This is a genomic window from Lentilactobacillus raoultii, assembly GCF_900411375.1.
Taxonomy (GTDB): Bacteria; Bacillota; Bacilli; order Lactobacillales; family Lactobacillaceae; genus Lentilactobacillus; species Lentilactobacillus raoultii.
This window is the reverse complement of sequence record NZ_LS422991.1, coordinates 57,672-173,014: the sequence shown is the minus strand read 5'-3', so window position 1 is coordinate 173,014 and position 115,343 is coordinate 57,672. Positions and strand designations below refer to the sequence as shown.

Below are 115,343 nucleotides of genomic sequence, written 5' to 3'. Positions count from 1 at the left end.
CAAAGCAAATCTCTCAAGTTAACAACTTTTATTTTGGCTATGCCTACTTTATGTAGTGTCCGCAGTGATGCGGGCGCAATTCACGCGTTCGCGTCTAAGTGGTGCAGAGTCAATGCTTTGTTATTGGCCGCTAGACGCAAAAGTCTGGCTGGGTCAATTACCAATTCTTTACGAGTTTAGTAAACCGGCTGGATATCATTCTAGCCGGTTTTTTCATTTAAAAAAGATGAGGTGGGATAAGTGTTGATAAAAACGGATCCAGCATGGGACAGCTCCAAGAAATTAACTGCTGCCAGAAAACAAATTAATCAGCTTGATGAAGCGATCGTTTCGTTACTAGCCAAACGCTTTGAAACAGCAGCCAAGATTGGCAAAATTAAAGAGAAACAGGGGTTGCCGGTTTTTGACCCCACTCGTGAAGAAGGGGTTTTAGAAAGAGTGACGGCGCTTGATGCTAATCAGCAGACACGCCAGTATATCTGGAACATTTATCGGACCATTATGGAAAATACCAGAGATTTTGAACGTGATTCACAAGAAAATAGAACCGATAGGAGGAAATAACGTGCTGAACTATTTAACTGCAGGAGAATCACATGGCCCCCAACTAACTGGGATTATTGAAGGAATTCCTTCAGGGTTACATTTAGACGTCGAGAAGATTAACCAACAACTTAAAAAACGTCAGGGAGGTTATGGTCGGGGCAACCGCCAAAAAATTGAACATGACCAAGTAGCCATTGTCGGGGGTGTTCGCCATAGCATCACGTTAGGGTCGCCGATTGCATTGGTTGTTAATAATCGGGATCACGCACACTGGAATGAAATTATGGATCCAGTCACTCAAGAGACTCCTGAAAATACATTAAGAAAGGTTGAACGGCCCCGACCTGGTCACGCCGATTTGGTTGGTGGGATGAAATATCGGCATCGTGATTTAAGAAATGTGCTCGAACGCTCCTCAGCAAGAGAAACAGCCATACGAGTGGCCATTGGGGCGGTTTGCAAACAACTTTTAGCTCAAGTCGACATTCAATTGGTCGGATACGTTGAACAGGTTGGCCCAATCTCAACTGATAGCCAACCTGAATTGAATGTTTCCAAGATCGAAACGGCCATTGAGAAAAATGATTTGCGGCTGATTGATCAAACAAAAGTTGACCAGATTCATGAGTTGATTGATCGAACCAGAAAAGCCGGGGATACATTGGGCGGGATTATTCGGGTTGTTGCAACCAATGTCCCAGCCGGACTGGGCAGCTACATCAGCTGGGATACTAAGCTGGATGCAAAGTTAGCGGCAGCTGTGATGGGCGTCAATGCGATGAAGGGCGTTGAAATTGGGGACGGCTTTAAAGCTGCCACCAGTTACGGTAGTCAAGTCATGGATGAAATTGACTGGCATCAGGAAGCCGGCTTCTTTAGGAATACGGATCACTTGGGTGGTTTTGAAGGTGGTATGACCAATGGGATGCCAATTATTGTAAAAGCGGCAATGAAACCAATCCCAACGTTATATAAGCCATTGCAAAGTGTTGATATTAAGACGAAAGTTGTCAAGAAGGCGAACGTTGAGCGTTCAGATACCACGGCGATTGTGCCGGCTTCAATTGTGATTGAAAGTGTGATTGCCATTGAATTGGCTAAAGCAGTGCTTGACAAATTTGACGGTGATAATGTGAGCCGGCTTCAAGAACAGGTAAGAGCCTACCGAGAAGAACTAAAAGATTTTTAGGAGGTCGATCATTATATGCAATTAGCAGCTAGGCCGGTAGCCGGTTTACACGGTGAACTAACGGTTCCCGGTGACAAAAGTATTTCTCATCGCGGTATTATCCTCGGGGCAATTAGCGAAGGAGACACGGTTCTTCACCACTTTTTGACAGCGGCAGATTGTCTATCGACGTTGACGGCCTTTCAGCAGCTCGGGGTGCCGATCGAACGGGACGGCACAACGGTTATGATTCATGGTGTTGGGCTTCATGGCCTAAAATATCCCGGCAAACCATTAGACATGGGCAACTCAGGCACAACGACCCGACTCATCATGGGGTTGTTGGCAGGGCAGCGCTTTGAAACCACCCTTTTTGGAGATGCCTCCTTGTCCAATCGACCCATGAGGCGGGTCAGTGAACCGTTAGCCAAAATGGGCGCTGACATTTGTGTGACGGAGGGCCATTTACCGGCAAGAATTCGGGGACACCATCTTCACGCGGTTAATTATCAATTACAAGTTGCCAGTGCCCAAGTTAAAAGTGCCTTAATTTTGGCCGCTATTCAAGCAGACCAACCGTCAACCCTGATTGAGAAATTACCGACTCGAAACCATACAGAGAAAATGTTAAACGCTTTTGGCGCCGATATTCAAACAGAATCGGATAAGCTGACCATTCACGTTGCCCCCCAACCCGCATTAAAAGGCGTTGAGTTAACAGTGCCGGGTGACATGTCTTCAGCCGCCTTTTTTCTGGTAGCGGCAACCTTGGTTCCTCACTCAAAAGTGACGTTGAAAAATGTCGGAATCAATGAAACTCGGACCGGTTTGTTAAAAATCCTAAAAAGGATGGGTGGCAATGTCGTTGAACGCCATCGACAGGATCGAGGCGAACCCACAGCTGATCTGGTTGTGACCAGTGCGGCTTTAAAACCGATTGAAATCGGTGAAGCTGATATCCCAGCGGTGATTGATGAACTACCATTAGTGGCTTTATTGGCTGCCAAAGCAAACGGTATTAGTAGGATAACCGGTGCGGGTGAGTTGCGGGTGAAAGAGACTGATCGGATTGCTGCAGTAGTTCGAGAATTTTCCAAGCTTGGGATTGCTATTCGGGAACTACCGGATGGGTTTATGATTGATGGCCGCCAGCCTTGGCAGGTGAATAAGCCAAAGCTGGATAGTCACGGTGATCATCGAATCGGGATGACATTAGCGATTGCATCACTATTAGTTGATGAGCCACTTCAATTAGATGGCGCAGAGAGCGTTAATATTTCGTATCCGGAATTTTTTGATGATTTAGCCAGTGTGACAAGCGTTGAAATCGATTCTTAATTGAGGTGAAAAAATATGGCCACAGTCTTAATTAGTGGCCTGGGATTAATTGGGAGCTCAATTGCTCGGATGATTAAACAGGATCATCGGGAACTAACCATTATTGGCAGTGACCCGGATGATGAAACTGCTCAGTTTTTGCTTAATCATCAACTGATTGATCGCAGACAGACGTTTTCGGAGGCTGCCCCGCTTGCTGACTTTATTATTTTGGCAGGGCCGGTCTCCGTGATTCTTGAACAAATTAACGTGTTGGCGACCTTGTCATTGAAGTCGGATGTTTTGGTGACTGACGTTGGCAGCACCAAGGAAACCATTATGAAAACCGCAAACCAACTAATTCAAAATGATATTAACTTCATTGGTGGCCATCCAATGGCGGGTTCCGATCGATCGGGCAGTCGATTCGGATCTTCTGAATTATTTAATAACGCGACTTATTTTATTGTTGGTCAAACAAAGAACAATCGCAAACTTGCACAGTTTCAGCAACTATTAAGTAAAGCAGCGATCCATTGGCAACCGATTTCTTCTTCTTCACACGATCAATTGGTCTGTGAACTGAGTCATTTGCCACACGTTATTGCGACCACGTTGGTTAATACGGCTGTTGATGATTTAGAAGGAGAACCACTTGGCTTGCGGGCGGCTGCTGGTGGTTTTAAAGATACGACCAGAATTGCAGCTGCTGATCCAACCATGTGGACAGCCATTATGATGAATAATACTGATCGAATCAATCAGTCTTTAACACAGTTTCAGCAGCATTTGGCGCAGTTCCAAAAAGCACTGACAGCACACGATGAGTCGACGATTAAACAATTTTTGAAACGGGCTCGGACAAGTCGGAAATCAGTGGATGAAAGGAAATGAGGGTATGATGAGAGCAATTTTGGTTGGGTTTATGGGCAGCGGCAAAACCACTGTTGGCCGACTACTCGCAAATCAAATTCAAGTTCCTTATCACGATTTAGATGATGTCGTGATTAATCGGGCGGGTAAATCTATTCAGCAGATCTTCGATGATGAAGGTGAAGCGATGTTTCGAATGTTGGAACACGACGCGTTAATGAATTCACTCGGGGATGCTGGTATTTTAGGGACAGGGGGCGGTACGCCAATTCAACCTGCTAACTTTGAATTATTATGTCAGACAACGGTTCCGGTTATTCTGCTGGATGTTTTGCCGGAAACGATCTTAACACAGTTAAAAAACGATCATGATCGGCCACTGGCTAAGAAATTGGGGCTGGAGGGGTTAGTTGAATTAAAACGTCAACGGGATGATCGTTATCGTCAGGTTAGTGATATCCGAATTGCAACGGATCATTTAACACCTGAACAGGTCGTGAATGAAATCAGGCAGGCCTTATCAGTTTTGAATTAGTTGGTTACAAGCAGAAACGAGGGTGAAAATGATTAACGGACACACTAAATTGTATGGCTTATTGGCCCATCCAGCCGCCCACAGCCTTTCGCCATTAATTCACAATACAAGTTTTGAGGTAACCGGAATTAATGGCGTTTACTTAGCCTTTGACGTCATACCTGACAATTTAAAGCCAAGCATTGAGGCAATGCGCGCCATGAATATCGGCGGGGTGAACCTGTCAATGCCCTTAAAAACGGAAGTGTTACCGCTTCTTGATGAGGTGACGCCTCGTGCGACTCGGCTAAGGGCAGTTAATACCATTACTAACCATGCCGGCCGCTTGATTGGCGATACTACGGATGGGCAGGGGTTTATCGATGCGTTGGAATCTGCGGGCATTACTGTCAAAAATCAAAAAATAACCATTTTGGGTGCCGGTGGCGCAGGTCGATCAATCATCGCTGCGGCCATTGAGGCAGGGGCGGCAAAGATCACAGTTTTTAAACGAGAAAATGCCACTTTTATGTCACGAAAAAAATTATTGGAAAGTTGGTCGACCGTTATTACAGTGATACCGTACGGCGATGATCATGCAATGGCAAAATCGGTGGCTGATAGTCAAATCATCGTCAATGCCACCAATCTTGGCATGGGTGAAAACCAGCTCTTACCAATAAGCCAGACGGTGTTAACTCAATTAACTCCTCAACACGTGGTAGTCGATGCGATTTATTTTCCACTTGAAACGCCACTGGTAGCAGCAGCGAAGAAGCGCGGTTGTCGGACGTTTAATGGAGTCGGGATGCTGGTTCATCAAGCTGCCGGCTCCTTTAGGCAATGGACCGGACAAAAAATGCCGGTTGAGACAGTCATGGCCAAGGTAAAGCGGGCGGTAGCCAAACGGATTCAGGATCAATCTGGGTGAACAAGTTGCTTACCTGGTAGTCCGACTGTTGCTTTGGATGATTTGGTGGTATGATTTGAACGATTCGTTAAATAACGATGATTAAAAATGATGACATTAGGGGTGCTGCTGGCTGAGACGCATATCATTTGCGAACCCTTTGAACCTGATCTGGTTAAACCCAGCGGAGGGAAACTGCCGATGAAGCTTGTCTTTTCTTTTTTCGACAAAGTGGGTTGCCACACGTTTCATTTCCGGTAGCAGTCTCATTGTTGTTGAATGACTGGAGGAGTTTTTATTGAATCGATCGGCGACCTATAAAATGATTTTAACAGCGTTGTTATCCGCCTTGGGAGTGGTCGGCGGCAGTTTGTTTGAGTTTACCATCGGGGTTGCAAAAGTCGCACCAATGCAACATTTAATTAATTTGATTTCCGGCGTGTTAGTTGGTCCTTGGTGGGCAGTGACACAAGCCTTTATGACTTCACTTATTCGAAATATTTTAGGAACCGGGACGGTCTTAGCCTTTCCCGGCAGTATGATCGGGGCTTTTTGTGTCGGCTGGTTATTCCAAAAAACAAAAAGCCTGCTGATGGCGGCTTTGGGTGAATTAATCGGCACCGGAATCCTTGGCGCGATTGTAGCCTATCCGGTTGCCAAATGGCTAATGGGCACAAATGGCGCACTTTGGCTATTTGTCCCAAGTTTCTTTTTGAGTGCGCTGGTTGGGGTCGTTGCCGGCTATGTCATTTTGTTAAGCATGTGGCGGCAATTGATTGCGCCACAGTTAAGGAAAATAAATCGATCATGATTAAATAAAAAAATGGCCCAACGCTTGTTGATTAGCGCTGAGTCATTTTTGGTTAGTGTTCGGCTACCGCTTCCGGATGTTTCTTTTCGAAACGGTATTCAAAATAGAAGTAAGCCGTGATTAGTAGGTAGCAAACAGCCGGCACGATGAAGGATAGTTGCATTGAACCGCTGAAATCGGAAACCAATCCTTGAATGGCAGGAATGATGGCGCCACCAATTAACGACATGACAATAATGGCACCAGCCGTTTCGGTGTATTTTTTCTCCGTAACGGCATCGAGTGTATGCGTGTAGATGGTTGGCCATTCCGGGCCAAAGAAGAAACTGGTCATGATAGCTGCGTAAACAGCGGTCATATTTGGCACGGTAAAGGTGATGACCAATGAGAGAGTTCCCAGCAGTGAATAAGTGGTAAGCACACCGGTAATCGAAAACCTGCTCATAAAGATGTTTGCGATTAATTTACCAACGAACCAAGCAATGTAGCTGTAGATCATGAAAGTCGAAGCAGCACTATCGCTGATTTTATCGTTTAAGTTCAAGGCTAACCGGATAGTAAATGACCAAACGGTGGTTTGAAGACCAGCATAAATAAATTGAGTGAGGACGCCTTTTTTAAAGCGGGCATTGCCCCAGAGATACTTAATTGTTTCAACTAAACTTGGCTTTTCTTCTTGCGCTTCCATGCCTTCTTCGACTGGTTCAGAAGTTGCCTTTGCCCGCGGCATTGGTGAAAGTGCGAAGACAATCAGCATGATGACCAAAACAGCTAAGATATATTTGTAGGGGCGTAAGGTCAACTGAAGCATTTGTTCGCCGTAAGCGATTCGTTCAGTCCCGTGCATGGCACTCATCTTTTCAGCAAGGTTGCCCACGCTGCCGAAAATCAGGTATTTACCAAGTAAGATACCGGCGATATCGCCTAATGGCACTAAAGTTTGTGAAAAGTTAAGTCGCATAGTTGAATATTTCTTAGGCCCCAGCATCGAACTGTAAGTATCGCATGACGTTTCCAAGAAACTAAGGCCAATCGCAATCGCAAAAATTGCGACTAGAAACATCGAATAAGTAGCCACTCTTGAAGCAGGGAAGAAGAGCGCACATCCTAGAATGTAAAAGATCAGCCCAGTCATAATGGCAAATTTATAACTTTGTTTTTTAATAATTAACGAGGCCGGGATAGCAATTAAAAAGTATCCACCATAAAAAGCACTTTGGACAAAGGCAGTTGCGGCATCATTGAGCATAAAGACTGTTTTGAACTGGGTGATTAAAATATCGTTCAAACTGGCGGCTGCTCCCCAAAGTGGAAAGATCATTGAAACCAATAAGAATTGAAAAACGGGTGTTTTGCTGAGGTACCCATCCGAGAGTTGGGTCCAGCGATGGGTCTTTTTTGCTGTTGTGAGTTCCATAATTATCCTCCTGAAATCAAGTGAAAAAACGTTTTATTTTTAAAAAATTAAAAAGTGACGCCGGATTCTAAAATGATGTTTGAGAATGGGGTCATTTCGCCGGTTCGAACAAAGGCGTGGGTTTTGGCTAAATCCTGTTTTAGTTGACGATGGGGGACGTATTCAATTGCCACGTCCGGTAAGAGTGATTTAATGGCAGCCAGTTGGTCAGGGTTTTGCGTTTTGATTTCTTCAGCCAAGTAAATCTTTTGAACAGCTAATTCACTTAAAATATTCTTTAAAACCTGCTGGAAGCTGGGAAGATTCTTGGATAGCGCCAAGTCGATTTTTTTAGTGCCTATGGGAACCGGCATGCCGGCATCACCAATGCTCAGCCAATCCATGTGGCCCATATTGGCAATCAGGCTTGATAATTCAGAATTAATAACGGTTGTTTTTTTCATTTTTAATAAATTCTCCTTTAAAGCTTTAACGATTTAATAAAAGGTTTTACTTAAATTTTATAGTTGTAGCTTACCATTTTTTGCAAAGGCTTTCAAGAAAAACTTTGCTAAATTAAAAAAATCCCAACAACTTTTTTACAAGATGTTGGGCAACGGCGGCGCTAAGTTAATTTTGAGTCGGATTAAAAGTTTCTCGATAATTAATTTTTCCGGGAATAATGTTTCTGACAGTCCAACTGGGTTTAAGGTTGATTAAAGCCTGGGCATGTAAAATAGCCTGAAAACCAAGTTCGGTTTTTGGAAGCCAAATACTGGAGAGGGAAGGGGTTAAGAAGGAAGCAAACTCCAAATCATCAAAGCTCATCAAGGCCAGATCTTTTCCTGGCGTCAGGTGATGTTTATTAAGTGCCCGCATGACACCGATGGCAAACGGATCCGACCAGATTAAGATAGCAGAAAGTTGGTGACCATACTCCGAAATTAAGGCTTCGGTAGCCTTCATCGCAGCTTCGGTATCGGGTTCAATTTCTTTATACGCAACCGGTTTTTGATGAAGAGCCGTCCATTGATGATAAGCTTTAGAACGCGCGTCAGGAATTTTTTTGACCAGTTGACCGGCTAAATCGACTTGTCGTCTGCTACAGCCAATGAAGGCGATTGTTCCAGTTGTATGGGCATTCAATTGATCTAAGGCATTGACGGTCAGTTCTGACAAATTTGTGTCAATGATATCTACCGTGCCATGGTAATTGCCACCACCATCGACAATAATCAAGTTTGAATTGACTTGCTTGATCTGTTTGACGGCATCTTCGGTAAGTGTGCCAACGGTAATGACCGCATCAGCGTTGGCCAAGTCTTGTAAATTAAGACCGTCTTCGAGGCGAATCATAGTTTTAAGGTTAATAGTTAATTTTTCAGCAGCTTCATACATACCGCGACGAATGAACCGCCAATATTCATCCCGAGTCTCTTCTTCCAACGTCATGGTTGTCAGAAGAGCAATTGTTGCTGTTCGAGTGGCATTTTTGATTTGGCTCTCATAATCATAGCCGAGGTGTTTCGCCACGCTTTGGATCTTTTCCCGAGTAGCCTTAGCCACGTATTGACTCTTATCAGGGCTAAGTGCTCTAGAAACGGTGCCGGCAGAAACTCCGGCAGCTTTTGATATATCTTTAATTGTTGTCATATTAATCACGTCTCCCTTATTTAAGAATGATAGTTTGCTCAGAACTAAACTAAATTTTTAGTAAAAATATTTTATTATTTATTTGAATTAATAATCTTAGCAACTTTTGATTGGTCAAAATTCGTCGGATGCAAGAGATGCTCGATAAAGGCTTAAGATAAAGCTTTTCACGTTAACTATTGTATAATAAATGAATGAAACAAAACTAAATTTTATGCAACTTTATTAAATAAGTTTGCGAGGTGACTAAATTCTTTAATAATAATAGTTGACATTTATACTGTAAACGTTTACATTCAAATTAGCAATTATTTTATTAAATTCGTTTTAACTGGAGGTACAATTTATGGCAAGTAATACAAGTGAATCCACAGGTCGTAAGATTGTGTCGCGGTTGTCATATTCGTTTGGTGCGTTTGGCCACGACATGTTCTATGCGACTCTGTCCACTTATTTTATGATTTTCATTACTTCTCACTTGTTTGATAAGAGCAGCAGTGCCAGCAATGACCGAATGATCTTTGTGATTACGCTGATCATCGGCTGCTTGCGAGTGGTTGAATTGCTGATTGATCCGTTAATCGGTAATGCAATTGATAATACTAATACCAAATGGGGCCACTTTAAACCTTGGATTCTGGCTGGTGGAACGATTGGTTCAATTGCGATCACAATTCTTTTTAGCAATATGTTTGGGTTAAACACGTCTAATCCCATTCTTTATTTAATTTTCTTTGCTATTTTATATATCACGATGGATATTTTTTATTCATTTAAAGATGTCGGTTTTTGGTCAATGATTCCGGCAATTTCATTTGATTCAGCTGAACGTGAAAAGACGGCTACCTATGCCCGGGTTGGCTCCAACATCGGTCAAAATATTGTTGGGGTTATCGTCATGCCATTGGTTGTCTTCTTCTCAATCAATGCCAACCACGGTCAAGGGGATCTGAGAGGCTGGTTCTTGTTTGCGGCGACGATTGCGTTTATCTCATGGTTCTCAGCGGTCATTGTGTCAATTGGGACAAAAGAAAACGATTCATTGCTTCGAAAGAACACTGAGAAGACTCGTCTGCGGGATGTCTTTAGAGTCTTAGGACGTAACGATCAGCTGATGTGGTTATCATTAACCTATGGACTGTATACGGCGGGAATTCAAATTACGAACGCTTCCGAACTCTATTATTTTACTTACATCATGGGGAAACCAGGTCAATACTCTTGGCTAATGTCACTCAATATGGCTGCCGGAATCGTTGCAGTTTTGCTATTTCCGCCACTTGCCCAAAAGTTTAGTCGGCGAAATGTCTTCTTCTACTGCATTGGATTAATGCTTTTGGCAATGCTAATCTTTGCGTTTGCCGGTTCGTCATTGATTCTTGTCTTAATTGCGGCGGTTCTCTTCTATGTTCCACAACCACTTGTCTTTCTGGTTGTTTTGATGATTATTAGTGATTCAGTTGAGTATGGCCAGTTGAAATTTGGTCACCGTGATGAATCACTGACCTTGGCGGTTCGACCACTGTTGGATAAATTAGGTGGGGCCGTTTCAAACTGGGTTGTTGGACCAGCTGCTGTTCTTGCAGGGATGACCGCAGGTGCCACGGCAGGCAATATCACAACCCAAGGCAACATTATATTCAAGCTCTTTATGTTTGGTGTGCCAGCCATCTTAATGATTTTGGGAAGCTTTATCTTCTTTAAGAAAGTTACGTTGGATGAAAAAGAGCATGCTAAAATTGTTGATGAACTTGAAAAAACTTGGAACGAGCACTTGGAAACCAATGGTGAAGAGTCCATGCAGGAAATTGAAAAGAAAGTTGCTGCAACGACGACTTCGTATAAAGCACCGATTAGCGGAACCCTAGTACCACTCACAAGTGTTTCCGATGAGAACTTTGCTTCAGGAAACATGGGGAAAGGATTTGCGATTAAACCAACTGATGGTAAAGTCTTCGCGCCATTTGACGGGACTGTTGAGGCAACCTTCCCAACCCGTCACGCAATTGGTTTACGTTCTGATGACGGCATTTTGACACTGATTCACATCGGAATTGGCACTGTTAAAATGCAAGGTACCGGCTTCGTTCAGTACGTTGACAAGGGACAGCACGTCAAACAGGGACAGGAATTAATCGAATTCTGGCAACCTGCGATTAAGAAAGCCGGGTTTGACGATACCGTGATGGTTGTTGTAACAAATTACAAAGACATCAAGGACTTCAACTATATTAAAGAAGCCGGTGATATTACTCACGGTGATGAAGTGTTGAACTTGTCCAAACCGGAAACTAAGGATGATTCACAATCATAAAATGTGTTAAATTGATTATAATGTAAATTAAAAGTTTTAAATTCCCTTATGACATTGACCAAAAACTTGGCCAGTTGGTTGTAAGGGGATTTTTGTTTGTTTTTCACCAATCAATTAATCATTTTGAAATTTCAATAAAAGATGTAATATAGAAAGGTAGTCAAAAAATAGAAAGAGGGGGATGCTGTGTCAAAACGAGATGTTTTGATCGTCACATGTGCATTACTTTTATCAAATGCAATGGGTGGACTTGATAGCACGATTATCAACACCGCATTGCCAGCCATTATTTCTGATCTTCATGGCATTGAGTTGATTGGATGGATCGTCGCAGTCTTTCTCCTTGGAACAGCGGTTAGCACACCGCTGTGGAGTAAGCTTGGCGAACATGTCGGTAATAAAAAAAGCTATCAACTCGCAGCGACTTTCTTTGTCCTTGGTTCATTGCTTCAAGGAATGTCGCCGAACATGGTTTTTCTGATTTGTGCGCGGACCTTAATGGGAATCGGTAATGGCGGGATGATTTCGTTGCCGTACATCATCTACGCTCGGATGTACACTAACCCGCGTAAACGGATGCAGGTCCTAGGGTTTGTTTCGGCCAGTTACAGTATGGCAACCATCATTGGCCCATTAGTTGGTGGCTATATTGTTGATACGTTCAGTTGGCACTGGGTCTTTTACTTAAATGTGCCAATCGGTTTGATTTCAATCTTCTTTGTTCAGGTTTATGATCGGATGGCAGAACGCAAACCGAAAACCAATTCAGTCGATTATGCCGGAGCTTCTTTAATGACTGTTGGGCTGGTGTTGCTACTGACGGGCATTGAATTAATTGGGACAGTTAACTGGATCATCGTTGCTGTTTTAATTGGTGCAGCTGCTGTTACGTTGACAGTCATGTTTCAAATCGAAAACCGAGTCGAAGATCCGATTATTCCTAATCGATTGTTTAAAAATCGCCCATTGATGATTGACTTTGTATTATTTACTTTGATTTGGGGCGCTTTTATTGGGTTCTTAATTTACAGTCCAATGTGGGCTCAGGGCCTACTCGGGACAAGTGCTTTAATTGGTGGTGCAACTCAAATTCCGGGCTCAATTACGGACTTCTTAGGATCCGGTACGGTTGCACCAATGAGACGGTTTTTAACGCCTCAGCGAGTTGTGGCAGTTGGTATTATAACGTTAATCATTGCCTTTGCACTTCTGGTCTTTGCCGGGATTAAAACGCCTTATTGGATTTTATTGATTGCCGGTGCCTTTGAAGGCTTCGGTAATGGCGCTTGTTTCAATGAGTTACAAATTAAGGTCCAACAGGATGCCGATACGCAGGACGTTCCGATTGCCACGTCTTTTAGCTTTCTAATTCGAATGTTGAGTCAGACGTTTACCGCGTCGATTTTTGGTATTATTTTAAATCACGCTTTAAGCAATGGGGTTCTGCGATCAGGTGGCCGAATTACGATGCAAATGATGAACAAATTAAGTGATGCTACTAATATCAGTTCGCTACCTCACAACTTAATTCCACAAATGCGGGTTATTCTATTTAACGGCCTACATAATATCATGATTCTATCTTTGGGCCTGATGTTGGTCTCGTTGGCCATCAATCTTTGGGCACAAAAGTTGGAGCGCGAGAAGTATCAGCTAAAACACGCTGGTGCTGCGCAAACAACCAGTAATTAAAATAAAAGAGCGGCATTCGCAAACCTTTAACAATTGGTTTGCGAATGCCGCTCTTTCCTTAAATCCAGAAACTATTTCGTTGAGGCCTTTAAAGACTGATCTTTAAAGGTAGATAGTGAAACGTTGGCGGTCGCTAAACCGTCATTGCTTCCGGGTTCAGCCTTAAAGCTAACTTTATCGCCTTCAGCAATAAATTCGTAAATTGGCTTGAAGCCCTTAGCGGAAGTATCTAGTTGATAGACCTGTGAACTATTCTTCAAGATAAACATTAGCTTATTGTCGTTGGTTCTCACAATTCGGTTAATTGTTCCGGAAATAGTTTTACCACTTGGCTGAGCAACGGTGACACCGGTTTTGGCTTCCAGTCGTTGATTAAACAAGGCCAAGGTGCTTTGGGCATCGTCACCAACCGCATAAGTGCCGCTTTGGTTGTTACCGTCAGCAAGGAGGTAAACAAATTTCATAAAGGAGTTATTATCACGATCAAGCATTGAAACAACCCATGTTGGATCACCGTTGATCCGATAAAGTAACGGTAGCGTCCCTCGATAGTTCTGAGGGTTAATATCCTGTTGAGCATATGAAATTGCCCGCTCAGGAGTCATAACGTTCCCGTGCTCCCTGTAGTAGTGGAGGGTATTGGTGCGTGCATCAACGAAGGCATAGCCCAAAATCGAACTTTGATGAGCGTTGACACTGGTCATTCCGGTGAAGTAGTAAACTCGACCTTTGTAAGCATATGGTGTCAAGTGATCGCCACCTTCAGTGCCGGCTTTGGTTGGCTGCATGACACCACTATGACCACCAAAGCTGGTAGCGTTCCAAAAGCCGTGACGGTAACGGCCAAACAGGTTAACTTCTTGAGAAACCAATTCGGGTGAAACCGCAATGTCAACAAACTTCGGGACATTATTAGGCGAGTAAACCTTTACCTTACCGGTAATTGTATTCAAAACGGCCACTTTATAGTGCTTATAGTCATAATTCCGGTTTAAATAAGAAATTGGCTTTGCTAATGTTCGAACATAGTAAGGCGTTCCTTTATCATCGATTTCCAACTGAGAAGTCGATCCAACCATTGAATAACCCAAACTGTGGGCACTAATTCGACGATCAGCGTCGCTGTTGAAATAAGCGCTCGGCGTGTATTTCATTGGTCGGCTGACAAACTTTGGATCTGCGTTTTTATCAGTCGCATCAGTTCTAAAGTAACCTGGTACTTTCAAATAGTGAATGTATCGCCAAAAGCCACCGGAAAATTCGACTGGTGCGACGTAAACCATCTTTTTGCGGTATATTTGGACTCGCATGTGGTTTAAATCATAAACGTTTGAATTTTTAAAACTGTTTAGCGAGTTGTTCATATCGGTTTGTACAGTTTGCGGTGCATTGACCACTGGGGTTTCCGAACTGTTCTTAATGACCGGCATTGGCGCATCTTTTGTATCATTGTTAATATCGGTTTTGATAGATTGAACGGCTGGTCGTGGATTCATCTTGGTGACTAACTGAGTGATGCTTCCAAGAATAATGAAAACGACTACCGCCATCACAACACCAACCGCTAATTTTCCAAGCCAACCGAATGCACCGGTAAAGCGTGAAATGGTTTGGCTGATGATGCCGTCATCTTGATCTGAACGTGCTGGTGGGTTGCCACCATAAAAGACAAACCGTCTTAAAACGGCGACAACGATTAATCCGCCGATTAACCACATCAGCCAACCGTCGATTAGGGACGGATAAGCCAAGTCCGGCAAGTTAAAGTAAGTATTAATGTAGCTAATGATAAAAAGAATTAGTATGGCGACAGTTGACCAGACCCGTCCACGACGGCTGGCAATCACCATCAACCAGATATATGGAATAATTAACCCTGAAATTTCAACCAGGGTAATAAGTGCAAAATAACCCAGCATGTGCTTAGCTCCCTTCAAAAGCAAACGATTTCCTGTCTTTATTTGAATAAATGACAGTCTAACCCAGGCAATTCTTAAACCATTGGGCTGACTAATTTTTATGTTGATTCCCTCATAGAAAGTATACCATAGGTCGAACTAAGTTGTTTTTGTGAAAACGGTGGGTAACAAAAAGAAAATTATGAGAGAATCAAGGGTGAAAATTGCCTGGCTTCGTTTTCAAACTCAACATTTAATCTAGAAAGTTAACGCTGTAGAAAGTAAGTTGAGCAATCTCGTTGTTAATATGTAAAAACTAAAATCTTATTAGAATAGGATTTTAAAAGCCACAAGGTTCAAGAAATCGTTTACTTGTGAAAATACATTAAAGAGTATTGACATCATCATGTAAACGTGGTTATATTAAGGCAATTTCATTTTTATCATTTAACTTTCATTAAATTTTAAATAAATAAGAAAACGAGGTTTTGCCTATGGATGTTTCTGCTAATAAGCCGGCAGCCAAATTGTCGGTTAAGGATTACGTATACTTAGTTTCAGCTGGCGTTTCTAACGCTGTTTTGGTCATGTTGGGAATTGGGTTACTGACTCAGTCGATTGCCAATTTCGTCCATTGGCCACAATTACATCAAGTCGGGGCAATTGCCCAATGGTTATTGGCACCGGCATTTGGCGCTGCTGTTGCATCACAATTAAAGACAAATACTCTGGTATTATTCAGTTCAATGATTTCGGCAACTGTTGGGGCTAACGCTGTTTACTTTATCGCAAATGGCGTTCACGCTGCCACCGCAACCGGGAATCAAATGTTTCAAGCTGCCCAAGCCGGGGTCTTCACGACCGGTCAGCCGATTAGTGCTGTGGCAGCAGGATTAGTTGCCGCTTTAGTTGGTAAATACTTAACTGGAAAGACGCCCTTGGATATGATGTTGGTACCACTTGCGGCAACATTGATCGGGTCGATTGTTGGTTTGGGGCTCGCAAGTGTGACCACACCAGCCTTAAACTGGCTGAGTGCGTTCATTGCTGAATCGATGAAAGTTAATCCACTGCTTGGTTCAATGTGTGTCTCGTTAGCCTGGTCAATTTTCTTGATGACGCCGGCATCTTCGGCGGCACTGGCAGTTGCGGTTATGTTGGATCCACTATCTTCAGGTGCTGCGTTAATTGGCACCACCGCTCAATTTGTTGGGTTTACGGTAATTTCATGGCGGCAAAATGACTTGGGTGCCAATATTGCACAAGGGGTGATCACACCTAAAGTGCAGTTCCCGAATCTCTTAGCAAATCCAAGATTAGCATTACCATCGATGATTGCGGCAGTGGTTGCTGCACCAATTGCGACTCTGTTTTTTGGCTTTAAAGTACCGTTCACATTAGGCGGGTTAGGCTTGAATTCACTGATTGCACCGATTACGTTGGCCTCAACCAGTATGCCAATGCTGGTGGCCTACCTGTTAATGGGCATTGTTGTTCCAGCAATTATCTCAATTGTGGTTTATCGAGTATTGCTCGGTTTGAAATGGGTTAAGAACGAACAATTGCACTTGGAGATTGTTTAGTTGCGTCGCTAAGATCAAAATTAAAAAGCTGGCAAAATTCTGTAGAAAAGGATTTTGCCAGCTTTTTAATTTTCTCGATTTCGAGAACGCAATCGCAATCGATCAAATTAAGGTTTGCACTATTTAGAAATCAAAACAGTTTCATTTTATCGAAATTGTGTGGTGACAGTGGCCATTATCGAACTTTAAAAAGCGTTAATTAAAAAATATGTAAACCACTTGTAAACAAGAATGTACTAAAAAACAGTCTTTTCCTTTGGTAAAGTAAAGTGGTCAACTAGGTTAAATATCCAAAAATTGAATTGTCGGATTTAGGAAAGAAGGAATTCAATGCAAAGCAGATGGTTTGTTAGTCGAATCGTTTCGCCTTTAAGTTATCCAAACTGGTTCTATAAAATGACATTTGTATGGTGGTTAAGCCTGCCAACCTATCTTTTAGCTTATTTGCTAAAGCACCATCAACTTTTGAGTAACATAATCATTCTCATTTGTGGTCTGATTGATGTTATTTACGCCGCGGTTTTCATTTTTCAAACAACGGTCATTATTAGACGTGGCAAAAGGTCTGGTAAGCTCACCAAAAATGATTTCCCGGAGAGTAATCGTTGGGGTGCCAATAGATTAAAATTCAGCGATTATCCCAGGTGGTTTAACATTGTGGTTTATCTAGCGGACTTAACTATTCTAGCTTATATGATTGCCTTCTTTGCGGATGATCTTCTTCACTATCTTTTATTAGCCATCTGCACGATTGCATTTGCGATTTTCTTCTTAGCATTCATGATTGAAACGATTATTTTGAATAGGCGAAAGAAGAAACCCATCAAGTAGGCATTAGTCTATTAGCCGGATATTTGCAGAAAAAAACTAAATTTAGTTGAAGGGACGCTTTCATATCAACTTTTTTAAAAAATTCACTAAGAAAGACAATGAATTATCATTTCGTGACTGGTTGATCGCCTCAACAATTATCAACGTTGGGCTTTGCTTAGCTATTATTGGAATTAGCAATTGCTTTCGCGGAAAGATCACAATTAATCTTGGCTTTCTGGCAGGATTTTTCTCGTTTATGATTTGCTATGATCTATATGTTAAAACTGATCGACTGGTTTGGCTCCTGACAGGTGCGAGTTGTTTTGGCTGGGCACTCAGTTTTGTACAATGAAACATTTCAGAGAATAACTTCCGAAATGTTTGCAGTAAGTGCTTATTTAACGGTTCCGTTAATTGAACGAATTTCATCAATAATTTTAAGCAGATTATCTGCTGCTTTTTTGTATTCCGGTAACTGATCACCAAACTGTTCGTTAAAACCAGCTAGGCCGCCTGCTGCAAAATCATACTCATAATCGTAGACTTTTTCATAAGCGGCTGCAAAGCGAGCTAAAAGGTCATGTTGCCCACCATCCAGTTGAAGCGACATTTCAACTACTCGAAAGTCGGTATATCCCATTTCAAACTGGACAGCCCAAGCCCGCATAAAATCATGTTGAGCTTCAATATGTGCATAGTGGTGTTGTGTGTTCCAGGTTAATCGATCTAAGGATTTCTTAACGTCTAACATAATCACAATTCCTCCCTTTAAAACATAACTTCCTCTAAATTTCGGCAATATCATGAGTTGCTAATTCGCTTCCAGCAACCCGGTTTCACCCTCATTGAACACTTTTTGGTAACGATTCGCAATTAAAGTGCCTTATTTTTCATTAGAGTTATCTGTTCAATTATTGGAAGACGAAGAAGTCGTTCAATTTTAGATATTAAAGATAACAAAATCGAAAAATCACTGATTATTAGTAAATAAACTAGTGAAAATTTACTAGTAAAAATATTGTGTTGTATTTCACAACCAAAGAGCATATAATCTTTGGAGATGATAAAGTTAACTAATTCACAAAAATGGAGGAGACAACATGTCAGAAAAAGTAGCGTTGGTAACCGGTGCAGGGCAGGGAATTGGCGAAGGGATTGCCCGTCAGTTGGCAAATGATGGCTTTTCAGTTGCCCTATCAGGCCGACATTTGGATAAGGTTCAACGGGTGGCAGATGATATCGAAAAAAATGGTGGCCGGGCTTTTGCAATCGAAGCAGACGTTCAGTATCGCGATCAGGTTTTCGATTCAGTTAAACAAACAGTTGATCATTTTGACCATTTGGATGCTTTTGTTAATAATGCCGGAATTGCGCATGTTGCTCAAGTCTGCAACACCCAAGAAGCTGATTTGGATAAGTTGCTTGATATTAACGTTAAAGGCACCTTCTTTGGCATTCAAGCTGCTGCCGCCCAGTTCCGCAAGCAGGGAACACCGGGAAAGATTATCAACGCTTCTTCAATTGCCGGTCATGAAGGGTTTGAATTATTAGGCGCTTATTCGGCAACCAAGTTTGCAATTCGTGGTTTAACCCAAGCAGCTGCCAAAGAATTAGCTCGCTATCAAATTACGGTAAATGCTTACTGCCCAGGAATTGTGTTGACACCAATGTGGGATCAAATCGATGAGGAAATGGGTCAGGTAAACCACGTTGCTAAAGGGGAATCTTTGAAGCAATATCTATCAGGAATTGCGCTTGGACGTGGTGAAGAACCACAGGATGTGGCTAGCCTTGTGTCATTTTTAGCAAGCGAAAAAGCTAATTATATCACTGGCCAGGCAATTATGGTCGATGGTGGTATTAAATATGTTTAAAAAGTAGTCATTCAATGATAATTTCACTATTTTCTGAACCGGTGCCCTTAACTGAGTGCCGGTTTTTTGATACTGTGTTTGATCAGTGAATTGCCGTATAATGGGGTCGTTAGAACGTTTAGTACCAACTACTGGAAGGAGACGGCTGGATGATGGCAGAATTAAATCCGATTATTAAAGAAGCAACTGTGCAGTTTAAGACTGGCACACTTTCCTTGCCCCAAATCGAAGCCATTTTCGATGCGTTACCATTTGAGATTGATTTTATTGATACAAGTGATCGTTTTACCTGGTTTTCCAATCAACATAAGCGAGTTCATCCACGAACAACATCACAGTTACAGGAAACGATTCGTGAGCTACATCCGGGAAAAGCAGCGGATCAAGCTGAGGCAGTGATTACAGCTTTTAAAAAGGGCGAAAAAGAACATGTCAAAATTCCTCTAAAAGTTAATGATCAAATGATTGATATTAATTATTACGCAGTTCGTGATTCAAACGGCCACTATCTTGGAACCATGGAATGCACAATGGCTATCAACCATTTAAAAAAATTGATTGATTCTGGAGTTTGGAATCAAGACGCTTCAACGGGCGCCTCAAGTCATCAATCTGGTGACACAACTAAATCAGGAAAGGCAGCAAACTCGAAATCATCACCCAAGAACGATGCAACTACCGGACCTTCCAGACTAAGTATGAAAGATGATCGGTGGATCCCGTAAATTTCGTGATTATTGAGACTAAAAAGAGATCTAAAGCAATTTTTAAGCTCCAGATCTCTTTTTAATTTTGGATTACTGTTTTTATTTAATTAATTGTGGTTGAAAGATGCCCATCACGGTATCCTGAGCGGTGAAGACTGGTACTTCGTGACTCAAAGCTTTAGCAACCAGTTGCTTTTCATCATCAGTTTCGTCCTGTGAGCTTAAAACGAAAGCAAGCTTATCAGGCCATGCCATATTCTCTTCATATACCTGTACATCAAAGTCACTGCCGGTTAACTTCGACATCAGGGAATTGTTTTCGGCGTCGACTTTTGAAATTAAAACCGTGCCGGAAACGGTATCGGTATTAATGTGGTAGCTGTCAAACAGGGCATTATGCAGAGCTGTCTGTAGCGTATCACCGCTGCCAATATCCTCACCGGTTGATTTCATTTCTGGACTAAGAGCAGTTGGTGCGCCCGGTAGCTTAGCAAATGAGAAGACCGGTGCTTTGACGTAAACTTTGGTTGGTTCCGGATAAAGGCCCGGTGTCAGACCAATTTCAGCTAATGATTTACCAAGGATTAGTTGGGTCGCCAATTGAGCAAGATGCATCTTGGTGATCTTACTCATGAACGGGACCGTTCTGGAAGCTCGAGGATTTACTTCAATCACATAGACATCATCGGCACAGATAAATTGGATATTCATCATGCCGACAGCGTGGACTTTTTTACCAATTTTAGTGGCAATTGCTACAATCTTTTCCTTTTGATCTTCAGTCAGGTGCTGAGGTGGGTACATGGCGATTGAGTCACCGGAATGAATGCCGGAACCTTCCAAATGTTCCATAATTCCTGGAACAAAGACATCTTGACCATCACTTAGAATATCAACTTCGCACTCAGTTCCCGGGATATATTGATCGATTAGAATTGGTTGACCGGCACTGGCTTTAAGAGCCGGTACCAGATATTCATCTAATTCTGCATCGTCATGTACAACTGCCATGCCTTTGCCACCAAGAACAAAACTTGGGCGAACTAAGACTGGATAACCGAGTTTATTGGCAATTGCATGGGCTTCTTGACCGTTCATGGCGGTGTCGCCTTGCGGATGAGCAATTCCTTGATCAATCAGTAGGTTTTCAAAATCATGCCGGTTTTCGGTTTCTTCAATGCCGTTCATTGAGGTTCCAAGGATCTTGACACCGTGTTTTGTTAGCTCTTCGGTGAGGTTAATGGCAGTTTGACCACCAAATTCAACGATAACACCAATCGGCTTTTCAAGTTTAATGACGTTCATGACACTATCAATATCCAATGGTTCAAAGTACAGTTTATCTGAGATAGAGAAATCGGTTGAGACTGTTTCCGGGTTATTATTAATGATAATGGCGTTTTTACCAGCTGCCTGAATGGCCTTAACGCAGTGGACTGTGGCATAGTCGAACTCAACACCTTGGCCAATTCGGATTGGACCGGCACCGATTACTAGAATGCTGTTACCGATTGGATGACTCTCGTTCTCGGTGCCAACAGTACTGTAGAAATAAGGTGTTTCACTTTCAAATTCAGCGGCACAGGTATCAACCATTTTGTAAACCAAGTGCTGATCGGCCATTTGATCCAGCTTTTCAAGTTCGTGGTCGGTTGCGTGATGAACTGCTTTGATCATGGTGTTATTGAAGCCCATTTTGCGAGCCTTCAAAACTAGGTCGGCGCTTAGTAGCCCATCGGTCAACTGTTGTTGCATTTTGATAATGTTCTCAAGTTTTGACAGGAAGTAGAGATCAATCTTAGTCGAACGATGAATTTGTTCAATCGTGGCGCCCTTACCAATCGCCGCAAATAATTCAAATAGACGGTAATCAGTCGGGGTTTTAATCTTTTCAATTAAGTCACCAAGGGATAGTTGACGAGTGTAGTTAGGAATCAAGTCCCGCTGCGCCTGTTTATCCAACTCCAATGATTGAACAGCTTTGAGGAGAGACTCTTCAATTGTGCCACCAATGGCCATGACTTCACCAGTGGCTTTCATTTGGGTTCCCAGTTTTCGATCAGCGTTTGTGAATTTGTCAAAGGCAAAACGGGGAATCTTAGCAACCACGTAATCCAGAGCGGGCTCAAACATGGCATAGGTAGTTTGCGTAATTGGGTTGATAATTTCATCAAGATTCAGGCCAACCGCAATTTTAGCCGCAATTTTGGCAATTGGATAGCCAGTTGCCTTTGAGGCTAAAGCTGATGACCGACTAACCCGGGGATTAACTTCAATCACATAGTAGTTTTCGCTGTTTGGATCTTGTGCCAATTGAACGTTGCAGCCACCTTCAATTTTTAAGGCGTTAACGATCGTGAGTGAAGCGTCACGAAGTCGCTGGTATTCTTTATCAGTCAGGGTTTGCGTTGGGGCAAACACGATTGAGTCGCCCGTGTGCACACCGACTGGATCAAAGTTTTCCATGCCAGTAACGATGATTGAACTGCCATGATGGTCACGCATGACTTCGAATTCAATTTCCTTATAGCCGGCGATACTTTTTTCAACCAGGCATTCGGTTGAAGGTGACATGGTTAGACCACGGTTCAAAATCACTTTCATTTCATCATCGTTGTGGGCAATGCCACCACCAGTTCCACCAAGTGTGTAGGCAGGTCGAATGATAACCGGATAGTCAATTTCATGCGCGAAAGCCAAGCCATCTTCCAAGTCATAAACGGTCTTAGATGCTGGAATTGGTTGGTGAAGTTGCTTCATCAAGTCTTTAAATTGTTCTCGGTCTTCGGCCTGATTAATAGTATGAAGGCTGGTCCCCAGCAATTCGATACCCAGCTTGTCCAAAATACCATCCTTTGCGAGTTCAACGGCTAAATTAAGGCCGGTTTGACCACCAAGGGTTGGTAAAATAGCATCCGGATGTTCTTTTTCAAGAATTTTCTTAAGACTTGGGACTGTTAATGGCTCTAAGTATACCTTGTCAGCAATCTCATCATCCGTCATAATTGTGGCTGGATTAGAGTTGACTAAGATAACGGAATAACCTTCTTCACGTAAGCTCAAGCAGGCTTGACTGCCGGCATAATCGAATTCTGCGGCTTGGCCGATCACAATTGGACCGGAACCAATAATGAGTACTTTTTTAATATCTTCTCTCTTTGGCATTACTGAACCCCTCCATTGACATGCATTAGCTCGATAAATTTATCAAATAATGGTTTTGCATCGTGTGGTCCCGGTGCAGCTTCGGGATGGTATTGAACCGAGAAGACCGGTTTACCGGGATAGCGTAATCCTTCACACGTTTTATCATTAACTTCAATTGCGGTGACTTCAAGAGGTGTTGATTTTACTGACTCAATCTCAACGGCATACCCATGGTTTTGAGAAGTCATGTAAATCTCGCCTGTCATCAAATTCTTTACTGGATGATTACTACCACGATGACCAAATGTCATTTTGTAAGTCTTGGCTCCGTTTGCCAATGCCAGCAGCTGGTGGCCTAAACAAATGCCAAAAATGGGATATTGATCTTGGAGTTTTTGAATGACGGGTAGAAAGTCTGAATAGTCGGTCGGATCACCAGGGCCGTTTGAAAGTAGAATGCCGGTTGGATGTAACTCGTTAATATCCGAAACAGTGGATTCTGGTGTCACAACCGTAACGTCAATTCCGGGGCGCTGTAACGATCTTACAATGTTGGATTTGACACCAAAGTCAACAACCACAACGTGTTCATTCTCTTGGCCGTCCGTAACAGAGCGGGTTGCCGATTTAACAATTGCGGATTGATGGGCCATTTCGGCTTCCTTTTGGTCAATCGGTTGGTTGGTTAAACTGGCTTTCATTGTTCCGTACTGACGAATAATTTTAGTTAGCTGCCGAGTATCAATACCACTAATGGCGGGAACCTTTTGTTGTTTCAGAAATGCGTCTAGTGAAATGACGCTTTGATAATGATAAACCTCATCGGTCATTTCCCGAACAACAACAGCAGAAGCCTGAACTTTATCGGATTGACTGGTTCCAAGTGAAATGCCATAGTTGCCAATTAACGGATAAGTAAAAGTGATGATTTGATTTTTGTAAGATGGGTCCGTCAGGTTTTCTTGATAACCTGTCATGTTGGTTGTGAAGACCAGTTCACCTTCAATTTCGGTGCCCAGGTCGCCACAGGCTTCGCCAACAAAGACGTCTCCATTTTCAAGAGTGAGATATTTTTTCATTTCCGAACCTCCTAATTTTTCCCTAACATGCAAGTGGCATGCGCAGCTAACGCTTTTGATACATAAAGATAGAAGCTTTTAGAGGAAATGTCAAGTCAATTTATGCAAAATATGGCTTTATATGGATTTTTATAGGTAATTTATTTTTATTGTGAATATATATAAAAATGTAAGAATGCTTGTAAATCGCAGGCTATATACATAAGAAAATGGTCAATATTCAGAAACTCTCGATTCTTGGATAAATAAACATTTTAAAACTTTTTTTGAAATAGACTTGTGTTTTTCTCGAAAATGTCATATGCTTTTAACAACGAATTGAAGAGCCTTTAAGATTAACCCCGTGAGGTTAAGAAGGAATCGATGAACCCAAGTGTGTCTTGGGAGAAATGACAACCTCTTTACCCAACGGCGGTAAAGAGGTTTTTTAATGCTAATAGATTGACTGTAATGACGATTTAATTGTTTCCGTGAGAGCAAAACGTCAAAAAAGTGATTTCACTCCACTTAAAGGGCGCTTTGCGAAAACGGCAAGGCGCTTAATTTTTTAGGAGGAATTCACTATGATGCAAATTACCAAACCCGTTAATTTTGAAAATGTTGTCAGCATGGAAGACCTTTCCGCAGAAGATGTAATGTCATTTATTCATGAGGCCATTGAGTTTAAACAGGGCAAACAAATTGAACTCACCCGCCCAGCTTTTGCTGCTAACTTGTTCTTTGAAAGCAGCACGCGAACCCACACCAGTTTTGAAATGGCTGAACGAAAGCTTGGCCTTCAAGTACTAAACTTTGATCCATCAAATAGCTCGTTGAATAAAGGTGAATCAATGGGCGATACAGTTAAGACATTCCAAGCAATTGGAGCAGATGTTGTTGCCATTCGCGATAAGAAAAACGAATACTACAAGGATTTAATCCAGGATCCTAACATTCATTTAGGAATTGCCAATGGCGGCGATGGCTCAGGGCAACATCCTTCACAATCATTGCTTGATATGATGACGATTTACGAAGAGTTTGGCCATTTTGAAGGTTTGAATGTGGCAATCGTTGGTGACTTGACTCATTCACGGGTTGCCCGATCAAATATGGAAGTTTTGACTAAGTTGGGTGCACACGTCTTCTTTGGCGGCCCGAAAGAATGGTACACGGAAGACTTCCAGAAGTACGGTGATTGGATGCCAATTGATGAACTGGTTTCTCAGATGGACGTTATGATGTTTCTACGGGTTCAACACGAACGAATTGCACCTGATGAAAATGGCAGTTTCTCGGCAGAACGGTATCATCAAGTTTATGGTTTGACACGTGAACGCGAACAACGAATGCCTGAACACTCAATTATCATGCATCCGGCACCAGTTAACCGGGGTGTTGAAATCGCTGATGAATTGGTTGAATGTGATAAATCCCGCATCTTCCGTCAAATGGAAAACGGTGTTTTTGTCAGAATGGCAATTATGACCAGCATGCTCCGGTACCGAGGCTTGGTAAAGAGCGAATATTAAAAACAACTTCCTATATATTAGGCAGCACCAGTGATTCAATAATCTAACCTTATAAGTGAAGGGATTTTGACATAAAATGAAACGTGTAATTGTGAACGGCCGGCTTCTTGACGGTAATCAGCTGGTTAAACGCGATATTTTAATCGAGGATGGGCTTGTTAAACAAATTGAGCCTTCAATTTCGGCAGGTGATCGCCAAGGAGCAGAAGTGATCGATGCTGGCAATCATTTTGTCAGCCCAGGATTAGTCGATGTCCATGTTCATTATCGACAACCAGGTCAGGAAGCTAAAGAAACGATTAAGACCGGTAGTTTGGCCGCTGCACATGGTGGCTTTACAACGGTTTGCGCGATGCCCAATTTAATGCCGGCACCTGATCGGCCTTCTTATCTGAAAGATCTGATTAAGTTAAATCAATCAGATGGGGTTGTTCATATCAAGCAGTATGCGACAATTACAACTGATCGTAAAGATGATGAATTAGTTGATTTTGCGGCGCTAAAAAAAGCTGGCGCGTTTGCATTCAGTAATGATGGAAACGGCATTCAAAAAAGCAGCACGATGTTTGAAGCAATGAAACGGGCTGCTGAATTGAATATGGCAATTGTTGAGCACGTTCAAGATGACGAATTGTCGGATGGCGGCGTGTTACACACTGGTGCGGCAAGACGGTTGCATGTAAAAGAGATGCCTTGGGTGAGTGAAACAGCGCAAGCTGCCAGGGACATCGTACTGGCTCAAGCGACCGGGGTTCATTATCATATTTGTCACGTGTCATCAAAGCATACGGTTGAACAAATTAGAGCGGCCAAGCGAGCCGGAATTCATGTGACCGCAGAAGTCACACCGCATCATTTGCTGCTTTCGGATGACGATATTCAAACTGATAATTCGAACTACAAGATGAATCCACCGTTGCGGGGCGAGGATGATCGCCAAGCATTAATCGACGGGTTACTTGATGGGACGATCGACATGATTGCGACGGATCACGCACCCCATACTGAAGCCGACAAGGCGAAATCAATTGCACATGCAGCGTTTGGGATTACTGGGAGCGAAACGGCCTTTAGTACCCTGTATACAACGTTTGTAAAGACTGGTCGGTTTACACTTTCACAATTGATAGATTGGATGGCCAAAAAGCCGGCTGCTATTTTTAACATGACGAATGCCGGTAGCCTTAAAGTTGGCAAACCGGCAGATATTGCGATCTTTGATCTGGATAACGAACATGTCATTAAAGCCAGCGAATATCTTTCTAAAGGTAAGAATTCGCCATTTACCGGCCGGACGGTTTTAGGTGATACTGTGATGACGTTGGTAGACGGTCAAATCGCGTATCAAAAGAATTTTTAACTTAAATGACTCATAAACGGGTTTGAGTCATTAACAAGTGAATTTCAATTAAGCAGTAAAAAATAAAAAAGCCGGGATGCTGAGTAACCGAAAAATTCGATTACTTAACATCCCGGTTTTAGTTTAGTCGATGAATAATTCATAATAACTTAAAGCTGAAACCGCTTGAGCCGTATTAACTTTCCCAAGTTTGATCCAATTGAGAACTTGTGTTAAAGGGACCAGTTGACTGTTAACGAACTCATCAGAGTCAAAATGTTGGCGGACCCGTTTTCGAGGATCAAATTTGATTAGCATTAAATCGGCAAATTGATCCATAAACCCTTCTGAAGACGTAATGCGAGTCATTTTGGTCACCGAATCGGCGATATAACCAGTTTCCTCTTGAAGTTCTCGTTTGGCGGCCTGTTCGCTGGTCTCACCCGGATTTACAATCCCAGCTGGAACTGAAACCGACTCACTGTTAACGCCGACACGATATTCACTGGTCATCACCACTTCTTTATCAGCTGTCATTGCCAAAATGGTGATAGTCGGATCTGTTTTGATCAAATCTCGTTCAACTTTTAGGCCGTCGGGTGTTTGAACGTGTAACTGATCGACAGAAAAAACCCGACCTGTGTAGACGGATTTGCGGTCGAGAATTTTCCCCGGTCGATGACAAGTGTTAAACATTTTTCTCATTCTCCCTTAGCGAATTTGTTACTTTGATCATAGCATATCCGTATTAAATTAACTGGTCAATTTGATACCGACAATGCTGATTAATAATAGGACAACAAACAGCCAGGTCATCATCGAGAGCTTGTCGCCAAATAAAATGATGCCGGCAATGACGGTGCCAACCGCCCCGATTCCAGTCCAGACTGGATAAGCGATGCCAATTGGTAATGATTTAGTGGCGTGGGCCAGTAGTAAAAAGCTGATGATCATGCCAACGATGGTAACGATTGTCCAATCCAACTTAGTGAAGCCGTGACTAAACTTCATTGAAATTGCCCAAACTACCTCAAACAGCCCAGCGATAATTAATGTTACCCAATTCATAAAAATGTCCTCCTCGTACGAAAAAAGGTACGCCTTTGCAATTCCTTCTGAGACCTAATGGAATTGAAAAGTGTACCTGAAAAATTGCTACCCGGTGGCAGTCGTATTTGATTACTATCTAGAATATCACATCTGGGTATTACTTGCCAGTAGAGTTACTTTAATAATTCTTACTTTAATGTCCAATTTTGCTGCACCTCCTAATAAAGATCTTAACAATCCGAGTACTTTTTAAAAATGTTTTTGTAATAAGTGGTTCCAATTGAGAGATAGCTGGTTATTTCCCATAAAAAATAAAAAAAGTTGAGATATTAGCAAATTTATCTCAACTTTTCATTCATTTTATGGGTTACGCATGCTTCAACACGCGAACCCTGAAGACTGCTTCAATTCGACTCAAGGTGGCAATTAGTTTGTTATCCTCTTCGTTCTTTAGATTATCAAGATCAATCATGGTGTAGGCAACGTCTTTTCTGGCAGCGTTGCTCATACTTTCAATGTTAATACCGGCATTTGCTAAAGCAGTGGCAATTTGGCCAACCATGTTGGGAATGTTTTTATGGATTAGCGTGATTCGGTAAGGAGCCTGGAACGGCACTTGAAGATTAGGTAAATTGACGGAATTTTGAATATTTCCGGTTTCCAAATAGGTCATGATAGTATGGGCACCCTGAGTAGCGCCGTTAACTTCCGCTTCATCCGTTGAACCACCGATATGGGGGGTTACCACGACATCATCACGATTTAATAGGATATCTTCACCAAAATCAGTCATATATGTTTTGAGGTGGTGTGCATCGAGTGCGTCAACCGCCGCTTGGTTATCGACAATGCCGCCTCTGGAGTAATTAAACAGGTGAACGCCGTCTTTCATAACGTCAAACTGTTCTTTGCCAATTAAGCCGGTGGTTTCCTCATTCTTTGGGACATGAACAGTCACGTAGTCTGCATTCTTTAAAGCATTTGCCAACGTTCGTGCCCGGGTAATTGTCGTGGAAATATGCCAAGCAGCATCTGACGATAGGTATGGGTCGTAACCAATCACATTCATGCCAAGCGCACTTGCGGCATTGGCTACTAATGAACCAACATGGCCAACTCCCACGACGGCCAGTGTCTTACCTGTCAATTCGGTGCCTTTAAATTTGGTTTTATCATGTTCGGTCCGCAGGGAAATATCGGCACCGCTATTATGAGCTGAGTAGGCAGCTGCATCGAACAAGTTCCGCGAACTGGCTACCAAAAGGGAAATGATCAGTTCCTTGACGGCATTCGCATTACTGCCGGGGGTGTTGAAGACCGCAATTCCGGCCTGAGTTGCCCGATCTAAAGGGATGTTATTGAAGCCGGCACCGGCGCGGGCGATTATTTTAAGACTCTTTGGGAAAGTCGCTTCATGAAGATTAACCGATCTGATCAGGTAAGCATCCGCATCGTCAGTCTGGTTGATTTGGTATTGATCTGTAAATTCATCTAATCCTGCTTGGGCAATTGCGTTGTAAGTCTTAACTTGATACATTTTAAAGTCCTCCTAATGTTGTTTTTCGAAGTGATGCAAGAAATCAACCAGTGCCGAAACACCTGCTAACGGCATTGCGTTGTATAGACTGGCTCGTAGACCACCGACACTTCGATGACCTTTCAGGTTCTTTAAACCGGCTTGATCCGCGGCAGCAATGACTTGTTTATCCAGGTCCGGATCATCGGTCTTGAACGGAATATTTGTTAATGATCGATCTGATTTTTTAATGTTATTGTGAAAGAGTTTGGACTCATCCAAAAAATCATAAAGTAGCGAGGATTTCTTTTGGTTGAGTGCTTCAATGCCAGCAATGCCACCTTGTTGTTTTAACCATTTGAGAACTAAACCAGTAGCGTAGATTGCGAAAACGGGCGGCGTATTAAACATCGAATTCTTCTTAATAAAGAGTTCATAATTTAAAATGCTTGGGATGTGATCAACGTGTTTGACCAGATCATCACGAACAATCACAACCGTTACGCCAGCTGGACCCAAGTTTTTTTGAACACCACCAAAAATAAGGCCAAAATCTTCGACGCGATATTCTTCAGCCATAAAATTTGAAGATAAGTCGCCAACCAGTGTGACGTTACCGTGTTCCGGTAATTGATGATAAGCGGTGCCCTCGATGGTGTTATTGGTTGTGATGTGAAGATAATCATAGTTATCAGCGGAAATGGCATGTGGCATATGCGGCAGTTCCTGATAATGCTGATCCTTGGTGGAATCTAAAACGTCAACTTTCACACCGAGATTGGCAGCTTCATCGCCTGCTCGGGTGGCCCAATGACCACTGTCTAAAAGGGCAATTCGATGGTGGTTGGTTGCCAAGTTCATCGGAACCGCTGCAAATTGACCCGTTCCACCACCTTGAAAAAATAAAATGTGATAATTATCAGGAACATGCATCAAGTCCTTAATATCCTGCTTTGCGGTATTGATGATATTGTCGAACATTTGAGAACGGTGAGAAATTTCAAGAATACTCATGCCGGATCCCTGAAGAGATGGCAATTCCTCTTGAATCTGTTTAATGACCGGGTCGGGAAGCGTTGCCGGACCTGCTGCAAAATTATATACCGTCATGTGCTAAAAACTCCCTTTCAAAAAAGATAGCCCTCACAGTTGATGATGAAAAGGCTGTGAGGGCTGGTAGTGCTTTTTTATGGCCTCACAGTGATGTTGAAGTTCATCTATGCGAGGCCTTTGTTAGTTAATTCATTGCAAAAGATGGCCTACACAGATGTCACTGTAGACCAGGAGGATGAGGTAACGTATTCAAAACTACTGAAAATGACGTTCATTGAAATAACCTCCCTTTCTTTCTAATTAAAATCTAACAGAACAGTGACAGAAAAGCAACCCAAATTTGTGTAATAGGTAAATAAAATTTACTTATTTAAGGTTATTATTCGGGATTTGCTAAAAAAGATGGGCTTTGTCTTTTTTGATAAATGTGCGATAATATTTTCAAACCATTGCGGAGGAACTTTTAAATGACGAATTTTTATTTTGTCCGACACGGCCAAACGACTGCTAACGCTGCCGGGTTAAAACAGGGCACAATTAACACAGAACTAACTTATTTAACAGAAACTGGAAAGAAACAAGCGCAAACGGTTCACGAACAGTTTGACATCTCATTTGCGGATCAAATCATTGCAAGCCCGTTAAATCGGACAAAAGAGACTGCAGAAATTTTAAATCAGAGTGCACACTTACCGATAACCTATGACAAACTACTTCTCGAAATTTCATATGGAAAATGGGATGGGTCAAAGAATAGTGAACTTGAGGCAAAGTATCCGGACGTTTTTGATCATGTCTTGCACGACGTTCTGCCATCCTATGCGCCGCTTGCTCATGGCGAAACTTTTACCCATGTTATGGATCGGGCTGACCAGTTTATGACTAAGTTAACCGAACAATTTCCTGATCAAAAATTAATTATTGTTACTCATGGTTTTACGATCAAAGCGGCGGTATTAGCAGCTTTAGGCCGTCCCGATAATCCGATGGTGATTGAAGAACCAGATAATTTGAGCATTACTAAAATCACCCGTGTTTCGCAGTCAGCTGACTATTACTTGCGATACTATAATCGGGTAGTTGGTGCTCGTTTCTAATATTGTTTGACAATCATTCATAATTCCGCTATATTAATGTCACTAAGTAACGAAGGAGGAAACCACCATGCAATTATCAGCCGTTAAACGAATGTGTTGTTCAATGTGTCCAGCTCAGTTTAGCGCTGATGGTGGCTTCTTTGGTAACGAGTTGGTTTGCAGTCTTGTGTAATTTCCGGTTTTGGGAAAAACTGTGACCAGACTACCGAAAAGTGTCCTAATTTCAGCGTTAAAGCTGGGATTGGGGCACTTTTTTGGTTACTTTGAATTTAAAATGAGGTGGCGATTACTTGAGTTCCGAATGTCAGATGCAAATTTTTAACCAAAAAATTCAGTTTCAATTGGAGGACGATCAAAAATGCGTCAATTTAAATCGGCATTACTACTGGTGGTTGTGGGAATATTAGGATTAACACTGGCTGCTTGTGGTAAATCGACCAGTAACCAATCATCGAAAAAACAGGTATTAAACTTAAGTACAAGTGCACCACTTGACACCATTGATATTTCAAAATCATCCGGTTATGGTCAAACCGGAAACGTGTTCGAAAGCTTTTATCGGTTGGGTAAGAATGGAAAACCAACGGCTGGACTGGCTAAAAGCGGTCAAGTTTCAAAAGATGGTAAAACCTGGACGTTTAAATTACGTAACGCCAAGTGGAGCAATGGGAATCCAATTACCGCTCAGGATTTTGTTTATTCGTGGCGCCGGACGTTAAATCCTAAAACTAAGTCGACCTATGCCTATTTATTTAGCGGTATTAAAAATGCGGATGCCGTAAATGCTGGTAAAAAGTCGCCGAGTTCGGTTGGCATTTCAGCACCCAATAGTAAAACGGTTGTCATTAAGTTGGCCAAACCGATTGCCTATTTTAAAGTGTTGATGTCATATCCACTTTTTGGCCCTCAGAACCAGAAGATTGTTGAAAAATATGGCAAAAAATATGGGACCAAATCCCAATATATGGTTTATTCAGGACCGTTTAAAATCCAGAACTGGAATGGAACCGGCAATAAATGGCAATTTGTAAAAAATAATCAGTATTGGGATAAGCGGGTTGTTAAATTGCAAAAAATTAACTATACGGTCGTTGGCAGCCCCACGACCGGTTTGGAATTGTATCAACAAGGTAAACTTGATCTAACACCGTTGTCCAACCAACAAATTAAGAATTATCAGCATAATGCACAATTCAAACAATATCCGTATTCTTTTGTGGGTTATTTGCAATATAACTTCAAAGATAGTAATCGCGTTAAACGAGCGGCTTTCAACAATAAAAATATCCGGCTTGCCATGTCATTGGCCATTAATAGGTCCGTTTTGACTAAGAAAGTCATGGGGAATGGCTCAAATACACCTAAGGGGTTTGTGGCTTCCGGTTTGGCCCATGATCCTAAAACAGGAGAAGATTTTGCCAAGCAGCAATATGTCAAAGGAACGGTTGACTATAATCCTAAGCTGGCTAGAGAGTATTGGGAAAAGGGATTGAAACAAATCGGCCGGAAAAAGCTCACGGTTGCCATTATGGGCGCAAATGATGACGCTGATGACCCGGCAACCAGTGCAATTACTCAATATTTAAAGGCTCAATACGCAAAAGTTCTTCCGGGATTCAATCTTCAAATTCGGAATATTCCAGGTCAAAATGCTCAACAAAATGCTTTGAAAGGCGACTTTGACATTTATCTGGCTGGTTGGGGCGGCGATTTTAACGATCCAATCACTTTCCTTCAAATTCCACAAACTAATACGTCATATAATTATGGCAAGTATTCGAATGCGAAATATGATGCGTTGATTAAGCGGGCTCAGAATCAGGATGCCAATAATGCCGATAAGCGTTGGCAGGATCTGGTTCAAGCCATTCGATTATTCAATCGTGATCAAGGAATGACCCCGTTGTATCAACAAGTCACTTCTTATTTGCAGCGTTCGAACTTAAAGGGCATTGTTCATAATACAGCCGGCACGCAGTGGAGTTATAAGTATGCCTACAAAAAATAAATAAAATTGTTGCAAGAGATTAGAGATTGAATGATCATTTTTCTGAAAATCTAATAACTGCTAATAACGGAAACGTCCTCAATTACTGGTTGAGGACGTTTTATTTTGAACTGCTATTTTTAAATGGGCACGTAATCTCTTAAATAGCTGATATTTTTGACAACAAACTTGTGATCGACAATTTCAATAATGCCTTCAGCTCTTAAATCACTGAGAATTCGGGTAACTGAAGATCGTGAGTTGATGCCACAAAATCCCGCAATATCCAAGTTAGTCACAACAAAATCAATTAAGATACCACGGTGTCCGGGAAGACGTTTGCCAAATAGATCAACCAGTTGGTTCAAAAACGTGCAAACCACATCGTGTTTACTGCCCATCAGCATTCGTTGAGATCGGACAATATTCTCGGTCAGTTTGGTGCGGTAGTATTCCTTAACGTAATTATTAAGTTCGCGATCTTGATTAACCATTTGCCAGAAATCAACCCGATTAATTTTATAAAATTCGGCGGTGTCTGATTCGATACGAACATTAAATGGTTGATCTGTGTTTTTAGAAATCTCATCCCGCAATAAGCTGATAACGTCTGGTTTGGTAATATATGACAGATTAAATTCCCGACCATCCTGTAGGATAATTGAATTTTTGACAATGCCACGTTTAAGAATGTAGGTATTTGTTTCCTCAAGCCCGTGATAGGTTAAATAAGTGTGACGTTTCTTTGTAATAACGGGAACGTTTGCGGCTTTCATTTGATTTAATAAGTATTCGGTTCGATTCATGACCATGTCTAACAGATCCTCAATATGGTAGTAAATTAGTGCAAAACCAGATGACTTAGAAGTATGATTTAATACATTTAGTATTTTATCATACTCTTTGGCTATCAGGATTTAAATTTTTATTATGTAACATATCATACATTCACATTTGACATATAGATTGGTGCATTATTCAGAGTATTTTTGAAAAAGCAAAAGAATAAAATATTAATTAGTTTCTAAGGAAAGGAAGGGTTGACGTGACAAATATTGAATTGCCTTATGATAAAAAGAAAGTGACGGCCTGTATTCCTGATAAAAATTTTGCTGGAAAATTAGTTTCGCAAGCTGCTGATTATCAAAATCCAATTTCAGAGCATGAGACCGTTGAGCATTCGTTGGATAATCCTGTTGATTCACCAAAGTTGGAGGAGTTGGCACGTGGTAAGAAAAATATTGTGATTATTTCTTCTGACCATACCAGACCGGTACCATCACACATTATCACACCGATCCTGTTACGACGAATCCGATCTGTTTCACCGAATGCCCGCATTCGAATTTTAGTGGCCACTGGATTTCATAGGCCTTCAAGTCGGGAAGAATTGGTTAATAAATATGGCCGAGAGATTGTTGATAATGAAGAAATTGTGATGCACTATTCTCAGCGCGATCAAGACATGGTCACTCTCGGCAAGTTGCCTTCCGGTGGTGATCTGATTTTAAACAGACTGGCGGTGGAAGCCGATCTGTTGATTTCGGAAGGGTTTATTGAATCACATTTTTTCGCCGGCTTTTCGGGTGGTAGAAAATCTATTTTACCCGGAATTGCGTCATATAAAACGATTATGGCCAATCATTCAGGCGAATTTATTGCCGATCGTCATTCGCGAACCGGCAACCTGCAACATAATCTGATTCATGAAGATATGGTATATGCTGCCAAGGCTGTTCACTTAAAATTTATTTTGAACGTGGTCTTGGATGAAAATAAAAAGATCATTGCTTCGTTTGCCGGTGATCTCGAAAAAGCGCATCAAAAAGGGACTGACTTTGTTGCTTCGCTGTCTCAAGTACCGGCTATTGAATCAGATATTACAATTTCAACAAATGGTGGTTACCCGCTGGATCAAAATATCTATCAGGCTGTTAAAGGAATGACGGCGGCTGAAGCAACTAATAAGTTAAACGGGACGATTATCATGGTTGCCGGCTGTCGGGATGGTCATGGTGGAGAGGGCTTCTATCATAACTTAGCAGATGTTAACAATCCAAAAGACTTTTTAGATCAGGCAACTAATACGCCAAGGCTGGAGACGATTCCCGATCAATGGACGGCTCAAATTTTAGCCAGAATTTTGACCAATCATCACGTGATTATGGTATCCGATTTGGTGCAGCCAAATTTAGTTACGGATATGCATATGGAATTGGCAAAGAGTTTAGATGAAGCGTTGGAAAAAGCTTATCAGCGCGAAGGTCGGGAGGCCAAAGTTACCGTCATCCCTGATGGCTTGGGTGTCATTGTTAAAAAGAGGAATTAACTTAAGATGGCAAATGAACATTTAACAAATTTACTTAATCAAGTTGCCAGCCATGAAATTACTACAGAACAAGCATTTAAGCAACTGAATCAAGCCGGTTTTATCGATCTGGATTACGCCAAAGTTGATACGGATCGGCAACGTCGGACCGGTTATTCTGAAGTGATTTACGGAGAAGGCAAAACGACAGCGCAAATTATCGGGATTATTCAAGTGATGCTGACTACCAATACCAATATCTTGGTCACTCGAGTGTCTCCGAAAAAAGCCCAGAAGATAAGCCGAGTTTACCCTAAGATGGTTTATTTAAAGAAATCTCGGATTATGTTGTGGCAGCAAAATATACCTGAACAGACAAACAATACTATTGCGATAGTCACTGCTGGAACTTCGGATTTGAAAATTGCCGAGGAAGCTGCTGTAACAGCAGAAGCTTTTGGTAATCGGGTTTCGCGAATTTACGATGTCGGAGTTGCCGGCATTCATCGCTTATTTGCTGAATTGGATGCCATTCGTTCCGCAACGGTGGTGGTTGTAGTGGCCGGTATGGAAGGGGCTTTGGCTTCTGTCATCGGTGGCTTGGTAGACAAGCCCGTGATTGCTGTGCCCACCAGTGTTGGGTATGGAGCCAGTTTTAATGGGCTTTCGGCGTTACTGACGATGCTTAATAGCTGTGCGTCAGGCATCACAGTTGTTAACATCGACAACGGCTTTGGTGCTGGCTACAGTGCCAGTCAAATTAACCATTTAGTGGAGAGTGAACAATGACCTGTTTATATTTAGACCCTTTTTCAGGAATTAGTGGCAATATGTTGCTTGGCATGTTATTTGACCTAGGTTTGGATTATGATCAGTTTCAAAATGAACTAAAAAAACTAAACCTCGCTGGTTATCATCTAACACTTGAGTCAACTCGGCGCTCGGCCATTGGTGGCAAGTTATTTGATGTAAAACTTGAAGATGCCAACCATCATGTTGATGAAAGTTTAACGGCTAAGGAAGTTCAGAAAAATGATTATCCGGCGGGTATAAATGATAATGAGAAAACTAGTCATCATCACCATGGTCGCAATTTGGCGGAAATTAAAAGGATCATTTCGCAAGCTGACTTAAAATCAGCCATTAAAACTCAAGCAATTGGTGTTTTTGACGAAATTGCCCGAGCTGAAGCTAGTGTGCACCGGCTTCCGTTAGACAAAGTTCATTTTCATGAAGTTGGCGCGTTAGATTCGATCATTGATATTTTAGGTTTTTTTATCGGCTTGGATCTGTTGGGAATTACTAAAGTGATCAGTGGACCACTGGTTGATGGGTCGGGGTTAATCAAAGTTGCCCACGGAACAATGCCCGTCCCTGTACCGGCAGTAATGCAAATGAGAAAAAACAGTGGTATACCGGTTCACCAACGAGAAGACGTGCGCACAGAGCTGGTGACACCCACTGGCTTTGCGATTGTTAAGCGGGTTGTTAGTTTTTTCGGTCCAATCCCTGAAGAGATGCAGATTGAAAAAATTGGCTATGGCTTTGGTACCCGACAGACAGGCCATTTAAATGCTTTACGGGGGCTTTTATTAACGGCTTCACCCAGTCATAAGGAAGGGCGAACTACTGGTGATGAAATTGTTGAGATTCACGCCAATCTTGATGACCAGCCCGGGGAAGGCCTAGGGTTTGTGATTGGCAAACTTTTGGAGGCAGGTGCATATGATGCCTACTTTACGCCAATTTATATGAAAAAGGGCCGACCGGCTTACCAGATGACGGTCATAACGCCGAAACAGAAATGTCGGATAATGGCTGATCTTTTGTTTCAGCACACCACAACCTTTGGCATTCGCTATGTCAATCTAAAGCGGACAATCCTGCCAAGAACGTTTAAAAAAGTTTGCACGAAATTTGGCGAAGTGACTTTAAAAATTGGGATGATTAAGTCATCGAAAAAAGTAACAGTTGAATATGACAGGGCGGCAATTCTTGCAAATCAGCACCATGTTAGTCTTGAACAGGTGCAACAAGCAGCACTGCTGGCTTATAACAAAGAAGATGGGATGGCTTGAAATGCATCAATTACTTGCAGAGTTTATGGGGACAGCCCTCATGATTATTTTTGGTGTCGGTGTTCATGCCGATACGGTCTTGAATGATACCAAGTACCACGGCTCGGGGCATTTGTTTGCGATTACAACCTGGGCATTTGGAATTTCAATGGTGTTATTTATATTTAAAAATGTCACGATTAATCCAGCGATGGCGTTTGCCCAATTTTTGATGGGGAATATGACCTTTGTGATCTTTATTGAAACTGCTATTTTTCAGATGATCGGTGGAATAGTTGGTGGCGTGATTGTCTATGTGATGTACGCTGATCAGTTTAAACGTTCCTGTGACAAAATTGATAATGTGACTATCAGGAATATTTTTTCGACATCACCAGGCATTCGGAATTTACCAAGGAACTTTTTCGTGGAGTTTTTTGATACTTTTATTTTTCTAACCAGTATTATGGCTATTGCGGCTGTTAAGACGCCGGGAGTTTTGCCAATTGGTGTTGGCTTACTGGTTTGGGCTATCGGAATGGGATTGGGTGGGCCAACCGGGTTCGCGATGAATCAGGCCCGTGATCTTGGCCCGCGGATTGCGTTTGCAATCTTACCAATTAAAAATAAGGCGGCTGCTGATTGGCAGTATGGGTTATTGGTGCCAGGGCTTGCCCCGTTCTTTGGGGCGTTGGCAGCCGCACTATTTAGTAAATATTATCTGGGATTCTAACTAAAAAAAGGAAGTTATTAAGATGACATTAACAAAAAAAGAGTTGCTAATCAATGAATTGTCAGCGTATTCTAAAGTAATGGTTGCTTTTTCCGGTGGGATTGATTCGACGGTTGTATTGGCTGCAGCTCTAAAGACTTTAGGAAAAGAAAATGTTTTAGCGGTTGTGGCTAACTCTGAACTTTTCACGAATGAAGAGTATGCTAAAGCGATTAGGTTGGCTAAAAAATTAGGGGCTAACGTTAAGGGCATTACGTTAAATTATCTGACAAACGACAATGTTCGCCATAATCGCGTTAGCTCATGGTATTGGATGAAAAAAATGTTTTACCAACGGATGAATGAACTGAAGACGGCATACGGTTATGATGTCGTGCTTGATGGCATGATCATGGACGACAATCTTGACTTTCGGCCAGGCCTTCGCGCACGCGATGAAGAAGGTGCCGTTTCCATCTTGCAGCATGCCGATATTTATAAAGTTGATGTTCGACAGATTGCCCGTGAGGCGGGCCTAACTAACTGGAATAAAGTGGCTAGTTGCTCTCTTTCGTCCAGATTTGAATATAATTCAATTATCACAGTTGAAAAAATTCAAATGGTCATGCAAGCTGAGGCCTATTTACGTAGTCTGGGATTCGCAACCGTTCGGGTCCGTGTTTTAGATAAGCTGGCCCGAATTGAAGTCATGAAAGATCAAATAAACGACTTGGTCATGCAAATGTCAACAATTAACACGACGCTGAAGGGGCTAGGGTTCACATATGTGACTGTGGATCTGGAAGGCTTTAAATCTGGTCGAATGAATGAACGTTTGGATGTTGAAGAAAAAGCTGCTCTAGTTGACTAACAGTTTTGAAGGGAATCCTTTGATGAAACAAGTACGTTTTACCAAAATACTGCCATTTTATACATTAACGCTTGTTATTCACGGTTTAGGATTGCTGTTACTTGTGATGGCGGGATTATCTTCACCAAAATTTTGGGGACTCGGAGTATTGGCTTACACTTTGGGACTCCGTCATGCATTCGATGCGGATCATATTTCAGCAATCGATAATACGGTGAGACGCTTATTGAATCAAGCTAAACCAGCTTATGGCGTTGGGTGGTATTTTTCGATTGGCCATTCAACAGTGGTGTTTCTAATGATTGTTGCGGTTCGGTATTCCCTGGGATGGGCTAAAAATGAGTTGGTAACTTTAAATACGATTGGTGGAAAAGTTGGCACCTGGGTTTCCGGAACCTTCCTGTTATTAATTTCTTTGAGCAGTTTCTTGATTCTGGGGACACTGATTCGCCGTCAACGCTTGTCTCGAAAAAAATTAAGCCAATCTCAAATGGACACACTGCTATTATCGCGAGGACCCTTATCGCGACTCTTAATGCCGTTATTTAAGTGGATTCGTCATGATTGGCAAATGTATTTCATTGGCTTTATTTTCGGGCTGGGGTTTGATACAGCTAGTGAGATTGCCATGATTGCATTGTCCGCTGTAACGGTGAGTCAAAATACCATTGTCTACGGTCTCTTTGCCCTGCCAATTCTGTTTGCGGCTGGGATGAATCTGATGGATACTATCGATTCAACGATGATGTTATATGCCTATAGCTGGGCATTTGACACCCCAGAGAAAAAGTTGAGTTATAACATTGTGATGACGAGTATTTCGGCAACCACGGCTTTTGGAATCGGCGTTTTTGAATTGTTACAGGTTGTTCGGTTGCCACATCCCATTGAAAAATGGGTAGCAACAATTGACTTAGGTTGGCTGGGATATGGGCTGGTTGCATTTTTTGCGATATTTTGGCTAATCGCCTATCTTTATTGGAATCGACGAATAAACCCAACCAGTCGGTTGAATTCTTAATCGATCAGTAGTTAAAAGACGTTAAATCGACCCGATTAAATTCCAGATGTTCACATTTGGAACTTAATCGGGTCGATTTTAATTGGATAATGGGCGATTATCGGAAGCTGGCGTAGATCCAGTAAAGTAAAAAGCCCAGGCACAGGCCCAGTGATCCGGTAATTAAGATTTTAACAGCACAAACGAAAGTCTCCCGCTTGACCTGTTTATGAGTAAACAGACGCATTTGTTTGATGATAAATGGGAGTGGTAGAACAATTGTAATTAATGCGGCCGGATAGACACCAACATAAATTGCCAGAAATACCAGAAGAATTGCTAAAATGTTAAATAGATTCCAAATAACCACTGAATTTCTAACACCTAAATAGTGAACAATGGTGTGTCGGTGATTCATCTCATCCTCATGAGCATCACAAATATTGTTAGCAAACATAATGTTGGCAATCCAGACAAATTCCGGTGACGCGGCAAGTAAAATTTCTAATAATAATTGAGAATGCCACTGGAAAATTTGGTAGGAATTTATGTAAACTGAAATCAATGTAATCATGACGCCCATTGTAAAACCGGAAGCCAGTTCGCCAAAGGGGGTACTTGAAATTGGTACTGGGCCGCCTGCATAAAGTAAACCGATCAAAAAGCAAAAAATGCCCATCCACAACAGAGGCCAACCAACTTGGACTGTCAAATAAATACCAATTACCATTGCGGTGCCAAACATGGCGATCATCATCGTTTCGATTAAGCGAATCGAAAGGTGCTCGCGGCCAATAATATTGGTGCCGGATTTATAAATTTCTTGATCGGAATGGCGGTAATCACTATAATTATCCCAAATATCGACGAACATATTGAATAAAAACATGGCAATAAAGAACAATGTTGCGTTAACTGCGTTAACTGAGTTTAAGAAATACCAACTAAAAAATAGCCCAACGATAAATGGGAAAACACTTGCTGATTTAGCCTTAAACTCAACCAACTCTAAGAAATTTGCTAAACTCATCTAGATCCTCCATAATGAAAATAATTAAAAGCGGGTTAACTGATAAAAACCAGTCATCATTAATTATATAACAAGCGGTCAGAAAGTGAGGAACCAAAAATGACCAGAACCAATCAAACTCCTGAATCGAAAGTGGCATCATTATTTAATCAAATTGCCCCCAACTACGATAAAATGAATTCACTCATCAGCCTTGGCGGAAAGTTGCGATGCAGCGACTGGAGGTCCAGCCTGGAGATTTTGCCATTGATGTTTGCTGCGGCACAGGTGATTGGACAATTGCCCTCGCTAAAGCTGTCGGACCAGCAGGCCAAGTGATTGGTTTGGACTTTAGTCAGGAAATGTTGAAAATTGCTGCCAAAAAAGTAAGGGCAGCCGGTGTTTCTGATCGGGTAACCTTAGTTAAAGGCGATGCTATGCAGTTACCCTACGATGAAAATCGATTTGACGTTGCCACAATCGGCTTTGGTTTGCGAAACGTTCCCGATGCTGATCAGGTGCTTCGCGAAATGGTTCGCGTTGTGAGGACAAATGGCAAAATCGCGTGTTTGGAAACCTCTCAACCCACCAATCCAGCGGTTAAGATTGGTTGGGAAGCATATTTTAAAACAGTACCTGTAATGGCTAAATTGGCGGTTAATAAGTACCGTGAGTATAACTATCTTGAGCGAACAACCAAGCAGTTTGTTTCGGCTGAGAAGTTGGCCAAGATGTTTGAAGACGCAGGGATGCACAACGTCACTTATCGAACGTTTACTTTAGGTGCGGCAGCTTTGCATTTGGGAAGAGCTTAAAATAGTCAATTTCCTAATATTCAAGTCAGCTCTCTTATGATATAATTTCTGCAATCCTGTGGAAACTGAAGCAGGTGAAATTTTCAATTCGAAAGAGAAGATGATTACATGGCAAAAGAAGTTGCAACTCCAAAGGCCCCCAATGCGGTTGGGCCGTATTCACAGGCGGTTCAAACCGGCAATACCCTATATTGCTCAGGTCAGATCGGCTTGGATCCCGCTACCGGGAAATTAGTCAGTGGGGATGTCGTCGATCAGGCAACCCAAGCGTTACATAACTTGCAGGAAGTTGTCAAAGCGGCCGGGTTTGAGTTTGATGAAGTGGTTAAAGTCACGGTTTTCATGGCTAATGTAGCTGATTTCAGCAAAGTTAACCAGGTTTATGACCAGTTCTTTGGTAAGGCGAAGGTGTTACCGGCCCGTTCAGCAGTTGGAATTGCGGGTTTGCCGTTAGGAGCCCAGGTAGAAATTGAAGCTATTGCCTCTAAGGCCAACTGATAATATCAGCTGATTATTAAGAAGAACTTATAAACAGCCACTGATCTCAGAGTCTGTTGGCAATGGTTAGCCAAACAAATATGAGCAGTAAGCCAGAAGTTCCCAATACGACTATTAGGAATACTTCTGGCTTTTTGTGGTGGAATAGGTCAACAATTAACCAAATTAATGACAAAACAAAAAGATAACAACTGGCATTTTGATAGTTTAAAATCCTTCCAGTCTGATAGGTGAAGCCAAAAATTATTTATCTGCTTGCAGACCCTTCAACAAAAATTCGGTGGCTTCATGACTAGCCTGCTCAATGTCGATTGGTTGTTTTGTCAGGGTTGCCGGAATAACGTATCCTAAAACGGTAACGGTGATGTAACGGACAATTCGCGGCAAGGGCCAGTTCACCAGTTGGCCGTTTTCTTGATAATGTTTAAAATTATTGCCAAGTGGACCGGCAATCAATGTTTTAAAGAGGTTGCCGAATCCCGTCACGATTTCTTGATTGGTGGTTGCTTCATGCAAAATAATTTTTAATTGTGGCATATTATCAAAAGCAAAGGTCATCCGATTTTTAACGATTGCATAAAGAAAATCGCCAAAATTTGGAAATGAGGTATGCATGATGTCGTTGGTGAATTCGGTGGCCGCTTTAGGGATCACCTTTTGAACAAAGGGGCCTAAAATAGCAATTAAAATGCCCTCCTTAGTTTTGAATTGTTTATAAACGGTTCCTTCTGAAACGCCGGCTAAGTTGGCAATGTCACTGGTGCTTGTGCTGTCAAAGCCTTTTTGAGCAAAGAGCGTCAGGCTGGCATTGAGTACCGCTTTTTGTTTATCGGTTAATTTAAGTTCATTCAAACTTTCGGCAAACAGTGCCTGCAGGTGTTGATTGGCCATTTTGGTTTGATTTCCTCCTTATACTTGACGATATCGACGCATAGAAAAGATGTTTAGAATTAAGAATAATGCTGCAAAACCAACTAAAATGCTTATATTTGGAAAGATCTTCATAAAATTAGAGCCCTTTTCAATCACATTGCTCATCGCACTGGCACCGTAGTAAAGTGGCATAATTTTAGCAATTGGTTGTAACCAATTAGCCATCTGATCGACTGGAATAATGCCGGAGAAAAAGATTTGGGGAATGACAACGATTGGAATAAATTGGACCATCTGAAATTCGGAAGAGGCAAACGTTGAAATAAACAGCCCCATAGCTAAGGCAACAAAGGCTAACAAGATGTTAATTAACAAAATGTTCCAGATGCTGCCCAAAATTTGAATGTTAAAAGCAAAGATGGTGAAACTAACAATTAAGAGCGTCTGAATTAACGCGAAAATGCCATAGCCAGCCAAATAACCGCTAATGATTTCGCCTCGTTTGATAGGGGTTGCTAACAAACGATTAAGCGTTCCGGTAGTGCGTTCACGTAACAGTGCAATGCCAGAAATTAAGAAAACAAAGAAGAAGACAACAAAACCAATCATGATGGGCAGAAGTGTGTCAAAAAAGGTGGATTGGCTGCTGCCGTATAAATAGTGAGTTGAGATTGCGTTTATCTGATTTGAAGAACCTTTAAGTCCGCCAGGCACACCCGTTGCTGTTGATTTGGGTGCTGCATGGAGCGCCTGTTGCAACTGTCTGATGGCCCGTTGCTGCTGGCTAATCACTTCTTGCTGTTGATTAATGGCCGTTTTGGCAGCCTGCATTTTGAGCTTGACTTGAGCCTGCTGTAAGCATTGCTTTAAAATGGCACTCTTACTTTGATCGCTATTCTGTAGCGTTAAGTTTATTTTATCACCACTTTGAGAAATTAAGCCGGCATAATCGTGATCCCTGATAATCTGCTTGGCACTGGCAGTTGATGAAACGTGATGAATGACGATATGGTCGTTCTTAATGGCCTTGACCAGGGTGGGGGAAACGTTTTTAACAGCTAATGAGGCGGTTTGATCTGTATTTGATTGAAACAAAAAGTACATTAGTGTCAAGATAAGTAACGGTGCTAAAAACATAAGTGCCAAAGTACGTTTATCTCTGAGCATTTCAGTTAGAATTCGTTTAACCATTGTGAGTGTGCGCATCTTGCTGCCTCCCTGCTTTTAAAAAGACTTCCTCAACAGATGTTACTTGATAATTTCTAATTAGTTGGTTTGGGGTTCCTTGGGCAATTGCCACGCCGTTTCGAATCATCATCAACTGATCGGATTGCTCGGCGTCCGCCATGACGTGGGTGGTTAGCAAAATTGTTTTGCCGACTTTGGCAAGATGCTGAAGTTCATGCCAAATTTGTTGTCGTAATTCAGGATCGATCCCGACAGTTGGTTCATCAAGAATCAATAGTTCCGGATTAGAGACTAGTGCGATTGCCAATGATAGCCGCCTTTTCATGCCACCTGAGAAGTTTTTGACATATTTATCGAGATCGGCATTTAGATTAACGATGCCAGCAGCGTATGGAATTTGCTTTTTAAGTTCAGCCACAGAAAGGCCTTGCATGGCGCCAAAAAATTTAAGGTTTTCTCGAGCGGTCAGCGAGTTGTATAGAGCATCTGTTTGGGCCATATAACCGATCTTGCCTAATAGTTTCCGATTGGGCATTCTTTGTTGTAGAACGGTGACGGTGCCTTTTTGTGGTTTTAGCATGCCCATGATCGTGCTGACCAAGGTGGTTTTTCCTGCACCACTGGGGCCAATCAGACCAACGATTTCACCGCCCTTAACAGTTAAATTGATATCTCTCAAGACAACGTTTTTACCGTATCCTTGTTGGAGATTGGTAACTTGAATCGTAATTGACATAAAAGCCAGCCTCCTTTTAGTGAGTAATTACTCACTCACTAGTTTAACAGCTTTTAATATAAGTGCAAGCCCTAACGATCTTAATGTGATAATCAGTTTAACGTTGAGGCACCATATGAATTGCTGGTGACTTTTCAAACCGTCCAAAACAGGCCTTGCTTTCAATGATTAAAACGGCTATGATAAATGTATCAGATATTCTAAGGAGTTTTTAATAATGCCAATTATGGGTAAAACTCAATTGAATACTTGCCGTTATTACTTTTGGTTTTTCCAGATTTGATCTGTGTTAAGCCAAAAGAATTTCGTGATGGAAATTAAAAGGCCGCGCAGATCAAGCAATTGACTGTGCGGGATAAAACCAATTAAGGTGGGTCCTCTCAGTCAATCGTGGCTGGGAGGACTTATTTTTTAGGAGGAATTTGGTATGAGTCATTTATCGAATCGAATGAATAAACGAGTGGCGGCGTTAACGCCTTCGTCAATTTTAATGTTTAATCAACGGGTTTCCAAGATTCCCGATATTGTTAAACTAACGTTGGGCGAACCGGATTTTAATACACCGGATCATGTAAAAGCAGCGGCGATTAAGGCAATCAATGATAACGAAAGCCACTACACGAACTCTCGGGGGACACTTGGATTACGTCGGGCGGCCACCAACTATCTCCATCAAAAGTATGGCGTTACGTATGATCCGGCAACCCAGATTTTAATTACGGCCGGCGCAACCGGTGCAATTTATTCAGCGTTAACTGCCATGCTAAATCCGGGGGATACGGTTATTATCCCCACCCCGATTTTTCCACTTTACATTCCGATTGCGATGCTGGGTGGCGCTAAGCCAATCTTTGTTGACACATCTGATAATGGATTTATTTTGTCCCCTGAAAAGCTTCAGCGGGTGATTGAGGAAAATAAGGACACGGTTAAAGCCATTATTCTAAACTACCCAACAAATCCAACCGGTGTTACCTACCATAAAGCGGATTTGCAAAAATTAGCCGATGTCATTGCCAACTACGATATTTTTGTGTTAAGCGATGAAATTTATAGTGAATTAACTTATGACGGAACCCATGTGTCGATGGGGGCAATTTTACCTGAACAAACACTTGTCATGAATGGCGTTTCTAAATCACACGCTATGACGGGTTGGCGCATCGGGATGATCTGTGGTCCAGCCGACGTGATCAATGAAGTTGGCAAAGTCAGCGAATTTACAATTACGTCAGCGACCACCAACGCGCAGGCGGCCGCTGAAGAAGCTTTTAAAAATGGAATGGATGATGCTCAGCCAATGAAAGCTGAGTATATGAAGCGACGCGATTTATTGATTGATGGGTTATCAAAAGCCGGCTTCTCCTGTCCACATCCAAACGGTGCCTTTTATATTTTTGCTAAAATTCCAGCGGGGCTTAACCAAAACAGTGTCGAATTTTGTAACCAATTGGCTGATGAGGCGAAAGTTGCGGTTGTGCCGGGAGCATCATTTGGCCCTGGTGGTGAAGGTTATGTTCGAATTAGTTACGCAGCCAGTGAAGCCGACTTGAAGAAAGCCATTGACCGAATTCAAAAGTTTGTGGCTGAAAGGGTCCAAGCCTGATAAATTATCTGAAGACTGATTTTAAATTAATTGAAAACGAGGTAATTAACTATTATGAAAATTCTAATGTATACTGTTCGACCTGATGAACAAGGCCCGATTAACGACTGGGTTAAGCAACATCCCGAATACCACATTGATACCAACTCGGTCCCACTGAATGTTGAGACAGTTGACTTGGCAAAGGGATACGATGGGGTAGCCATTTTACAGCACGCTTCAATTCCAGATCCAGTGGTTTACCAAAAATTAAAGGAATTTGGGATTAAACAATTATCGCTTCGAAGTACCGGATATGAAATTATTAATTTACCGGCAGCAACTAAGAATGGGTTAGCGGTAACCAATGTCCCTGGATACTCGCCTCGGTCGGTTAGTGAATTGGTACTGGCTGATGTGATGTACCTGTTACGCCACTTAGGCGAGGTTCGCGAACGTGAAATGCATGGTGATTTCACCTGGACAAATACCGAGGCCAAGGAAATTCATACCTTGACAGTTGGCATTATCGGTGCCGGCAAAATTGGGAGTGCGGTTGCCAGAATTTTTCGAGCTTTAGGAGCAAAAGTGATTGTCGCAGATCCGATTCATCGACCGGATTTAAACGATACGGTGACCTACGTTGATCATGAGACGGTTTATAAAACTGCGGATATTGTGACGATGCACACGCCACTAACTGATGAAACCCATCACATGATTAATGCCAGAGTTTTCAAAGAGATGAAGCCGACTGCAATTTTTATCAACGCCTCCAGAGGGCCAGTGGTTAAAACCGAGGATTTAGTGGCAGCGTTGAACAATCATGAAATTGCAGCTGCGGCCATCGATACTTTCGAAGGTGAAACGCCAATTGTTAACCATGACTTAACGGGAAAGCCACTTCACAATGATAATCTGGAAAAACTATTGGCAATGCCTAACGTAAATGTGAGTCCACACATTGGGTTTTACACTGAAGTGGCGGTTGCCAATATGGTTGAAATTACGTTGAACGACGTTGATACTATCCTAAAAGGTAAAAAGTCATTGCATCAGGTCAATTAGGGATAGGAGTGAAATTGATGCGGCGAACCGATCGAGAAGTAACGGATATCCAACAGATTAAAGCGATTTTAACTGATGCCGAGGTGATTCATTTGGGACTTCGAACCCCCGATTATCCCTATGTAGTGCCAACCAATTACGGTTACGAATTTGATAATGAAAATCACCTCACCCTTTATCTTCATGGGGCACCGGTTGGTTATAAACGCGAACTGATTGGTAAGGACGGTCGAGTTGGGTTTGCGATTGAAACGGATGGGCACGTTCTATATCCCAAAGATACTGCTCATCACACACCAAGTTTCAAATATCAAAGTGTGATGGGCACCGGAAAAGCTGAGCTGATTGAAGATGTAAATGAAAAACGACATGCCTTGCAACAAATTGTCCAACACGAAATCGGCCATGAGTGGGCTGATTTGCCGGATTCTGCTCTTAGCCACGTTGGTGTTATTAAAATCATCGTCAACAACTATACCGCTAAAGCTAATCCCGGCGACGCTCAGCTCTATGATGAAAAGTAATTTTTTAACGGGTATTTGTAAAAGCCGGCATTGCGTTCTATGATGATGGTAGCGTTAACAACGACTTTTATTTTGGGGATGGGATAATGTTTTTCATTGATACATCGCGAAATGGCCAACCGGTTTATGATCCAATCGTTAATCAATCGCTGGACAATTACCTGGTAAATGACTTAAAGTTACCTGGTCATGGTCTCATAATGTATGTGAATCAACCGGCAGTGATTATCGGGGTTAATCAAAATGCCTATGCAGAGGTTAACATGCCCTATTTGCGAAAAAATAAGATTAAACTGGTCCGACGCACTTCCGGTGGTGGGGCCGTTTATCATGATTTTGGTAACATTATTTTTGAAAACATCGTGATTAACGATGACCGGCATTTTGGTGATTTTCGTTATTTTGCACAGCCGATCATTGATGTTTTGCACGAAATGGGTGCTAAGGATGCCCAGATGCGCGGCCGTAACGATATGGTCATTGGTAACAGTAAGTTTTCCGGCATGACCATGTTCAAAGTTGGGCAATCGTACGCTGCCGGTGGGACATTAATGTTTGATTTAAACATGGATGTGGCAACGAAAGTTTTAACCCCGGAAAAAGATAAGTTGGCATCAAAAGGGGTCAAATCCGTTCATAGTCGTGTCACCAACATCAAACCCTATTTAGATTCGCAATATCAAGCGATGGACATCGAGGGCTTTAAAAAAGAATTGTTACTGAAACTGTTTAAAGTCAATTCACTTGACGATATTAAAACCTATCATTTGAACGATCACGACTGGGCGATTATTGATCAACGACTGCAGGGAAAGTATGATACCGATGAATGGAATTATGGCCAAAACCCAGGGTTCGATTACTATGTTTCCAAGCATTACGATATTGGCACTGTCAGTTTTAATTACTCACTAACCGATCAAAATCGAATTTCAGATATTAAAATTTATGGTGATTTTATCACGGGTGGCGATATTGGGGTGATTGAAAAAGCGCTTCAAGGAACTGAACTCACTAAACCAGCACTGGTTAATGCATTGCAGTCGGTTAATTTGGCTGATAATTTAGGAAAAGTTGATCCGGCAGCCTTAGCGGATTTACTGCTGGAAAAAACGCCGACGGATTAACGATAATTGTCGACTAACAAGATAAAGACTTATGACGTAAAGGTTGTAAGCCTTTTTTGTTTTCAATTCTTTAACGACGTGGCATACTGAAAGGCTGAGATGAAGAGTTGTGTCCAAGCCAAATAGTTGAAAGCCAATTCAAAAATTAGTATACTCAATTAAGTTAGGTACCTAAATATATAATTAAAAAGAAGCCATTTAAATTCAGCAAGGAGGTAAAGAGATGCAACAAAAGCAAAACCAGGCTGCCTCTACGGGAAACAAACCACCTGTTACAATGATCGGGATGTTTAAGTTTGTTTTTGGCACTGTTTTAAAACGGCCATGGGTTCTGATATTAAATGTCGTTGTTTTGACAATTCTGTCTTTAATGGATTTTTTATTACCTCAATTTAACCAATATATTATTGACCACGTTATTCCAAATAAAAGTGTTAGTCAGCTGTTAATTGTGATTGGACTGTTACTTTTAACCGTAACCATTTCTGGCATATTGACTTACCTGTCGACTTATTGGATGGGCATCATGAGTCAGGGCGCTATTACGAATTTAAGAAATCAGCTTTATCGTTACTTGATTCGGTTAGATACTCACTTCTTTGAATCGAGTAAAACTGGTGATTTAATGGTTCGATTAACTTCTGATATTAACAACTTCCAGAACCTGATTTCACCCAATATGCTGTCCCTAATAGGAAGCATCTTTACGTTCGTTGGCGTGTTGGGGTTCATCTATTTTGTGAATTGGGAAATGGCATTGGCGGTTAGTCTGACGTTTCCGTTTATTTTCTTAGTAGTGCGCGTTTTTCGAACTCGCATCAGAAATTCCTATCAGAAAGCGCGGCAATCCCAGGCTTTAATGACCAACCAATTGCAAAATACCCTGACTGAGATTCAACTGATTAAAAGTTACACCACTGAAGGATTGGAGACTGGTCGTTTTAATAAATTAGCCAATATGAATAAGGACAATATCATTGAAGCAACCAGAAACCAAGCAATCTTTTCACCCTTGATTAACTTTGTTGAATATTTAGGAACGGCAATTGTGTTACTAATGGGAACTATTTTTGTTTTTAAAAAGCAGCTGACATTAGGAGAATTAGTTGCTTATTTAAGCTATGTTGGGATTCTTCAAAGTCCCATCAGCTCTTTTTCCAGGCTGTTAAATCAGTTTCAACAGTCGCTGGTATCCTATGGTCGAATTGTCGATATTATGGCTTTGAAACCACAAATTATTGATGCCAAAGATGCTGTGGCCTTTCCAAAAATTAAGCAAGGCGTTAAGTTTGATCATGTGACATTTACCTACGATGTTGATGATCCACAGGCAGCGCATAAGCCAGCAATTCGCGATGTAAGTTTTGAGATCCCGTTTGGCAAACAAACGGCGTTGGTTGGGCATTCTGGTGCTGGCAAGTCCACCATTACCGAATTACTGGATCGATTGTACGATATCGATAGTGGCCAGATCACTTTTGATGGTGTGTCGATTAAGCAGATTCAATTAAGCTCATTGCGTCAAAATATTGCGATTGTTTCTCAAGATATTTTCATTATTGATGGCACGATTGCTGATAATATTAAATACGGGACACCGGGCGCCACTCAGGATCAATTATGGGCAGTAGCAAAGCTAGCTGACATTGATGACTTTATTAAGGGACTGCCGGATCAGATGAAAACGCAAGTTGGTGAACGGGGAATCAAACTTTCCGGTGGACAAAAGCAACGAATTGCCATTGCCCGAGCACTACTCAAAGATGCTCAAATTGTGGTTCTTGATGAGGCGACGGCTTCTTTGGACAATGAATCGGAAAAAACCATTCAACATGCTTTGGAAAATTTAATGGAACAGCGGACATCATTAGTGATTGCCCATCGTTTATCCACCATTCATAATGCTGATCAGATTTTGGTGGTTGACGATGGTCAGATTGTCGAACGAGGCAATCATGAGAGCTTAATGGCTCAAAACGGTTATTATAAACAGTTGTATGAGGCACAGTTTGAGTAATCTGAAATTCAAGTGATGAATCAAAAAAGCGGCTGATTCTGTCGATATGACGGAGTTGGCCGCTTTTGGTGGTGATATTAATAAGCATGATTTGAAGACATTACTTCGGGAACGTGGTTAACCAGTAAGTTTGCGATGCCACTTTTTCCGTTATAAGCAATTCCCTCAAATTCGCGTCTGGGACTAAATCGACTCCACTGAAAGCAATGGTTGGTTAAATGTCCTCGTCCCAGCAATCGGTTTCTTGGGAAACTGGCAATTGAATCATCAGAGATCATGAGTAATCGTTTACGGAGTGGATTATAAGCCATACTTTGAATTCGGGTTCCTGGTAAGTGGCGTAGTTTCTGTTTAGTGAGTCGGAATTTGACAGAACGATGATGGATCACACCTTTGTAGATATAAGCACACCAACCGGGAAACGACCAAAAATAGGCGTGGCCGCTTTTATCAAAGGTTAGATTGTGTCCGCAGGGGACGTGAAGGCCGTGGCTGCTTAAGCGAAATCGAATTACGTGATCAGGTCGTAATTTTTTTAGATTGATATGCTGAATGTAGGCCCAGTGATTGACGGGAACTCTTGGCGCTTTTTCTTTATCCCGCCACATGTACATTCCGTGATTTTTCCAATTATAAGCCAATGACTGACCATGACCGGTTATAAAAAGTGGGCCCACCTTGATAGCTCGGTGGAGTTGTTTTTGAATGTGCGAGTAATGGCCCTTCTTTTTCACATAGGCGTCCCGCAATTCTGTAGGGTGAAGCCGAACGCCAAGCGAATCCAGTTTTCGAGTATTAAAGCGAACCAGACGACCTCGATTATGTAGGGTAGTTGGGCAGTAGACGATGTACATGTATTTTTTGCCAGTCATTGCAATCGACTGAGGATTTCCCCAATGTTGGCCGTTTTTGCCTGGAAATGGCAACAGATACCTGGTCTTAAAAATAACTTTTTTACCGCGAGTAGCCTTAATTTTATGGCGCTTATAACCGGCTTTAACGTGAGTATAGTGCTTTGGCACCCGAACGTAATGGACCTTTGAGTCGTTTAAATAGCGCATATTATGCTGATCATAAATTAAGCCGGATGACCGTTGATGATAAATCACTAACTTAGCGTTGACTGGCTGGACCCAACCACTGTATAAAATTAGAGATCCTAGCATGATGATTAGGGATTTCCAAAGTTTCAACTCATATGCCCCCTCAGGCATGCTTAATACAAATAGCCTAACTCTTTTATGCTAATATATAGCATTTTAAAAGTAAAATAAAAACTGATTAAAAAGGGAGATTAAACGCCACTTTTAATCAGTTTTTGAGGAGTCAATTATTGAACCAATGTGAAATTAATGACTGAGTGCCTGAGAAAGGGTTTCTTCGATTGCTTCTGGTTTCGTGATCGGTGCATAGCGATGGATCAGTTTGCCGTCACGACCAACTAGAAACTTCGTATAGTTCCATTTGATCTTACCATGACCCGATGCTTCTTTTAAATAGGTGAATAACGGGTCTTCTTGATCACCATTAACAGCGACCCGCTTAGTCATTGGGAAAGTCACGCCATAATGCAGTTGACAATATTCTTCCGTTTTCTCATCATTCTCAAGTTCTTGATGGAATTGGTTTGAAGGCAGTCCCAACACAACGAGACCTTGATCTCGATACTTCTTATAAAGCTTTTCGAGTCCTTCCAGTTGTGGAGCCAGGCCACATTTACTGGCGGTATTAACAATCAACAGGACCTTTCCTTGATAATCTTTTAAATTAAGCGGTTGGTCATTCATCTCAGTTTCCGAAAAATCATAAACAGTTGTCAAATTAATCACTCCTTATATTAACCAGTTGATTAAATTAAATAAATTGTACGCTATTTATTGATGCAAAACAAGCCCATCTGGCGATTACTCATTTGATTTTAGGGCTTCCACCATGTCAACCTGCTTGAGATGCTGGTGGGCGACCCAAATGACAATTAAATTAAAGAGAATCATAAGAATGGTTGCGACCAGGTACCACTGGACGTGGATGGTTAGTGGGAAGACAACCGTTGGCGTTTCAGCTTGATGAAGAACGTAAGCCGTTAAGAGATTACCAAAGCCAAAGCCGAGGATAATCCCAACTATTGCCAGAACAATGTTTTCTCTGGCGATATACATGGTAACTTCCCGATCGAAGAAACCGAGAACTTTAATGGTGGATAGTTCGCGAAGTCGTTCTGAAATATTGATATTGGTCAAATTATACAGAACCACAAACGATAGAATCCCTGATAACAAAATGAAAATTAAGACGACTGGACTCATTTGACTAGACATATGATTAACGGTTTTGCGTTGATCAGCTGTAAAACTGACACCCAGAATATGGGGATTATGACTTAACCATTTTCTCCCCAGCTGGGTTTGCTGCTGAGGGGTGGCTTTCGCCAGTTTGACAAAGAGGCTTTTAATGACGGGCGCTTGATGAAATGCCCGATGATAGGCTTTAGGTGACAGGTACATAAAATGGCCAATGTAATTTCGGGTAATGGCCGAAATCTTCACTGAGACGGCGGGGCCGTTTGTAACCGGGATTGTCAAAGTGTCGCCTTTTTTAACTGCCAATGTTTTGGCAATCTTTTGGGAGATGACAATGCCTTTTTGATGAAGTGGAATGCGACGGCCGGTTGAAAGATCGGATAAAGAGACATCCTTTTGGAAAGAACGTGGAGACTTTGGGACATACAGATTAACATCATTTAGTTGATGGCCATTTGCACGTACCTTAACGACAGAGGTACCAACCGGTGTGCTATTTTGATAATGAGAGCTATTCCGTAACGTCTTCTTGATGGAAGCCAATTCAGTTGATCGATTTGCTTGGACAATTGACTGGTAATGAATGATTTGACTGAATTGGCGGTGTCCGGAAGCGTTGATGGAATCGGCAATCCCGAAACCGGTTAAAATAAGCGCTGTTCCGCCCGCGATGCCAAGGATAGTCATGAATGCTCTGGATTTAAATCTAAACAGATTGCGGTAGCTAATCTTTTGATAGAATTTTAGTTTCGACCACAACCACGTGAACTTCTCTAATAGAATTGGTTTTGCAGATTTGGGGGACTTGGGTCGCATGAGGGCAGCGGGAACCTCTTTAATTTGTTTGAGGCTGACATATAGCGCGGCGCCAACCGTTGCGATCAAGGAGAAAATGGCTGCTAAACAGATAGGCCCCCATTGATAATGAATAATTGGTGTGTGGAAAATATATTCAGAGTAGATTGAAAGCACAAACCTTGGTAAGAATTGGTTGCCGATAAAGCTACCAAGAATAACGCCCAACAAACCTGCTAAAGAAGCGTAAGCAACATAATTCTTGGTGATTGCTGTGTTGGAAAAGCCAAGTGCTTTGAAAGTTCCGATTTGCATTCTGGCCTCTTCGACCATTCTTGTAACGGTTGTAAACGTAATTAAAGCAGCCAATAGGAAGAAGAATACTGGAAAAACGTTAGCGATTGCGGCAATTCGGTCAGCACTTTCACCATAAGCCGAAAAGCCGGCCAAGTCCTGCCTGGTTGACCAAGTATAGGTTGGCGTTGAATTAGCGCTTAACTTAGCTTGTGAGCGGTTGAGTTGCTGCTTTTGCGAGTTAAGCTTTTTTTGCTGAAGGGTGAGTGCTTTAGTCGTACTGATTTGGCCTTGAGAACGTTTGGCCAAAGCCTGTTTGGCGAGGTTGATTTTTTGTTGCGCAAGTAATAGTTGATGCTTAGCAAGTGTTAATTTCTTTTGACCCTTTGCCATTAGTTCAGCTTGGCGGTTGGCAGCTTGGGTTTTAAAAATAGTCTTTAATTTGGTGAGCCGATGATTGACAGCTCGTTTATACTCACTTGAAAAAGCCCCCAGTTTTTGAATGGCTGGGAAACGAATATTGATCATTGTTGCAACGGGTAGATTGAGTTGGCTACTTGGAAGATAGGCAAAGTAGGCGACTTGCCCAGTATCAATATTTGTTGCGCCCCGAGTGGTGTTATCAATATATTGTGGAGAATTCGCAAACCCAACAATGCGATAAGTTCGCTTTTTCAAATTGGCTTGCTTACTAAACCGGTATTTATCGCCTAATTGATAGTGATTTAGACGTTGCGCCCGCTGATCTAAAACAATTTGGTTTGCGTTTTTTGGGAAATGGCCACTTGTTAATTGAAGCCGATTTTGACCGCGATTGTTGGAAAACCCATAGAGTGCAACGGCATCTTTGTTACGGCCGCCCAAAACAAATTTGAATTTTATTTTTTCAGCCTTGGCGCCGGCCACCTTTTCGACAGCTTGAACATCTTGGCTCGTCACACCTTTATTTGAAATCAGCTGGATATCTGATAGACGGTGTTGGGCTAAATTTGTCTGGGCGGAATCAATGAGGGCCGGGCCGGTAGCTTTAACACCAACGAAGATCAAAACGCCCAGTAGAATGATGAGTGAAATTGCGATAAATCGACCTAAGGAGTTACGAATGTCACGCCATAATAGTTTATACATTTTTTCACCTCCCTACCATTCAATGTCGGCAATTGGGATTGGTGATGGATTATCAGTTACGGAACGGACTTTTGCATCGTTGATGTGGATAACCCGATCGGCCATTTTAGCAATCTCTGAGTTGTGGGTAATGATGATGACAGTTTTATGAAAAGTTTTGCTGGCGTCGCTGAGTAGCGATAAAATTTGTTTGCCAGTGGTGTAATCCAGGGCCCCCGTTGGCTCATCACATAGTAACAGTTTAGGATTTTTAGCCAATGCCCGGGCGATGGCGACCCGTTGCTGCTCACCGCCTGACAACTGAGAAGGGAAATTATCCAGGCGATTGCTGAGGCCGACCTCTCGAAGGACTTGGGCAGGATCCAAGCCGTTTTTGACAATTGAAGTAGCCAGTTCGATGTTTTCCAGTGTCGACAAATTAGGGATCAAATTATAGAACTGAAAAACGAAACCGACATCATCCCGTCGATATTTGGTCAATTGCTTGTTATTAAACTGAGCAATGTCGGTGCCGTCAACCAGAATTTCACCGCTGGTGGGGCTGTCCATGCCACCGAGAATATTCAAAACGGTGGATTTCCCAGCGCCACTTGGTCCTAAGATCACGGTTAACGACCCTTCGTTAATCTGAAAGCTAATGTCGTTGTTAGCGACGATTTCGGTATCACCCATTTGGTATTTTTTAAATTCGTGTTTTAGTTCAATGTAAGCCAAATAAATCCCTCCAATTGAATCCGCTTACGCTATTATCCTTAGTATGAGTAGTTTTGATAGAATTGGCAATCGTTAGTTTAGCTTAAATCAGAATTTTCACTTAAAAATCATCACTTCTTGATTATTTGAGCTGGCATTTTTTCTTTTGTTAAATTAGGCTGAATTAGAGATAAAATTAAATTAGTCATGATTGCGATCAAAATTTAGGATGAAGTGGGGTAAGGTTTTGAAATTTAAAAGTTTGCTTTTGGGGATTATCGGAATGGGCTTGGCTATTTCAGGGGTGATAGTTGCAAATGCGACTCTTCGTGTTCAGCACAGCAACGCATTGATGCAGTATCCAAGCAGTAGTTTGCGAACGCTCAATAATCGGAATGTCCACTTTGTTAAAGCACCTTTAAATTATGCTTGGTCAAAAAATCCAAATGACGTCGATACGCTAAAAAGTGTCAGCGGAGTAAAGTGGGCATTTCGAACGAAGTACCTATTACCAGTCACACATACAGCGCTGGGTAAATCAATCTATGATATGACAAATCCACAAGCTGCAGTGGTTACAGGAAACTATTTGTTCGCGCTTTATGCACCACACAACACAATTGGAAAGGGCTTTATCGTTCGTTATGATCTCAATAAATTAAATCAAATGTCTCTTGGCTCAGTACAGGCCGCCCTTGGCACACGGCCAGCCGCTGGGATGCGAGTTGGGCCGCAATTTACTGTTGGTCACGGGCAATCTTTGGCTTATGACCAAAAGCACCATTCTTTATGGATGTGGCGGGATAGAGCAGACATGAAGCCAACCACTCGAGCCACCATTCAAAAAATCAGTCCCTCAAAGTTGAAACCGGAAAAGATCATTCAATTTTCCATGAATCATCATGGGGCAAACGTGCCAGCTGGGCATAATCTGACATTTGATCATTCGGGCCATGCTTACTGGTGGGAGACTTCCAACAATAAGGTTAAGCTTTATCGGGGAATTTTTGGCGAGCATTCAGTTAAGGTGTCACTCACCAAGCAATTGTTGAGGAAACGGACTGGCACCCATGAACAGGCTATTGGTTATAATGCTCACAATGGTCGGCTGTACCTGGTTTCCGATGACTCGGTTCAGACTTTGCCAGCTCGTAAGACATATGGAAATGGGCATTTAAAGCCGAGTGATATCAAATATACCCGGTTTCATTCAGGACGGGAATTTGAAGGCCTCACCTTTGATCACACCGGGCATGCGATGCTTCTGACTAATCGCAATCCGGAATTAATGAGATCGACAAGTCGATATTAACGACTATCAGTTGTTTTAGCAGTTAAAAGTGTGCCCGTAACATCAAGAAAATAAGATTTAACGGTTGATTTGAAAAGGAGCTGTAAAATATTGAAACTTTCAGAACATACCAGTTGGCTAATTGATTTTTATCGGCAGCGAAATTGGTATCAATATCCACCTGCTATTCGAGTGAATTTTTTAACAGAAGAGGTGGGGGAATTATCCCGAGCAATTCGGGCAATCGAAATTGGTCGGGATCATCCAGGCGAAAAAGTGAAAACGCCACCCGAGTTACGGGCAAATCTGGTGGAAGAATTGGCTGATACAATGGATCAGGTGCTCATCTTATGCGGTAAGTTTGGCGTTGATCCGGAACAGTTAATGGTTGCCAGTGAAGAGAAACTTAAACGGCGATTTTCTCAGAATGATTAGTAAGCAGCGTTCAGTCGATGCAATTCGGCAGGACACTGCTTTTTTGAATTGGTTAAGCTTTGAAGTTGACACCGTGTCACCTAACTGCTATACTCAATTTAACAATTGAATGACACAGTGTCATACGAGGAGGAAATCTGATGGTATCAACAACTTTTCTTAATTTAAATGATGAGAAGCAGGCTCGGATCAGAAAGGCGCTAATTGATGAATTTTCAAGTCGGCCATTGGCTGAAGCCGAGGTGGCGCCGATTGTTAAACAGGCCGGCATCGCGCGAGGGGCGTTTTATAAATACTTTGATGATTTAAAAGATGCCTACCGCTATATTTACGGGGTGGCGATGAAGGATATTCACGTTCAGGTTAATCAGGAAGTTGCCAGTGACCAGTTTGATCCGGAATTTTTCTTGAGCCAGGTGACTTCGTTCGTTGATGGAGTTGCCAAAAGCGATTATCTAAACTTGATCAAAATGCATCTCAGAAGGAACGAATCTTTGATTGATGACAATTTTGACGATAGTCGTCTGCAAGGGCGACAATGGGCAGCAATGGTATTGAGTCATCAGGTAATCAAGCAAATTTTGTTAAATCCTGATCAAAAGGACTTATCATTGAAACGATTACATGGGGTGTTACAGCTATTGACACAAAAGGGGGATTGATTCATGTATTTAGCGTTGAAGGAAATTCGACATGAAAAGCTGCGTTACGCGTTAATCGTTGCAATGATCGTGTTAATTACTTATTTGATTTTTATCTTATCGAGCTTGGCGACGGGCTTGGCTGGTGAAAATACGGAGGCAATTGACTCGTGGGATGCTAAAAGCATCGTGCTAAATCGGGATGCCAATGTTAATTTATCACAATCAAATATCACTAAGGACCAACTAAAAAAAGCTAATTTAACAAAAAAACAGTCACTAATTGGTCTGGCACCAGTTGTTGTTAAACACAGTGATCGAAAAAAGGAATCAGCTCAATTTGTTGGACTGAACAAAAATCAATATATTGCTAAAAATTTAACGCCATATAGCGGTCGAAAAGTTCGTCACAATCATGAGGTTGTGGTTGATCAACAATTCAAATTGGATGGCTACAAATTGGGCGATCAAGTTAAGTTCAATTCCTCATCCACCAAGTATAAAATTGTTGGTTTTGTGAAGGACTCAAAATTGAACGTGGCACCAGCTGTTTATGGATCTTTAAAAAATTGGCGGGCCTTAAGAAATATACCGGGCGGTCAATTAGCTGGGAGTGCAATTATCTCGAAAACCGCAAACTTTAAGGTGTCTGATAAAGCCCTAAAAACTTACTCCAATAGTTATGTTATTTCGAAGCTGCCGGGATATTCAGCTGAGAACACGACTTTTGGCTTTATGATTGGATTTTTAATGGTTATCTCACTAGTTATTATTGCCGTTTTTCTATATATTCTGACGATTCAAGCACTACCAACGTATGCAGTTCTTCGAGCTCAAGGGATTCCATCGGCTGTTCTGGTTAAAAACATTATCAGTCAATCCTTAATTTTAATGGCAGCTGGGATTGCGATGGGAGCGGTCTTTACACTAATTACTGCGAACCTGATTCCATTCGGCGTTCCAATGGCGTTCAACGTCCCATTCTTATCGATAATGGCAGTTGGTTTGCTTTTAATGGGGCTTATTGGTGCCGCTATCCCAGCTCGAAAGATTGCAACAGTTGATCCAGTTCAGGTAATTGGATAATGTGACCGCTTTGACATCAGTTTTCTTAATTGAGTTTAACAGGGAGTTACGGTATATTTTGGATTTAATTGCAAAGTGAGAAAGGGGGATCCCTCAATGTACTTGGCTTTAAAAGAAATTCGTCATGAGAAATTACGATACGCTTTAATTGTTGCGATGATTGTATTGATCACCTACCTGATTTTTATTCTATCAGGGTTAGCGACCGGCTTAGCTGGTGAAAATACGCAGGCAGTTAAATCATGGCACGCTAAAAGTATTGTTTTAAATCGGGATGCCGACGTTAATTTGTCACAATCAACGTTAACAAACAAAGAGGTTAAACGGGCAAAATTAACAAAAAATCAAGCCGTAATTGGTCAAGCATCAATGGTGGTGAAGCATCATCAACGTAAAAAGGAATCGGCTTCGTTCATTGGTTTAAATAAAAGTCAATATATTGCTAAAAATCTTGATTTGATTAATGGGCGAAAAGCAAAAAATAGTCATGAAATTGTTGTTGACCAACAGTTTAAACAGGATGGTTACCGGTTGGGTGATCGGGTGACATTTAATTCAGCTGCCACAAAATATCGAATTGTGGGGTTCGTTAAAAATGCCAAGCTTAGTGTTGCTCCGGTTGCTTATGGTGCTCTTAGTGTCTGGCAGAATTTGCGAAGTGTGCCGGGAAATCAACTGGCAGGTAGTGCAATTGTTTCGAAAACTGCAAACTTTAAAACGCATAGTAAGAATTTGAAAACCTATTCCAATGATGATTTTATTTCTAAGCTGCCGGGTTATACCGCTCAAAATACAACTTTTGATTTTATGATTGGCTTTTTGATGATCATTTCTTTGGTGATTATTGCCGTTTTTCTATACATTTTGACAATTCAAGCGTTGCCGACCTATGCCGTTTTGAGGGCTCAGGGAATTCCGGCAGCAACGCTTGTGAGAACGATTATTAGTCAGTCTTTAATTTTAATGGCAGCTGGAATTGTAATTGGTGCGATCTTAACAATGGTGACCGCAAACCTGATTCCGTTTGGAGTGCCGATGGCCTTCAACGTTCCCGGACTTTCGATGATGGGCATTGGCTTGCTGCTAATGGGTGTAATTGGTGCCGCAATTCCAGCCCGGAAGATTGCCACAGTGGACCCTGTACAAGTAATTGGAGGTTAAATAAATGTCAGTAATTGAATTAAAAAACATTAATAAATATTTTGGCACCGGTATTAGTCGAGTTCACGTTTTAAAAAATGTTAACTTTTCTGCTGAGCGGGGACAGTTGATTTTAGTAATCGGTCCATCAGGATCCGGTAAGAGTACGTTTCTCACCATTGCAGGTGGGTTACAAACCCCTTCTTCCGGTGAGGTAATTGTTGAAAATCAATCCGTTGATCAATTGAGCAAAAAGCAACGTGACAAGTTAAGGCTCAACCACGTCGGCTTTGTCCTGCAATCGTATTCGTTGGTGCCCTATCTCAAAGTAAAGGAACAACTGGCATTTGTTAGGAAAGTTAAACCCAAGGGAAATCTTAATGATACTGAACTTAAAGATCTTCTGGCACAATTAGGGATTGAAGACCTGGTTAATAAGTTTCCGGGTGAACTTTCAGGCGGTCAGACACAACGAGTTGCTATCGCGAGAGCTTTGTACGCGAATCCTGAAATTGTTTTGGCGGATGAACCAACTGCAGCCCTTGATTCAGCTCGGGTGGTAGAAGTCGGCAAATTGTTTAAGGAACTGGCTGATACACGCCAAAAAGCTGTTGTTGTGGTCACTCATGATGTGCGATTAATGGAATTTGCCGATAAAGTTTATGAGATTATGGATGGCAAGCTGCAGTTGAAGCAGCCAAGTAAATCAGCGCAGTAGGCTAACTAATATTGTTAATGAAGCGGGTTGTTTTAACCTTTATGATTAGATGAGTGTTTTGTCGGAATGAGTTACCGGTAAAACGCTTTTTTGTTATACTGTAAGAAAAAACGTTTTCGCTAGCGACAATTGAAGGGAAATGGTAAGCATGTTGTATGTTGATACATCCAGTGGTGATCAATATTTAAAGCAACCGGCTGTTGGTCAGTATCTGTCAACATATTTCATAACTAATCCAAAATTTGCAAATGAAGAGGTTATTTTCTTTTATCGTCCTAAAACCCCAATCATTATTTGTGGGGTTAATCAGAATATCTACTCGGAAGTCGACCTGGCTTATTGCAAGAAGCAGGGGATTAAGATTGCCAGACGTGGCGCCGGTGGCGGTGCCGTCTATGTTGACCCCGGTAACTTAACCTATTGTTTTGTCGATGATGATCGGCACCATCATTATTTGGATTTTAAGTATTATGCCAAAAATGCGATTCAAACCTTAGCGAAGTTGGGAGTTGAAGCCGCAATGACTGGCAGAAATGATCTCACCGTAGCTAACAAAAAATTTTCCGGGATGTCGGCTTTGAAAATTGGCCATCGGTTTTCAACTGGGGGCACACTAATGGTGGACGTTGATTTGCAGAGAGCTGCTAAAGCTTTACGGCCACCGAAATCTAAAATGTCTTCCAAAGGTGTTAAGTCGGTTCATAGTCAGATAACAAACCTAAGACCATACTTTAGCCCAAAATATCGGCAGATCACGCTGATGGAGTTACAAACTCAGTTCCTGCTAAATCTATTTCAAGTGGCTAATCTCGATCAGGTGCCAACTTATCGAATGGATCAGACGGATTGGCAAACCGTTGAAAAGGCTGCCCAAAAGAAATTTGGTAATCCCAGTTGGGTAATGGGGACGCCAGTGACGGATCAAAACTATCACTCTGAACATTTTGCCGGAGTTGGTACCGTTGAAATTAGTTTTTCGGTAACTGATGGGGTGATTACACACGCCAAAATATTTGGTGATTTTAACAAAATGAATGGCGATTTGGGTGAAATTGAGCGTCAACTAGTTGGCGCGCCTTATCATTTAGCCAATCTAACGGAGGCATTTAAGCAAGGGAACCCTGAACGTAACATCGGGCCCATTTCACCTGAAGCCTTGGCTAAAATGATGGTTGATAAACGCTTTGCAGACAAGTCGACAATTAATTGAATTTATCGTGTTTAGTGCTGATTTCTGACAACTCTTCGTCTAAGAGTTAACATAAAGATAACTGGATCATGTGCTAAGTAGTGATTACAAATGGGTAGACTCAGAGGATGATTTAGTAGAATGGTTGAGCTTTCACTAGTCAGTCGCTTAGGCTAAATGAACAGCTTGCTGGAATTACTCTAAATAGTGAAGGGGAAATGTTTAAATGAGTGGTGAAGTCCTTGGATCAATTTTTAATCAAAACGGTTATTCGACAGCTCGAATGCGGGCTGTTTGGTCGGATGAGAATCGGTTAAAAACGGTTTGCCAGGTTGAAACAGCGGTGGCATATGCTATGGCTAAAAATAAAAAGATCCCATTATCGGCTTATGAAGAAATTAAAGAAAGGGTCATTCCTCAGAACTACGACATGACTAAGCTGAGGTTGGCCGCTGCTCGGGCGGGACACTTTCTGGCTGGTTTCGTCAGCTATTCCCAACAATTGTTTCATGATGGGAGCGGTCAGTATTTACATTATGGAGCTGCCAGTGAAGATGTGGAAGACACCTGCTATGTGTTACAGCTAAAACAGGCTGATAAAATTATCATGGATCAACTGGTAAAATTTGGGTCCGTTCTTTATGAACTGACAGACAACTATCAAAAAACCATTAGCGTGGCAATTGCGCATCGGACTTATAGTTCGCCATCAACGTTAGGATTCAAACTGGGCATTATTTTAAATGAGCTGGATTACTTAATGCGCCGACTGGATAGCCTTTCAGACTTCACGTTTGCCGGTTCTTTAACCGGAGTTGATGGGCTTTCAACCATGATTGGTGATGGCTATGACCAAGTTGAAACCGATTTTTGTGATGAGCTGGATCTGCAAGTGCCGGAAATGTATTGGCACACGCAGCGTGAGCGATTTACCGAATATTGCCATGTTTTAACAATGATTGCCCAGATGATTGGTAAACTAGGGAAAAATTTATTGACGATGAGCCAAACGCAGGTTGGAGAGTTTCAGGAAAACTATGCACCGGGCCGCCAAGGATCAACCGTTATTCCAACGGTTCGCGAACCTTACATGTGTGAAGCAATCGTGAATCTGTCAACTATCATTCGAAATGAGATGCCACTGTTATATGATACGATGCAGGTTAGTGGCGAAAAAGATACGGCGGTTTGGCGGGACATCTATGTGGCGTTACCAGAAATGACAATGTATTTGTCCGGCCAGCTCAATTACGCGACAACCATCTTGAAAACTGGAAAGTTTAATACCAAGCGGATGGCTGAAAACTTTATTCTTGGAGACGGGACAATGTATTCCGGTGCATTGATGATGGCCTTGGCCAAGAAAGGATTAGGCCGTCAAGATGCTCATGAACTTCTAGTGCGGTTGAGAGTAAAAGCGGATTCGGAAAATCAATTATTAAAAGACTTGTTTTATTCGGATAAGACGATCGCTAAATACTTAAACCGCCAAGAACTTGATCAAATCATGTCACCTGAAGCCGGGGTCCCCCATGCGGTTGAAAAGACCCAGAAGATCTTAAAATTGTATCGGCAAAGACATCCACTAATGAAAGAAGGAGTAATGAATCATGGCACAAGCAGCTGATGATGCAAAATATTTATGGCAAAGACGATTGGACAACGGTCACGTTCGGATTGGCTTTAACGATATTGCTCGTCAGGAGATTGGCGAGATTTCCTTTGCCAGTTTTCCGGATAATTTGGCTGAAGTCAAGCTTGGAGATGTGATTCTTTCAATTGAAGGCGCCAAAGCGGTTTCCGAAGTTCACACACCGGTTGCCGGAAAGGTTGCAAAAGTGAACGTTGCCTTAAAAGACCATCCGGAGTATTTGGAAAGTTCGGATGAAGACAAAAATTGGGTAATCGAGTTATTCTAAAGGATATTCAGATGGACTTGTCCTATAGAGACGAGGATAAGTCTATTTGAATCAAAAAAGACCGGAGAAAATGGTTCTTCCGGTCTTTTGTTACAAAAAGGCTTGCCAGCTGGCATATATTCTAACCTTTTTTGTAACATTTAAGGGCTTAAATTTAGAACGAATGATTTTGGCTCACGTTAAGGAATGCATCATAGGTTACCGAATCAAAGCAAACCATCGTCACATCAAGTGGTGCATCAAATTCTTGAATGGCAGTAATGGCAATTTTAGCTGCTTTTTCAAGCGGAAAGCTGTAAATGCCGGTACTGATGGACGGAAAGGCGACGGTGGTGCAATGATTAAGAACAGCTTGTTTTAGACTATTAACATAAGAATTCCTTAAAAGTTGACTCTCGTTTTGGGAACCTCCATGCCAAACCGGACCGGGAGTATGAATGACATATTTGGCAGGCAGATTAAACCCTGGTGTTGTCTTAGCCTCGCCCGTTGGACAACCATTAAGCTTTCGACAGGCTTCATCCAACTGCGGTCCGGCTGCTCGATGGATGGCGCCGTCGACACCGCCGCCACCGGAGAGTGCGGTATTAGCTGCGTTGACAATGGCGTCAACGGGCATCTTTGTAATATCACCTTTGATAATGTTCAATTTTGCCATCAAAATCAGCCTCCTTATCTCTTTAATTTTAGCATTTCTAAACGAAGTGAAAAATAAAATTGGCATTCAGCGATCAATCTCAGAGAACTTTTCAAACCCACTTGGAAGTTTTTATTTTATTTTGGAATATTTTTGTTATAATTAGAATACGCGAAGAATCAAAATGCTTTAATCAGTAGCTTTTAAGTAAGTAATCACATTTATTTTTAATTGATTACGGGAATTGCATCATTGTTGAACAACGGACCAACCTGATAAGGAGGGATTTCTTTGGCTAAATCAGTTGATCGCCTTTCGAAAATTGAACGAGCGGCAAAAGCGGCCTTAAAGAATGTGATTGATCCCGAACTTGGTGTTGATCTGGTTAATTTAGGATTAATTTATGAAATTAAAGTGGTTGATACGCATTGCATTGTCACGATGACGTTGACAACGATGGGCTGTCCTTTAGGAAATTTACTAGCTGATCAAATTAAAGCTGCTGTAACAGCAGTTAAAGGCATTTCAACTTGTAAAATTCACCTGGTCTGGGACCCAATTTGGAATATTAACCGGATGAGTCGGGTTGCAAAAGTAGCCTTAGGGATACATGAATAGAGACGTCAAAGAATGGATTGATAACCAATGAAAATACCAATGAATATTGAAAAATTTGTGGCTCGAAGAAAGGCGCTTAAACTATCTCAGATGACTCTTTGCAAGGGGATTTGTACCCAGGCAACACTGAGTAAGTTTGAACGAAATGGGCGTATTCCATCACTTTCGATTTTACACCGACTATGTGATCGAATGGGAATGACGGTTGATGAATTGAACCAGGATCCGGCACCTTCAATTGTCATTATCCGAAAGCAATTGAACACAATTGAAAGAGATTTGATGATGGAGAATTACTTGAAGGTCCAATCTGCTCTTAAAACAATTGATGAAGCCCAGATTCCTGCGATTCCGTTGCGCATGCAGTTTTTCTATTTACGAGGGATGTTAAATGCTGTGACAAATAAAAAACCGGATGAGGTCCTATTTGATTTTTCCCAAATTCTGGATGAACTGGATGAAAAACATCAGACAATCTTTACACAGCTGGCCTATGTTGGTTCAGGAATTACATATACAAGAATTAATCAACCAGCTCGGGCCGATTTCTTTTTTAAAAAAGCCCATGAGTTTATTAATGCTGCGTTAGCGGATCAGGAGAATGAAGAGGACAGTAATAACTACCTACGGATTTTGACGTTAATTTTTTATACGGCAAATTATTATGCAACCAAGAAGAATTTTGAATTAAGTGATCAGTTGATTCAAGCGGGTGTTGATCTATGTTCGCAATATCACGTCACTTATTATCTGCCGCGATTAAAATTCTTGGCAGCCGAAAACGCAGTTCATGAGGATGCCGATAAAACTGATATTCATCAATTGTTGGATGAGGCGCTTGCATTTGCACGTTTGAACCATAATCAGGTCATTGAATTACGGGTAGCAGCCCTGAAAAATAACGGGTATGTCAGCAACGTTTAGCAAGAACAACATTATTGGAAATGATTTTGGAATTGGGCCCTTTGGATAAAGTAAGCCAAATAAAGCAGGAACTTAAAAATGGGTTCCTGCTTTATTTTTAATCAGAATTCAATTAGATGATGATGAACGGCGTATCGAACCAAGTCGGGACGGGAGTTTAACGAAAGCTTGTGCATGATACTAGCCTTATGTGCCTCAACAGTTTTGGTTGAAATAAAAAGTCGGTTGGCGATTTCCTTGTTTGTGTACCCTAAAGCCATTAATGGAAAAACTTCGCGTTCCCGTTTTGACAAGCTTCGATAGCCTTGAAGATGGGCATCCAGACCGTCGGCTTCAATTTGTTTAATATCCGATTTTGTTAGCGTAATATTTTGATCTATGTAGCGTCGATTGGCCGCCAACGCATTTAAGCCATTGACTAATTCACTGTCAGGTGAGCTTTTTAAAATATAGGACATTGCCCCATTATGAATTGCCTGGTTAATGTATTCCTGTTCCTCATGCATAGAAAGAATCAATATTTTAACGTTGGGAAAACGCTCGTGAACCCGCTGAGTCGTCACTAAGCCGCTCTCGCCCGGCGGCATACTAAGATCCATTACCAAAATATCAATATTTCCCTGTTCAACTCGAGCATAGGCGTCGGTACCATTGCCAGCTTCCGAAACAACTTTGAAGTCAGGCTGACTGTTAATTAGATACGCTAACCCTTGACGAACCACTGCATGATCATCGGCAATTAAAACTTTTAACATTCATTTCACCTCCTATTCTGAAAATTTGATCGGGAACTTGGCGGTAACGGTCGTACCAGTTCCTGGTTTGGACTTAATTTCAAAGGTCCCATTTAGCGCTTTAACCCGCTCGTTCATGTTCATTAGACCAAGTGAACGGCCGTTAAATCGGTGATGTTTGGGAACATCAAAGCCGACGCCGTCATCGATGATTTCCAGGATAATGTAATGATCGTGAGCAACCAAAAGAACGTTAATCTCATCGGCCTGGGCATGCTTCAGGGCATTGTTAATGGCTTCTTGACCGATTCGATATAATACGCTTTGAATATCGGTTTCCAGGTTTGCGGTTGTGGTATTGCCATTGACGGAAATCATGACACCCGAATTTTCCGAAAGTCTTTTGGCGAGGACCCGCAAGGCCGGCAGTAGGCCAAAGTTGTCCAGAACGGAAGGGCGAATATCCAGCGCCATGCCTTTAACCTCAGCCAAGGTATCATTTAACTGATGCTCGATTTCTTTGGTTAAAGTGGTTAGGTCATTAGTCGTGAAAGCTTGCTCATTCAGTCGCCGAACACCCATGATTGCAGAATAAACGCCTTGGGCAATGCTGTCATGAAGGTCTTGTGAGATTCGCTTTCGTTCCTCTTCATGGGCTCGATTAACGTATTGGGTTAATTGCCGTTGTTGGGCCAACTGATCCATCCGTTTGATGACACCTCGGCTTTTTAAAGTGAGCGAAAAAACGTGTTGTGGCTGGTCAATTAGATGATAGACCAAAAAATAGTTAAGCGGGTGAACAGTGTCATGTGATAGATTGATTGGAATTGAGATATTATGCATGTGGTTTTTGATGACGCAACTAAAACAGTTGTCAGTTTGTGAAAATTGCTGTTGAACGGCTGTATCGGCAACTTCAAGCAGATACTGGGGATCGATTTTTAATTCCTGTTGCAGCTCATTAGCAAGCTGATTACAAATCACTAATTCATGATTTTCAAAAATAAACACAGCGTCAGTTGCTTCATCAAAGTAGCGTTTGATCCAACTCTGGGTCTCTAGCATTTATAGCCCCTCCTAACATAGTGAAATGACACGGCGCTGATAGTAAAAAAGTGCTATTTAACACTAAATTATAACAGGGTTAGAGGATAATAAAAGATCTCATTTACAAAAAGTAATCCCTTTGATGTGAAATCAATGCTAAGATGCTGGTTTAAAGGGATTACTCAATTTAATTAACTTGGATGAATTTTATCAAGAATTTTCTGATTTGCGGTGATGGGTCGTTAAAGTGACCGTACTTGTGCTGGTAAGGTGATGACTGTGGGTGATGATGACCTGCCAGGTTTGTAATTGGTGACCAATATGTAGCGGTTCTGCAGTTGCCACAATGGTCCCTGATTTAACGGGTCGGAGATGTTGAGTGGTCACGTTAACTCCGACGGCGTATGAATTGGCTTCAACATTTTGATTGGCACCGATTGAAGCAGCAGTTTCGGCCATGACCGTGTTAACACCACCGTGGAGGAGACCGTATGGCTGTTTAACAGAATCGGTGACGTTAAGTGATATAATAACTTTAGTTTCGCTAACAGAGACTGTTTTAATTCCAAGTGTCTCCAGTAAATCATGCATAGCAAGTCACACTCCAATTTTGAAAGGATTGATAATCAATGACATCAGTTGACTGGCAACCAGTTAAAACGTATAAGGAAATCATTTTTGAGCGCGCAGATAAGATTGCAAAAATTACAATGAATCGTCCCCAAAAAATGAACGCGTTTACGCCTGTCACGGTTCAAGAAATGATTGATGCGTTTAGCATCTGTCGTGATGATAGCACAATTGGCGTTATCATTCTAACCGGCGCAGGTGATAAAGCGTTTTCCTCGGGCGGTGATCAAGGTGTTCGTGGCAATGGCGGTTATGTCGGCCCTGATCATATTGCTCGGCTTAACGTGTTGGATTTGCAACATTTGATTCGGATTATTCCTAAGCCGGTAATTGCAATGGTTAAGGGATGGTCAGTTGGTGGCGGTAATATCTTACAATTAGTTTGCGATCTGACGATTGCTGCTGATAATGCTAAATTCGGCCAAACCGGTCCTAAAGTTGGTAGTTTTGATGCCGGCTATGGTTCCGGATACCTGGCACGAGTAATCGGCCATAAGCGGGCGAAAGAAGTTTGGTTCCTAAATCATTTTTATAGTGCTGAAGAGGCCTTTCAAATGAACTGGATTAATAAGGTTGTGCCGTTAGCGGATGTGGAATCCGAAACGCTTGATTGGTGTAATGAAATTCTTACCAAGTCACCAACGGCTCTTCGGTTTATCAAAGCAGCGATGAATGCGGATACGGATGGCTTAGCTGGTTTGCAGCAATTGGGTGGTGACGCCACGATGCTCTTTTACACGACCGATGAAGGAAAAGAGGGCCGCGATGCCTTTAATGAAAAACGCAAACCTGATTTTGATAAGTTTCCGAAATTTCCATAAAGAGGTTGAAATAGTTGGATAATTGGATTACAAAGCAAGCCGCACTTATCCCGAATCGGATTGCGGTAGATAATGGTCGTCAAAAGTTGACGTTTAAATATTTGGCTGCAAAGTTGATGCAACTTTCCGGCAATTTAAATCAGCTTGGGGCATTGAGTGGCAATCGAATCGCCATTATGACCAAAAATTCATTGCTGGGTTACCAGCTTGCACTGGCGGTTTTGGGCAGTGGTCAAACGATTGTCTGGCTTAATTGGCGACTAGCCGATGACGAGATTCGGCGACAACTTAACGATAGCCGGCCGACACGATGTCTAGTAGATGATTCGTTGTGGCGGGATAGTTTTGATGATAAGTTTGTTAAGTTTAGCCAAATTTATCATATGAAGGCTAAACCGCTAAAATTAGTGACTCAGTTTGACCCGAATGCAGTGGCCAGTATTATGTATACATCGGGAACAACTGGTCAGCCTAAAGGTGTCTTACAGACAATTCATAACCATTTTTCTTCGGCAATTGCTTCTTCACTTAATTTAGGCGTGATGCCGAATGATGAATGGCTGTGCGCGGTGCCCATTTTTCACATTAGTGGGTTTTCGATTATAATGAGAGGCTTGGTATACGGAATGACGGTGCGACTAGTTCCTCATTTTGATGCGCAATCAATTGACAAAATTTTGAGAACTGAACCAGTGACAACGATTTCAGTTGTTCCTTACATGTTAAAAAAACTACTGAATCTGCGAGATCGGCATAGTGGCAACTATAACAGTAAATTTCGTTGCATGCTTCTAGGTGGCGGCCCAATTGATCGGCAGACCTTAACCAGATGTCAAACGTATCATATTCCGGTAGTTCAATCGTATGGGATGACGGAAACCTGTTCGCAAATTGTTGCTTTAAATGATGAAGATGCGGCCACCAAAATCGGTTCGGTTGGCAAGCCCTTATTTTTAACACAACTTCGATTAGCCGATCCCAGTCATGAAATTTTACTTAAAACACCGGCACTGACCCCTGGATATCTTAATCGGCCAAAAGCTTTAAATAAGAAAAAAACAGCTGATGGCTGGTACCATACCGGGGATATCGGTTACCTTGATGCTGATGGCTTTTTATACATTGATGGTCGAATAGATGACATGATTATTTCCGGTGGTGAGAATATTTTCCCTGATGAAATTGAGTCGGTCTATCTGTCATATCCTGGTATTAAAGAAATTGCGGTGGTTGGGATAGAAAGTGCTGAATGGGGACAGTCACCAGTCGCATTTGTCGTTAGTGAAAAATCCCTTTCAACCCAGTCACTGATGACGTTTGGACGTCGTCATTTGGCACACTATAAAGTCCCAAGACAATTTTATCAAGTCGATCATTTACCGATGAATGCCGGTGGAAAGATTCAGCGCTTTAAGTTAAAAAAGTGGTTGGCAGAAAAGACGACGGGTTAACCCAAAATCATTAATCAGCTTTTCTTTCTTGAAATTAGGCTTTGATTGCTGCAGTTTAAGGTCGAAACGCATTTGGCTGATATTTGTTAAAAAAGTTGTCCATTTTGAAGTGGACAACTTTTTTAGTATGAAAATCGTTTAATTTTGTTGAATTAACAGTATGCCAGTATTATATCGTTATGCCCATGCGCGCTACATCACCAGAAACCATGGGAATAAAAGAAATCGCCAAATTGTACTTATCAACGATTCCCCGTATTGTGGATTTAGTTTCGCTAATTGATTTTCCAGGTAAACTAACGGAAAACCCACTAAAAAGAATAGTAATCCAGGTAGTCCTGCATTAACATCCATTACAAAAAAATCATTAACTAACCAAAAGAAGCACACGATATACACTAAACGTGACAACCATAGGGCTATTTTAACTCTGATTACGGTATGCAAATAACCAGCTCCAATCTCTATAATGTTAATCTGGAAAAAGATAAACAACCAGTGAAAGTATTAATAAATCAAAATTTCAGCTACTGAAATCGCCTTCCTAAAAAGAGAATCGCAGAACATCTACTGTATTAGCAATGAAGCCAGGATTGGTATTGATAGCACTGCTAATGTACGTTAAAATTAACAAATATTACCAGGTTGAAGATCAGAGAATTATATCCAGTTGGATAACTGAATTGTCAATCTGAGGAGATTTGACTGGAATTGTAGTTGAATACCATATTTTAAAAAGCTGGAAAGTGATTATTATAATGGATAAATTTAGAAGACACCAAATTGTTTATTCATTATTAATTCTATTAGCTGTGTTACTAGTTCTATTAGTTATTTTGGTAATTTTAGGAATTGTCTATTATTAATAAAGACTACTTATCAAGGCCTTTTGCTGTCGACTGACACGTAGTCTCGACTTTATATTAACGAAAAACGGCAAATAATTTTAATGTCTTAGCGGTCATTGGAATTATTTGCCGTTTTTGATAAGCTCACTTTTTGTAATTTCTGGAAATTGTTTAGGCCTATTTTGTTTTCAAAGGCAATTTGAGAATAGCAGAAGTAGACATAGTGTAAATGATTAAAATTGGAATAAGCAATATTCCATAAGTTACGTGCCACGTGAAGAATGTCATTGCGATTGTCCCAACTGTATTCAAAAATAGCAGTGTATGTTTGGTTAATTTAAATGAATGCCAAAGCAAAGACCACCAGTATATCAGTGAAGCAATCAATGCAAGCGATCCTAGCTTAATTATTGACATATTTCAGCTCCTCTTAATATCATTTTTCACTAAGAAAATATCATCCTGATTGATAAAGCAACCCAGTCAGCAAGCTTAACAGTAATCGATTTTAAAACAGGCTTTTAGCCAAGATGCTGGTTTAATGTTGTTAAAAAACAAGAAATGAAGAATCGATGCATGACTAAGCCCTAATTAACTGTTAATTGACATGCCAACTTTGATGAAAGTGCTAGCAAATCGAAAAGTCCTTTTTCGTCTATAATTTGGTCGCTGGTCGCCCAAGCAGCTTTAAATGCCATTTTGTGGCAACTGAAGGTCGGTTCTTCGAAACCCATTTATAGTCAGTTCCGGGAATGGACAAGATAGTGGTCTCTTCGAACAGGTCTTCAAAATCATTTGTGAAAGCGATGATCCCGACATGAAAAATGTTAGTCTTGATTCCATCACGATTCTTGTCTATCAAAAGGGCACCGATGCTCAAAAAGCCATTCGTACAGTAGGAAATTACCCCATTAGCCGCAGTGCTGGAAGGCAATACCAACAAAGTTTATGCCGTCGTTGATGCTCGGAAAACCCGTTCGAGTTTAATTCACAGGTGGTCAAGTCCACGATAGTCAAGTTGCTCAGTGCTTAATTAAAAATGTCTTCAATCAGTTGGAAAATTATTGGAAAATTGCGATACATTACAATAAGTTATTCCACGTTTATTTGGCTACCATTCTGAAATTGCGGGCCTTAGTAAATGATTGTCCTAAGAAAGTTGATAAGTTCTTAACTTTTATGTACTGTTCGAATCACAGTAGATAATCATGAGCAGTGTTACATGTGCACAATTCCGTAACAAAAAACATCATCTGACATTTGCTTTCTAAAGTGTGTCAAGCTATGTACTTAAGCGCTTTCATGACTTATATTTAGATTGTTAAGAAATGCTCGAGCAGGTCTTTAACAAATGAATGAAAATGGAGATGTAAAAATGAAACGAGACTTTATTGATACTAATTCTTATACCAAAAAAGAAATTCAGTACTTAATTAACTTAGGATTACAAATTAAGCGCGATATTAAGAATGGAAACTACCCCCAACTATTACAACACCGTACTTTAGGGATGATATTTGAGGAATCTTCAACCCGAACCCGAGTCTCATTTGAAACAGCTATGACTCAATTAGGGGGCCATGCTCAGTATTTGGCGCCAGGCCAGATTCATTTAGGATCATCCGAAAGTGAATCTCTTAGTGATACAGCGATTGTTCTTTCACGTCTAGTTGACATTTTAATGGCGCGAGTTGCTAAACACAGCACTGTTGAAAAATTAGCGGAAACTGCAACGGTTCCTGTGCTTAATGGAATGAGTGATTATAATCACCCAACTCAGGAAATGGGAGATATTATCACAATGGCAGAACATTTACCTAGTGGAAAAAGACTAAGTGATTGTAAAGTGGTTTTTGTCGGTGATGCAACTCAGGTTTGTGTTTCTCTGATGTTTATCGCGACTAAGATGGGCATGAACTTTGTTCAATTCGGGCCAAAAAGTCATCAAATTAAGCCGAATACTCTTGAGATTGGTAAAAGGAATGCTGAATTGTCAGGAGGAAGTGTTGAGATTACAGAAGATCCAGATTTGGCAATGAAAGATGCTGACTTCGTATATACGGATGTCTGGTATGGATTATATGAATCTCCATTATCATATGATGAACGAATGGCGATTTTTTATCCTAAGTATCAGGTGAATGACGCTTTGATGAGTAAAGCCACTAGTCATACGATGTTTATGCATTGTTTACCAGCTAATCGTGGTGAGGAAGTAACCGATAGTGTAATTGATTCGCCTCACTCGATCGCATGGGATGAAGCTGAGAATCGTTTGACTGCAATGCGGGCACTGCTCGTCTATTTGATGATCCCTACAATGAATTATACAAAAGAACAGCTAGATGGACTTAATGACCCCAAACTTAAAGATATGATTTTAAAAATGGTTGATGATGCAACAAACTAGTTTGTACTTGTTGTCATTAATGAAGGTGAAGAAATGGAAAATGAAAAATCGGTCGATATGAGTGATTCGAATAGTCATGAGCTTGGAACAAAAGGGGTTAGTTACTTATTCTTTAAATATGGTTTTCTAACGTTACTCGGAATGGGTGCACAGGCAGTTATGGTTATTTTAGAGGGACTCTTCATTGGGAACGGACTAGGAGCCCTTGGATTAGCTACAGTAAGTGTGGTTATGCCGTTAGAGTTACTGAACGATGCCTTGGGTGGTGCACTCGGAATCGGTGTTAGCACGGTATCAGCCCTAAAAAAAGGTGAAGGTAAGATTAAGCAGGCACAAAAAGCATTTTCAGATGGATTTTGGGCAACCGTCATTTTATCCGTATTGTTGGCACTCTTAATTGGATTAAACGCTTCATCTATTGCATCTTTGCTGGGGGCTCAATCGGCAACCCATGCGGCGGCTACGACATTCATTCGAATATTTATGATTGGGTACCCATTTGCAATTTCCGGTCAAGTCATAGTTAGCATGCTTCGAGTTGATGAACAACCAGGGATTGGTACGATTGTCATGAGTTTTGCAGCTATATTAGCTGCTACTGAATTGTATTATGGGATCTTTATTGCAAAATGGGGAATCATTGCAGTCGGGATTTATTACGGGATGTCGATTGGTCTCTTCTTTACTGGTATCTTTTATTTTCTATTCGCAAAAACAAAATTTAAGATTAGATTTGATTTCAAGTTTGATTGGAAAATGTTAAAAGATTCAGTGAACATCTCAATGCCGTTTTTCTTGGTCACAATGTCGAGCTTTGTGTTTACGTGGGTTATGAACGTCATGTTGGGAAAGTTTGGTAATAGCATTGATGTTGCGGCTTTTGGAATTGTTAACGGATATATCTTTTACATTTTAAATATGGTGACCGTATCCTTTACTACTGGCATGCAACCAATTGTTAGTTACAACTTTGGCGCAAAACTACAGAAACGAGTTCGCGGATTATTAAATGTCGGTATGATTACTAATATGGTTGTGATTGCCGGAATTACACTCATATTCGTAATTTTTTCACACCCGATCATTGCCTTCTTTGCAGGTGGCAATGCAGTGCTCACAAAAGTAACTATTTCGGCAGCTGTTACAATGGTTTGCTTGACAGCATTAGGGTCAACTTCGAATATCCTTTCTGGATATTATCAAGCAATCAACAAAGTGAAAATTTCAGTCTTTTTGGGAGTTACTAAATTCTTAATTCTTGGCACGCCACTCCTAATTGTTTTGGTATTAACCTTAGGTGTTAAGGGAGCTTGGGTAAGCCAACCAGCTGCAGATGTGTTCGCTTTTGTGATTGCAGTATTTATTTGGCGAAAAGAATTGAAGCATATTAACAAAATTGAAGCATATTAACAAATAGGAGGAAACATATTATGGATGCAGATAAAATCATTTTAAGCAAGAATATTTGGACAGGAAATTCACAACAGTCAATTAGTGGTGGAGTTGCCATTAAGGATAACAAAATTGTTTATGTTGGTTTCCAATCTTTAGATAGTTTTAAGGGAAGCCATACTGAAATTTTAGATTACGGTGACAAACTAGTTATTCCCGGAATTCATGATGCACATACTCATTTCCTTAACGCAGCAGTATTAAATTCAGGGAAAATTGCGGTTCTTTATGATACTAAGTCAGAGCAAGAATGCGTTGATCGCTTAATCAAACTATCCGAAGGTGACAACTTAATTAATGGGTGGCTCATTGGTTGGGGATGGTATCATCTATTATGGGATAATCAAACATTACCAAGTAAGAAGAGTTTGGATAAGGCGTTCCCAGATACTCCTGTGTTGGTTAACTCATCAGATGGACATACTGTCTGGACAAACTCAGCTGGATTAAAAAAATTGGGGATTACTGAAGACTCTAAAGATCCCAAAGGTGGTTTTTTCGATCGTGATGAGAATGGCAAATTGACTGGTTTGCTATTAGAAGCAGCTAATTCATGGGCATCTGGAATTGTTTATAAACCCGATTTGAACACAGCAGCTGCAATGATTAAGAACTTTGCTAAAGTAGCTAATTCATATGGTATCACTGCTATTTCCGATTTATCAATTTCAGCAGTACCAGGTTCAGACTTAATTTTTGATGACGCTTATCAAAAACTTCTAGATAGTAATGATTTGACTCTTCGAGTAAATATGTTTCCTACGCTACAGAAAGGATTGAAGCGCGGTAAGGAAATGAGAAAGAAATATACTGGATCACTACTGAGAATCTCAGGATTAAAACAGTTTTTTGATGGCGTTTCAAGTACCCACACTGCATATGTTTCTGAACCATATAGTGATGCAGATAGCTTAGATGATAAGGGTCATTTAACAACAACGGTAGATGATATGCGTCAAATGGTCTTTGAAGCCACTGAGAATCATTTTTCTGTAAGGATTCATGCAATTGGCGATGAAGCAGTTACTCAAGCCCTTGATATTTATCAAGAAGCCGAGAAGAAGTACGGGAAGCTACCAGATGTTCAATACACAATTGAACATTTAGAGAATTTAAAGGATTCAGATATTGAGCGATTAAGAGATTTGAATGTAATCGCCTCTTGTCAACCGGCACACGCACTTATTGATACTAAGGGTATCGAAAATGATCTGGGACCAGAACGAATTAAAATGATGTGGCCGTTCCGCCAATATCTTGCTCGCGGTGTTCGTCTTGCTTTTGGAACGGACACCCCAGTTGTAGATATTAACCCGTATGAATCAATTTATAATGCAGTGACTCGTAAACCGGTTACAGGTGGCACTGCATGGCAACCACAAAACAGCGTTTCAGTTACTGAAGCGTTACGGGCATACACATTTGGTGCTTATGGTCCTTCTTGTCGGCAAAACGAATTAGGTTCAATCGAGAAAGGTAAATTAGCTGACATTGCTGTTCTTGACACTAATATTCTTAATACTACGTCAGACGAAATTCTAAAAACCCATTCATTAATGACGATGGTTGACGGAAAGATTGTATACACTGCAAGTAAGGTAGGAAGTCATAACTAATGAAAACACTAGATAGGACACCTAAAAAAGACGGTTTTAGAATGCCGGGCGAGTTTGAACATCACAAGGGTGTTTACATCCTGTGGCCTGAACGTCCCGATAATTGGCGTAACGGTGCCAAACCGGCTCAACACACTTTTGTCAATGTTGCCAAAGCAATTTCGCAGTTTGAACACGTCACGGTTGGCGTTTCAGATGAACAATTTGCCAACGCTCGTCACATGTTACCGGACGACGTAGAAGTGGTTGAAATGTCAAGCAATGATTCTTGGATTCGCGATTGCGGACCGACATTTGTTACCAATGAAGACGGTGAGCTTCGCGGCGTTGATTGGACTTTCAACGCATGGGGTGGTCTGGTAGACGGACTTTACTTCCCATGGGATAAGGATGATCGGGTTGCTCAAAAAGTGACTGAACTCGAACATGCCGATCGTTACCGGTTGGATGACTTTATCCTTGAAGGTGGTTCGATTCACGTAGATGGGCAAGGGACACTGATTACCACAGAAGAGTGCCTCTTATCGAAAGGCCGAAACTCCCAGTTATCAAAGGAACAAATCGAAAATGTTTTAAAGGAGTACCTGAACTTAGATAAGGTCATCTGGTTAAAACGCGGGATTTATAACGACGAAACCAACGGTCATGTTGATAACATTGCCAACTTTGTCAAACCGGGTGTGGTTGCGCTGGCTTGGACGGACGACAAGAGTGATCCTCAGTATGAAATTTCAAAAGAAAACTATGATATTTTAAGTCACGCCACTGATGCCCAAGGTCGTCAAATTCAAGTTGAGAAGCTCTATGTACCAAAACCGGTCACAATCACTAAAGAAGAAAGTGAAGGCGTTGATGCGGTGGACGGCACATTACCACGTCAGGAAGGTGACCGATTGGCTGCAAGTTACGTTAACTACTATACGGCAAATGGTGGCATTGTTTTCCCTGAGTTTAGTGATCCAAACGATGAAAAAGCTAAGGCAACGTTACAACGATTGTACCCAGACCGTAAAATTGTTGGGGTGCCGGCGCGTGAAATCTTACTTGGTGGTGGCAATATCCATTGCATCACGCAACAAGTCCCGGCTGGCAGATAGGAGGAATTGAATTTGGCTAAGATTGTGGTAGCACTTGGCGGAAATGCGATCCTATCAAAGGATGCTTCCGCCAATGCACAAATAAAGGCTGTTAAGCAGACAGCTAAAGTGTTGGTAAACTTTGTTAAAAATGGGGATCAATTAATCATTACCCACGGCAACGGGCCGCAGGTTGGCAATCTATTGCTTCAACAATTGGCTGCCGATAATAACGAGAATCCGGCAATGCCGCTTGATACCTGTGGCGCAATGACCCAAGGCGCCATTGGCTACTGGTTTCAAAATGCCATGAAGGAAGCGTTGCTGGATAACGGGATCAATAAGGATGTCGTTTCGGTGGTTACCCAAACGCTTGTTGACGAAAATGATCCGGCTTTTCAAAATCCTTCCAAGCCGATCGGGCCGTTTTATAAAGCGGGTGAAGTTGCAGAGCTAAAAGCGCAACATCCGGATTGGCAAATTGTTGAAGATGCCGGCCGAGGGTATCGACGGGTTGTTCCATCACCTAAACCATTGGCAATCAATGAATATCATGCAATTAAGCAGATTGTGGATGCAGGAATCATCCCAATTGTTTCCGGTGGCGGTGGTATTCCGGTTGTTAAAAAAGGCAACCAACTGATTGGGACTGAGGCAGTCATTGATAAAGACTTCAGTGCGTCAAAAATTGCGCAGTTGATTGATGCCGATCAATTGATAATCTTAACGTCGGTTGGTGGCGTTTTCTATCATTATGGCAAACCAAATCAGCAGGAACTTAAGGAAGTCGACGTCGATGAGATTCAAAAACATCTCGATGCCGATGAATTTGCCAAAGGCAGTATGGAACCAAAAGTTCAAGCAGCAGTTGACTTTGTACGCCAGACCGGTCATCCGGCTGTGATTGGTGCCTTGGAGGATGTTCAAGAAATTATCCGGGGAACAGAGGGCACAACGATTAAAAAACAACGCGTTCGTGTCTAGTACCGTTCAGCCCTTGATTAAGTTAGCGTAATGATTTAGAAACTGGGAGGTTAACCTTGTGATGGGTTAAGCTCCTTTTTATATTTTTTGAAGTTTTTAAGGCTTTAGTGCGTAGTCGTGATAGAATTAAAGAAGCTTATAGGTGAGGCAAAAAAATGAAACTTAAAAATTCAACGCCACAAGATGATGGCTATTATTTAGCACCCGAGTGGCAGCATCACAAACAATCTTATATGATGTGGCCACAAAGAACCGACAACTGGCGGGATGGCGCTAAACCTGCCCAGCGGGTGTTCGCTGAAATTGCGACCAAGGTCAGCGAGTATGAGCCGGTTACCATGCTGGTTTCACAAAGTCAGTATCAACACGCCCGCCACGTCTTGCCGGAAAACATTCGGGTGATCGAAATGAGTTATAACGATGCTTGGATTCGAGATATTGGGCCGGCTTATTTGATGAACCGGCAACATCAGGTGCGAACGGTTAATTGGCAGTTTAATGCCTGGGGCGGCTTATTTGATGGCTTGTATTTTCCGTGGGATCAAGATAATTTAGTTGCTCAAAAATTGTCTGATCTGGACCGATTAGATTATTATGACGTCAACTTTGTGCTTGAAGGCTGTGGCTATCAATTGGATGGCGAGGGAACGCTATTGGCAGTTGAAGAATCAGTCTTGTCGGAGGGGCGAAACGGCCAGGTTCAAAAAAGTGACGTCGAAAGCATCCTAAAAAAGTATTTAAATGTGTCGAAGATCATTTGGTTGGCTCAAGGATATTTCATGGATGAAACCAATGGTGATGTTGATAATCTGGTTAATTTTGTTTGCCCTGGCGAAGTCGCACTTAATTGGACAGAAGATCGAACGGACCCGATGTTTGCCATTACACACCAAGCGTTTCGGACTTTGAATGGTGCCACAGATGCCAAAGGTCGAAAACTCAAAATTCATAAAATTAGTTTGCCACGGCCGTTATTGGCAACCGAAACGGAAAGTCAGGGTGTTGATCCGGTCAATGGTCGATTGCCGCGATATGCCGGCGATCGCTTGACGGCTTCCTATATTAATTGTTATTTGGCAAATGATGCAGTGATCTTGCCAATTTTTGATGATACTCATGATCAGGCCGCCATTGATCAGTATCAACAGTTGTTCCCTAAACGAAAAATTGAACCCGTTTATACGCGTGAACTGCTCTTGGGAGGAGGGAATATTCATTCAATTATCTTAGGTGTCCCGGATTAGGAGATTTTTAAATGAACTTTTTTGAAATTATTAAACCGTACGTGGAGAAATTAACTAAAAATGACTATACATTATTGGATTATGTCATTAAGCATATGGCTGACATTCAGAACAAAAGCATTCGGGAAGTGGCTGCTGCATGTTTTGTTTCAACAACGACCTTCTTACGGTTTGTGCGTAAAATTGGTTTCTCCGGTTATAGTGAATTTAGCACCGTGATCAAATATACGGTGTTAAATAGTGACAAACAAACGACTTCTGATACAGCCTTCGTTCAAAAACAGTCTCAATACCGTAGTGAATACCTTAAAAACATTGAAGAAACGGTGCGTGTATTGGATGAACGAAAACTATTAAAAATCTGTCGGCGCTTAGATCATCATCCAAAACTTTATTTTTATGCGAAAGGATTTAGTAAATATGCGACGGATTATCTTGAGTATCTCTACACTTTAAATAATTTTATTGTCATTTTTCCCAAAAACTTTGAACAACGTAAATTAGCTTATCGAAATGTTGAGAAAAACGATTTAATCTTTGTTTTTGACTATGCCGGCGAAGATGACGAGTTGATTCAAATTATTCAAACCTTAAAAAGTCGTGCCGATTATGCGTCGTTAATTTCGATTACCGGCGCTAATAATAATACCATCCAAAATATGAGTGATGAAAACTTGTACTTGTTTACGGATGAATTGAAAATTAATAGCATCGACATGACCTCACATGTGTCACTGATTATTATTATGGAATTGCTGCTGTATCAATATTTAGAGTATCAAAAAAATAAATCATAATATAGGCGCTGGCCGTTTCAAAGAGGATTAAAGAACTCTTTAAACGATCAGCGCCTTTTTGATAAGACAATAGAGTTAAACACCAGAGAAACTTAAATTGAAAACTAGACGCGAACTGCATCTTTTCGCTTGGTTTGCGAATTAGAACTTGGCTTGTCCGAGCGATCAATTCGAGCTCTTAAAGCCCATAGAATGGTAACCGTATCAACAACTTCTTGGAACAGTGCCCCAATAATTGCCGGAATCACGCCAAAACTGGCGATTAACATTAAGATTAGACAGATTAAGATACCAATTAGAACTGATTGGCGCGCAACGTTCATGGTTTCCTTAGAGATCGAAACGGCTTTTCCAACCAAACTCAAGTCATCTTTTAACACAACGGCATCGGCAGACTCACTAGCGGCGGTTGATCCGTGGGCCCCCATAGCAATGCCGACATCTGCTGTTGCCAACGATGGGGCATCGTTCACACCGTCGCCTACCATACAAACCGGTCGATCTTTGGTTTCCAGCTGATTTAAAACTGCTATCTTTTCTTTTGGCAGCTTTTCCGCATAGACTTGATCGATGCCGACCTGATCAGCAATTTGTTGGGCAATTGGCAGACGGTCACCGGAAATCATAATGATTTGTTTAACGCCGAGTTGATGAAGCTGGCGCATTACAGAATGGGCTTCTGGTCGCAACTCATCTGAAAAACTGACATAACCGATGTAGGTTCCGTTAACTGAAACGTAAACGGTGGTTTTATCAATTTTTTTAATAGGTTGATCTGAAACAAATGAGGCTTTACCGACTTTAACCAACTGATGATTAATCGTTGCTGAAACCCCTTCGGCAGTGGTTTCTTTAACATCCTCTGCAGTTGGGATTTTATCAGGGATGGCGGCTACCAGTGACCGTGCCAGAATGTGACTGGACTGTTGTTCAGCGCCGGCAGCCATTTGAAGCACTTCATCCGGTGTAAAGCCGTTCGTGCCAAAGACGTGATCGACAACTAAATGTCCCTTGGTAATCGTACCGGTTTTATCAAAGGCAAAGGTTTTCGCCTTGGCTAACTTTTCGATAATCGTGCCGCTTTTTACAATAATCCCGTTTCGACTCCCACGACTCATTCCCGAGACTAAGGCAATTGGGGCAGCCAGAATCAGCGGGCAAGGTGATGCCACAACCAGGACTTCGGCAAATCGAACCGGGTCATTGGAAAGATACCATGCAATACCAGCGATCAGGTAGGCCGCTAAGGTAAACGGCACGGCATAACGATCTGCCAATCGAACGAAGTGGGCAGGTTGTGCTTCTGCTTGTTTAACCAGTCGGATGATATTCTGGTACTGACTGTTATCAGCCGTTTTATCGGCGATCATTATAAATGAGTTTTCACCGTTTACGGCGCCAGACATTAAGTGGTCACCAACCTGTTTGTTGACCGGCCGTGATTCACCGGTTAGCGACGCTTCATCGATTGTGATGTGACCTTCTGTAACGGTGCCGTCGACTGGGATGAGTTCACCCGGTTTGACTAACAAACGATCACCAATTTTGACCGCATCAACATTAACGTCTTTGATAGTTTGGTCGGTCACAAGATGAGCAGCACTTGGTGAATTTTCAATCAAGGATTTGAGTTCTGAATTGGCCTTATTGGCGGCGTAGTCCTCTAGGGCATCACCACCCGTTAGCATGAGTAACACAATCATTGCAGCCCAATACTCACTTACGGCCAGTGTGGCGATGACTGCTGTGATAGCAAGCAAATCGACACCGAATTTACCGGAACGAAGGGTCTTGACCATGTCAATTAACATTAACAGGGCAATAAACGAACCGAGAATCGTGATGGTCAATTGAGCATACTGTGGCAATTTAAACACAAATTGAAGTATCAATGCCAGTATACTAACTAGTAAGACACTGACTAGTCGGCGATAATTTGTTAATCGAGTCATGATAGTTGCCTCCATTCTAAGTAGATTGATCTCTATCTAAATTATAACAATTCTAAATTAGCGGGTCGATTATAACGCTCACTTGTGAACAAATTATTAATGGAGCGGCCTTTTTAGTTGTTTCGAAGTCATGAATCATATCTGAATTAGTTTAGAGGGGCTGGACAAGTGGCCCTTAGATGTCAATAATGGAGAAAACCAATGCTTTTGGATTTGGATGAAGAAAGCTCGTGATTTCGGAGTTGGAGGCCATTAACGCAATGATTAAGATAAGATTTAATCAACGAATTGCTTTAAAAGACTTTTTGAAGCTGTATCGGCAAGCATCATTTGAACAAGGAAAATTAAATGACAGTCCTAAGCGGCTACAGTCGATGTTGGATCACACTCAGTTGATGGTGACGGTGTGGGATGACAAAAACTTGGTTGGCTTGGCCAGGTGCTTGACCGACTACGAATCGAGCTGTTATTTAAGTGAACTTGTGATTTCAACTAATTATCGTGGTCGGGGATTAGGGAAACGACTGTTAATGGCACTTCATGCTTATTTAGGAGGGCGGGTCTCAATTATTTTGAGGGCGGCTCCCAAAGCAGTTGGTTTCTATCAAGCGCTTGGCTATCAAGAAATTGCGAACTTGGTGCGTCTTTATCGGGAGGATTAAACGTGATTATTTATTCTGCAACAGCAAAAATTAATGTTAAACAGTTCATTGAGTTATCTCGTCATGCGAACAGTCCTCGACAAATTACTGACGTTCGTCGAATAGACCGATTGTTACATAATACGAATTTATTGTATTCGGCTTGGAATGATGACACGTTGGTCGGGGTCGTTCGGGGTTTTAGTGATGAGGCGTATTGTTGCTACCTCGCTGACGTCGTGATTAGAAAGTGTGATCAATCCCAGGAGATTGAACGAAAGTTAATTAGCAAAATTCATCGTGATCTTGGCCCAGGTATCTCGCTGGTTTTAAAGGCATCTTCAACCTTTTTACCAACTTATTTAAAGCTTGGTTTTAAAAAAGTAGATTCGGGATTTGAACTGGTTTCAGGAAACTAGTGCTAACACAACGTGAGGTGAATAGTTAAAATGAATCAGATTAAATTTGTGGACAAACAATTGATGGTGACAATCTCAGGATTAGATCGGCTGTGGGGCTTTAAAAGCCGGTTGCAGCTACCATTAATCCACGTCTCAGAAATGGCGGTTGAAAGTCGAAGCCAATTAAAGCGGGATGGCAAATGGCGGGTTATTAAGTGGCGACTCCTTGGATTGGGACTACCGAAAAAGCAAGTGGGCACCTTTTATGGGAATCGAAAGTTGTCATACTTAAATGTCCAAGGAGATGCGCCGATTCTATTTATTCGATTGAATCATGAAAAGTACGATTATTTGTTTTTAACGGTTAACGACCCAATGGAAATTTTGAGGAAGTATCAACAATTAAGACGACCATAACTAATTTATTGTTAAAGTATTGAAATTAAGATTCAGAAATTAAGAACAGGAATTCTGCTAAATTTGAAGCGGACTTTTGGTTAATTTAAAAATTAGTCAAGTTGATTTCTAGATAGATTTTTATGTAAGCGACAAAGCGAGACGGCATCCCATAAGAAAATAATGCCGTCTCGCTTTAGTATTGGGAGTATTTTGCAGTCGAGCCAATCCATTTGACAATTAAATCGGAAACCAACAACTTGAGATAGCAAACTTTGGATTTCGATCAACTAAAATAATTTTAAGAACTATCTTTATCTTCGCAAGACTGAATGATTAACTAACCTTGTAATAACAGCTTTTGGCATCTGTAACAATTATTAGACACCCGCTAATTACTGATGTCTAGTGATTTCAGACACGCAGGTTATTGACCAAAGAATGGTTAAGGGAATATAGTCAAACCATACCTGATGCAGGAATAACGATCGTTCTTCTTAAGAAAGGTTTGACTTAATTTGTTAGGGATGGCGGTTATCGAAGTCGGGATACTAAGTTTAAGTGAGATCAAATTAGTCTGATACAGGGCTAAAACTTACGAGGAGGCATTTATGATGCAAGAAGAATCAAAAACAGCTCATTCATCGAAAAAGCAGCAATTATCAAAGTGGAAGGAACCCTTTTCGAGAATAAAACACTATCTTTTTAAAGGAACGCCAATTTCACGAATTTTTGTTTACTTATTTTATTTTTTGCTACTTGATCAGATTGTGATGGCCCCACCTGCTATTGGGGGCCTGATCCACGAACACTCATTAACATATGTGATTTTCTCAGTTATTTTTGTGTTGGTTGTTGCCCCACTCGTCAGTTGGTTTGGATACAAAGCTTACGTTGAAATGGTGACACCAAATGTTCGAATCGGTGGTCATGGGACTAACTCTAAGCAGGTTTTTAAAGTCTTTACGGTTTCATTGGTTGTAGCCTTACTGTTTACGATGCTATCGCAATTAATTGTGACGACTACCCCTAACCAAACCTTTATTGAACAAAGTATTAACTGGAATTCGGCTATTAGCATGGGCCTGACCATTATGATCTTTTCGCCAATTATTGAAGAGCTGATTTTCCGAGGGTTCTTAATTAATCTGATTTTTAAAGATAATCTCTTTTGGATTCCGATTATTTTTAGTGCCGCGGTGTTTGCTTCTTTCCATGATACGGCTAACCTAGTTCAGTTTTCGGTTTACTTTGGCATGGGCGTGATCTTTGGCTTTGCATATATGAAGACGGGTCGGCTATTAACGTCAATTTTACTACACATGGCCAACAACATTTTTGGCTTTGTTGGTTTCTTCTATTCACTTCATCTTGCTGGTAGTCTGTTACTGGTTCTCGTGGAGATCTTAGCAGTGGGCGGGATCTTGTTCATCGTTGATAAGTTTAGAAATCGACAACTGGCTTAACTCAAAATGCCAGAAAAATATTGAGTTAATTAACGTAATTAATGAATGAAGGGCAGAAAAAGAGGTTGAGGAAAAAATGACTTTTCCTCAACCCCTTATTTTGCGTAAATGAAACGTTGTGAGCAGTCACTAAATGAGAATGACCACTCTGGTTTGCGATTTAGTTTGCTAATTCACTTAACTTCTTGAAATCATCATCACTCAAGTTGACATTGGCAGCAGCAACGTTATCTTCCAAGTGCTGAATTGAAGAAGTACCTGGAATCGGTAAAATATTTGGTGATCGTTTGAGCAGCCAAGCTAACGCGATTTGAGCTTCGGAGACCTGGTACTTTTTGGCAACTGCACTTAGCGGACTGTCAGCACCGGTTAGTTTGCCGGTATTTAGTGGGAACCACGGCACAAATGCCATGTGTTGGGATTGAGCATAATCAACCACATCGTCATCCTTGTGGTTAGCGACGTTGTAGAGGTTTTCGACAGCATCAATTTTAGCGTATTTTTGGGCTTCTTTAATTTGATCAACCGTTACTTGACTCAAGCCGATATGCTTGATTTTACCTTCATCTTGCATCTTCTTGAGTTCACCGACCTGATCGGCTACTGGGAAATGGCTGTCGATTCGGTGAAGAAACAGAAGATCTTCATGATCGATTCCCAATGTCATCATTGAGACTTCAACCTGTTGGCGAAGGTAATTCGGTTCGCCGTGTGGTGTCCAAACATTTGGACCTTGACGAGTTTGACCGACCTTATCCGAAATAAAGATTTGATCGCGGTTAGCCGCCTTCTTTAAGCCGGCAGCTAAATACCGATCTGCAAACCAAGGCCCGTAAGAATCAGCTGTATCAAAAAAGTTGATTCCTAATTCAGTTGCTCGGGTAACTACTGCTTCAGCTTGTTTTGGATCTTTGTATGGTCCCCAGGTTCCTGGCCCGGTTAGTTGCATCGTGCCGTAACCCAAACGATTAATTTTAAACGTATCATCGAATTCATAAGTGCCGGAATTTGCTGCATTTAGTTCTGTCATGAACGCCACTTCTTTCTTCAAAAAATTAATTCCTGCAATTTCATTTTAAACGATTTAAGTCCGAACGATAAATATCTAAGCTAAAAAAATAAAAATCGCAATGTAAAAGTTGCATATATTTTGGTGTAATTATGAATCAATGGTCCGCAGATTATTGTATACTGATATGAAAGAACATTAATTGAAAAAGCAATTTCTAAAATGGGAGAAACTCACATGGCTCAAAAATATTTTGGTGTAATGATGGTTAACGTTACCGGTGTTGAACTGTTGATTGTCAATTTGAAGACACATAAGACGCTTGAAAGGGTAACAAAAGAAATTAACTTAGGCGATGATGTGTATCATGATCGGCCAGTTCAATTTGATGCGGTCAGTCGGGTAGTTGAGGCCTTGACGGGATTCGTTCAAATTTTGCATGATTACGGTGTTGAAAATTATCAATTATGGGGAAGTCAGGCTTTATCACAGGCTGTTAATGCTGACTTCATCACAGATCAATTGTTTTTACACACCGGACTTGAGGTTCGATGGTTGTCAATGAGTGAAGAAGCTTATTACCGTAACCAAAATATCTCCTTAGAACTGCGGGATAAGAAAAAGGCCAGCCATGGAATTGTCTATTTGGTTGGCATCACATCAGGCAACACGTCGGTTACTCGATTTGATGATGGACAGTTTGTAACGTCCACCAATTTTGCGTTGGGGCCAATTAAAATTGCTGAAGATTTGCAAAGTCTAAGGCAGTCGGCACCCAACTCAATCAGCGTGTTAAATGATTATATCGATAGTAAATTGAACGATTTTGATATAGGCGACTTAGCCAGTTTGACGCAAAATCCTAATCCAATCAAAATTATTTTGCTGGGAACTTCGCCAATCAGAGGATTGGTGACCCATTATGAAAAAAATAAGTCGTTGGGTCCGCTGAAAGTTTCGGATTTTAATGATATGGTTGATGACATTGTCGATGCTTCTGATCAATATTTAATTGAGCAGTTGGAAATAAGTGAAGATGCGGTGCCGCTCATTTTGCCTGAATTATTATTGATTAGGCGAATCCTTCAGTTGACGGGTGCAAAGGAATTGAGCTTCTCGGATTCAGGGGTGGTTGATGGACTGGTTAATAACGAAGAAGTGGCCTTGGGATTTTCCAAACATGACTTTACCTATCAAACAATTACTATGGCAACCAACCTGGCAGATCATTATGACGTTGAGCCGGTTCACAGAGATCTGGTAACCAAGTTTGCGCTTCACCTATTTGATCAGTTAAAGCCACTGCATATGTTAGGACCTCGAGAACGGGTTTTACTGCAGGTTGCATCAATTTTACATGATGTCGGTAACTACGTTGGGGTCCATGCTCATTATATCCATTCTGAGTATATTATTCGTCATTCTGATATTATCGGATTATCGCGAATTGAACGGGCTGTGATTGCGGCGGTTGCCCGCTACCATAGTGCGACGACACCTAGTGAAGATTTAAGCCATTTTAGCCAAATTTCGGCAGAAAATCGACGGTTGATTTCTAAATTAGCGGCTATTTTAAGACTGGCGGATGCGCTGGATGATGATCGTCAACAAAAAATCAAAAAAATTTCAGTTTCCATTAAACCGCATAATGTGGTGATCACAGTTTATAGTAATGCTAATCTGGCATATGAGAATTGGATTTTTAATTCAAAAAGTCGTTTCTTCTTGGAGACTTATGGACTAAAAGCGATTCTAAAACAAAGAGGGGTGAAAGGCTAATGGCTAAGGATAAAATTAATTATGAAAATCCAAAGTACTATCGAAATCGTGAATTAAGTTGGCTGGATTTTAATGAACGGGTTCTTGAAGAAGCTCGTGATAAAAGCAATCCGTTATTGGAGCGGGTTAAATTTTTGGGGATTACTCAAAGCAATATGGACGAGTTTGTCATGGTCCGGGTGGCCTCACTGGCAAAGTTGACGGAAGTTCATTGGGATGGTCAAGATGCATCTGGACTATCAGCAGAACAGCAATTAAAGGCCGTTAACGATAAGGCTCATGAGCAATTGATTAAGCAATATACAACGCTGAATCGGATTATTCTGCCGGCAATCAGACAAGTTGGCATTCGGTTGCTTAAGGTGACGGATCTAAGTGAAGAACAGTATCAGTTTATTAAGAGTTACTTTCACGATGAGTTGTACCCTGTTTTAACACCGATGGCCGATGACAGTTCGCGACCGTTTCCGTTTATTAGTAACGATACGTTAAATTTGTCGTTACGCCTAAACAAAAAAGGTGACAGTAAATCATTATATGCGACCCTTCAGGTACCAAGTATTTTCCCGCGGGTTGTCAAGCTGCCGGGAGCACCTAATGACTTCATTTTACTTGAGGAGATCGTCAAACAGTTTGTTGACCAATTATTTGTGAATTACGATATTCAAGAAGTCTCAACTTTCCGAGTCATTCGTGACATGGACTTGGATGTGGCCGAAGAAGATACTTCTGATCTCTTGAAGAAGGTTCAGCAACAGTTGAAGCTCCGTGAACATGGCAAAGTGATCCGGTTGGAAGTGGATTCAGATATTAGTAAAAAATTACGAAAACGACTGGTTCGCGAACTGGAAACCGAAGAAGATTCCGTTTATGAAGTCAATGGCCCAATTGATCTGACGTTCTTGGGTAAATTAGCGAGTGCGGTAACCGGCCATGATGATTTAAAATATCCACCATTTAAAGCCTATCAACCGGAAGCTCTTAATTCGGACCACAATATTTTTGAAGCAATTCAGAAACACGATTGGCTGATGCAGCATCCCTATGATAAATTCGATTCGGTGGTGGAGTTTATCCGACAAGCGTCAATTGATAAAGAAGTTTTGGCCATTAAAATGACGTTGTACCGGGTTTCCGGCAACTCACCGATTATTAAATATCTGGGTCGGGCAGCTCAAAACGGTAAACAAGTCACGGTTCTGGTTGAAGTCAAGGCCCGGTTTGATGAAGAAAATAATGTTCATTGGGCTCGCCAACTTGAACGCATGGGTTGCCACGTTATTTATGGTTTGGTGGGATTAAAAACGCACTCCAAACTATCGTTGGTTGTTCGGCGGGAAGAAAGCGGTATTCGTCGATACGTTCATTTAGGAACCGGTAATTATAATGATGTCACGGCTCACTTTTACACGGATATTGGATTACTAACAGCGAATAATGATATCGGCATTGATGTCACAAATATTTTTAACATGTTGTCTGGTTATTCACGACCACCATACTTTCACAAACTGCACATTTCACCGAAGGGCATCCGTGAGTTTATTACGGATCGGCTCGATCAGGCCATTGAGTATGCTAAAGCCGGTCGGCTGGTTCATGTGCGCATGAAGATGAATTCACTGTCGGATAAGGATATGATCGCTGAAATGTACAAAGCTTCTCATGCCGGTGTTCAAATTGATCTGATTGTGCGGGGAATTTGCTGTCTAAAGACCGGCATCAAGGATGTGAGTGATCACATTCAAGTTCATTCTATTGTTGGCCGCTTCTTGGAGCACAGTCGGATTTATATCTTTGATTTCGATGGTGAAAAGCAGGTATACTTGTCGTCCGCAGATTTAATGACTCGGAATTTGAATCGGCGGGTTGAACAACTATTTCCGGTAGAACAGCCTGATTTGACACAGCGGGTGCTGAAAATTTACAGTACCATGTGGGAAGATAATGTTAAAACACGGGTTCTTGATGCTGATGGAACATATAAGCGAGTTGATCGCAGAGGTCGGGCACCACTCAATTCTCAGGACTATTTTGCAAGCCAAGCAACCAAGTTGGCAGAGCAGCAGCAATCTGAAACGCATAAACAAAATCCAAATCAATTTCAGCCAATGATGAGTCCTGAGAACCAGCCCGACCCATTAGGTGAAGAAGATCAGGATGGGGGAAATGAATCATAATGGAAAATTTTGCCGTCATTGACTTAGGTTCCAATTCAGTTCGGATGACAGTCAGCCGAATTAATGGAGATGGCACCTATGATAATGTGACCCAAATGAAAGAATATGTTCGGCTATCTGAAAACATGGGGCCTGAAAAGATTCTTCAGCCAGCAGCGATTGAACGAACCTTGGCTGCGTTGCGGTCTTTTAAAGACGTTTATTCGAAACTGGAGAATTTAAAGTTAAAAGCTGTTGCGACGGCAGCAGTTCGTCAGGCAACCAATCAGAAAGAATTTTTAAAAAAGGTTAAATCTGAAATTGGCATTAAATTAGAGGTCATTTCCGGTGCTCAGGAGGCCTATTACGATTATGTTGGCGTAAGTGAGACATTACCGGCAACTAACGGCGTTATTATCGATACCGGGGGTGCCAGCGCGGAGATTATTTTGGTCCAGAACAGTAAGGTGTCAAACTTAATCAGTATTCCCATTGGTTCAGTCACACTATCTTCCAAATTTGATTTAGGAGATAAAATTCTGCCGGAACAGCTTTTTAAAGCCGTGATTTTTATTAACGAAATCTTCCAGAGTGTCTGGTGGCTCAAAAATGGATTAAACTTACCGATTATTGCACTGGGTGGCAGTAACCGGACACTTGCCAAAATTAATCGACGACTTAATAAATTTCTTGATATTGACGATATTCACGGTTATCAGTTGCGGGATACGCAAGTTAATGAAACTTTCGAAAATATCGTTAGTCATGATTTGGCAGGACGAAAACAGGTTCCCGGGATCAGTAAAGCCCGAGCTGACATTATTGTCGGTGGCTTAATTCCGGTAATCTTCTTGATGAACTATCTTGATTCGGATCGAATTACATTTTCCACCAGTGGTCTTCGAGAAGGGATCTTATTTGAACGGCTGCATGACATTTTGAAAGAGAATGTCGCCGGCAAATCGCTTTAAATTAATTGATATAATTAATAGCAATCGCGGCAGTTGGGTGAAATAGAAGTCACCTGACTGCCGCGATTAATTTTAAAATGATTATAATTTTGAACGCTTCATGCCTTCTTCCAATAACTTAACCGGTCGGATGAAGAAACGCTTGAGTGGGGTGATTAGCAGAAAGATACTGCCAAATAGTGCCAAAGTTAAAAGTAATCGACTAAAAGTTCCCCAATCTGGTCCCGCAATCGCTTCCCGAAAGCCACGGATGGCGTAAGTGAACGGTAAAAGTGGTGCCAACGCTGATAAATCGCGTGGAATTGTTTCTAAAGGATAGATGCCACCAGTCCCAAAAATTTGGACAATTAATAGGAGAACGCCAAAGACTTTACCGGCATTGCCGAAAAGAAAGACCAACGTGAACAGTATGACCGAGAAAACCAGTGTTGTCGTGTAAGCAATGGCTAATAATGCGATCAAACTGCTGGGTCGAATTCCCAAGATGAGCAATTCGCCTAGCAAGGTAAAGGTCGTTTGAGTCACTGAAAAAGTCAGAAATAGTCCTAATTTGCCAACGTATTGTTGGATGAGGTTGGGCTTGGGAAGTCGTTGGTCGACAGAAAGCCGGTACCGCCAAGTGATAATGGCAGTTAATAGTAGAATACCAACCCAAACTGAGAGAACCGCATAGAATGGCATAGCCGCGTAGCCAAATTTCCCTAGATTATAAAGCTCAGTATTTTTAAGACTGATGGGTGACGAAAGTAAATTTGAAAGGCTTGGGTTCTTCTCTAAAATTGCAGTTAATTGAGTGAGATTTTGATTGTTGATAAAATCAGCTTTCTGGTCTAAATCACGAAGCGTTTTTCTAACGTTATCCAATCGATGATTAACTTTGCTAATTCGACCGGAAGATAGGGTACTGGCTGCTGTACCGGCACTTTGCAACGCCTGCAATTTTGGAATCAGGTTTTGCAACGTCTGAACAACTGAACTGTCATTATTAAGACTATTGCGGGTAAGGTTGTCCAAGTTATCTAAAGATTGACTGGTCGTCGCATTAAAGGTGGTTGTGGCGGCTTCAATGCGATTGGCTAATTGATTGTCAGTGCGTGACAGCTGGGAAATCAACTGCTTCATTTGCTGATTACTTACAGCTTGATGGTTGGTCAGCCGTTTTAACTTTGAAATGGGTTGGGATTGGCGGTTAAAGCCGGCTTTAAGGTGGGCTAACGATTTGATCAGTGTGGTTGTTCCGCTGGTTGGCAATAGATTGTTCAAAACGGCCAGGACTCTTAATTGCTTGTTGATCTGATTGATGACAGCATCATTTAGAGAAGCAACTTGAATAATTTCGGTTTTCAGTAACGACGGGTTATGATTAGTATCAATCAGGGTTGAAAGATTGGTCAACATGGATTGAAGTCGATCATTTTGTGAATGAAGGGTTTCCAGACCGGTTGACAATGAGCTGCGAGCGGCGTTAATTGTCCGACTAGTGGCCATGTTAAGGCTTTTACCATGGTTAATAATGGATTGCAGATGATTAATTTGTGATGAAACTTTCGGCAGGTTCTGGTTGATATCTTTTAAGTAAGCTCGAACATCGGCAGAATGTTGATTTAAACGATTTAGATAGGCTTTTGTTCGGTTAATTGTCGAAATGGCGTTGAGTAAAGAGGAACGAATCTGTAAAATTTGAGGCTTCTTGGTGTCCAGTTTTTTGCCAACAAGGTTCATTTCTTGTAAGACTTCACGTCCCGTTACTTTGGTAAAATTTGTTCGAATTCGTTGAGTGAGGGTATCTCTGGCCTGCCCAGAAATAATTGTGGCGGCCGGATTTAATTTCTCGTTGGATTTGTAAATGACATTTGGTTTTTGCGGGTTGGCACTGGCCAAAGTTGCCAGTCGACTGGAAAAATCATTTGGAATTTCAATGAGTGCATAGTATTTACCTTGATCCAACCCGTTGTTTCCCTGCCAATCATTGGTAATAACCCAGTTAATTTCATGATTTTGCTTGAGTTCATCGATCACCTGATCGCCAACGTTCAGTGACTTTCCGTTAACGGTACTGCCTTCGTCGTTATTGATCACGGCGATTGGTAAACGACTGGTATTGGCTGGCGAATAAGGGTTCCACGATGCCTTGATGTTAAGCAGGGCGTAGATTGCCGGGATCACGCAAAAAGCGATCAGTGTAATTAGCACTGGTCGACTGTGAAAAATATTTTTGAAATCTCTGGTTAGAAGTGTGACGATCGTTCGCATAAAGAACCTCACTTATGTGGTTTAATAATTTTAAACTTATGTATTGAGGACTGTGGCCTATTATCTGTAGCTACGAAAAGCCGGCTCGTAATATAACGATATATAAGCTCTTTGCTAAACTTAATTAGCTTAATTTGTAATAAATTGTAGCTGTATGTTTTAGCAAACCCGATAGGCCAGCAATAGTCAATGGGCGGAATAATTGTGTCTTGTTAATGGTTAACGAATGCATTACAATCATTATAGTGCATTATGGATAAGAAAACAGCCGAATTTTCAGAAAAAACAGTTATTAAATTAGTGACTTAAAACTATATCGGAAAAGAAAAATGGGGAGCATTAGTAATTACATATTTGTTAAGGGACCGAAGCAAGACGGTGAGTTTTGTTGTGGCTTTTTTTATGAAGGGGGGATCTATGTCTTTGAGAGGTAATTAATGATGTCGAACATTCGGAAGATTTATCATCGTGATTTGCACGCGATTTTTAGTTATCGGGCGGCTTTTATTACGGTGACCGTGTTATGCCTGTTGCCAAGTTTATATACGTTGGTCAACGTTCGGGCAATTTGGAACCCCTATCAACCAAGTGAAGTTGATCATATTCCAGTCGCAGTGGTAAATCGGGATACTGGAACCAATTTGCATCATCAAAAAATTAATTTGGGAAGTCAGGTTGTCGCAAATTTACATAAAAATAACCAAATTGGTTGGCGGTTTGCAAGTCGGGCTAACGCTACCAAAAACCTGCAAAAAGGGAAGTACTATGCCGAGATTGAAATTCCAAAGGATTTTTCTGAGAAATTAACCAGTATTGCCGGAACACATCCTCAAAGGGCTCAGCTGATTTATAAAACCAACACTAAGAACAGCCCAATGGGTGCTAAAATCACGTCAATGGCGGCTAAAACGTTGGTAACCAAGATTCGACAAAAGTTTATCTATGAAGTTAATCGAACAATTTTTTCCTATTTGAATATTGCCGGCAACAAGGCCTCTGAGAATCAGGACCGGATTTTAAACCTAAAAGATCTCATCATTGCGCTAGGCGATAGCATGGGACTGGCTTCCAATTCGCTTGGGACTATTAGCGATACATCAAATAGTTTAGCGTTGGCCTTTACTGAGTTTAAACCAGTGATTAACGCTTCCCAAAATGTTGATTTGTCAGATAATTTGGCTGATGGGCAATCAACGATGCAACCGTTGGTAAAAAAATCTTTGAATCGGTCGTTTACTAATTTTGGCAATAATCTGGCTGGAGCAAACGAAAGCGCCAATCAACTTAAAAGGGTGGCTAATCAACTCAACCAGACCTCGACGACGATAAACCAAAGTGCTTTTGATGCTAAGGCCGATAATCTGACATTGCAATTAGACTTATTGTCAGGACAGGTTCAGCCGTTACTTGAATTTGCTCAGGCATTTAACCGAATTCACTCGACACGAGAAGGCCATGACTTGATCAAGACGCTGGCCAGTGCGGTTAGATTAACAAAAGCTCAAAAGCATCAATTAGCCGTTTTGAAGCAGATAACCGACCAAAACCGTCAACTAAATGCGACGGCTAAGGAGCAGATTAACCAAGGCTTTGCCAAAGTGGCGACATCTTTAAATCAGGCGCTGATTCATTACAATCATGCCGTTAAACAGCAGATGAGCGGCGTTGGGAATGATTTGCTAGCAATGACTCATTCTTCGCAGGACATTTTGGGAAGCTTAAACCGGGTTAAAAAATTAAATAATCAGTCGTTAAATACAGCTATCCAGGGGAATCAATTGGTTGCGTCCACTTCCGGGAAACTAGAGAAGCGGTTGCAAAGTTACAAAGATGAGATCGTGGCGGTCAGCAATCAACTGAAATTAACCAGTGATCATGATATTGCCAATATCATCACGGTTTTACAAAGTAATCCGGACTTGATGGGAAGTGCACTTGCCCGACCGGTTACGGTTAAAAATGAAGATATCTATAAGGTTAATAGTTTTGGGGCAGCTTTTTCGCCGACATATATTGCACTTTCGATTTGGGTCGGCTGCACAATGTTGGTAGCAGTTTTAAAAACCAAGGCGCCCAAGTTGGCGAAGTTTAGAGGGCTTTCAGTGCGTGACGAATATCTGGGAAAATTGTTAACGTTTGGCACGCTTTCACTAGTCCAAACAGTTGTGATCATTGGGTCTGCGGTGGCCCTTTTAAAGATTCACGTCGCCAGTCTTTTTTTAATGCTGATGATTGGACTGATTTCTTCCGTCACGTTTACTATCATTGTTTATACGATGGCGGCCTTGTTTGGCAACCTTGGAAAGGCCTTGGTTGTCATGCTGATGGCGGTGCAATTAGCAGGCAGTGGCGCGATGTATCCGGTGCAATTGAATCCACTGCTGTTTAGAATTTTTCAACCCCTGTTTCCGTTTGCTTACAGTGTCAGCGGTTTTCGCGAGGCCATTGGTGGTGCCAATATGGCAACCGTGATGGTTGACGTGTTCGTTTTGAGTTGCATGGCAGTGTTGGTGCTGGCTGTGGGTTTGTCTACCAAGAAACCACTAAAACGATACACAGATCGGCTTTTAGATGATTTTAAAAAAACCGGGATGAGTTAAAGCTTATCTAAAGTTGAACACAAAAAATGCCAAGGATCATTGTTGCGATCCTTGGCGTTTTTGAGCAGATTATTTTTAGCTAATTCTATCCATCAGTTGTTTTAAACTGGCTTCACGGACACTCCGTGGCAGAAAACTGCGAATGTCTTCTTCACTGAAGCCAACTTGAAGTTGTTCATCGTTAAAAATTAGTGGTCGTCTGATTAAATCAGGGTGTTTAACCATTAAATCAATTAATTGTGATACAGTTAGATTATCCAAATCAACATGTAGTTTCTGGAAAGCATTGGAGCGAGTTGAAATAATATCCTCACTACCGTTTTCCGTTAGTCGCAAGATTTGTTTGATTTCATCGGCATTTAACGGAATTCGCGAAATGTTTCGTTCCTTAAATTCGATTCCGTGGTCAACAAGCCATTTGCGGGCCTTTCGACTAGAAGCGCTACTTGGTGCAACATATAAGTTTAACATAGTTACTTCTCCCCCTTTGTAACCAGCCAACAATAATACATGAGTTATGCGAGATAGGTCATGTACCGATTCGATGTATTAATCATCTCATATTTATTAGGAATGTCAACAGCGATTTTACGGCGTTTTTAAAAATTTATATGGAATTTGCCCGGAACAATTTCAGATAATTAAATCGTTCACAACTAATAATATTGATGCATAGACAGTTTTAGATTTTAGTAAAAGTGGGGTATAAAATGAAAATTGCAGGCTTTGGCGTTGAAGAATGGCTCAATAAGTGGGAAAAGTCAGCGACGTATGATATTTCTCAGAGCACCATTGCTTCCATGACAATGAAGGAAGCACTTTCACTTGATGGTCAAGATGGTGAAGAATTTTACAAAATTTTGGATCAGCAAAAAATGAATTATGGCTGGATTGAAGGGTCACCGGAATTTAAAAAAGAAGTCTCAAAATTATATCGGCATATTCGTCCGGATAACATCCTCCAAACCAATGGGGCAACGGGTGCTAATCACTTGGCACTTTACGCGTTAATTGAACCGGGCGATCACGTTATTTCTGAATACCCGTCCTACCAGCAACTGTATGATATCCCCAAGTCACTGGGAGCAGACGTTGACTACTGGTCCATCCATGAGGATCAAAATTGGTATCCTGACATAGCGGAATTGAAGGCTCTGATGCGACCGAATACAAAAATGATTTGTTTAAATAACGCTAATAATCCAACTGGTACATTATTGGATGAAGCCTTTTTGAAACAGGTTGTGGCGCTGGCTAAGCAATCAGGAGCATATGTGTTGGTAGATGAAGTCTATATGCCATTGGTAGATTCTGAAAGGTTTGTGTCAATTGCAGACTTGTACGAAAAGGGAATTGCGACCAATTCGTTGTCAAAAACGTATTCAATGCCGGGAATCCGAGTTGGCTGGACGGCTTCCAATGCTGAAATCGCCGATCTATTTCGGAAGTATCGGGATTATACGATGATTTGCTGTGGCGTCTTTAATGACGCAATGGCGGTTTGCATCCTTAAACATCGGGATCAGGTCTTGGCTCGAAACCGGAAATTGGTTGTCAATAATCTCAAGATTTATCAACAGTGGCTTGATCACGAGCCGCGAGCCAGTGTGGTGATGCCACAGGCCGTTTCAACTTCATTTCCCAAACTGACAATTCCAGACGATATTGAAGATTTTTGTGTACGACTGTTAAAGGAACAGGGCGTTTTACTCGTGCCGGGAACCCGATTTGATATGCCGGGGAACGTTCGATTAGGGTATTGTGCGGATGAATCAACTTTACGTGAAGGTTTGAAGCGTTTATCGGTATTTTTACGACAGTATGATTAAATGAAATTTCGTTTAAGTCATTAGCCAAGATAGGAAATGGAGTTTTACGTGTCTAAAGTATCTTCGTGAAATGTTTGATATGATTAAGCGGTCGCAGCATTAAATGCGATGATCTATGTCGGAAAATTGGTTACAATACTGCACGATCAGTGAGAAAATGTGTTTTTCTAAGTTTGGTGCCCCTGTATGGCAATTAATTCGAAGCTGCTGCAGGGGGGATTACATATACTTACCTAAAAGTCGTTTTTATCAATGTGTTTGATAGGCTTCGAATTTTCAAAATGCTAATACAAATCGATTAGTTTTTAAGTCTATCTATGCTAGTATAAGCTTGTAAGTGTGAATTTAACTTAATATATTCTTAAGCTATGGCTTAATTATGTTTGACCATTTTTGGAGGTGTAAAGCCCCTTGAATAAAGATAAGGAAAATTTACTATCAAAAATATTCATGACTCAATGCATATTTATGGTGATAGTTCTTGGCATCAGTTGGTTTAAACGATATCCATATCCTAATAATGCTTTTACCCGCGTAGATAGTCATCTTTTCTTTGGCATTTTTCTTGCATCCAGTTTTGTTGGAGTATTGCTAGAAATAATGCACAAAAAAAGGTCACATTTTCTAATTACGGTTGGGGACTTTTTTGAAGTTCTTATTTTTCCGAGTGCTTTGTCTGCAACAATTACCCTATCCTTCTCAGTCCTAGTGGTTGAGTGGCATCTAACATCAGAACTGCTAAGCTATTTCGTTATAATTACTTTTTTCATAGGATTGATACCCTTAGTGTATATTTATATGAGAAAGGCTGAATTACTAGCAAAACGTATAGGATTGGTTATTCTTTTTGATGTGGCTTTTCAAGTTTCTTTAGATCAAATTATTATTTTATCACCTGCCAAAATTTTGCATCCTGAAATTTTGGAGCTGATTTCAGATATAGGATTCATTCTGCTAATAGGTTGGCTTATGCATTGGTGGGGCTATAAGTCTCCTAATCTTTTAAAGTTTGGGGTTAATTCTGATACTCAACTGATAGTATTAACTGGATTGTTTTTGCTTGGATTTGTAATAATTGGCATAAGTACTTTTTCGACAGCAGATAGCTGGTTTCAATTTATTAATCATTGGAATTTTAAATTGCGAGAAGTGCCTCTTTTAACGATTATTGTAACTATGATGGGTAGTTTTGTTGAGGAATGGGAATTTCGGTATGCAGTCCTTTGGCAACTGATTAGGCATTATCGAAATTCTAAAAACCCAGTGATCAAACCAGTAATCATTTCATCACTTTTGTTTGGGTTAGCTCACAGTTTTAATTTGTCCAATCAACAATCAATTGAAGCAACTCTGTTACAAATTGTCACGACTTTTTCTGTAGGAGTTCTTTTTGCAATTATTTATCTATGTACTGGAAGATTGTGGACGGCTGTGTTAATGCATGGTTTGATGGATTTGTTTGGTGGCGTTTTAGCAAGAGGAGCAAGTTTTACTGAAGTTACGCCAAGTTTATATATAATTGAACTAACTTCATTGATCACTTTAATTATTTTACTTGTGGCATTCTATTTGATGTTCAAAAGGTTTGAAGTAATGCGACCAACACTTAAAGATATTACTAATGAACATTAAACTATTAGATAACCTGTCACATAGCACGTCCTTTCATAGGTAATCGTATTTTTATTCTGGTGCTGTATTATATTGATCCGGTACAACGAAAACGGAATTTCGTTATTCTTAGTGAAGTGGCCATTTGTAGAGTGGCTGCTTCTTTTTTGGGATAAAGTTAATGATTTTCTTAAGAGACAGCCGGTTTTTAGAAATCATTGAGCATTTTAAGCTTGGGTTAAGTTGTCACCGGTAATCTATGGATAATCTTTAACGGAAAGGGGATGACGGTAGCGTTATTGAAATGACGGTTAATATCAGCCAGGGAGCTGAAACCGATTAACTTTAAAATGGCTTTGAGATCCGATTCGGCTGTCGAAATAACTCCTCCAATTTATTTTCGTCTCAAGTATCCAGGATTAATAAGTCATTTAATGAAGTAAGAAAGGGAACTTTAAATGTCAAAAAAGCATCTGTACTATACGTTTGGCTGGGTGACCGCAGCGTTGACGGCGGTGATGGTGACCGGCTATGTCAGGAAATCTCATCTAATGTTGCATGGTCAATAAACAGGGCCAATTAACTAAACTCAGCCTCCTAATAAAAGGACGGCTGCGAGAAAAATAAAAGTCACGATCTCAGTACTTTTCGTACTTAATCGTGACTTTTAGTATTATTTCTTATTGATTAATAATTACTCGCTTTTTCAGCCTTTTTTTGATTAGCAGCCTCAAAAACCGATTTAGTCGCTTCCCAAATGCGTTCAGCGATGTCGGCATGGTTCATTGTGTAAAGGTGAATACCGTCGACACCTTCGGAGACTAAGTCAATGATTTGATCGACCGCAAAGGCGATGCCAGCGTCCCTCATGGCTTGCTTACTATCCTGATAACGATCCAGAATGGCACTGAACTTCTTTGGCAGCGGCACGCCGGTGATTTGAGTAATCCGCTCAATCTGCTTTTTATTGGTGCAGGGCATAATGCCGGCTTCAATTGGGACGTTAATACCGGCAATTTCAGTTTTTTCTTTGAAATCATAGAAAGATTGATTATCAAAGAAGAGTTGACTGATCAAGTGATCGGCACCGGCGTCCACCTTGGCTTTCAAATGGGTAATGTCGTCAACAAAGCCGCTTGCTTCAGTGTGACAATCCGGATAACAGGCACTGGCAATGCTGAAGTCGGGACGATTCTTGCGAACAAATGCCACCAGCTCATTGGCGTGATTGAAAACGCCAACCGGTTCTTTTCCCGGAATCCGATCCCCGCGAAGGGCCAAAATATTCTTAACGTTGATTTCGGAAAGGTGATCCAGTAAGTTCAGCACCTGGGTTTCAGTCTGGTACAGCCCGGGAACGTGAGCCACTGCTGGGATATTCAATTGATTTTGAATTAAGTCGGCAATTGAAACGGTTCCCGTGTAATGATCCGACCCACCAGCGCCCAGAGTAACGGAGATAAAATCCGGGCTAATTGACTGCAGTTGCTGAAGCGTTGGTAAAATGGCTTCCTTTGGCGAGTTCTTTTTTGGTGGGAAAACTTCCAATGAGAAGACGGTTTTATCTTTAAATAACGCTGTTAGGCTCATTAATCTCACTTCTTACTTTCTTGGTTGCGTCAACGATGTTTTGCAGACTCTTGAAAGATTCTTCTTCGGTTCGCGTCTTCAAACCACAATCCGGATTGATCCAGATCTTGTCAATTGGCAATTTGTGAACCAACTGTTTGATTAGATCTTCAATTTCTTGTTCCGAAGGGATTCTCGGTGAATGAATATCGTAAACGCCGGGACCAACTTCAGTTTGGAAGTTAGCCGCAACCAGTTGGTCAATCAGAGTAAAGTCGGCACGGGAAGCTTCAAATGAAATGACATCGGCATCCAGGTTATCAATTGCTTTAATAATGTCACCAAATTCACTGTAACACATGTGAGTGTGGATTTGGGTCGAGGCTTGAACCTTACTGTGGACCAACCGGAATGCTGGAACGGCCCAGTCGAGATATTCTGAATACCAATTGGATTTTCTTAATGGTAGATTTTCACGCAATGCCGGTTCATCAATCTGAATAATTTTAATGTCGTGCTTTTCGAGGTCTAGCACCTCATCCTGGAGTGCCAAGGCAATTTGGGTGACCGACTCTTTTGGTGTGACATCCTCACGTGGAAATGACCAGTTAAAGATGGTGACCGGCCCCGTCAGCATCCCCTTAATCAATTTGTCAGTATGGTTTTTGGCAAAAACGGATGCTTTAACGGTGATCGGTGCGGTTCGTGAGATGTCTCCCCAGATAATGGGCGGCTTGACACCCCGAGTTCCGTACGATTGAACCCAACCATTTTGGGTAAAGACAAAGCCGTCTAATTTTTCACCAAAGTATTCAACCATGTCATTTCGTTCGTACTCACCGTGTACCAGGACATCTAAGCCGATTTCCTCTTGTTTCCTGAGAATGCGGACAATCTTGTCTTCGTTGAATTGGTCGTATTGCTCACGGGTAATTTCGCCTTTTCGCAGTTTGGAGCGATTTTGGCGGACATCCTTGGTTTGAGGAAATGAGCCAATGGTGGTTGTTGGCAGTAGCGGCAGGTTGAATTCTTTTTTCTGGATTTTTTCGCGTTCTGCCCGAGCTGGTAACCGGGTGTAATCAGCATCGGTTAAGTTGGCAATGCGATCGTGAACGGCTGGGTTAACTGGATGCTTCACATTACGGAATAGCGCGTCATTCTTTGCTAAAGCGGCTTGACCATCAGCTTCGTCATGGTAGATAGTGTCAAGTTCTTTAATTTCGGCTAATTTTTGAAGTGCAAAGGCTAAGTGTTGCTTGACGTCTGAGGGTAATTTGGTTTCGTCATCTGCTGTATAAGGTACGTGGAGCAGGGAAGCGGAACTGCTTAGAACAACGTCGGCTTTGGTATTTAGCTGATTTAAGAAATGAATGGTTTTAGCATAGTGATTACGCCAAATATTTTTACCGTTAACGACACCGGCAAATAACACCTTATCATCCGGAAAGCCGTTTTCAGCCAACAGATGATTGTTATAAGTGCCTTCGACAAAATCCAGGCCAATGCCGTCAAAACCTTTTGAGACAACATCGTTGTAAATATCACGAATATCACCGAAGTAGTTTTGCAGCAGTAGTTTGGTTGAGTGCTTCTGAGCTAAAATACCATCATAAAGGTCATCAAAGAGCCGTTTTTCAGCAGTGTCGACATCAAAGCTTAGTGCCGGTTCATCAATTTGAAGCCATTTCACACCTTTTTCACTTAAGCGGGCAATTACCTGCTGGTAAGCCGTGATCAGCGCATCAACGTAGTCGCGTGGTTTGGTGTCGTCTAAGAACCGGCTCAATTTGAGCAGCGTGTAAGGTCCAGTGACCACGGCCTTAGCGTTAATGCCTAATGAAAGGGCTTCGTTGACTTCGTTAAAAAGTTTGTTGCCAACCAGCTTAACCTCAGTATCCTTTGAAAATTCAGGAACGATGTAGTGGTAATTGGTGTTAAACCATTTTTTCATCGGCAATGCCTTAACCGTTTCACTGCCTTTTTGATAACCTCGGGCTTGAGCAAAATATTCATCTAATTCGGATAAATTAAGTGCTTTGTAGCGCGATGGCACGATATTTAATAAATTAGCGGTGTCTAGAACGCCGTCAAAGAACGAAAAGTCACCGACCGGGATCAAATCAATGCCGGCATCTCGTTGAGCCAGCCAATGGTTCTTTCGAATTTGATAAGCGGTTTGCTGTAATTCTTCCTGATTGATTTTATGCTTCCAGTAGTGTTCAGTCGCAAATTTTAATTCTCGATGGTGCCCGATTCTTGGAAAGCCGATAATGGTTGTTGTCATAAGTGAAACCTCCTCGATAATTAAAAACCCGATAATCAATTGTTGCTATCCCCAACAATCAATTTTTAAAACTAATTTTTAGGGATATCATTGCTAATCCAAAACCGATGCTCTGAAAAGGAAAAAGCGCCATCATAATCCAAGATTCAGATTACGATGGCGCTTCAAAAGTCGTTAAATGAAGGTACTTCAGAAACTAGATGACGTGGCGTTCAAAAGGCTGGTCTGAAATCCCCTGTGACAAGATTTCCTTGCTCCATTCCTTAGCGGAGAAGAGGGAATGGTCACGGTAATTACCGCAACTGTACTTGTCGGTACCTTGGACGTCTTTCCATTCGATGTCATTGGCGATGGCTTCAAGTGAGCCCTTTAAAGCTTTGGCAACTTCAGTGGTACTGTGCTCGCCCCAAGTGATCAAATGAAATCCGGTTCGGCAGCCAAATGGGGAGCAATCAATAACGCCATCAAGACGGTCGCGCAATAAGCCGGCCAAGAGATGTTCAATCGTGTGCAGCCCCGCTGTTGGAATGGCGTTGGTGTTGGGTTGAACAAGTCGTAAGTCATAATTAGAAATGACGTCGCCCTTTTTTCCAGTTTCTTCAGTGATGAGACGAACGTAAGGTGCTTTAACCTTTGTGTGATCTAATGTAAAACTTTCAACTTTTGCCATAAACTATCAAATCTCCTTAAATTTTTTGTGCGCACAACTACTATTTTAACAGTCACCGCTACATAATAAAATCTTTTCGGAGGTTCAGCAAGTAAAAAGACATCCGTCCCATCCATCAGATTAATCTGACGGAGGGGCGAATGTCTCGCTGTACCACCCTGATTCGTATTACTCTCACAAGTAATACCTCTGAAAGTACCAAAAATGACTAATTGTCATTCTTGAAACTCCGCAATGTAACGGTTGCAGCCGACAACCAAGCGTTAACTTAGTTGTGCTATTCAGAGTTCATATTCGCTGATTGCTCAGGGATCCTTTCTCACCAACCGGATTCTCTTTGACCTTTGTTAAATCAGTTACTCTTCTCTTCAGAGCTTTTTTCTTTTCGGATTAGCATTAAAATTTAATGATAATAATAGACGTACTTTTAATGATTGTCAATGGTTTTGATACAAATGGTGTGACTGACTACCAAAAGTTAATTTGGCCAAACGGCTTTTGCAGTGTCAATGACCAACTTTAACTTCTGCCACTGTTCAGCTTCGGTAAGGTGATTACCCTCCTCGGTAGAAGCAAATCCGCATTGCGGCGAAAGACACAGATCATTAAGTGGGACGTACTGGCTGGCTAATTGGATTCGTTTTTTCAGCAGGTCAGGATCTTCCAAATCAGGCTTCTTAGTTGTGACCAAACCCAGAACGATTCGCTGATGACGGCCGTTGTCAGCGATCTTTTTCAATGGTTCAAAGCCACCGGAGCGTTCGTCATCGTATTCCAAGAAGTAACCATCAATGTGCAATTGTGCAAGGTAGTCGGCCACTGGATCATAAGCGCCGGCACCTGCCCAATGGGAGTCGTAATTTCCCCGGCAAACGTGCATGGTTAAGGTGAGATCAGCTGGTTTATGATCTGCAATCGCGTTGATTGCTTTAACGGCTGCTTCACAAAGTGGTTTTAACTCTGGGTTAATCGTGTTTTTTGAGAAAGAAGCCCACATGCCCCATGAGGTGTCATCCAATTGCAGATAGCGACAGCCAAGGTCGTAAAAATGCTGGATTGTTTCCTGATAAGCCTTAATTTCATCCGCTAGAAAAGCATTGAAATCATGATGATAATACTCGTCGTAAATTTCAGCATCTTCATTTGGAAAGAGAACTGACGGACTTGGGATAGTCTGCTTTGGGGTGATGCCGTCTGGAACAATCTGCTTTAAATAGTTGAAATCATCAAAGAAGGGATGGTTAGGGTTATACGCGAGCTTATCAGTAATCTTGATGCCGCCCTTTCTGGTTTCTTCACCATGAAAAATGAACCCATGCTCGGGTGTGAAAAAGTGGGCGCCCTTCAATCCATCGAGAAAATCCAAATGCCACCAGCTTCGTCTGAATTCGCCTGAGGTAACGTCGGTTAGCCCAAGCTCAACTTCTTTTTTCACTAGGCGATCAATTTCTTGATTTTCAACTTTGGTAAGTTCGGCTTGGCTAATCCGATTAGCATGAAAATCTTCCCGAGCTTGTTTTAACTTGGCCGGTCTTAAAAAACTGCCAACAATATCAAACCGGTTGGGATACTTAATTTTAGTTTCAATTGTCATAAATGGGTCACTCCTAAAAATTAGTGTCATTTGAAGATAAAAAAAGCCTTGGGATCTCAATTCCAAGGACGCATTACCGTGGTACCACCTTTATTTTTGATCGACTCGCATCGATCAACTCCAAAAGTCATCACTAAAAATAGTTAATGACAACTTCGACGCATTAATGGGCGTTACCCAATATCGTCTTACCTCAGCTCGACGGTATCTTGCTCAAAGACCATTTTCATGGTTACTCATCGTTTGCTTCCAGCAACGCAAACTTTCTGGAGATGATTAGGGCCACTACTTATCTTCTCATTGCTTTTTCATTTTAATTCATTTATCAAGCAGTTTAATCGTCAGGGGTTGGTTTGTCAAGATGGGGCTTTAACTGATCTTAAATTGCATTTTAGGACCGGCTCCCGTATAATTAAGGGCAGAAAAATACTATACTCCTTTAAAAACAGCCCAGTGAGTCTGTTAAGGAATGCCATTAATGAACATTGTTCTTCCAGAATATACATCTGGTAAGGGATGCCTTGACTCGTCGTGAGCTGGGGCATTCTTTTTTGATGGAGAAGTTGGAGGACTGTGAGGAATGGAAAATAAAACGTTTGGCCGGGTGGTGGCGATTCCAAAAGCCAATCGGCACCAATCTTACTGGGATATGTTTGCTACCTGGGTTGGGGCAAATGCCAATAATGGCACCTGGTACGTTGGCGGTGTGATCGCAGCTTGTGGATTTGCAACGGCCTCCACCTCGCTCATCATCGTGGGCATTATTACTTATTTATTATTGGCACTTTCCGGATATATGGGCTATCAGACCGGCTTGCCGGCAATGGCCTTGACTCGGGCTTCATTTGGCCTAAGGGGTAGCTTCTTACCCTCGGTGATTAACGTGATTCAATTCATTGGTTGGGCGGCGGTTAACACCTTTATTGCCGCCACATCAATTAGCTACATTCTCCACGATGTCTTGGGCTGGCCGGTTTACGGTAAGCCCGGTGGTTTGAAAGGCCTGGTTTCAGGCATCATCGTGATGAGCATTCTTCACTTGTTAAGCATTTCAATGGGCGAACGGTCAGTTCAAATCATTGAACGAGTCGGGATCGTTCTCGTATTTGTCTTAGTGATCTGGGAATGCGTGGTCGTTTTTCAACACGTGTCTTTTTCACAGATTATTGCTTGGCGACCACCTCACAATTTAAAAATGAGTGCCGGGCAGGCGGTCGACGTGTTAGCAGCGTTTAATTTGGCATGGGTTACGGCCGCTAGTGACTTTACGAGATTTGCTAAAAAGAAGCGTAGTTCAACTCATGCGCCATTTTGGGGTGCTAATCTTGGTCTGATCTGGTTTGCGATGATTGGCGTTGTGTCAACCATTGCGACGGCCATTACCCTATCACATTTTGATGCTAACAATTCCGATCCATCCACTATCGCCAGCAAACTGGGTCTGGGTGTCTTGGCCATGTTGGTGATTATTATTACCAGTACGACGGCCAACGCAGTCAATCTGATGTCCGCCGGCTCCGCACTGACCAATATGACTAAACGGTTATCGTTGACCGTTAGTATTGTGGTGGTAACCTTGGTTGCGGTCATTGTCACTTTCATTCCGATTTTTTATGCCACCTTTTTAGATGTCTTCACCGCTTTTTTGGACGGAATTGGGATGTTCTTAGGACCAGAAATTGCTATTTTTTTTAACAGATTTTTATCTAATTTCGCATCGGCGTTATGAATTTGAACATTTTGCACTTCGAGATGGGAAATACTGGTATACTGGTGGCATCAATTGGTTCGCCATTGGTTCATGGGCTGTTGCAGTAGTTTCGTATGGCTTCATCAAAACCATTCCATTGTTGGCAAAGTCAGTTGGGGCAACGTTTCTTTCGATGATCATCGCAGCTGTTCTCTACCTAGTTTTAAACCGACTTTTTCGTCATGATCGGGAGGAATCAAACTAATGATAACCATTCGAAAACAGACTTTGGGATTAGATGACGTTGAAGTCGATCATGACTACGTGGACTGTACCTTTCGGGTTTCAAATCAGCCGATTCGAATTAGCGATGTGACGTTTGATCACTGTCAGTTTGAACAGACCAATTTTGATCAAAGTGATTGGAATTTTGTGGTGTTTAAAGGGTGTCAATTTCTCAACGCCAGCTTTCACCAAAGCTATTTTTCCAACAGTCAATTTATCGGTAGCCAGTTAATGGGGGCCGATTTTTCTGTTGGCACCAAACTGACAAATGTGTCGGTCACTGATACCAATCTGCGATACGCGAATTTTAGTGAGTCAACGATGGTCAAGGTTCATTTTAATCAGGTGAATTTGCAGGAAACCGCTTTTCAGGCTGTGACTCTCAAAAAAGGACTGGTATTTTCTCAATGTAACCTTGATCAGAGCGATTTTCTGGACACCAAGTTAAAAGGGATTGACCTGTCCCAATCTCGTTTTGAAACGCTCACGGTTAGTCCTGAACTGATTAGGGGATTAATCATTAACCCATGGCAGGCAAGGTCACTAATTGGGCTGCTGGGGGTGGTTGTTAAAGATGATTGAGGAAATAATGATCAAAGCCGGCTAACGTGATGAAACAATTCCTGAAAAATCATGCTGGTCTGAACTTAGACAATGATATACTGAATGATGGTCGAAAACTTGGCGCGCTTGTGAAAGCCTCAGCAATTGTTTAGAAGATTTTTTAAAAATATGGTGATTTGCGTGAAAGGAGCATCAGCCATGAGCCGGGAACCAATTGAAAAGCGCTTCTTTTTTCACATTCATCCGCTTGCGGCGACGGTATACTTCGCTGAACTCATTAGCTTGTTACTATTTTTTAATCATCTTTCAATCGTGGCCACATCATTTTTGCTGATCACGTTTTTAAACTGGGATTATCTTGGTGGTCAACGAGTTTGGCAGCAACTTAAGATCGACTTTTGGATATTTCTCGTGATTGTGGCATTTAATGTGTTATTGAATCAAAGTGGCCGTCCTTATATCTGGCAAATCACGTTCTTTAATGTACCATTTAAGCTCTCACTGTCGGCATTGTTGTATGGCGGTGTCATGGGGTTGATGCTGGTTGAAATGTTAATGATGTTTGCGCTGTTGAATGCCATTTTGACGACTAATAAATTATTAGCGGTTTTTTCGCCGGTAAGTCCCAGATTTGCTTTGCTGGTCGTTCTTTCGGTCAATTTAGTGGGGACCTTTACCCGGCAATTCAAGCAGCTGGTGATGTATCAAAAGACTCGTAATGTGGCGTTAAAAGTCGGCTCACCCAAGCAGCGGGTAGAAACCGCTATGCACTTTTTGAATCTTTTACTTGAAACGTCACTGGCTGCCGGGATGGAAAAAGCCCAGAGTATGGATGCCCGGGGCTTTGGTGCCACCAAGCGTAGCCATTATCAGGCATTTCGTTGGCAAACTGGCGATAGTGGCTTTGTGGCAACAACCTCATTGGTTTTCTTAGGGTTACTGGGCTTGAGAATTGCTTCGTTTGGCTGGACCACTTCCGCGTTAGACTTTAATTGGACGTTTCCGATTACTGATGGCTGGATTTCGGGCTTATTTGCCGGTTTCTTATTAATGCCGATTATTTTTGAAAGGGCGACTGATTTATGGATCAATTAATCAGGCTGACTCATTTAACTTTTACATATCCCCATGCTGAGCAGCCGACCCTCCAAAATGTTGACTTGACCGTTAATCAGGGCGACTTTTTAGTGATCGCCGGTGATAGCGGCAGTGGCAAAACCACGCTGCTACGGCATTTGAAGAAGGAACTATTGCCTAATGGTCAACGCGAGGGGCAAATAACAATAACCGGCCAATCAATTTCTGAAATGACGAAGCTGCAAAGTGCTCAAACAATTGGCTACGTTAGTCAGAATCCAAGACATCAGCCGGTAATGCCCACAGTGATTGAAGAACTGGCCTTTTCACTGGAAAACATTGGCTGCCCAAGTCGAGAAATTAATCGCCGGATTGCAGAAATGACCACTTATTTGGGATTGGATCACTGGTTACACCAGTCGATTGAAACCTTGTCAGGAGGGCAACTCCAGCTGGTTAATCTGGCCGCGGTCTTAATCTTGCGGCCAAAGGTGATTCTTTTAGATGAGCCGACTGCCCAATTGGATCCGTTAATGACGCGAAATCTCATGGCGATTTTGGCCAGGATTCATCAGGAACTTGGGATGACCATTGTGATGACCGAGCATAATTTGAGTTTACCAATTACTTTGGCAACCCGGATGGTATTATTGAATCAGCGCACCATTGCGGCAGATGGCTCACCAGCTTCAATTATGGCAAAAATGTTTTATCAACCAACTACGAAGCGTTTTGTCCCAGAAGTACCGGCATTATTTTTAACTTACTATCCCCAAGCTAGTCCATTACCCCTTTCAGTAATGACTGCTCAGCGGCTAATCCGCGCCCGGAAATTTCGGTTTAAGTCGGTTCCTCATTTGACTCATGACTTAAAAACGGCAGCTGGTGAACAACCGATTTTGGCGATGAAAAATGTTTCCTTCTCGTTTAATGCTGAGCAAAACGTGGTGGACCATTTGAATTTGTTCGTAAATAAGGGCGATTGGTTGACGATCGTTGGCAAAAATGGGTCCGGTAAGTCAACCCTCTTAAGCTTGATGGCCGGCTTGCGCAAACCACAATTCGGAAAGATCAAACTGAATCGCCGCCTTATTTGGAAACTGTCCAACCTGCAACGAATTCAACAACTGTCATTTTTATCTCAAGAGCCGACCCTCCAATTTGGTCAGGAAACAGTGATTCAGGAATTAATCGTCCAGGGACAACAACTGGAAATTAAAAATGTCGCGGAACGGGCCGCGAGAATGCTTAAAGACTGTCGCTTAACACACTTGAAATCTCAAAATCCATTTGATTTAAGTGGTGGTCAACAGCGGCTATTGGGGCTGGCAATCGCATTAATGGCCGAACCTGTGCTACTAATTTTAGATGAACCGACCAACGGTTTGGATCCGAATACTAAATACATTGTTGGAAAGCTGTTAAAGGATTATCAACGCAGCGGGGGCACTATCGTGATGGCGACACATGATATGGCCTTTGCGGCGGAATTCTCCGACCACTGCGGGTTTATGTTTGATGGCGACTTGGAGACCATTTTACCGAGGCGGCAATTTTTCTCGGAAAATTTTTTCTTTACGACAGCGGTTAATCGACTGCTGAGAGATCAGGTTCCAACCGCCATTTTAGTCGATGATGTGGTCGCGGAAAAGGGGGATGTAAATTGAAACGTTGGTTTTCCGGCTGGGCTATTTTTCAACTGGGAATAATTTTTATGGTGATGGCGGCATTTCTGGTTCTGTCATTACTTTTACGTGGGCAACATTACCTAATGTTTAGTTTGATGATCCTATTAGCCAGTCTTTTAATGGTGTACTGGCGATTTGAACATACGCCCCTTAAAACGTCAACCCTCATGTTCATGGCAATCTTGGTTGCATTGGCGGTAGTTGGACGATTGGCGTTTGCGGCGATTCCCAGTGTTCAAGCGGCCAGTTTTGTGATTATAATGGGGGCAATGATTCTTGGTCCCGAGTTGGGCTTTGTTGTGGGTGCCACAACGGCCTTGGTTTCAAACCTCTTTTTGGGTCAGGGACCATGGACACCATGGCAGATGTTTGCCTGGGGATTGATGGGGTTCACAGCGGCACTAATTGCCCATACGATCATCGGTAAGCGATTGGGATTGCTGATTGTTTTTGGAGCACTCTGGGGATTCTTATTTGGCTGGATTATGGATATCTGGTCGATCATGACTTATGTTCATCCGCTAACGATTAAATCAGTCCTCGGGGGCTTTATATTGAGTTTCAAGTTTGATCTTTTTCACAGTGTTTCAAATGCAGTGTTACTGGCACTGTTTTCAAATCCTTGGCAGAAGTTGTTTCGACGACTTGATGATAAATACAGCTTTTTGCCGACTACCAAACATGAAGGGAAGTAGATTTTTGATGAAAAATTTTAAGCGGGTTTTAATGGTTTCAGTGGTTGGATTATTGGCGCTTGGGGGGATGGCACCGGCCACTACCATTAGTGCCGCCAGCAGCCAAACCGCATCGACAAGTTATCAACGTTCTAAGGTGACGGCCAGTTATCGGTACGCTAAAAAGATGTTAGTCAAGAACCGTACAGGTTTATCCGGCAAAACAACGGCCTTATTCAGTCGCAAGGCCTATCCGGCGACTGGTGCAGCTGCCGGTTATTCCGATTTTCTACTGGGACTTAAGGGGTTAGGCTATCATTTTACTAAGACCCAACGACAACGGGTGGCAAAAAACCTGGTCTTAAATAAAAAGAGCACCCCGGGTGAGTTGGCCAATGCCATTATGGCTTTAAGAGCAGTTGGCTATAATCCACAACGCTTTACCTTGGCCGGCTCCAAGCAAAAAGTTAATTTAGTCAGTGCGCTTTACCGAAAGTCAATGACTAAACAGACCGTTAACGTCCAAAGCCAGGCATTGATTGCAGTATCAATGAGTTCAAAATTCAAGCGCCCGTCAACGGCTAAATTCTCAAAGAATAGTTTAAGTAATTTGATTGTCAAGAACCAACAGAGTAACCACGGCTGGGCCTACAATAATACAGCTGCAGCGGTTGATAGTGATACAACGGCCATGGCAGTCATTGGGCTAGCCCGTGGCAAGGGAACCACCACCGCCATTCAAACTGCGTTGAAAAACGGTCAGAGTTATTTAAAGAAGGCCGTTTATGACAATGGTGCTTATGGTTATACTTACAACGGTAAAAATGTGCCAAATGCCAACTCCACTGCGGAAGCAGTCATTGCCTTTTCAACTAAATTGAATACCTTAAAGTACGCCAACAGTGTCTTTAAGAGTGGTCAAAGTGCTTCACCATTGCGGGCAATGTTAAGCTATGTTAATTCAACCGGTTCAATTAAAGGAGCTGCCAGTCAAACACTGGGTGTCGGCCAAGTCAACTTGGCTAAT

General features: G+C 41.7%; 97 protein-coding genes, 2 pseudogenes, 1 riboswitch and 1 other annotated feature (1 of these 101 only partly in view). Of the genes and pseudogenes, 66 read left to right on the top strand and 33 right to left on the bottom strand.

Going from position 1 to position 115,343, the window contains the following annotated elements; genetic code table 11:
* Positions 1-240: 240 nt before the first annotated feature.
* From ED605_RS09985 to thiW, 7 genes are all read left to right on the top strand, one after another.
* The gene (locus ED605_RS09985) at positions 241-564 is read left to right on the top strand and encodes a chorismate mutase (RefSeq protein ID WP_121978755.1); all 324 of its coding nucleotides are present in this window, start codon (positions 241-243) and stop codon (positions 562-564) included.
* A gap of 1 nt (position 565) precedes the next feature.
* Positions 566-1,735 (top strand): chorismate synthase, encoded by a 1,170-nt coding sequence (gene aroC / locus ED605_RS09980; RefSeq protein ID WP_121978754.1) that lies wholly within the window; start codon positions 566-568, stop codon positions 1,733-1,735.
* A 15-nt stretch (positions 1,736-1,750) separates the two neighbouring features.
* Entirely contained in the window at positions 1,751-3,052 is a 1,302-nt protein-coding gene (aroA, locus tag ED605_RS09975) for a 3-phosphoshikimate 1-carboxyvinyltransferase (protein WP_121978753.1), read from the top strand.
* 15 nt (positions 3,053-3,067) lie between these two features.
* Entirely contained in the window at positions 3,068-3,925 is an 858-nt protein-coding gene (locus tag ED605_RS09970) for a prephenate dehydrogenase (RefSeq protein WP_121978752.1), read from the top strand.
* Between the two features lie 7 nt (positions 3,926-3,932).
* Positions 3,933-4,439, top strand: a complete 507-nt coding sequence (locus ED605_RS09965) for a shikimate kinase (RefSeq protein WP_121978781.1) — start codon at positions 3,933-3,935, stop codon at positions 4,437-4,439.
* 28 nt (positions 4,440-4,467) lie between these two features.
* A complete protein-coding gene (gene aroE, locus ED605_RS09960) occupies positions 4,468-5,349 on the top strand; it encodes a shikimate dehydrogenase (RefSeq protein ID WP_121978751.1) in 882 nt (293 codons plus the stop codon).
* An 88-nt stretch (positions 5,350-5,437) separates the two neighbouring features.
* Positions 5,438-5,539: riboswitch (TPP riboswitch) on the top strand.
* An 87-nt stretch (positions 5,540-5,626) separates the two neighbouring features.
* Positions 5,627-6,139, top strand: coding sequence for an energy coupling factor transporter S component ThiW (gene thiW / locus ED605_RS09955; protein ID WP_121978750.1), 513 nt, complete (start codon positions 5,627-5,629; stop codon positions 6,137-6,139).
* A 52-nt stretch (positions 6,140-6,191) separates the two neighbouring features.
* Here the strand turns inward: thiW and fucP are convergent, their stop codons facing one another.
* From fucP to ED605_RS09940, 3 genes are all read right to left on the bottom strand, one after another.
* Positions 6,192-7,556, bottom strand: coding sequence for an L-fucose:H+ symporter permease (gene fucP, locus ED605_RS09950; protein WP_121978749.1), 1,365 nt, complete (start codon positions 7,554-7,556; stop codon positions 6,192-6,194).
* A gap of 47 nt (positions 7,557-7,603) precedes the next feature.
* On the bottom strand, positions 7,604-7,999 hold the full coding sequence (gene rbsD / locus ED605_RS09945; RefSeq protein WP_121978748.1) for a D-ribose pyranase: 396 nt from the start codon (positions 7,997-7,999) through the stop codon (positions 7,604-7,606).
* Positions 8,000-8,165: 166 nt separating this feature from the next.
* Positions 8,166-9,188, bottom strand: coding sequence for a substrate-binding domain-containing protein (locus ED605_RS09940; protein ID WP_121978747.1), 1,023 nt, complete (start codon positions 9,186-9,188; stop codon positions 8,166-8,168).
* Positions 9,189-9,534: 346 nt separating this feature from the next.
* Here ED605_RS09940 and ED605_RS09935 point away from each other — a divergent pair, with 346 nt between their 5' ends.
* On the top strand, positions 9,535-11,502 hold the full coding sequence (locus tag ED605_RS09935) for a sugar MFS transporter (protein WP_121978746.1): 1,968 nt from the start codon (positions 9,535-9,537) through the stop codon (positions 11,500-11,502).
* 240 nt (positions 11,503-11,742) lie between these two features.
* Positions 11,743-13,194: an MFS transporter gene (locus ED605_RS09930; RefSeq protein WP_121978780.1), complete on the top strand. Its 1,452-nt coding sequence runs from the start codon at positions 11,743-11,745 to the stop codon at positions 13,192-13,194.
* A 71-nt stretch (positions 13,195-13,265) separates the two neighbouring features.
* Here ED605_RS09930 and ED605_RS09925 read toward each other — a convergent pair whose 3' ends face one another.
* Positions 13,266-15,113 (bottom strand): hypothetical protein, encoded by a 1,848-nt coding sequence (locus tag ED605_RS09925; protein WP_121978745.1) that lies wholly within the window; start codon positions 15,111-15,113, stop codon positions 13,266-13,268.
* A 473-nt stretch (positions 15,114-15,586) separates the two neighbouring features.
* Between ED605_RS09925 and ED605_RS09920 the strand changes: the two genes are divergently transcribed.
* Positions 15,587-16,675, top strand: coding sequence for a PTS sugar transporter subunit IIC (locus tag ED605_RS09920; RefSeq protein ID WP_121978744.1), 1,089 nt, complete (start codon positions 15,587-15,589; stop codon positions 16,673-16,675).
* A 330-nt stretch (positions 16,676-17,005) separates the two neighbouring features.
* A complete protein-coding gene (locus tag ED605_RS09915; protein ID WP_121978743.1) occupies positions 17,006-17,506 on the top strand; it encodes a hypothetical protein in 501 nt (166 codons plus the stop codon).
* A 376-nt stretch (positions 17,507-17,882) separates the two neighbouring features.
* Here ED605_RS09915 and ED605_RS09905 read toward each other — a convergent pair whose 3' ends face one another.
* On the bottom strand, positions 17,883-18,239 hold the full coding sequence (locus ED605_RS09905; RefSeq protein ID WP_121978741.1) for a hypothetical protein: 357 nt from the start codon (positions 18,237-18,239) through the stop codon (positions 17,883-17,885).
* Between the two features lie 349 nt (positions 18,240-18,588).
* On the opposite strand from ED605_RS09905, the gene ED605_RS09900 reads away from it, so the two are divergent.
* Positions 18,589-19,362, top strand: a complete 774-nt coding sequence (locus ED605_RS09900; protein WP_121978740.1) for an acetoin reductase — start codon at positions 18,589-18,591, stop codon at positions 19,360-19,362.
* Between the two features lie 149 nt (positions 19,363-19,511).
* Positions 19,512-20,087: a PAS domain-containing protein gene (locus tag ED605_RS09895; RefSeq protein ID WP_225419105.1), complete on the top strand. Its 576-nt coding sequence runs from the start codon at positions 19,512-19,514 to the stop codon at positions 20,085-20,087.
* Positions 20,088-20,168: 81 nt separating this feature from the next.
* Here the strand turns inward: ED605_RS09895 and carB are convergent, their stop codons facing one another.
* Both carB and ED605_RS09885 read right to left on the bottom strand, forming a co-directional pair.
* On the bottom strand, positions 20,169-23,234 hold the full coding sequence (gene carB, locus ED605_RS09890) for a carbamoyl-phosphate synthase large subunit (protein ID WP_121978739.1): 3,066 nt from the start codon (positions 23,232-23,234) through the stop codon (positions 20,169-20,171).
* Positions 23,234-24,295 (bottom strand): carbamoyl phosphate synthase small subunit, encoded by a 1,062-nt coding sequence (locus ED605_RS09885; RefSeq protein WP_121978738.1) that lies wholly within the window; start codon positions 24,293-24,295, stop codon positions 23,234-23,236. The genes carB and ED605_RS09885 overlap by 1 nt, the downstream gene beginning before the upstream one ends.
* 563 nt (positions 24,296-24,858) lie before the next feature.
* Between ED605_RS09885 and ED605_RS09880 the strand changes: the two genes are divergently transcribed.
* On the top strand, positions 24,859-25,806 hold the full coding sequence (locus tag ED605_RS09880; protein ID WP_121978737.1) for an aspartate carbamoyltransferase catalytic subunit: 948 nt from the start codon (positions 24,859-24,861) through the stop codon (positions 25,804-25,806).
* A gap of 76 nt (positions 25,807-25,882) precedes the next feature.
* A complete protein-coding gene (gene pyrC / locus ED605_RS09875; RefSeq protein ID WP_121978736.1) occupies positions 25,883-27,166 on the top strand; it encodes a dihydroorotase in 1,284 nt (427 codons plus the stop codon).
* A gap of 123 nt (positions 27,167-27,289) precedes the next feature.
* On the opposite strand, the gene ED605_RS09870 is transcribed toward pyrC, so the two are convergent.
* The 4 genes from ED605_RS09870 to serC form a co-directional block, all read right to left on the bottom strand.
* Positions 27,290-27,841, bottom strand: coding sequence for an NUDIX hydrolase (locus ED605_RS09870; protein WP_121978735.1), 552 nt, complete (start codon positions 27,839-27,841; stop codon positions 27,290-27,292).
* Positions 27,842-27,898: 57 nt separating this feature from the next.
* Positions 27,899-28,213: a DMT family transporter gene (locus ED605_RS09865; protein ID WP_121978734.1), complete on the bottom strand. Its 315-nt coding sequence runs from the start codon at positions 28,211-28,213 to the stop codon at positions 27,899-27,901.
* Positions 28,214-28,562: 349 nt separating this feature from the next.
* Positions 28,563-29,732, bottom strand: coding sequence for a phosphoglycerate dehydrogenase (locus ED605_RS09860; RefSeq protein ID WP_121978733.1), 1,170 nt, complete (start codon positions 29,730-29,732; stop codon positions 28,563-28,565).
* Positions 29,733-29,744: 12 nt separating this feature from the next.
* Positions 29,745-30,821 carry a 3-phosphoserine/phosphohydroxythreonine transaminase gene (gene serC / locus ED605_RS09855; RefSeq protein WP_121978732.1) on the bottom strand — a complete coding sequence of 359 codons (1,077 nt, stop codon included), beginning with the start codon at positions 30,819-30,821 and terminating at the stop codon, positions 29,745-29,747.
* Positions 30,822-31,231: 410 nt separating this feature from the next.
* Between serC and ED605_RS09850 the strand changes: the two genes are divergently transcribed.
* Both ED605_RS09850 and ED605_RS09845 read left to right on the top strand, forming a co-directional pair.
* Positions 31,232-31,861, top strand: a complete 630-nt coding sequence (locus tag ED605_RS09850) for a histidine phosphatase family protein (RefSeq protein ID WP_121978731.1) — start codon at positions 31,232-31,234, stop codon at positions 31,859-31,861.
* A gap of 358 nt (positions 31,862-32,219) precedes the next feature.
* Positions 32,220-33,869 (top strand): peptide ABC transporter substrate-binding protein, encoded by a 1,650-nt coding sequence (locus ED605_RS09845; RefSeq protein ID WP_121978730.1) that lies wholly within the window; start codon positions 32,220-32,222, stop codon positions 33,867-33,869.
* Positions 33,870-33,988: 119 nt separating this feature from the next.
* Here ED605_RS09845 and ED605_RS09840 read toward each other — a convergent pair whose 3' ends face one another.
* Positions 33,989-34,660 carry a Crp/Fnr family transcriptional regulator gene (locus ED605_RS09840; protein ID WP_121978729.1) on the bottom strand — a complete coding sequence of 224 codons (672 nt, stop codon included), beginning with the start codon at positions 34,658-34,660 and terminating at the stop codon, positions 33,989-33,991.
* Between the two features lie 233 nt (positions 34,661-34,893).
* Here ED605_RS09840 and larA point away from each other — a divergent pair, with 233 nt between their 5' ends.
* From larA to ED605_RS09810, 6 genes are read left to right on the top strand one after another with little or no spacing between them, the layout of a single operon-like run.
* A complete protein-coding gene (larA, locus tag ED605_RS09835) occupies positions 34,894-36,177 on the top strand; it encodes a nickel-dependent lactate racemase (RefSeq protein WP_121978728.1) in 1,284 nt (427 codons plus the stop codon).
* Positions 36,178-36,183: 6 nt separating this feature from the next.
* Positions 36,184-36,945 (top strand): nickel pincer cofactor biosynthesis protein LarB, encoded by a 762-nt coding sequence (gene larB, locus ED605_RS09830; protein ID WP_121978727.1) that lies wholly within the window; start codon positions 36,184-36,186, stop codon positions 36,943-36,945.
* Positions 36,942-38,234, top strand: a complete 1,293-nt coding sequence (gene larC / locus ED605_RS09825) for a nickel pincer cofactor biosynthesis protein LarC (RefSeq protein ID WP_121978726.1) — start codon at positions 36,942-36,944, stop codon at positions 38,232-38,234. The genes larB and larC overlap by 4 nt, the downstream gene beginning before the upstream one ends.
* A gap of 1 nt (position 38,235) precedes the next feature.
* Positions 38,236-38,946 (top strand): D/L-lactic acid transporter LarD, encoded by a 711-nt coding sequence (gene larD / locus ED605_RS09820; protein ID WP_121978725.1) that lies wholly within the window; start codon positions 38,236-38,238, stop codon positions 38,944-38,946.
* A 22-nt stretch (positions 38,947-38,968) separates the two neighbouring features.
* Positions 38,969-39,796 carry an ATP-dependent sacrificial sulfur transferase LarE gene (larE, locus tag ED605_RS09815; RefSeq protein WP_121978724.1) on the top strand — a complete coding sequence of 276 codons (828 nt, stop codon included), beginning with the start codon at positions 38,969-38,971 and terminating at the stop codon, positions 39,794-39,796.
* Positions 39,797-39,818: 22 nt separating this feature from the next.
* Positions 39,819-40,817, top strand: coding sequence for a HoxN/HupN/NixA family nickel/cobalt transporter (locus ED605_RS09810; RefSeq protein ID WP_121978723.1), 999 nt, complete (start codon positions 39,819-39,821; stop codon positions 40,815-40,817).
* Positions 40,818-40,914: 97 nt separating this feature from the next.
* On the opposite strand, the gene ED605_RS09805 is transcribed toward ED605_RS09810, so the two are convergent.
* Complete coding sequence (locus ED605_RS09805; RefSeq protein WP_121978722.1) at positions 40,915-41,826, bottom strand: prenyltransferase; 912 nt, start codon at positions 41,824-41,826, stop codon at positions 40,915-40,917.
* 99 nt (positions 41,827-41,925) lie between these two features.
* On the opposite strand from ED605_RS09805, the pseudogene ED605_RS09800 reads away from it, so the two are divergent.
* Together ED605_RS09800 and ED605_RS09795 are read left to right on the top strand one after the other, a co-directional pair.
* A pseudogene (locus ED605_RS09800) lies at positions 41,926-42,620 on the top strand (demethylmenaquinone methyltransferase).
* A gap of 108 nt (positions 42,621-42,728) precedes the next feature.
* On the top strand, positions 42,729-43,118 hold the full coding sequence (locus tag ED605_RS09795) for a RidA family protein (protein ID WP_121978721.1): 390 nt from the start codon (positions 42,729-42,731) through the stop codon (positions 43,116-43,118).
* 243 nt (positions 43,119-43,361) lie between these two features.
* Here the strand turns inward: ED605_RS09795 and ED605_RS09790 are convergent, their stop codons facing one another.
* The 3 genes from ED605_RS09790 to ED605_RS09780 are packed head-to-tail and all read right to left on the bottom strand — an operon-like array spanning position 43,362 to position 45,915.
* The gene (locus tag ED605_RS09790) at positions 43,362-44,009 is read right to left on the bottom strand and encodes a TetR/AcrR family transcriptional regulator (RefSeq protein ID WP_121978720.1); all 648 of its coding nucleotides are present in this window, start codon (positions 44,007-44,009) and stop codon (positions 43,362-43,364) included.
* A gap of 18 nt (positions 44,010-44,027) precedes the next feature.
* Positions 44,028-45,197, bottom strand: coding sequence for an ABC transporter permease (locus tag ED605_RS09785; RefSeq protein WP_121978719.1), 1,170 nt, complete (start codon positions 45,195-45,197; stop codon positions 44,028-44,030).
* Entirely contained in the window at positions 45,175-45,915 is a 741-nt protein-coding gene (locus ED605_RS09780; protein WP_121978718.1) for an ABC transporter ATP-binding protein, read from the bottom strand. Before ED605_RS09780 ends, ED605_RS09785 begins: the two co-directional genes overlap by 23 nt.
* A 427-nt stretch (positions 45,916-46,342) precedes the next feature.
* On the opposite strand from ED605_RS09780, the gene ED605_RS09775 reads away from it, so the two are divergent.
* The 5 genes from ED605_RS09775 (at position 46,343) to ED605_RS09755 (ending at position 52,236) form a co-directional block, all read left to right on the top strand.
* The gene (locus ED605_RS09775; RefSeq protein ID WP_191981369.1) at positions 46,343-47,521 is read left to right on the top strand and encodes an aminotransferase class I/II-fold pyridoxal phosphate-dependent enzyme; all 1,179 of its coding nucleotides are present in this window, start codon (positions 46,343-46,345) and stop codon (positions 47,519-47,521) included.
* 51 nt (positions 47,522-47,572) lie between these two features.
* On the top strand, positions 47,573-48,568 hold the full coding sequence (locus ED605_RS09770) for a D-2-hydroxyacid dehydrogenase (protein WP_191981370.1): 996 nt from the start codon (positions 47,573-47,575) through the stop codon (positions 48,566-48,568).
* A gap of 17 nt (positions 48,569-48,585) precedes the next feature.
* Positions 48,586-49,092, top strand: a complete 507-nt coding sequence (locus ED605_RS09765) for a pyridoxamine 5'-phosphate oxidase family protein (RefSeq protein WP_121978716.1) — start codon at positions 48,586-48,588, stop codon at positions 49,090-49,092.
* Between the two features lie 86 nt (positions 49,093-49,178).
* The gene (lplA, locus tag ED605_RS09760; protein ID WP_121978715.1) at positions 49,179-50,219 is read left to right on the top strand and encodes a lipoate--protein ligase; all 1,041 of its coding nucleotides are present in this window, start codon (positions 49,179-49,181) and stop codon (positions 50,217-50,219) included.
* Positions 50,220-50,442: 223 nt separating this feature from the next.
* On the top strand, positions 50,443-52,236 hold the full coding sequence (locus ED605_RS09755) for an ABC transporter ATP-binding protein (RefSeq protein ID WP_121978714.1): 1,794 nt from the start codon (positions 50,443-50,445) through the stop codon (positions 52,234-52,236).
* Positions 52,237-52,313: 77 nt separating this feature from the next.
* On the opposite strand, the gene ED605_RS09750 is transcribed toward ED605_RS09755, so the two are convergent.
* From ED605_RS09750 to ED605_RS09735, 4 genes are all read right to left on the bottom strand, one after another.
* Positions 52,314-53,429 (bottom strand): hypothetical protein, encoded by a 1,116-nt coding sequence (locus ED605_RS09750; protein ID WP_225419104.1) that lies wholly within the window; start codon positions 53,427-53,429, stop codon positions 52,314-52,316.
* A 156-nt stretch (positions 53,430-53,585) separates the two neighbouring features.
* Positions 53,586-54,056, bottom strand: coding sequence for a glutathione peroxidase (locus ED605_RS09745; RefSeq protein WP_121978712.1), 471 nt, complete (start codon positions 54,054-54,056; stop codon positions 53,586-53,588).
* 84 nt (positions 54,057-54,140) lie between these two features.
* Positions 54,141-56,753: an ABC transporter permease gene (locus ED605_RS09740; RefSeq protein WP_121978711.1), complete on the bottom strand. Its 2,613-nt coding sequence runs from the start codon at positions 56,751-56,753 to the stop codon at positions 54,141-54,143.
* Between the two features lie 12 nt (positions 56,754-56,765).
* Positions 56,766-57,467: an ABC transporter ATP-binding protein gene (locus tag ED605_RS09735; protein WP_121978710.1), complete on the bottom strand. Its 702-nt coding sequence runs from the start codon at positions 57,465-57,467 to the stop codon at positions 56,766-56,768.
* A 226-nt stretch (positions 57,468-57,693) separates the two neighbouring features.
* Here ED605_RS09735 and ED605_RS09730 point away from each other — a divergent pair, with 226 nt between their 5' ends.
* The 9 genes from ED605_RS09730 to ED605_RS09690 all read left to right on the top strand — a co-directional run bounded on the left by ED605_RS09730 (position 57,694) and on the right by ED605_RS09690 (position 65,865).
* Complete coding sequence (locus ED605_RS09730; protein ID WP_121978709.1) at positions 57,694-58,758, top strand: hypothetical protein; 1,065 nt, start codon at positions 57,694-57,696, stop codon at positions 58,756-58,758.
* 90 nt (positions 58,759-58,848) lie between these two features.
* A complete protein-coding gene (locus tag ED605_RS09725) occupies positions 58,849-59,172 on the top strand; it encodes a MazG nucleotide pyrophosphohydrolase domain-containing protein (protein ID WP_121978708.1) in 324 nt (107 codons plus the stop codon).
* 140 nt (positions 59,173-59,312) lie between these two features.
* Positions 59,313-59,834, top strand: coding sequence for a TetR/AcrR family transcriptional regulator (locus ED605_RS09720; RefSeq protein ID WP_121978707.1), 522 nt, complete (start codon positions 59,313-59,315; stop codon positions 59,832-59,834).
* A 3-nt stretch (positions 59,835-59,837) separates the two neighbouring features.
* Positions 59,838-60,899 carry an ABC transporter permease gene (locus ED605_RS09715; RefSeq protein WP_121978706.1) on the top strand — a complete coding sequence of 354 codons (1,062 nt, stop codon included), beginning with the start codon at positions 59,838-59,840 and terminating at the stop codon, positions 60,897-60,899.
* 96 nt (positions 60,900-60,995) lie between these two features.
* Positions 60,996-62,060 (top strand): ABC transporter permease, encoded by a 1,065-nt coding sequence (locus ED605_RS09710; RefSeq protein ID WP_121978705.1) that lies wholly within the window; start codon positions 60,996-60,998, stop codon positions 62,058-62,060.
* A gap of 4 nt (positions 62,061-62,064) precedes the next feature.
* The gene (locus ED605_RS09705) at positions 62,065-62,757 is read left to right on the top strand and encodes an ABC transporter ATP-binding protein (RefSeq protein ID WP_121978704.1); all 693 of its coding nucleotides are present in this window, start codon (positions 62,065-62,067) and stop codon (positions 62,755-62,757) included.
* Positions 62,758-62,905: 148 nt separating this feature from the next.
* On the top strand, positions 62,906-63,967 hold the full coding sequence (lplA, locus tag ED605_RS09700) for a lipoate--protein ligase (protein WP_503100501.1): 1,062 nt from the start codon (positions 62,906-62,908) through the stop codon (positions 63,965-63,967).
* A gap of 205 nt (positions 63,968-64,172) precedes the next feature.
* A complete protein-coding gene (locus ED605_RS09695; RefSeq protein ID WP_121978702.1) occupies positions 64,173-65,573 on the top strand; it encodes a lyase family protein in 1,401 nt (466 codons plus the stop codon).
* Positions 65,557-65,865, top strand: coding sequence for a glycine cleavage system H family protein (locus tag ED605_RS09690; protein WP_121978701.1), 309 nt, complete (start codon positions 65,557-65,559; stop codon positions 65,863-65,865). Before ED605_RS09695 ends, ED605_RS09690 begins: the two co-directional genes overlap by 17 nt.
* A gap of 154 nt (positions 65,866-66,019) precedes the next feature.
* Here ED605_RS09690 and ED605_RS09685 read toward each other — a convergent pair whose 3' ends face one another.
* Positions 66,020-66,523, bottom strand: a complete 504-nt coding sequence (locus ED605_RS09685) for an O-acetyl-ADP-ribose deacetylase (protein WP_121978700.1) — start codon at positions 66,521-66,523, stop codon at positions 66,020-66,022.
* A 270-nt stretch (positions 66,524-66,793) separates the two neighbouring features.
* On the opposite strand from ED605_RS09685, the gene ED605_RS09680 reads away from it, so the two are divergent.
* Positions 66,794-67,120 carry a metal-sulfur cluster assembly factor gene (locus ED605_RS09680; protein WP_121978699.1) on the top strand — a complete coding sequence of 109 codons (327 nt, stop codon included), beginning with the start codon at positions 66,794-66,796 and terminating at the stop codon, positions 67,118-67,120.
* A gap of 39 nt (positions 67,121-67,159) precedes the next feature.
* Entirely contained in the window at positions 67,160-68,044 is an 885-nt protein-coding gene (locus ED605_RS09675; protein ID WP_121978698.1) for a helix-turn-helix domain-containing protein, read from the top strand.
* A 101-nt stretch (positions 68,045-68,145) separates the two neighbouring features.
* Here the strand turns inward: ED605_RS09675 and ED605_RS09670 are convergent, their stop codons facing one another.
* The 3 genes from ED605_RS09670 to ED605_RS09660 all read right to left on the bottom strand — a co-directional run bounded on the left by ED605_RS09670 (position 68,146) and on the right by ED605_RS09660 (position 70,416).
* Positions 68,146-68,799, bottom strand: coding sequence for a response regulator transcription factor (locus tag ED605_RS09670; RefSeq protein WP_121978697.1), 654 nt, complete (start codon positions 68,797-68,799; stop codon positions 68,146-68,148).
* Positions 68,800-68,811: 12 nt separating this feature from the next.
* Positions 68,812-69,843 (bottom strand): sensor histidine kinase, encoded by a 1,032-nt coding sequence (locus ED605_RS09665; protein WP_121978696.1) that lies wholly within the window; start codon positions 69,841-69,843, stop codon positions 68,812-68,814.
* Positions 69,844-70,035: 192 nt separating this feature from the next.
* Positions 70,036-70,416 carry a PaaI family thioesterase gene (locus ED605_RS09660; RefSeq protein ID WP_121978695.1) on the bottom strand — a complete coding sequence of 127 codons (381 nt, stop codon included), beginning with the start codon at positions 70,414-70,416 and terminating at the stop codon, positions 70,036-70,038.
* Positions 70,417-70,454: 38 nt separating this feature from the next.
* Between ED605_RS09660 and menB the strand changes: the two genes are divergently transcribed.
* Together menB and ED605_RS09650 are read left to right on the top strand one after the other, a co-directional pair.
* Complete coding sequence (gene menB / locus ED605_RS09655; protein WP_121978694.1) at positions 70,455-71,276, top strand: 1,4-dihydroxy-2-naphthoyl-CoA synthase; 822 nt, start codon at positions 70,455-70,457, stop codon at positions 71,274-71,276.
* A 14-nt stretch (positions 71,277-71,290) separates the two neighbouring features.
* A complete protein-coding gene (locus ED605_RS09650) occupies positions 71,291-72,727 on the top strand; it encodes an o-succinylbenzoate--CoA ligase (RefSeq protein ID WP_121978693.1) in 1,437 nt (478 codons plus the stop codon).
* A 1,503-nt stretch (positions 72,728-74,230) separates the two neighbouring features.
* Here ED605_RS09650 and ED605_RS09635 read toward each other — a convergent pair.
* Positions 74,231-74,518 carry a hypothetical protein gene (locus tag ED605_RS09635; protein WP_121978690.1) on the bottom strand — a complete coding sequence of 96 codons (288 nt, stop codon included), beginning with the start codon at positions 74,516-74,518 and terminating at the stop codon, positions 74,231-74,233.
* A 432-nt stretch (positions 74,519-74,950) separates the two neighbouring features.
* Here ED605_RS09635 and ptcA point away from each other — a divergent pair, with 432 nt between their 5' ends.
* The 7 genes from ptcA (at position 74,951) to ED605_RS09600 (ending at position 83,154) form a co-directional block, all read left to right on the top strand.
* Complete coding sequence (gene ptcA / locus ED605_RS09630; RefSeq protein ID WP_121978689.1) at positions 74,951-75,985, top strand: putrescine carbamoyltransferase; 1,035 nt, start codon at positions 74,951-74,953, stop codon at positions 75,983-75,985.
* A 33-nt stretch (positions 75,986-76,018) separates the two neighbouring features.
* The gene (locus ED605_RS09625; RefSeq protein WP_121978688.1) at positions 76,019-77,395 is read left to right on the top strand and encodes an MATE family efflux transporter; all 1,377 of its coding nucleotides are present in this window, start codon (positions 76,019-76,021) and stop codon (positions 77,393-77,395) included.
* A 20-nt stretch (positions 77,396-77,415) separates the two neighbouring features.
* A complete protein-coding gene (locus tag ED605_RS09620; protein ID WP_121978687.1) occupies positions 77,416-79,053 on the top strand; it encodes an amidohydrolase in 1,638 nt (545 codons plus the stop codon).
* A complete protein-coding gene (gene aguA / locus ED605_RS09615) occupies positions 79,053-80,150 on the top strand; it encodes an agmatine deiminase (protein ID WP_121978686.1) in 1,098 nt (365 codons plus the stop codon). Before ED605_RS09620 ends, aguA (ED605_RS09615) begins: the two co-directional genes overlap by 1 nt.
* 12 nt (positions 80,151-80,162) lie before the next feature.
* The gene (gene arcC, locus ED605_RS09610) at positions 80,163-81,113 is read left to right on the top strand and encodes a carbamate kinase (protein ID WP_121978685.1); all 951 of its coding nucleotides are present in this window, start codon (positions 80,163-80,165) and stop codon (positions 81,111-81,113) included.
* Between the two features lie 155 nt (positions 81,114-81,268).
* A complete protein-coding gene (aguA, locus tag ED605_RS09605; RefSeq protein WP_121978684.1) occupies positions 81,269-82,357 on the top strand; it encodes an agmatine deiminase in 1,089 nt (362 codons plus the stop codon).
* Positions 82,358-82,368: 11 nt separating this feature from the next.
* The gene (locus ED605_RS09600; protein WP_121978683.1) at positions 82,369-83,154 is read left to right on the top strand and encodes a MurR/RpiR family transcriptional regulator; all 786 of its coding nucleotides are present in this window, start codon (positions 82,369-82,371) and stop codon (positions 83,152-83,154) included.
* A gap of 104 nt (positions 83,155-83,258) precedes the next feature.
* On the opposite strand, the gene ED605_RS09595 is transcribed toward ED605_RS09600, so the two are convergent.
* On the bottom strand, positions 83,259-85,106 hold the full coding sequence (locus ED605_RS09595; protein ID WP_121978682.1) for a heavy metal translocating P-type ATPase: 1,848 nt from the start codon (positions 85,104-85,106) through the stop codon (positions 83,259-83,261).
* A gap of 260 nt (positions 85,107-85,366) precedes the next feature.
* Between ED605_RS09595 and ED605_RS09590 the strand changes: the two genes are divergently transcribed.
* The 4 genes from ED605_RS09590 to ED605_RS14945 all read left to right on the top strand — a co-directional run bounded on the left by ED605_RS09590 (position 85,367) and on the right by ED605_RS14945 (position 88,010).
* Positions 85,367-85,768 (top strand): GNAT family N-acetyltransferase, encoded by a 402-nt coding sequence (locus ED605_RS09590; protein ID WP_121978681.1) that lies wholly within the window; start codon positions 85,367-85,369, stop codon positions 85,766-85,768.
* Between the two features lie 2 nt (positions 85,769-85,770).
* The gene (locus tag ED605_RS09585; protein ID WP_121978680.1) at positions 85,771-86,166 is read left to right on the top strand and encodes a GNAT family N-acetyltransferase; all 396 of its coding nucleotides are present in this window, start codon (positions 85,771-85,773) and stop codon (positions 86,164-86,166) included.
* A gap of 30 nt (positions 86,167-86,196) precedes the next feature.
* Positions 86,197-86,565: a hypothetical protein gene (locus ED605_RS09580; RefSeq protein ID WP_121978679.1), complete on the top strand. Its 369-nt coding sequence runs from the start codon at positions 86,197-86,199 to the stop codon at positions 86,563-86,565.
* Positions 86,566-87,155: 590 nt separating this feature from the next.
* Positions 87,156-88,010 (top strand): CPBP family intramembrane glutamic endopeptidase, encoded by an 855-nt coding sequence (locus ED605_RS14945; protein WP_121978678.1) that lies wholly within the window; start codon positions 87,156-87,158, stop codon positions 88,008-88,010.
* Positions 88,011-88,170: 160 nt separating this feature from the next.
* Here ED605_RS14945 and ED605_RS09570 read toward each other — a convergent pair whose 3' ends face one another.
* Entirely contained in the window at positions 88,171-89,040 is an 870-nt protein-coding gene (locus tag ED605_RS09570; protein WP_121978677.1) for an aldo/keto reductase, read from the bottom strand.
* Positions 89,041-89,256: 216 nt separating this feature from the next.
* Here ED605_RS09570 and ED605_RS09565 point away from each other — a divergent pair, with 216 nt between their 5' ends.
* From ED605_RS09565 to ED605_RS09555, 3 genes are read left to right on the top strand one after another with little or no spacing between them, the layout of a single operon-like run.
* Positions 89,257-90,798 (top strand): Ppx/GppA phosphatase family protein, encoded by a 1,542-nt coding sequence (locus ED605_RS09565; RefSeq protein ID WP_121978676.1) that lies wholly within the window; start codon positions 89,257-89,259, stop codon positions 90,796-90,798.
* A complete protein-coding gene (locus ED605_RS09560) occupies positions 90,798-92,978 on the top strand; it encodes an RNA degradosome polyphosphate kinase (RefSeq protein ID WP_121978675.1) in 2,181 nt (726 codons plus the stop codon). Before ED605_RS09565 ends, ED605_RS09560 begins: the two co-directional genes overlap by 1 nt.
* Positions 92,978-93,928 (top strand): Ppx/GppA family phosphatase, encoded by a 951-nt coding sequence (locus tag ED605_RS09555; RefSeq protein ID WP_121978674.1) that lies wholly within the window; start codon positions 92,978-92,980, stop codon positions 93,926-93,928. The genes ED605_RS09560 and ED605_RS09555 overlap by 1 nt, the downstream gene beginning before the upstream one ends.
* Before the next feature lie 81 nt (positions 93,929-94,009).
* On the opposite strand, the gene ED605_RS09550 is transcribed toward ED605_RS09555, so the two are convergent.
* On the bottom strand, positions 94,010-96,181 hold the full coding sequence (locus ED605_RS09550) for a YhgE/Pip domain-containing protein (RefSeq protein ID WP_121978673.1): 2,172 nt from the start codon (positions 96,179-96,181) through the stop codon (positions 94,010-94,012).
* Between the two features lie 437 nt (positions 96,182-96,618).
* On the opposite strand from ED605_RS09550, the gene ED605_RS09545 reads away from it, so the two are divergent.
* A complete protein-coding gene (locus ED605_RS09545) occupies positions 96,619-98,781 on the top strand; it encodes a YhgE/Pip domain-containing protein (RefSeq protein ID WP_225419103.1) in 2,163 nt (720 codons plus the stop codon).
* 75 nt (positions 98,782-98,856) lie between these two features.
* Here ED605_RS09545 and spx read toward each other — a convergent pair whose 3' ends face one another.
* Positions 98,857-99,252 (bottom strand): transcriptional regulator Spx, encoded by a 396-nt coding sequence (gene spx / locus ED605_RS09540; protein WP_121978671.1) that lies wholly within the window; start codon positions 99,250-99,252, stop codon positions 98,857-98,859.
* A gap of 239 nt (positions 99,253-99,491) precedes the next feature.
* On the opposite strand from spx, the gene ED605_RS09535 reads away from it, so the two are divergent.
* Complete coding sequence (locus ED605_RS09535) at positions 99,492-100,610, top strand: aminotransferase (RefSeq protein WP_121978670.1); 1,119 nt, start codon at positions 99,492-99,494, stop codon at positions 100,608-100,610.
* Between the two features lie 411 nt (positions 100,611-101,021).
* A complete protein-coding gene (locus tag ED605_RS09530) occupies positions 101,022-102,242 on the top strand; it encodes a CPBP family intramembrane glutamic endopeptidase (protein WP_121978669.1) in 1,221 nt (406 codons plus the stop codon).
* A 666-nt stretch (positions 102,243-102,908) separates the two neighbouring features.
* Here ED605_RS09530 and metF read toward each other — a convergent pair.
* From metF to ED605_RS09510, 4 genes are all read right to left on the bottom strand, one after another.
* Positions 102,909-103,811, bottom strand: a complete 903-nt coding sequence (metF, locus tag ED605_RS09525) for a methylenetetrahydrofolate reductase [NAD(P)H] (protein ID WP_121978668.1) — start codon at positions 103,809-103,811, stop codon at positions 102,909-102,911.
* Entirely contained in the window at positions 103,789-106,074 is a 2,286-nt protein-coding gene (metE, locus tag ED605_RS09520; protein WP_121978667.1) for a 5-methyltetrahydropteroyltriglutamate--homocysteine S-methyltransferase, read from the bottom strand. Before metE ends, metF begins: the two co-directional genes overlap by 23 nt.
* Before the next feature lie 196 nt (positions 106,075-106,270).
* Positions 106,271-106,744: an S-ribosylhomocysteine lyase gene (locus ED605_RS09515; protein ID WP_003625268.1), complete on the bottom strand. Its 474-nt coding sequence runs from the start codon at positions 106,742-106,744 to the stop codon at positions 106,271-106,273.
* Positions 106,745-107,222: 478 nt separating this feature from the next.
* Positions 107,223-108,338 carry a 5-methyltetrahydropteroyltriglutamate--homocysteine S-methyltransferase gene (locus tag ED605_RS09510; RefSeq protein ID WP_121978666.1) on the bottom strand — a complete coding sequence of 372 codons (1,116 nt, stop codon included), beginning with the start codon at positions 108,336-108,338 and terminating at the stop codon, positions 107,223-107,225.
* A 61-nt stretch (positions 108,339-108,399) separates the two neighbouring features.
* Positions 108,400-108,648: a binding site (T-box leader), on the bottom strand.
* 270 nt (positions 108,649-108,918) lie between these two features.
* On the opposite strand from ED605_RS09510, the pseudogene ED605_RS09505 reads away from it, so the two are divergent.
* The 6 genes and pseudogenes from ED605_RS09505 to ED605_RS09480 form a co-directional block, all read left to right on the top strand.
* Positions 108,919-110,293: pseudogene (locus ED605_RS09505) on the top strand (cytosine permease).
* Positions 110,293-110,895, top strand: a complete 603-nt coding sequence (locus ED605_RS09500; RefSeq protein WP_121978665.1) for a pentapeptide repeat-containing protein — start codon at positions 110,293-110,295, stop codon at positions 110,893-110,895. Before ED605_RS09505 ends, ED605_RS09500 begins: the two are co-directional and overlap by 1 nt.
* Positions 110,896-111,075: 180 nt before the next feature.
* Positions 111,076-111,972: an energy-coupling factor transporter transmembrane component T gene (locus ED605_RS09495; protein ID WP_121978664.1), complete on the top strand. Its 897-nt coding sequence runs from the start codon at positions 111,076-111,078 to the stop codon at positions 111,970-111,972.
* A complete protein-coding gene (locus ED605_RS09490) occupies positions 111,960-113,621 on the top strand; it encodes an ABC transporter ATP-binding protein (protein ID WP_121978663.1) in 1,662 nt (553 codons plus the stop codon). The genes ED605_RS09495 and ED605_RS09490 overlap by 13 nt, the downstream gene beginning before the upstream one ends.
* Positions 113,622-113,674: 53 nt before the next feature.
* Positions 113,675-114,337 (top strand): ECF transporter S component, encoded by a 663-nt coding sequence (locus ED605_RS09485; protein ID WP_162919789.1) that lies wholly within the window; start codon positions 113,675-113,677, stop codon positions 114,335-114,337.
* A 7-nt stretch (positions 114,338-114,344) separates the two neighbouring features.
* On the top strand, positions 114,345-115,343 hold the 5' portion of the coding sequence (locus tag ED605_RS09480; RefSeq protein ID WP_225419102.1) for a fucose-binding lectin II. 51 nt of this gene lie beyond the right edge of the window; 999 of the gene's 1,050 nt are visible here — the first part of the coding sequence; the start codon lies at positions 114,345-114,347; the stop codon falls past the right edge of the window.

Excerpts from the sequence above, each read along its gene's own strand:
- aroA (WP_121978753.1), top strand. The coding sequence starts at position 1,751 with ATGCAATTAGCAGCTAGGCCGGTAGCCGGTTTACACGGTGAACTAACG.
- ED605_RS09840 (WP_121978729.1), bottom strand. The coding sequence starts at position 34,660 with ATGGTCATGAATCGAACCGAATACTTATTAAATCAAATGAAAGCCGCA.
- ED605_RS09705 (WP_121978704.1), top strand. The coding sequence starts at position 62,065 with ATGTCAGTAATTGAATTAAAAAACATTAATAAATATTTTGGCACCGGT.
- ED605_RS09675 (WP_121978698.1), top strand. The coding sequence starts at position 67,160 with ATGAATATTGAAAAATTTGTGGCTCGAAGAAAGGCGCTTAAACTATCT.
- fucP (WP_121978749.1), bottom strand. The coding sequence starts at position 7,556 with ATGGAACTCACAACAGCAAAAAAGACCCATCGCTGGACCCAACTCTCG.
- serC (WP_121978732.1), bottom strand. The coding sequence starts at position 30,821 with ATGACGGTATATAATTTTGCAGCAGGTCCGGCAACGCTTCCCGACCCG.
- ED605_RS09495 (WP_121978664.1), top strand. The coding sequence starts at position 111,076 with ATGAGCCGGGAACCAATTGAAAAGCGCTTCTTTTTTCACATTCATCCG.
- ED605_RS09915 (WP_121978743.1), top strand. The coding sequence starts at position 17,006 with ATGCAAAGCAGATGGTTTGTTAGTCGAATCGTTTCGCCTTTAAGTTAT.
- aguA (WP_121978684.1), top strand. The coding sequence starts at position 81,269 with ATGAAACTTAAAAATTCAACGCCACAAGATGATGGCTATTATTTAGCA.
- ED605_RS09555 (WP_121978674.1), top strand. The coding sequence starts at position 92,978 with ATGGAAAATTTTGCCGTCATTGACTTAGGTTCCAATTCAGTTCGGATG.
- ED605_RS09965 (WP_121978781.1), top strand. The coding sequence starts at position 3,933 with ATGAGAGCAATTTTGGTTGGGTTTATGGGCAGCGGCAAAACCACTGTT.
- ED605_RS09885 (WP_121978738.1), bottom strand. The coding sequence starts at position 24,295 with ATGAAAAAATATCTCACTCTTGAAAATGGAGACGTCTTTGTTGGCGAA.
- larC (WP_121978726.1), top strand. The coding sequence starts at position 36,942 with ATGACCTGTTTATATTTAGACCCTTTTTCAGGAATTAGTGGCAATATG.
- pyrC (WP_121978736.1), top strand. The coding sequence starts at position 25,883 with ATGAAACGTGTAATTGTGAACGGCCGGCTTCTTGACGGTAATCAGCTG.
- lplA (WP_121978715.1), top strand. The coding sequence starts at position 49,179 with ATGTTTTTCATTGATACATCGCGAAATGGCCAACCGGTTTATGATCCA.
- ED605_RS09670 (WP_121978697.1), bottom strand. The coding sequence starts at position 68,799 with ATGTTAAAAGTTTTAATTGCCGATGATCATGCAGTGGTTCGTCAAGGG.
- ED605_RS09970 (WP_121978752.1), top strand. The coding sequence starts at position 3,068 with ATGGCCACAGTCTTAATTAGTGGCCTGGGATTAATTGGGAGCTCAATT.
- ED605_RS09560 (WP_121978675.1), top strand. The coding sequence starts at position 90,798 with ATGGCTAAGGATAAAATTAATTATGAAAATCCAAAGTACTATCGAAAT.
- ED605_RS09710 (WP_121978705.1), top strand. The coding sequence starts at position 60,996 with ATGTACTTGGCTTTAAAAGAAATTCGTCATGAGAAATTACGATACGCT.
- ED605_RS09940 (WP_121978747.1), bottom strand. The coding sequence starts at position 9,188 with ATGACAACAATTAAAGATATATCAAAAGCTGCCGGAGTTTCTGCCGGC.
- ED605_RS09550 (WP_121978673.1), bottom strand. The coding sequence starts at position 96,181 with ATGCGAACGATCGTCACACTTCTAACCAGAGATTTCAAAAATATTTTT.
- ED605_RS09510 (WP_121978666.1), bottom strand. The coding sequence starts at position 108,338 with ATGACAATTGAAACTAAAATTAAGTATCCCAACCGGTTTGATATTGTT.
- ED605_RS09905 (WP_121978741.1), bottom strand. The coding sequence starts at position 18,239 with ATGTTAGACGTTAAGAAATCCTTAGATCGATTAACCTGGAACACACAA.
- ED605_RS09900 (WP_121978740.1), top strand. The coding sequence starts at position 18,589 with ATGTCAGAAAAAGTAGCGTTGGTAACCGGTGCAGGGCAGGGAATTGGC.
- ED605_RS09925 (WP_121978745.1), bottom strand. The coding sequence starts at position 15,113 with ATGCTGGGTTATTTTGCACTTATTACCCTGGTTGAAATTTCAGGGTTA.
- carB (WP_121978739.1), bottom strand. The coding sequence starts at position 23,234 with ATGCCAAAGAGAGAAGATATTAAAAAAGTACTCATTATTGGTTCCGGT.
- ED605_RS09625 (WP_121978688.1), top strand. The coding sequence starts at position 76,019 with ATGGAAAATGAAAAATCGGTCGATATGAGTGATTCGAATAGTCATGAG.
- ED605_RS09920 (WP_121978744.1), top strand. The coding sequence starts at position 15,587 with ATGGATGTTTCTGCTAATAAGCCGGCAGCCAAATTGTCGGTTAAGGAT.
- ED605_RS09775 (WP_191981369.1), top strand. The coding sequence starts at position 46,343 with ATGAGTCATTTATCGAATCGAATGAATAAACGAGTGGCGGCGTTAACG.
- metF (WP_121978668.1), bottom strand. The coding sequence starts at position 103,811 with ATGAGCCTAACAGCGTTATTTAAAGATAAAACCGTCTTCTCATTGGAA.
- aroE (WP_121978751.1), top strand. The coding sequence starts at position 4,468 with ATGATTAACGGACACACTAAATTGTATGGCTTATTGGCCCATCCAGCC.
- ED605_RS09790 (WP_121978720.1), bottom strand. The coding sequence starts at position 44,009 with ATGGCCAATCAACACCTGCAGGCACTGTTTGCCGAAAGTTTGAATGAA.
- ED605_RS09850 (WP_121978731.1), top strand. The coding sequence starts at position 31,232 with ATGACGAATTTTTATTTTGTCCGACACGGCCAAACGACTGCTAACGCT.
- ED605_RS09795 (WP_121978721.1), top strand. The coding sequence starts at position 42,729 with ATGGCAAAAGAAGTTGCAACTCCAAAGGCCCCCAATGCGGTTGGGCCG.
- metE (WP_121978667.1), bottom strand. The coding sequence starts at position 106,074 with ATGACAACAACCATTATCGGCTTTCCAAGAATCGGGCACCATCGAGAA.
- larE (WP_121978724.1), top strand. The coding sequence starts at position 38,969 with ATGACATTAACAAAAAAAGAGTTGCTAATCAATGAATTGTCAGCGTAT.
- ED605_RS09600 (WP_121978683.1), top strand. The coding sequence starts at position 82,369 with ATGAACTTTTTTGAAATTATTAAACCGTACGTGGAGAAATTAACTAAA.
- ED605_RS09500 (WP_121978665.1), top strand. The coding sequence starts at position 110,293 with ATGATAACCATTCGAAAACAGACTTTGGGATTAGATGACGTTGAAGTC.
- ED605_RS09880 (WP_121978737.1), top strand. The coding sequence starts at position 24,859 with ATGATGCAAATTACCAAACCCGTTAATTTTGAAAATGTTGTCAGCATG.
- ED605_RS09715 (WP_121978706.1), top strand. The coding sequence starts at position 59,838 with ATGTATTTAGCGTTGAAGGAAATTCGACATGAAAAGCTGCGTTACGCG.
- lplA (WP_503100501.1), top strand. The coding sequence starts at position 62,906 with ATGTTGTATGTTGATACATCCAGTGGTGATCAATATTTAAAGCAACCG.
- ED605_RS09755 (WP_121978714.1), top strand. The coding sequence starts at position 50,443 with ATGCAACAAAAGCAAAACCAGGCTGCCTCTACGGGAAACAAACCACCT.
- larD (WP_121978725.1), top strand. The coding sequence starts at position 38,236 with ATGCATCAATTACTTGCAGAGTTTATGGGGACAGCCCTCATGATTATT.
- ED605_RS09870 (WP_121978735.1), bottom strand. The coding sequence starts at position 27,841 with ATGTTTAACACTTGTCATCGACCGGGGAAAATTCTCGACCGCAAATCC.
- ED605_RS09935 (WP_121978746.1), top strand. The coding sequence starts at position 9,535 with ATGGCAAGTAATACAAGTGAATCCACAGGTCGTAAGATTGTGTCGCGG.
- ED605_RS09765 (WP_121978716.1), top strand. The coding sequence starts at position 48,586 with ATGCGGCGAACCGATCGAGAAGTAACGGATATCCAACAGATTAAAGCG.
- menB (WP_121978694.1), top strand. The coding sequence starts at position 70,455 with ATGACATCAGTTGACTGGCAACCAGTTAAAACGTATAAGGAAATCATT.
- ED605_RS09665 (WP_121978696.1), bottom strand. The coding sequence starts at position 69,843 with ATGCTAGAGACCCAGAGTTGGATCAAACGCTACTTTGATGAAGCAACT.
- ED605_RS09545 (WP_225419103.1), top strand. The coding sequence starts at position 96,619 with ATGATGTCGAACATTCGGAAGATTTATCATCGTGATTTGCACGCGATT.
- ED605_RS09620 (WP_121978687.1), top strand. The coding sequence starts at position 77,416 with ATGGATGCAGATAAAATCATTTTAAGCAAGAATATTTGGACAGGAAAT.
- ED605_RS09740 (WP_121978711.1), bottom strand. The coding sequence starts at position 56,753 with ATGTATAAACTATTATGGCGTGACATTCGTAACTCCTTAGGTCGATTT.
- ED605_RS09690 (WP_121978701.1), top strand. The coding sequence starts at position 65,557 with ATGGCACAAGCAGCTGATGATGCAAAATATTTATGGCAAAGACGATTG.
- ED605_RS09720 (WP_121978707.1), top strand. The coding sequence starts at position 59,313 with ATGGTATCAACAACTTTTCTTAATTTAAATGATGAGAAGCAGGCTCGG.
- ED605_RS09565 (WP_121978676.1), top strand. The coding sequence starts at position 89,257 with ATGGCTCAAAAATATTTTGGTGTAATGATGGTTAACGTTACCGGTGTT.
- ED605_RS09895 (WP_225419105.1), top strand. The coding sequence starts at position 19,512 with ATGATGGCAGAATTAAATCCGATTATTAAAGAAGCAACTGTGCAGTTT.
- ED605_RS09930 (WP_121978780.1), top strand. The coding sequence starts at position 11,743 with ATGGGTGGACTTGATAGCACGATTATCAACACCGCATTGCCAGCCATT.
- ED605_RS09780 (WP_121978718.1), bottom strand. The coding sequence starts at position 45,915 with ATGTCAATTACGATTCAAGTTACCAATCTCCAACAAGGATACGGTAAA.
- ED605_RS09695 (WP_121978702.1), top strand. The coding sequence starts at position 64,173 with ATGAGTGGTGAAGTCCTTGGATCAATTTTTAATCAAAACGGTTATTCG.
- ptcA (WP_121978689.1), top strand. The coding sequence starts at position 74,951 with ATGAAACGAGACTTTATTGATACTAATTCTTATACCAAAAAAGAAATT.
- ED605_RS09595 (WP_121978682.1), bottom strand. The coding sequence starts at position 85,106 with ATGACTCGATTAACAAATTATCGCCGACTAGTCAGTGTCTTACTAGTT.
- ED605_RS09590 (WP_121978681.1), top strand. The coding sequence starts at position 85,367 with ATGATTAAGATAAGATTTAATCAACGAATTGCTTTAAAAGACTTTTTG.
- ED605_RS09860 (WP_121978733.1), bottom strand. The coding sequence starts at position 29,732 with ATGTATCAAGTTAAGACTTACAACGCAATTGCCCAAGCAGGATTAGAT.
- ED605_RS09570 (WP_121978677.1), bottom strand. The coding sequence starts at position 89,040 with ATGACAGAACTAAATGCAGCAAATTCCGGCACTTATGAATTCGATGAT.
- ED605_RS09785 (WP_121978719.1), bottom strand. The coding sequence starts at position 45,197 with ATGCGCACACTCACAATGGTTAAACGAATTCTAACTGAAATGCTCAGA.
- larB (WP_121978727.1), top strand. The coding sequence starts at position 36,184 with ATGGCAAATGAACATTTAACAAATTTACTTAATCAAGTTGCCAGCCAT.
- ED605_RS09485 (WP_162919789.1), top strand. The coding sequence starts at position 113,675 with ATGGCGGCATTTCTGGTTCTGTCATTACTTTTACGTGGGCAACATTAC.
- ED605_RS09810 (WP_121978723.1), top strand. The coding sequence starts at position 39,819 with ATGAAACAAGTACGTTTTACCAAAATACTGCCATTTTATACATTAACG.
- ED605_RS09805 (WP_121978722.1), bottom strand. The coding sequence starts at position 41,826 with ATGAGTTTAGCAAATTTCTTAGAGTTGGTTGAGTTTAAGGCTAAATCA.
- ED605_RS09535 (WP_121978670.1), top strand. The coding sequence starts at position 99,492 with ATGAAAATTGCAGGCTTTGGCGTTGAAGAATGGCTCAATAAGTGGGAA.
- rbsD (WP_121978748.1), bottom strand. The coding sequence starts at position 7,999 with ATGAAAAAAACAACCGTTATTAATTCTGAATTATCAAGCCTGATTGCC.
- ED605_RS09660 (WP_121978695.1), bottom strand. The coding sequence starts at position 70,416 with ATGCATGATTTACTGGAGACACTTGGAATTAAAACAGTCTCTGTTAGC.
- ED605_RS09490 (WP_121978663.1), top strand. The coding sequence starts at position 111,960 with ATGGATCAATTAATCAGGCTGACTCATTTAACTTTTACATATCCCCAT.
- spx (WP_121978671.1), bottom strand. The coding sequence starts at position 99,252 with ATGTTAAACTTATATGTTGCACCAAGTAGCGCTTCTAGTCGAAAGGCC.
- ED605_RS14945 (WP_121978678.1), top strand. The coding sequence starts at position 87,156 with ATGATGCAAGAAGAATCAAAAACAGCTCATTCATCGAAAAAGCAGCAA.
- ED605_RS09515 (WP_003625268.1), bottom strand. The coding sequence starts at position 106,744 with ATGGCAAAAGTTGAAAGTTTTACATTAGATCACACAAAGGTTAAAGCA.
- ED605_RS09865 (WP_121978734.1), bottom strand. The coding sequence starts at position 28,213 with ATGAATTGGGTAACATTAATTATCGCTGGGCTGTTTGAGGTAGTTTGG.
- aguA (WP_121978686.1), top strand. The coding sequence starts at position 79,053 with ATGAAAACACTAGATAGGACACCTAAAAAAGACGGTTTTAGAATGCCG.
- ED605_RS09685 (WP_121978700.1), bottom strand. The coding sequence starts at position 66,523 with ATGGCAAAATTGAACATTATCAAAGGTGATATTACAAAGATGCCCGTT.
- ED605_RS09845 (WP_121978730.1), top strand. The coding sequence starts at position 32,220 with ATGCGTCAATTTAAATCGGCATTACTACTGGTGGTTGTGGGAATATTA.
- ED605_RS09580 (WP_121978679.1), top strand. The coding sequence starts at position 86,197 with ATGAATCAGATTAAATTTGTGGACAAACAATTGATGGTGACAATCTCA.